The following is a 115343-nucleotide window of genomic DNA, read 5'->3' as shown; positions in this document are numbered from 1 at the left end:
GAACATGTACTGGGCCTCAAGTTGGTGGATGTTGAAGCCATCAAAGCCCGTAAGTTTAAAGTAGTGGTTGATGCCGTGAATTCCACAGGTGGTATTGCTGTACCCAAATTGCTCCGTGCACTCGGGGTAGAAGATATAGAGGAGATGTATTGTACGCCTGATGGTCATTTTCCTCACAATCCTGAACCTCTTCCGGAGAACCTCAGGGATATTGCGGAGAAATTGAACAGAGGCAAATATGACCTGGGAATCGTAGTAGATCCTGATGTGGATAGGCTGTGCTTCATGAATGAAGATGGGTCTCCTTTCGGGGAAGAATATACACTGGTAGCTGTTGCTGATTATATCTTGGCCAATACGCCTGGCAATACTGTCTCTAATTTAAGTTCTACCAGGGCATTGAGAGATGTGACAGAAAAAAGAGGTGGGCAATACCAAGCTGCTGCAGTTGGAGAGGTAAATGTGGTCAATAAAATGAAGGAAACCAATGCCATCATAGGCGGAGAGGGTAATGGGGGTGTCATCTATCCTGAGTCCCATTATGGCCGTGATGCTTTGGTGGGTATTGGATTGTTTCTGACCCATTTGGCCAAATTTGGGAAGAGCATTTCCAGATTGAGGGCAAGCTATCCAAACTACCATATTTCCAAGAATAAAATTGAGCTCACTCCTGAAATTAATGTGGATAAGGTCTTAGAAGAGATCAAAAGGAAATATAGCAAACAGCCTATCAATGACATTGATGGCGTGAAAATTGAATTTGACAAAGAGTGGGTACACCTCAGAAAATCCAATACTGAGCCGATCATCCGTATCTATTCCGAATCAGAAACCCAGGCCACTGCCGAGCATTTGGCCAATAAATTAATCTTGGATATCAAGGAGGTAATATCTGCTTCCTTAATTTAATGTTGATTTCCCTGTCTTCGAAAGGATTCGGGTAATCAGGATGAACATAAACCCAGCCCAAATAATTGAACTATGAGAGTTTATCTTGACAATGCTGCCACCACGGCCATGGATGACCGGGTGATAGAAGCCATGCTACCATTCATGAAGCTTCACTATGGCAATCCCTCTTCGGTGCACAGTCATGGAAGAGAAGTAAGGTCTGCCATTGAAAAGGCGAGAAAGAAAGTGGCAGAATTGCTGAATGCTACCCCAACTGAGATATTTTTTACTTCAGGTGGTACAGAAGCAGATAATACTGCCATAGTTTGCGGGATCGAAACACACGGTATTACGCATGCGATTACTTCTCCGATTGAGCATCATGCAGTTTTACATACTTTGGAAGAATGTGCCAAAAAAGGGAAAGTCAAGTTAAGTATTCTAGATGTCAATGAAAAAGGAGAAATCGATCTAGGACAATTGGAAGCCTTGCTGAAGGCCAATCCAAAGTCATTTATTTCATTGATGCATGCCAATAATGAAATCGGGAATATTAATGATCTTAACCGCATTGGCGAGTTAGCCAGAACCTATGATGCATTCTTCCACTCTGACACTGTTCAGACCATGGGTCATTTTGTGCATGATCTCAAAACACTGCCTGTTGATGCCATCGTTGCTGGAGCGCATAAATTCCATGGCCCTAAAGGTTCAGGATTTTTGTATGTCAGAAAAGACAAAAAGATCCATCCCTTTATCCATGGTGGAGCGCAAGAAAGGAATATGCGTGGAGGAACTGAAAATGTCATTGGTATCGTAGGGATTGCCAAGGCACTTGAGCTGGCTTATGAGGACATGGGCAGTCATAGAAAGCATATTGAATCCTTGAAGACAAGATTCATGGAAGCTTTGAAAGAAAATATTCCGGGAGTAGCTTTCAATGGTCTTTCAGCCGATTTGAATAAAAGTTTGTATACCGTTTTGAATGTAAGTTTGCCGCCTTCAGAAGAAAATAGGGGCATGTTGCTCTTTAATTTGGATTTAAACGGAATCTCAGCTTCAGGAGGTTCAGCCTGCAGCAGCGGGGCGACAGTTGGTTCCCATGTGCTGAAAGCCATTGGCCATGATCCGGAAAGGGAATCTGTAAGATTTTCTTTCAGTAGGTTCAATACTGCAGAAGAAGTAGATTATACAGTCGAAAAATTGAAAGAGCTTTACGGTGTTACCGTATAAAGGAGTGTAGCTCTTTCTTACAATAAAAAAGGGGACAAAATACTGTCTCCTTTTTCTTTTTTGTATCAACCTGACTTAAAGATTCATTTCAATTGCTTTTTTGACCAATTCCACAGCAGAACTTACCCCTAATTTTTGATGGATTTTTTTGCGGTGAGATTCTACTGTATGTTGACTTAGGCAAAGAATTTCGGCAATTTCCTTATTTAGTTTTCCATCTTTAATAAGCCGGAGAATTTCAAGTTCCCTTCGGGAAAGTTTAAATCTCTCTTTAAAATGATCAGGGTATTTTCCATCATCCTGTTGAAACATGAGTTTTTCAAATCCCTGAATATAATTTCCTTCATGGACTTCCCGGATGGTATAGATGAGTTCATCCGGATCGGAACCTTTCAGGACATAGGCATCTGCCCCAAGCTTGATGCATTTTTCATAAAGTTCTTTATCATCATACATGGATAGGACGATCACTTTGTTGTCCTTACCCATCTTTTTGACGGCTTCAATCACTCCTGTACCATCCATTTTTGGCATATTCATGTCTGTCAGCACAACATCTACAAGATTATCTTCTAAAAATTCAATCAGTTCTAAGCCATTGGGGAAAAGTCCCTTGATGACAAAATCCTCTTCTTCTTCCAAAAGACTTTCAATACCTTTTGCAAACATTTTGTGGTCATCGGCAATGGCTATGCTGATCATAATCTTTTGGCTAGGATTTTAATTATGAAAAGATAGGTCAAGCAATTGAATTTGGCAAGGACAGTTTGATATCTGTACCTTTTCCAATGATGGATTGCACTTGTATATTTCCACCTATAGTCGCTATACGGTTTTTCAGGTTAAACATGCCTGAACCACTGCTTTCCTGAGATGTGTCAAAACCTTTTCCATCATCCTTGATCCTGATTTCCAGTTGGTCATCTTGAAAGTCCATGCTGATGGTAATATTTTCAGGTTGGGCATGCTTGATGGCATTGTTCAGGCATTCTTGTAATATTCTGATGAGGATTAGTTTTCTGTCTTTATCCAATGTGAATTCTTTTCCCTTAAGATTAAAATGGGTTTGACAAAATTCTGCACTTTGGAGTTTTTCAAGTTCTTTTTCAATAAACTCTCTTAGGCTAATCGTCTCCACCCAATCCAGATTCAGTGTTTTGGACAAAGCCCTGACTTCTTTGATAATCTGGTTCATCATACTTTTCCCTTCAGAGACTTTTTCGGGCTTGGAACTGGAGAGGTTCATTTTAGCCAAAGAGAGTAATTGCCCGATATTGTCATGCAATTCCCTGCCTACATGGGAAAGGGTATTTTCCTGGATTTCTTTTTCAGCATTCAGGATGGTTTTTTCAAATTCAGCTTGGACAGCAGCAAGTCTTTGCTTGTTCTGTAACTGTTTCTGCCTGTGAATGACCACCATTACCACGATAAAAGACCCCATAATCAGCATGAGGAAGAAGCCCATCAGAACGATCACAAACAAATCACTGGCATTGCTTTCCATGTTACCCGTTCGTTTTTATACTTTGTTGATTATTGATTCTTTCATCTAAAATCGCGGCAGAATCCCCATCCTTAAACAAAAATGGAATATAGAATGCTAATCCCATGATCAAATACATCAAGGCAGCAAGGATTCTGTTCATTAGCGCCAAAGAACTGTACAGTTGGATATCTAATTTAAGCCAAATATTCGTCGAAATAAAAAATAGGAAAGAAGCACTGTAAAAAAAGAATAAAAATGAAACGATCCAAAAATATGGCAGCTTGACCAATTGGATGTCCTGATAGTTATTTTGGAAAATAATGGTGTAATAGAAATAGATGGATGTGAAAATGATTAGAACACTGGCAAGGGCATAGGAGTATGTTTGAAAAAGAAATATAGTCTGGAAAAAAAGACTGATGATAATGCCGGAAAGGAAAAGCGACAAACCTGCTGCCATCAACCATTTATTTAATTTTTTACTTTCAAAAACAAATGAAAACAAATATAGGATGAGGTAGGTCTCGAGATGGATAAAGAACAAATTGTAATAAATCACATTCGGGATTCCATTGTTAGACATGTAAAAACCGGCAATCTCTAAAGTGAATGCCAACAATAAAATGCAAAAAACGATAAGATGGCCCTTTTTATACTTGTGGGCAATCAAAAAGTTGGGAATGCTCAAAAGCATTCCCAAACCAATGAAGGCTATATACCAATTGAAATATTGTAACATATTAGATTAAGGATTGCAACCTGGAGGACAAAGATAACCGCCATTTTTTAGGTTAGAATCATCATCACTGCTGCTTTTCATGAGGGATACGTCTTCAAAATCAGTTTCCGTTTTATTGCAAGGTGCCAACACCAAAGAAATTCTCCCTATGTATTCTTCTCTTTTTGCCCTGCCTTCAGGGATCATGCTGAGCGTATCCTTATCATATTGACCAAAATACATTTTAATACCTCCCTTTTCAGCATCTGTCATATCTATCAGTTCTTGCAAAGTTTTCCTGTCAAACCAAACCCAATCCGTCTGATCTTCAATATCTTTCCCATTTTGGCCTCTTGCTTTTTTGGACTTTTTTCCATGTTTGTTGTAGGCTTCAATAAATTTCCTGAATTCTTCTGGTTTCATGTTGTAGTGGTTTAAAAGTTCAAATTATGTAAATTAAAATCATCCCCAAATTAATCTTTTTCTGGTACTTTATGGTAGTTTTTGCTTAAATATGATAGATAATCAGCTACTCCTATTGTCGATACAACTTGCCTCTTTTAGTGTTAAAACACAATCCTACTGTTTCTGTCAGGATCAAATCAATGCCAATCTAATAGTTCAAAGAGGGAAAATACACTAACCAAGCAGTAAAAAAAATTCAAAGAAGACAACCCAGAGGATCAACGCCCAAAGGAGCGTTTCCCCGCTTAATTAGTTTAAATTGGAATTTCGTAAAAAACAAAAGGTACACAAAATGATGGATACTGGTGAAATCACTACATTGTAGGGTAAGAAGGAATCCAAAAATTCTTGAAAAAAAATGGAATTGATACCAAGCCAAATAGAAAAAGACAAAGGTTTCAATCATTACGATTAAATAGAAGGTTTGAACCTACTCAATAACCAACTTTTTCTTATATATCCAAGGCAACATAAATGCCAAACCAAAAACCAAATACATCAATCCAGCCACCAGCTTATTGATGGTAAATAATAAATGCACATTGTCCAATACTAAGACGGGGCGGAATTGATAGGCCCCAAAAAGTAGGATGGCTTCTATATAAAATAATAATATAGCCCAGCAGATCCAAAAGTGGGGTAAGAGAACCAAATTGTAATCTGCATATACCCTCAAATTCATCAGATTTGTCAGGAATCTGACTGCCAGAACTATGATAAGTAGGGCAAATGGTAAAAAGGAATAGAACTGGAATACTTGAGTAAGTGATTGGAAAAACAAACTATTGATCAGCCCCAAAGCCAATAATCCCAAAGAGATGTAAAATATGCTCCTTTTAAATTTTTCATTGAATTCCAGCAAATTGAAATAATAAATCAATAAGAAAGACTCTATATAAACCCAGCCAATGTTGTAAAGTAGAGAATTGTTGATGCTTTTGGATGCAGTGTAACTACCTGCCAATTCCATGATCAAAACCAGAAAAAGGGTGAAGGCAATAACCTTATGGGCGATTAATTCTTTTCCTTTTTTATCCTTAAGAAGGATAAGGGAAACCAAAAATCCTATAGCTATAGCGAGATGATAAAAATTTCCGAACATTACCTTGTATTATCCCTACAAAGGTATGTACTAATATAAACTAAAAAATCCCCTGTACAGGGGATTTTTTGGTAAAAACAGGAACAGTTTGCACTATTCTTATGATGTTATGCTTTCTTTTTGCCAGCGGTTTCTGCTAGAGCTTCGGCCTCAATCTCTCTTTTCATCAAGTCAACTACCACAGGGGTAGCGATATAAATAGAAGAGTAAGTACCTACTACAACACCGATAAACAAGGCAAAAGAGAACCCTCTAAGCACTTCACCACCAAAGATGAGGAGTACAATAACCACGATTAAAGTAGTCAAAGAAGTGATCAAAGTTCTGGCCATGGTTTGATTGATGGCATCATTGAACATCTTCACCAGTTTGGAAGTGCCTCTGTTTTCGATATTTTCCCTGATACGGTCAAATACAATCACCGTATCGTTGATGGAGTAACCTACTACCGTCAATACCGCTGCGATAAATACTTGGTCAATTTCGAAAGTAGCACCCAAGGCAGATGCAATGGCAAATGCGGCAATCACGAAGAATACATCATGCACCAAGGCTATAATGGAGCCAAGAGAGAACTGCCACTTACGGAATCTCAATAAGATATATAAGAAGATAGCAACCAAAGCAAAGAACATTGCCTCAGCAGAAGATTTTTTGATATCATCCGCAACGGTAGCCCCCACTTTTGAAGAGCCAGTGATTGCAAACTGACTATCAGAAAGGTTGGTTGCATCTGTAGAATAGGTTAGTCCTGTGATGGAAGCGATTCCTTCTCTTACTTTTTGTTCCACTTCCGCATTAGAAGCATCATCATCTTCATTGATCAAATAAGAAGTGGTCACTTTCATGATGTTGTTGGCACCATAGGTTTTCACCTCTACAGAACCATCAAATTCACCATCAAGACCAACTTTAAGATCACTTGCTGCTATAGGCTGATTGAATTCAACGATATAGGACCTACCACCGGTAAAGTCTACACCGAATTTCAGTCCATTTACAGCAGCAATACCCAGACCGATTATGATGATACCGGTAGAAATCAGGTAAGCCACTTTTCTCTTGCTCAAGAAGTCAATATTCAGGTTACTCAATTTGTCACCTGCAATTGGCGAAGAGAAAGAAATGCTGCTCTTATCTCCTTTTTTGGTCATCCAATGTACAATTACTCTCGTAATAAACACAGCAGAGAAGAAGGAAGAAGCAATACCGATCATCAATACGATGGCAAATCCTTTTACGGGTCCCTGACCCAATGCATAAAGGATGGCACCGGTTAGGAAGGTCGTTACGTTGGAGTCAAGGATAGCAGAGAAAGCTTTACTGTAACCTTCATTAATGGCAGCCATAATTCCAGCACCGTTTTTCAACTCTTCTTTGATTCTTTCAAAGATCAGAACGTTGGCATCAATGGACATACCGATAGTCAATACAATACCAGCGATACCAGGCAAGGTCAATGCAGCACCTAACTGGGCAAGGATACCCAAGATGAAGAAGATGTTGAATACTAATGCAGCAATCGCCACAAACCCACCTTTAGAGTAGTAAGCAACCATAAAGAGAACAACCAAAACCAAACCGGCTACCATAGAGATGATACCTTGGCCTTGAGCCTCTTTACCTAAAGTTGGACCAATGATGGCTTCTTCTACGATCTTGGTAGGAGCAGGAAGGGAACCTGATTTTAGGATGTTTGCCAAGTCTTTCGCCTCTTCAAGGGTGAAGTTACCAGTGATTTCAGACTGACCGGATGGAATTTCACTTTGTACGACTGGAGCAGTGTAGACATAGTCATCAAGTACTACTGCGATTCTTCTGCCAATACTTTCAGAAGTGATTTTTCTCCACCTTCTGGCACCATCAGCATTCATTTGCATGCTTACAGCAGGTCTAGAGGTCTGGTCCAAAGTCTGACGAGCATCTGTAATCACATCACCTTCTAATGGCGCTTGGTCGCTAGCTCTGTTATATTTGATACCGAAAAGCTCCAATAATTCCATGTTGTCCATTACCTGAGGCTTTACAGCCCAAAGGAATTTCACATTTCTTGGAAGCAGTGATTTTACATCTTCTCTTGCCAAAATTCTGTTGATGGCCACAGTATCCCTTACTTCATATACTAATCCCTGATTTGATTTCAGTAAGGAGAATAATGGAGAAACCTGAGAAGATAGGTCTGCTGAATCAGTTCCGGCCAATTGTTTTTCCAAGTCCGTGGCAGTGTCATCTTCTGTATCTGTTTCAGGAGTGGAGCCAGCAGTTCCTTTTGCTGCCTGGGCTTCTGCCACCAAAAGGCTGTTAACTGATTCAAGCTCAGCCAAGAATTCATTGATTTCAGCAACTTCCCAGAATTGTAGTTTGGCAACACCCTGCAAAAGGTTTCTTACCCTTTCGGCATTGCTTACACCTGGAAGCTCGATCTGAATTCTACCTGAGCCTTGGATTCTTTGAATATTTGGTTGGGATGTACCAAAACGGTCAACCCTTGTTCTTAGAATATTGAAAGAACGCTCGATTGCATTTTCGACCTCTGTGTCGATGATCGCTAGAATGTCTGCATCAGAGGATTCTAAAGAGATCCTTCCTCTGTTGGCTGCGGTAGCGAAAATTTCACTTAGTTTTCTATTGCCAGCATTTTGTTGCCAAGCAGTGTAGAAAAGGTTTACAAACTTCTCATTAGTAGTTTTAGCAGCTTCAGTAGCCAAGTCCAAAGAAGCATTGAAAGTGGCATCTTTGCTGTTACCTGAAAGTCCTTTGACAATTTCAACCGGAGACACCTCCAAGGTCACATGCATACCTCCTTGAAGGTCAAGACCTAAGCCCAATTCTGTTTCTTTGATCTCTTTGTAGGTGAATTTAGCACCTAGAAAGTTGTAAACAGGTTCTCTGTAGATAGAATCCAGATAAGATTGCTGTTTGACATAATCTACATTACCTGATGCATCTGTGGCATATTCCACAGCTTTGTTTTGGATGTTGTTCGATACGAATGTAAATGACAGGTAGTACAGACATAATGCTGTAACAATTACTGTCAAAAACACCACGAGACCTTTGTTACGCATGATATTTAAGTTTAATTGATTACTGAATATTGAATGGATTGGCTATAATAAGCCGAATAGTGTGGGGATGAGTTAAAAAGATCAGGGAGCATTGGTGGAAATAATCCGCTCCAAGAGAATTTCCCAAAAAGGAATATTGAGGGCTACAGATACTTGCTGTCCTGAAATCCCTGGTTTTTCAAATGTGATGGTTTCGTAGATCAAGTGGAAAACCTGTTGGCCTACTACAGTCACAAAAGGAACTACCGCATCTACAGCAACATTTAAAAATGTCTGGTTTTCCGCAGACTGTTCGCTATTATTACTGGTTTCTTTTTTAGTGGATTCCTGATCTGAAATGTGTTGAGGGAGATATTCAGCACCGGAAATCAGCATACAGAAAAACAGCACCAGCATCAATGTGGCGCGCTGTTTCCAGATGGCGATATGGTTCTGCTTTTTTCTCACGGGGAGCAAATATAGAAAGATTTGCAAATTCAAGCACTTGAAAGCTAAAAAATCTAAAAGTCAGACCCAAACCTTCAAAACCTTCTAAATCCAATGATTATTCTGTTTTCACCCTGAGATAGGTCCGGATGACATCTAATGCCCTATCAAAATTCCTGTTGTTCGGAATAATCAGGTCTGCATCATGTTTAAAGGGTTCGATGTATTTTTCATACGTAGGCATCACATGCATCTCATATCTGTACAATACATCGTCAAGGTCATAGCCTCTTTCTACCTTATCCCTGACAATTCTCCTTTTCAGTTTAATATATTCTTTGGCATCAATAAAGACTTTCAGGTCCAAGAGATCTGCCAATTCGGGATAATACAACACGAAAATACCTTCCACCACTACTACTGGTGCCGGGGCAAACTCCAGCATTTTTGGCTTTTTATTGGGATTGTTAAAGGTGTATTCCTGTCTGTAAACTGTCTCTCCATTGCCGATTTTCCTAATGTCATCAGCATATTGAGCAAAATCTATAGAATTTGGCGTATCAAAGTTATGCACGCCTTTGTCATCGATGGGCTGCAGGTGTCTTGGCTTGTAGTAATTGTCCTGGGAAATCAGGCATACCTGGCCAGGGTCAAAGGTATGCAGTAATTTATCCAGAAAAAGCGTCTTGCCTGATGCGCTTCCTCCTGTAATCCCAACGATAAACGGTTTCTTCATGGGGGACAAAATTAAAAAATTATTTTAGAAACTTTATCAAAGCCTGCACTGCCTTGCCTCTGTGGCTGATCTGGTTTTTTTCCTCCATGCTCAGTTCCGCAAAAGTTTTGTCATATCCTGTTGGCTTAAAAACAGGATCATATCCAAATCCTCCGGAGCCTGTTTTCTCTTTAATGATTTCTCCATCTGCCACACCTTCAAAAGCATATTCCTTTCCTCCTTGTATAAGTGCTATAACGGTACGGAACCTGGCTTTTCGGTTTGTAATCCCGTGCATTTCCCGAAGTAATTTTTCAAGATTTCTTTCATCAGATCTTGGTTCTCCTGCATATCTTCCCGAATATACACCTGGAGCCCCATCCAAAGCTTCCACTTCGAGCCCGGTATCATCTGCAAAGCAGTCAACTCCATAGTGATCAAAAACATAGCGGGCTTTTTGGAAGGCATTATGGTCCAATGTATCTCCTGTTTCGGGTAGTTCCTCATGACAACCGATTTCTTCAAGGGATACAATAGTGAACCCATGACCTAAGGCTGCCATTACCTCTTCGATTTTCTTTTTGTTATTGGTAGCAAAACAGATTTTCATGATTTTGGGATTGCGTCTTTTGCAAACTTACGGTTTATAAAGGAGGATGTCGAATTTTGAGGCTGGTGATTCAAATACGGCAGTTGAAGTTAAATGTGGGTACTGAATTCAGGCATTTGAAAAGTCACTTCAATGGGATGATCTATTTCAAAAAAGTCATTTGTATAGGAAAATATTCACCTCAAATGTTTAATAGTTGATTTCTAAGAGGCTGTTTATTGGCTTCTGAAAAAAAGCAGAACCCCAAGTAATTGGTGGTCCTGCTGATTAAGTGTTTGATTAGTAAAACCTTAAAGGGAAAATGTTCGGATATTAAGTTAGGAGAATCAAAATTAACAGGATAATGATGATTGCACCTACCGATAAATAGACACCTCCGCCTAAATCCTTGGCTTCCCGCTTCATTTCCCTCAATTCCTCTCTTACTTCTTTTCTTTCTTCGTTATCCATTTCGGAAAAATCCATGGCCTTGATTTCGGCTACCCTGGATTCGATTTCTGCCAACCTTGCTTCTTCAGCTTCAGTCAGTTCAATTTTATCTTTTTTTGATTTCGCTTCTTTGGCCATAGCCGCTGGAGCCAATGCTGTAAACAGCATGATAAGTGATAAAAAGTACGCTAACTTTTTCATAGAGTATCTGTTTTAGAGTGATAAATAATAACCTAAGCTTCTTGTAATGTAAGAAATCTTTAGCAATTCCTAAAAACCAATAATCAGACCAAATTACATTTTATGGACAATAAATTACTTACCGCTCTAAAAAAGTGGGCATTTTTTACAGCTTTCCTTTTCATTATTATTCGTAATTTAGCCCTTTCTCGGAACTGGTTTTTCGAATTTTCTTTATTTCATTCTCATTACAATAGATCGATATGTCCTCAAAAGGAGATAAAAAACTCTTCTTGTTGGATGCGATGGCCCTGATTTATAGAGCACACTTCGCTTTCAGCAAAAACCCCAGAATCAATTCCAAAGGCCTTAATACAGGCATTATGCTTGGTTTTACGAACACCTTATTGGAGGTGCTCGAAAAAGAAAAGCCAACCCATATCGCCGTGGCATTTGATACCAAAGCGCCAACTTTCAGGCATGTTCAGTTTGAGCCTTACAAAGCCAACAGACAGGAGCAACCAGAGGATATTGAAGTCGGTACGCCTTGGGTCAAGCAAATTGTGCAGGCTTTTAATATTCCGGTATTGGAGATGGATGGCTTCGAGGCAGATGACATTATCGGTACCATAGCCAAAAAAGCAGAAAGAACCAGCTTTGAGGTATACATGATGACACCGGACAAAGATTATGGGCAAATTGTGGAAGACCATATATTCTTATACAAACCGGCCTTTATGGGCAATGGAGTGGATATCATGGGGCCTAAGGAGGTCTGTGCCAAATGGGATATTGAACATGTGGATCAGGTTAGAGATATTCTTGGCCTGATGGGGGATGCTGTGGATAACATTCCCGGTATTCCAGGAATCGGCGAAAAAACTGCTGTCAAATTGCTGAAGGAGTTTGGTACTGTCGAGGAATTGCTGAAAAACACCCACAAACTCAAAGGGAAACAGAAAGAAAATGTGGAAAACTTTGCACAGCAAGGACTGCTGTCCAAAGAATTGGCCACTATCAAAATTGATGTTCCCGTTGATTTTGATGAAGTTGCCTTGCGGTATGATGGGCCGGATGAAGAAAAACTGAAGGCTATTTTTGCGGAATTGGAATTTAGAACCCTTACACAAAGAGTATTCGGCGAAAAGATGAAAAAACCTCAGGTGAAGGTTTCGGAGCAGTTGGGTCTTTTTGGAGGAATGGAAACCGAAGTCAAAGAGGAAGAATTTGTGGAAGAAAGTCCTATTCCAGCGCCTGTATTGCATGATAGCATCTTGACCACTGCACATGATTACCATAAAGTGGAAGGAGAAAAGGCAATCAGGGAGCTGATTGGTTATCTGGAATTGCAGGAAGAATTTTGTTTTGATACTGAAACGACCTCTTTGAATCCCAATGAAGCCGAATTAGTAGGTCTTTCTTTTTCCTATGTGCCAGGAGAAGCATTCTATGTACCTATTCCGTCAGATCAGGAAAAAACGAAGGAAATTCTGGAGATGTTCAGAGATCTTTTTGCCAATGAACAAATAGCCAAAATCGGTCAGAATGTAAAATATGACATGCTGGTGCTCATGAATTATGGGATTGAGGTCAAAGGAAAGCTTTATGATACCATGTTGGCGCATTATCTGATTGAGCCAGAAGGAAAGCATTCCATGGACTGGTTGGCGCAGCAATACCTGAATTATAAGCCGGTATCGATAGAATCCCTGATTGGCAAAAAAGGGAAGAATCAGGGCAATATGAGGGATGTGGAAGTAGATGAGGTTGTGGCCTATGCAGCAGAGGATGCGGATATTACTTTAAAGCTCAAGCAGAAGTTTGATCCGATTATCAAAGCCAATGGACTGGAGAAATTGCTTCATGAAGTGGAAAGCCCGCTAATTTCCGTTTTGGCAGAAATGGAATTTGAAGGTGTAAAGATTGATACAGCGAGTCTTGCTGAGTTATCCACAATTTTGGATGAGGAAAGCAAAGAGATAGAGAAGCGGGTGTATGAATTAGCTGGCGTGAGATTCAACTTGGCTTCTCCAAAACAATTGGGAGATGTATTGTTTGAAAAGTTGAAATTGGACCCCAAAGCTAAAAAGACCAAAACAGGTCAATATGCCACAGGGGAAGAAGTGTTGAGTAAATTGGCCGGGGAACACGAGATAGCCCAGGCTATTTTGGATTACAGACAAATGGTAAAGCTGAAGTCTACTTATGTTGACGCACTCCCTACCATGATCAATCCTAAAACAGGCCGGGTACATACTACCTATAATCAGTTTGTGGCAGCAACCGGGCGTCTTTCTTCGATCAACCCCAACTTACAGAATATCCCGATCAGGACAGCAAGAGGACGCGAAATCAGGAAAGCATTTGTTCCAAGAGATGAGCAACATGTACTCTTGGCGGCTGATTATTCACAGATTGAGTTGAGGATTATGGCTGCATTTTCAAAGGATGAGTCCATGATTGAAGCCTTTAAAAACGGTCGGGACATTCATGCCACCACTGCAGCAAAAATCTTTCAGGTTCCCTTGGAAGAAGTGACCTCTGATATGAGGAGGAAGGCGAAGACGGCCAATTTTGGGATTATTTATGGGATCTCTGCATTTGGGCTTTCACAGCGGTTGAATATTTCCAGAACTGAAGCCAAAGACATTATCGACGCCTATTTTAAAGAATTTCCGGCTGTCAAGTCTTACATGGACGATTGTATTGAGAAAGCAAGGAAGAATGAATATGTAGAAACCATCTTGGGCAGACGCAGGTATTTAAGGGATATCAACAGCCGTAATGCCACCATGAGGGGCTTTGCTGAAAGGAATGCCATCAATGCGCCTATCCAGGGTTCAGCGGCTGATTTGATCAAAGTAGCCATGATCCAGGTGCATCATTGGATGAAAAAGGAAAAGTTACAGTCCAAAATGATCCTTCAGGTACACGATGAATTGGTTTTTGATGCACATAAAGATGAAGTAGAGTTGCTCAAAAGAGAGATTCCAAAACTGATGTCCAATGCGGTGAGAATAGCCGTACCACTTGAAGTAGAGACCGGCATTGGAGGCAATTGGCTGGAAGCCCATTAATTCAATCATGTGTTAGGGAATTCCATTCTATAATTGAGATTTGTGGAAAAAGAGCGATTCAATAATTGCGGGTAAAATTTTAATATGGCGAAAACAAAGACTTCGTTTTTCTGTCAAAACTGTGGCAGTCAAAGTCCGAAATGGTTGGGAAAATGTCCTTCCTGTGGGGAATGGAATACCTATGTGGAGGAAGTTATCCACAAGGAAGAAACTGGCCGTGGAAGCTGGAAACAGGGTTTGGGAGGAGAAAAGCGCACTGCTTCGCCAAAAAAATTACAGGAAATTGACTTTGAGCAACAACCCAGAACAATTACCAGGGATATGGAATTGGACAGGGTGCTTGGTGGTGGGATAGTGCCGGGTTCGTTGGTGTTGATTGGAGGAGAGCCAGGGATTGGTAAGTCTACTTTGATGCTGCAAATTGCCCTGACGCTTTCCAAGTTGAAGGTGCTATATGTTTCAGGTGAAGAAAGTGAGGCTCAGATTAAGATGCGGGCAGAAAGGATGTCTGTGACTTCGGAAAATTGCTATGTGTTATCGGAGACCAACACCCAAAATATCTTTGAGCAGATTAGTATATTAAAGCCTGATATCCTCATTATCGATTCTATTCAGACTTTGAACAGTAAGCATGTGGAATCCGTCGCTGGCTCGGTTTCACAGGTCCGGGAATGTACTGCTGAATTGATGCGATTTGCGAAGGAAACGGGGACACCGGTTTTTTTAATCGGTCATATTACCAAAGATGGGTCTATTGCAGGACCAAAAGTATTGGAACATATGGTGGACACCGTCCTTCAGTTTGAGGGGGATAGGCATTTATCCTACAGGATTTTGAGGACTTCCAAAAACAGGTTTGGATCTACCAATGAATTGGGAATTTATGAGATGCGCGCTGATGGTTTGAGGCCTGTCGCCAATCCTTCTGAGATTCTGCTGACCCAAAGAGAAGAATTGCTCAATGGGGTGGCCATTGGTGCCATGATGGAGGGGAATAGACCTTTATTGATAGAAATCCAATCCTTGGTAAGTCCTGCTACTTATGGGACCCCACAAAGAAGCAGCACGGGTTATGATGCTAAGAGATTGAACATGCTACTGGCTGTTTTGGAAAAAAGAGGAGGCATGCGTCTCGGCCAACAGGATGTATTCCTGAATGTAGCGGGAGGGATGAGGGTTGATGACCCCGCATTGGATCTGGCAGTCTGTGCTTCTTTGATATCCTCTTATGAAGACAATCCTGTACCTGAGGACCTTTGTTTTGCAGGAGAAGTAGGACTTGGCGGTGAGATCAGGGCAGTTCACCGTGTGGATAACCGTATCGCAGAAGCTGAAAAACTAGGTTTCAAGCGTATTTTGGTATCAAAATATGCTGTTAAAGGTCTTGATGTGGATAAGTATAACATCAAGATTGTTCCAGTCACTAAGCTTGAAGAGATGTATCAAGCTTTGTTTGCAGGATAAGATGAAAAGTTTTCAAAAACAGATCAATTTAAAACCCTTTCCAAGGGGATTCCATTTGATAACAGACATCATTGAGCGGGAATTTCCTGAATTCAGAGATATCCACATTGGGATCCTTCAGGTTTTCATTCTGCATACTTCTGCAGCTCTGACCATCAATGAAAATGCAGATCCATCTGTGAGGAAGGATTTTGAAACTTTTATCAATGATTTGGTCTCTGAAAGCTATTCCAAGTTTATCCACACCTATGAAGGAAAGGATGATATGCCAGCGCATATCAAAAGCAGTATTTTTGGATGTAGTGTACAGGTTCCTATTCATTTGGGAAAGCTCAAACTTGGCACTTGGCAGGGGATTTATTTGTGTGAATTTAGGGATTATGGAGGTAACAGAAAGCTCTTGCTTACAGCTTTAGGCACATAGACTAACGAAGCAATTATTTGTTGATTTTTTTACTGTTAAATGAGATATTGGCCATTAATATAAAATAGGGAAATTACTTTTTTTGATCTGCTTACTTAGCAGAATATAACCCCGCCCAAATGAAAGTTTTGACATTCCTGTTAGTTCTGATGTTCAGCTATCCCCTAGTTGCTCAGCAGGAGTCTATTTACAAATATCCTGCTCTGATTGCGGATAAAATTCAGCATGAAATCACATTAGATGGAGTTTTGGATGAAGCGGTATGGAATGAAGACAATTGGGCAAAAGATTTTATGCAGTTTTATCCATCGGATAGTTCTTTGGCCGGAGCGCAGACCAAGGTCAAGATTGTCTATGACGACAAGTTTATCTATATCGCTGCAGTGATGTATAACCTTGGTCCAAGGGATAAGTATGTCAGTACTTCTTTGAGAAGAGATTATAGGGGAGAACAAAATGATGGGGTAAGTTTTGTTTTTGACACCTTCAATGACAACACGAATGCATTTCAGTTTGGGGTAAATCCCTATGGTGTTCAGCGGGAATCTTTGATCGCGAATGGAGGTATGCTTTCTTCCGACCTTAACCTGGCATGGGACAATAAGTGGTATTCAGCAGCCAAGATCTACGAAGATCACTGGATTGTTGAAGCGGCCATACCTTTTTCAACTTTGAGGTACAATGATGGTGCATCCAATTGGAATGTGAACTTTTATAGGATTGACAGTGAATACAACGAAAGAAGTACCTGGACTCCTATTCCCAGAAATTTTAATGTTATTGCACTAGCTTTTACGCGCAAACTGTTATTTACTGAACCTTTGAAAAAAGAAGGGGCAAACCTTTCCATTATTCCCTATTCAGCAATGGCTACGGATAAGAATTTTTTAGAAGGAAAGTCAAATCCATTAAGACCAACATTTGGAGGGGATGCAAAAGTGGGAGTAGGGCCGGCTTTAAATTTGGATCTGACTTTCAATCCTGATTTTTCCCAGGTAGAAGTGGATGAGCAGGTGACCAATTTGGACAGGTTTGAAATTTTCTTTCCTGAAAGGAGGCAGTTCTTTTTGGAAAATGCTGACCTGTTTGCAGATTTTGGGACGCAGAATATCCGGCCATTTTTCTCTCGAAGAATTGGCGTCGATAGGGATGAAAATACGGGTCAAAATGTGCAAAATCAGATCCTTTTTGGAGGTAGATTAAGTGGAAAGCTGAATGAAAATTGGAGGATTGGCGTAATGAATATGCAGACCGCCAATGATGAGGAAAGAGGGATTGTCGGAAAGAATTTTACCGTGGCAGCCTTGCAGAAAAAGGTGTTTTCACGTTCGAATGTCGGTTTGATCATGATCAATAGAGAGAACTTGAATACAGTCACAGAGCTGCCTCTTTTTGAAGAGAAGGCTTATAATAGGTTAGTGGGGATGGATTATAATCTGGCATCTGAGGATAATAGGTGGTCGGGTAAATTTTTCTACCATAAAACTTTTGAAAATAACAATCCGACCAACTCTGATGCACTCCATGGGCAATTGAATTACAATAACCTTAATTGGAGTGCGAGCCTTTCCTATTCAGATATTGGAGAAAACTTTGATCCCAAAGTTGGCTTTGCTCCAAGGAATGATTATAAAAGATTGGCATCAAGGCTTATTTACCAGTTTTTTCCAGTTTCAAATCTGATCAACAGACATGGTCCAGGGATTGAAACCGAGATGTTGTGGAACGAATCATTGGGAAATACAGATGAACTGTACACTTTTCTGTATGAATTCCAGTTCCAATCTCTTTCAAGGCTCTCTTTTACGGTTAATAACAGGTACACCTATTTATTTTCTCCATTTGATCCTACCAGAACTGGTGGAGAAAGATTAGAGGCAGGAACCGATTACAGGAATTCTTTTTTGGGTTTCAGATACATAGGTAATCCCAGAAAAGCCCTTTTCTTTACGCTGAGGGGCGACATGGGAGAATATTTTACAGGCAATATCAAAACACTTCAGGGTACCATGAACTGGAGGTTGGGTTATTTGGCCAATGTGTCCATGAATTTCAGTTATAATAATATTCGGTTGCCAGAACCTCAAAATTCTGCCGATTTGTTTCTTATAGGGCCAAGATTTGATTTGACCTTTTCCAAAGATCTTTTTTGGACGACCTTCTTTCAATACAATAATCAAATCGATAATATCAATATCAATACACGAATACAATGGCGTTATGCACCTGTTTCGGATTTCTTTGTGGTGTATACAGATAATTATTTCCCTTCTACTTTTGCTCCCAAACAGCGGGCTTTGATTATGAAATTGAATTATTGGTTCAATATCTAAGGGTAGCTTGTTGATTAGGTATAAAAAATCTTTTTTCAGTGAGGCAAAAGGATTTTTTTAATCCAGTTGGTTTTGGGAGAATTCAATAAAAAAGAAAATTACAGGTGCAAACAGCATTAGGGGAAAGAGAATGATATACAATTTAGGGATTCCTGTTCCAAATCCTGAACCACTGTGAAATGAAAAGTATTCAATCATGATGAACATTAGGATCAGCATAAATTTTAACCACCTCCATAGCCTTTGATTGATAAGGGAAAGCTTTTTGGCTTTTTCGGGGGTATCTTCTATGGGGTAATCCGCATATTTTGTTCTCGTATTGTATATAGAAATTCCAAGAAAAAGGATAGTCGCGATAACAGGTATAGTATAGGTCATTTTACTTGCCCAGTATTCGCTTGGATTCTGGAAAAAACTGTAATCTTCGGGCATAAGTTTAGCGCCCAAATGTTGGAAATTGTAGGTCATCACCCACAAAAGTATCAGTGCAGCCAATCCTAATAATTCTATAGCCTTGTCCCAAAAGGTTATTTTGAACGCTGGGAATTTTATTTTGCGGACTTTCATAGCACTTATTACAATGACTTGATGAAATTGTTCACAAAAATAGGGTTTCCAAACCAAATTCTGTCATTCACCTCAATAACTGATTATTATTTTTTCAATACTATCTGATTGTTTTTTCCTTTCATGCTTACTTCGATGAAATCAGTGTTTTGAAGTTCAATTGCTTTCCCATTGAGCTTTAGGCTTGTGAATTGATTTTTCGGTAATCTGAAGATAATTTTCCAATCTTCATTTTTTTGTTTGATTGAAGCGATCAGGCCGGTTTCGCTTTTTTTCAGTTCGATGTCTACACTATTGTCGCCAATGACTACATTTTCCAGTTTAGCATCATTCCATGAAATGGGCAATAAGGGCTGAATGTGGATAAGCTTTTGGTCAGCCCGCGGTTGGATACCGAAAAATTGAGTAACTACCGGAACAGCAAAAGAATAGAGGTTCCAGGCTTGGGCCATCATCCCATAATCAGGGGAGACTTCATAGATCGAGCCAGGTAGCGCAAAACTGAATGATTGGGTCATTCTTTTGAGGTAGTTCCAAGCTTGGTCTGGCCTTCCATAGTTGTTTTCAGCTATGGCCTGAACGCCTGTAGGCAGCGTCATCACTGCGCCTGTATAGGAAAATACTTTACTGCCGGTAAAGGACCCATCTTCGGCATTGGCAGCCTCGTCCCGATCTATTCCGGTTACAAATACTCCAAAAGGATTGACAAATCTGCTTCCTTTGTCTAAGGCCCTAAGTGCTTTTTCAGGTTCCGCAATTCCCATTTCCATTGGTGTGTTGACTACCCAGTTGTGAAAGATCACAAAGCCCTGTTTTTTATTGGCAGGATATGTTGATAACTTCCTCTTAGTAGCTTTTAATTCTTCAACTGCCCAAGGTTTATTCAAGGTATCTGCCCGGATAATTGCCGCATCAATCAGTTTGCGGGCTTCTTGGGTTGTCCCTATGAAATCGGCATAAGAATTGAACTCTTCTACCCAAAAATCTTTATTGATTTTATCTTTGAGCTTGTCTGCAGTATGTTGATAACTTTCAGAAAGTTCCTTTTCACCCATTATCAGAGCCATCTCGGCAGCATCAGCAAATGCTTTCTGGGTATACACTGCGACATCAATCATTTCTGATTCCAGCCCATGTATTTCCATCATGCCGTATCCATCCGGGAAGAGGTTTGTGTCCTCGTCATTTTCTTCTAGGAGCCATTCTAGTCCTTTTTTGATAGTTGGGTAATATTTGGCCAAAAATTCTTTATCCCCTGTCCATCGATAAACCCACCAAATCAAGGATGCGAATTGTGGTGTTTCATTGATGTTTCCCGGATTAAAGATCACCCCGTTACTGCTTACTTCATGGACAATCCTACCATTACCGTTGGTTTCTGATAGTTTGTGGATAAGTTCAATTGTTTGATAGACCAAATCCTTCCTTCCCGTTGCAATAGCTCCTTTTAGGGTATATTCATTATCCACACCGAACCACCATGGATAATCCGGCATGCCGGCGCCTAGCCCTCTACCGATTTCGGGAACATCTCTTACTAGCCACTCTGTGTTGTATTTGATCCATTCAAAGGCTTTCTCAAACTCTTTATCAGAAACAGTCAGTTTGGCCTTTGAAGCTATTTGTTCGTAGTGCTTTGCTTTATCAATTAAATAGGTGTCTGCATGGTCCTTAATCAGGTCATAGGTTTTTTCTGCATCTTTTTGGCTTTTGTAGGATCCTCCTATGATAAATCGAATGGTATGGCTTTCATTTTTTGATAATTTAATAGCATATACCAATTTTCCGGCTTTTCCATTGCCCTGCGGCTTATAGGCACATATTGGAGATGCTTCTTCATGTTGCTGTGATCTTTGGGAAGAACCGAAAAGCACAAACCAATCATTCCCTTCATCCTTTCCTCTCCAGGCCTGTCTTTGCTCGTCAAAGCTCAGTTGGTCTATATTATCCACCATGCCGGCTTTTTCTCCAAGCCATACAGGCATTAGGTCAATATGGCCAGCAAATTCAAATTCAAAACTTTTTTTGGAGTTATCCACATTTTTGAAGGTGAATTCAATGACCATTCCCTGTTGTCCATCAGGTACAAACTGGAACCTTTCAATTTGCAGTCCAGGGACTGACTCGTTGAAAAGTTGCTTATTCGCAATAGGGTAATTGATAAATGAGGAAGCATGATCTAGACAATAACTTCCCTCTTCTGTAATAAGTGCTGCAGTAAAGCCATCCATCAATTTGATAGGATGATTCCAAATGCCACCCATTTCCCCTTCCACATGCCATCCAAGATCCGGGAATTTCCCATCCTGATGACCTACCATGTAGACCCGGTCACCTGCTGTGACAAAAGGGGAGGCTAAATATTCTTTTTTCCCTTCAATGCCTTCCAGACCATCCAATAGTGAAGACAAAGGAGATATTTTGGGGGACTTTTCACAGCTTGAAAAAATCAACAAAGAAACCAAACAGAAAATCAAAGGTCTTATCATAAGGATTAAGGTAGTTGCTTGAACCTTAAAGATAAGACCCTTTTGTTAAAAACTCTTTATTGCTCTACAGGTGAAAGCAATACGGCAATAGGAGTGGAGGAAATGCTTTTGCCAGAAACGATGCTGCCATCTTCGAAAATAACCTGCATAGTCAAATTGTGTAAGGCCTGCCCATCGGGACTTTGGTTAAATACAAAGAAAAACTCTTTGAAGTTGGATTCATTTACATATCCCTCGATAAAATCCTCCCTGCTGATATAATTTCCAGGTTGTGGTGCAAAAAGACAAAGACCAAAAAGGTCTGATCCTGCTGGATATGCCTGATTGAATCCCTGATTGCTCAATAGCCGAATCTGGCTAACCCTGTTTCTGTTATCGATTTTGTACTTTGGAAAACAGTCTGAATCAAGATCAGGCCTACTGAGGAACTCTTTTTCCATATTAATTTTCACGATAAGCCTGTTGACAGGCAGTGCCGCATCATTATCCCAAGCTTCAGTTACAGTATTGCCCGGTGTAAAGCTCCTTGGTGTCAGGCTGATTTCTGAAAGTTCAAAAACAGAATCACTACAGTCGCGGCTACAAGATGTAAATAGGCTAGTGTTAAATAATAAAATCAACAAAAAACCGATCTTTGATAAATACTTCATGGATATTGAAATTTCTGACAATTATAAATGCTTATTTTAGTTTTTTACCAATTTCTTCCCAAGTAATCAATTTGATATTATTTGCAGTGATCAGATTTCTTGCTTTTTGGCTTGTGAAAAAATCGTAATCATCTTGTCTCCACTTGGCATGCCAATGGGTAAAACGGGTAGTAATGGCCTGCATTTCCGCATCATTGAAAGCTATATGGTTCAATAAGACAGTTACTCCCGGTTTTAGGTTATTGAGCAGTTCGGTGTAAAAGTTTTCCATTCCCATAGTATCGTAAGATTGTGGTGAAGCAATAGCCGTCTCGTCTATCAAAATCAAGTTATCCACATCTAAATCTTTAAACAATTCTGGATTAGGCTTGATCACCCCATCCACAATCTGTTGGTTCAACATGGCTGGGATACCATATTCCTCTGCAAGTTTGATGTACGAGGCTACATATTCTGGTCTGCCGTAGAATACACAACCCATATGCGAATCTAAGTGAGTAGGTTTAATACCGATTTTGATAGCTGCTTCTATCTGTGCCCTCATTTCTTTCTCGACTTCTTCAGGACTGGCATTTTGGGCAACGGATGCGCAGTCTTTGTACATGAAACCATCTGGGCCAACAAGGCCAGGAACTTCAGATTTTGAAGCGATTGGGGCATATTTGTATGTATGCCATTCATTGGTCAAGGTGATATGTACCCCGATGTCCAAACCTGGCATATCTTTGATGAGTTCGCCCACTTCTGTGGACCATGCGCAAGGCATCATGATACTTGTGGAATTGACCACACCGTTTTTGATGGCATCAATTGTGGCGATATTTTCTGAATGTGCCATGCCTATATCATCGGCATGGATGATGAGAAGTCTGTCTTCTTTTGAGTAGCCGAGTTTTTCAGCAAGCGTTTTTTCCTGTGCATAGCTGGAAATACTGAAGATCATCAGCAGGAATGTGGATAATTTTTTCATTGGTTAGGTTAGTCTAAGATGTATTTCAAAGAAATGTCTGCATCAATTTTCACTGATTTCCCTAAGACCTTTGATCACGACATTTCCAGTGCCGGTTGGATCGCAGGGATAGGTGAAGTCAATTTTCGCTAATCTAGGGGAATTAATCGTCTGGTAAAACCCATTCAAATACCTTATGGTAGAATTGATATAACTTTTTTCCAAAAGTTGGCTGTTTTGGTATAGTTGGTAAATGTCCTCCTTCTTTTCGTTAAATAAGGCAAATACCTTTTCGTACTGTTCCATGTCTTCAATACAAAATCCTCTATACCTTCTTTCCTGGACAGAACTTAATAACAATGCTTCAGCGGGTTTTGCATAAGGCGCGCCCACAATACCCGCATGGTCGAAGTCATAGGGCACTGCAATCATTTTGTCCTGGGTATCATCACTCAACAATTTGATGTTTTGCCTGAATTGTACCGACCAATCGGTATTGCCGATCATGTATTGGAATACAGCCATTCTTAAAAAATCCTCTAAAATGATCTGATCGGGACGCACATAATCTTTTTCCATAGCATTCATACTGTTTCTGGAGGCCATTTGCGATTCTTCTTCTATCAGGAAACCATAAAATGGGTCAGTTTTTCTGATTTTTTCTTCAGAATCTTCCAAAGTGATTTTAACCAGCCTTACCTTAAAACTTTTTTCCGTCAAGAGCATGTACAGCTTATAGGCATAGTATTCCCTGATGACGTATTTGTCGAACTTACAGGGCATGACAAGTTTGATTTTATCCTGATGTTGAAAAATGGAATTTGCTGCAGTTTTTTTTGCGAAATTGAGGAAAAGTGGCGGATAAGTACAGACATTCTTTCTTCTTCTAAAATTTCCACGGGTTTTGCTTCTGATTGGGATGTTGATTGATTTGCCATTTTCATCCTGATAGCTGAGCTGAAGGTCTAAATAACTGGCTTCACCCGTTCTGTCCTTGAAAAGCCTGTCCAGATCACCATAAAGCGTAATATTTAGTACTTCGTCTGCTTCGAATAGGGAAGGATTTTGCGCTAAGAGAGCAAATGGGGAAAGCAATGAAGCAAACCAAAAGAGAAAAAGGAATATGATGGAAAAATATCTTTGCATAAACCAAAGATAATCAGCTTTTTAAATATTTTTAAAAAGTTTTTCGATTTATGCAGTTTAAAATAATGTGGTAAAAAAACATTGAGATCTTTTCTAAGTACCGAAGATCCCAAAGTTTTTAAAGTCTTTCAAAAAGGGAAATTCCTATTACCAACCCCAAGCTGGTCCCGGACTTTCCACTTCTTTAGTCAGGTCAAACTTTACGGAGAAAAAACGATCTGACCCTATTCTTCTTAAATTATAGGTGAAGGAAGTTTCATCCACAGTTATCCACCACACATTATTGGCAGCATAAGGAATCAGGTCAGTTGTTTCTTGATCTGCAGGGAAAAACTGAATTCCTGCCATTCCTGTATTAGAGGCAGTACCTCCGTATTGGGTAACCTTGTCTTCTGAACCATCTTCATGTTTGTGATCATGTTTTAATTTGATCAGCCCATTTTCCATAGTCAGTATCCAGGTTCTGGATTTGTCATCTCCTACAAAAAAAGGAATGTGGATAAAGTCTTCACCGCAATCCACTACATGCATGACGAGCCTTTTTCCAGTGAAAGGGTCATTTTCTGAAGGGGTCATAATTTCTCCTTCATAGGCTTTTCCACAATGTTTTTTGAGTGATTCCCAAAATCGTTGATTACCGGGCTTATCCTGCGCAACTAGCTGAAAACTGGTAAAAAGAAGGGCGATTAGTACTAATTGTTTCATTTTAATCTGGGTTTTTGGATTTATTGCTGTCAATACGCGGGTAATAAAGCATAATTACCTGGATTCAGCAAACACTTTTCTTTAACAAGCTGTTGAAAAATCAGATGAAGTATAAAAGAGTTGTAGTTTGGTTTAGGAATGATTTAAGGGTGCATGACCATGCACCCCTATTTTCTGCTATAGAGTTGTCAGAGGAAGTCATTCCTATTTATTGTGTAGACCCACGGCAATTTGGTAAATCAATTCTTGGAATGGATAAGACAGGGAGTTATCGGGCCAAGTTTTTGAAAGAGGCTGTGGATAACCTTAAAGCTTCTCTACAAAAACTTGGGGGGAATTTGATCATACTTCAAGGCAAACCTGAAGACGTGATAACTGAATTTGCGGTTTCCAATAGTGTTGAGGCTATCTTTTATTCGGAAGAAGTAACAGATGAGGAAATTAGGGTTGAGCAAAAGTTGGAAAAAAATGTGTGGAAATACGGAATCCGAACTGAAGCCTATTGGCAAAGTACACTTTTCCACATACAGGACCTTCCTTTTCCCATTAGTCAATTGCCTGAGGTGTTTACTCAGTTTAGGAAGGAATGTGAAAAGTTCTCCAGAATACAAAAAACTTTAGCAACACCTAAATTCATTAAATTCCCCGATTTAGGTGGTAATTATAAAGATTTTCCTGAATTATCCACATTTGGTTTGAAGGAGCCTACTTCTTCGGTGAAGTCAGTGTTGGTGTTTAAAGGTGGTGAAGAAGAGGGAGTCAGACGACTTCAAACCTATTTTTGGGAACAGGATCTCTTGAAGGTTTACAAGGAAACCCGCAATGGGCTTTTGGGAGCAGATTACAGCAGTAAGTTTTCGCCTTGGTTGGCATTGGGTTGTCTCAGCCCAAGGTACATTTATGAGGAAGTCCTTAGCTATGAAAAAGATCGTAAAAAGAACCAATCGACTTATTGGTTAATCTTTGAATTGATTTGGAGGGATTATTTCAGGTTTATCTGTAAAAAACACGGAAATAAAGTCTTTCAATTGGCGGGAATAAAAAACGCTGTGGATAACTGGAATAAAAGCGAAGAGCGATTTTGGAAATGGGCCATTGGAGAAACGGGAATTCCTTTTGTTGATGCCAACATGAGGGAACTCAATGAAACTGGCTTTATGTCCAACAGGGGCAGGCAGAATGTTGCTTCATTCTTGGTGAATGATCTGAATATTGATTGGCGTTGGGGTGCTGCCTATTTTGAAAGTATGTTGATAGATTATGATGTCTGCAGCAATTGGGGTAATTGGTTGTATGTGGCAGGAGTTGGAAATGATCCCAGGGAAAACCGGTATTTCAATATTTTGAGACAGGCGCAAAACTATGATAAGAAAGGGGATTACATACGGCACTGGATTCCTGAACTATCGGCGATTCCAGGTTTTGATATTCATCAGCCATTTGAGTTATCCACATCTAAATTAAAAGAATACGGCATTGCATTGGGGGCTACTTATCCACAACCAATGGTCAAATACAAAGCGTGGATTTAATATTTTAAAATTTTGTCATTACAAAAAAACCTTGCAATTGCTGATTTTGAAAAAGCTGCTTTCACAAGCTGCTTTTTATTTTGGCTCTAATCAGGATATGAAAAAACCTTACTCATCCAGATAAGCGGATTTTTAATTGATAAAATGTGAAAATCTCCTTTCAGAAAGTTCAGCATTACTGGGTATTTTTTTGATATAATTTTCTATTGGGTAGGTAAAAAAACCAATAGTTAAAAAGTATCATAAAAATCACCCAAAATATGGAGCCAGAAATAGAAAAGGCATCCAAAGCTTTTTCGGTATTCCAATCATTTTTCCAAAAGTGAAGCAGTAGGCCTGCCGAGCCATAAAGGGGTAGGGTAAACTTTAAAAGGTATCTCCAATAATTGGGGAATGTTTTGAGCCAAACTCCTGATTTGTTCACTGAATTATCCAATTTTTTTTAATGCCTAATTTTACTAAAAGTATTATTTGCCAACTAAACTAGTTAAATTTATTCTTATAGACAAAGAAATACCTAGGCATGAAATCCAAACTGATCATTGTATCCATATTTGTTTTTTTCATCTCTTGTGGGCAAAAAGAAGAATGGCCAAAAGATTTCCATATCGGGCAGATGAAAGCCTTTGCAGAAATGGTGGCTGCTGATGTGAAACCTTTGGCATTAAGCGAACCCATGTTTAAAGAAGATGTGGATAAGCTTTGGGGAGAAGTACAGCAAATTGTCGCAGATCATGGCATTAAAGTTTATAGAGAAACGGATCTGTTACAGACCCAACTTTTTCCTGTTGGGATTGCCCAAAGCAAAGAAATATTGATTTTTCACAAAGATGAGGCACTAAAAGCCTATCGAGATCTTAAAAAGACAGTAAAATCTGGTCAGAGTGGTGAAGAGAAAGCCAGAAGGTTTGGAAGGTTATTAGGATATCCTCCTCATTATATTAATCAGTTGTTGGCAAAGAATACAGATTTCAGAACCTTAATTGATTTTGGTGTTCAAGGAACCAATCTTTTTCTCTACTACAAGGATTTAGATCGTGCCAAAAAGTTCTACCATGAAACCTTAGGCTTGGAAATTATTTCAGATTATGGTTTTGCAGCTACGGTGAAAATAACGCCTGATGCCTGGCTGACATTGGTGGACGCAGCTGTGGGAAGGCACAAATCCGATGAACCAAAAACAGTAGCCATTGCACTTTTGACCAATAGGCTTCCTGAATGGTATGCTTATCTTCAGGAAAATAAAGTTCCGATAAAATATGAGTACAAACCCAAAGAAAACAATGCCCATGATGGCTTTGTAGCCATAGATCCTGAAGGCTACCTTTTGGAGTTTGAGCAGTTCAAACAGCATCCTGAAAATGAAAAACTGATGCCTCAATTACCCCAATATGATGCTGTTACTGGAGCTACTTCCCGTTGGACAAAAAATGAAGGTTTTTATGGTGCAGTTACTTGGCTTTATTACGAGGATATGCTAGAAGCACAAAGCTTTTATGAAGAAAAAATAGGTTTAAAGCAGATTGTAGACCAAGGCTGGGCAAAGGTCTATCAGGTTTCCAAAACTGGTTACATAGGGATTGTAGATGGAAGGCGTGGGATGCACAGTTTTTCAGAGCTGAAAGGCACAAGTGTCTCTTTTCTGGTTGACGATCTGGAGGGATGGTATAGCTATGTGCAGGGGCATCAGCCTTTTCCTATGGTTCAGGAAATGTATACCGGTAGAGAAGAACGCTACAAAGCTTTTGTAGGACAGGATCCCGGGAAATATTTCTTGGAATTTGACTTGTTCATGAAGCATCAAGACAACAAAAGGATCCATGAAATACTAAATAAACCTGATTAGAGTTTGGAATAATTTCATTGGAATTTCATTCTTTCCAGGCCATTGATTTCAAATCTTGTTAAATAAAACCATCCCAAATCCGAATTCTCCAATTCGAAATCCGCCTTTTCTTTACTTTTCAACGTCTTTTAGGAATTCAATTATCATTTGTAAAGTCCTTTCAGGTTCCTCAAACATCCCCATGTGCCCTGTTCCGATAAGTTCATGATAATGGGTGGCATATGGTTTATGTTTTCTACTGGCCTCAATTTTAACCGCTGCATCCAATTCTCCTGCAATCATCAATTTGGGGAAAGGGAAAGTTTTCCACAATTCAAATCGGTCCTTTCTTTCCCTCATGGCAGCAGTAAAGGCAATCATGCCGTTTTTAGAGCTCTTTTTACCGAATTGGATCAATTCAGCAATCTGATCAGCCTGTTCGGCCCTATGCTGTTCCGAAAATAATGGAGGAACAAAAGACTCTACAAACTTATCCACACCATGCTTTTTGATAAATTGAATGGTCTTGTTGCGGGTATGTTTTTTCTCTTCATCATCGGAAAAAGCTGTGGAATGGAACAGTCCAATGGCTTTTAATCCATGGCCCATCAACTCCGCCAAAGCCAAGGCTACATATCCTCCCAAGGAATGTCCGATTACAATTGGTTGTGAAATACCCTGCTCCTCCATCCACTCATGAAGCGATACGACCGCTTCTTCCAAAGAAATATGGGGTTCAGCTAAAGGACTTTCCCCAAAACCAGGGAGATCCGGGCAATAAACCGTAAAGTTGGTGGATAACTCATCTACAAAAGTTTTCCACATTTCTTTGGATTCACAGAATCCATGAATGAGAATTAAGGCTGGCCCAGAGCCTGTTTGGGTATATGCGATCATGATGAATGGCGTTTGATGTAAAGAATTCGTTAAAAATTGAAAAAGCCTTGCTGAATTACAACAAGGCTTTTCTTAAAATATCTAGGTTAGGCTATTTTTTGTGCCAATTGTCCTTCAAATCATTTCCCTGAAAATTCCACTTCGGCAAATGCTCTGACTGCATTGGCGATGGCTTCCGGATCAAATCCACATTCTCTATGCAGCTCAATCTGTTCACCATGTTCAATGATGGCATCAGGAATACCCAATCTTTTCACTTGAGCCTGGTAGCCATGATCCACCATCCATTCCAATACTGCAGAACCAAAGCCACCCATCAAACAGCCATCTTCTACAGTTATGACTTTTTTGAATTTGCTGAATACTTCATGTAATAGGGATTCATCTAAAGGTTTGACGAACCGCATGTCATAGTGAGCAGGATTCAAACCTTCTTTGGCTAAAGTTTCTGTGGCTTCTACTGCATAATTACCCATATGGCCAATGGTCAAGATGGCCACTTCTTCACCTTCTTTTATAATTCTTCCCTGTCCGATTGGTATTTCGCGCATTGGCGTTCTCCACTCTGGCATCACGCCCTGTCCCCTAGGATATCTGATAGAGAATGGTCCCTTATACTGCGTAGCGGTATACATTAAGTTTCTCAATTCTTCCTCGTCCATAGGGGCAGAAACTATCATATTTGGAATGCATCTGAAATAAGCGATATCATATGCCCCATGGTGAGTAGGGCCGTCAGCGCCGGCAAAACCCGCCCTATCCAAACAGAATACAACCTGTAAGTTTTGCAATGCCACATCATGGATAACCTGATCATAGGCCCTTTGCATAAAAGAGCTGTAGATATTACAGAAAGGAATCAGGCCTTGGGTTGCCAAACCGGCCGAAAAAGTTACTGCATGCTGTTCTGCAATACCCACGTCAAATGCCCTGTCAGGCATTTCCTTCATCATAATGTTCAAAGAGGAACCTGAAGGCATAGCAGGGGTAATGCCCATGATTTTATCATTTTCCTTAGCCAGTTCCACAAGAGTGTGTCCAAAAACATCCTGGTATTTTGGAGCTTGTGGTGTGGTAGGTGTTTTTTTGTAGATCTCTCCGGTAACTTTATCGAAAAGGCCTGGTGCATGCCAGGTAGTTTTGTTACCTTTTTCAGCAGGCTCATATCCTTTCCCTTTTACTGTGACACAGTGAAGAATTTTGGGGCCTGGGATATCTCTCAGGTCAGCAAGAATTTCGACAAGGTGATTGACATCATGTCCATCTACCGGTCCGAAATACCTCAGGTTAAGAGACTCAAACAAATTGCTTTGTTTCAAAACGGCAGATTTGATCGCTCCTTCAACTTTGGAGATTACTTCCTGGGCAGAGGAACCAAATTTGCTAAACTTTCCCAAAAGGTTCCAAACCTCATCCTTTACCTTATTATAGGTATGTGAGGTAGTAATATCCGTAAGGTAGTCCTTCAATGCTCCCACATTGGGATCAATTGACATGCAGTTATCATTCAGGATAATCAGCATGTTTGTATCAGAAACACCAGCATGGTTCATGGCTTCAAAAGCCATTCCTCCGGTCATCGAACCATCACCTATTACTGCTACGTGTTGTTTTCGGCTATCACCTTTGTATTTAGAAGCAACAGCCATACCCAATGCTGCAGAAATGGAAGTACTGGAATGACCTACGCCAAATGTATCGTATTCGCTTTCTTTTCTTTTTGGAAATCCGGATATACCCCCATATATCCTGTTGGTGTGAAACTTGTCTCTTCTACCGGTAAGGATTTTATGTCCATAAGCTTGATGACCTACATCCCATACCAGTTGATCTTCAGGCGTATTGAGCACATAATGCAGGGCTACAGTCAGTTCTACTACACCTAGGCTCGCTCCAAAGTGACCACCATAGACAGAAACATTGTCTACGATGTAATGTCGAAGCTCATCACATATCTGAACCAGTTGGTCCTTTGAAAATTTTTTCAGATCGTCGGGGGTATTGATCTGTGCAAGTAATTTACCGGGTTTGATTACCATTAGCGAATCTTTTCTATATAAAGCTATTAAACATTTCTGATACTTGAATGTTTCAGAATACTTTTGAAAATCTTCAAGAATACTGCGTAGTCTTTTCTGACTTCAAATATTTAAATTACTTTAAAATAAATATCTTTGGGTCATATTGCACCGCAAAATTAACAGAAAATAAATAGTATCCAGTGAGTTTCGAAATCAAATTACCCTTATTTGAAGGTCCTTTTGATCTGATGCTCTTCTTTATTGAGAGAGATGAGCTGGATATATACGATATCCCAATTTCAAAAATCACCCAGGATTTCCTTGATTACATCCATCTATTGGAAAAAATGGAAATTGAGATTGCCAGTGAATTTATTCTTTTTGCGGCAACATTGATGAAAATCAAGTCAAAAATGCTTTTGCCACGTCCAGAGTTGGACGAAAATGGTGAAGAGATCGATCCAAGAGAGGAATTGATCAGGCATTTGTTGGAGTACAAGAAGTACAAATCCGTCATTTCGGACTTGGCTGCTATGGAAGAAAGCAGACTTGCCAAGGAAAAGAGGGGCAATCTGGTATCAGAACTGAAGCAGCTTTCGAAGATTGATGATGTAGAAGCGGAGATGCAGGATCTGGATTTGTATAAACTCCTGAAAGTATTCCAAAAAGTGATGTCCAAGTATAGTGCTAGGACAGACGAAACCACACATACTGTCATTCAGTATCCCTATACCATTGAGCAGCAAAAGGATTTTGTGATGGAAAAAATCAGCTTTAGAGATAGAATCCCATTTACAGAATTTATAGATTACAAACCTGATAAAATTTTTGTGATCTACACATTTTTGGCAATTTTGGAACTTCTTCAGTTGTCCATGGTTACCATTACAATTGGAGATGGGTTTAACAACTTTTGGGTGGAAAAGACAGAACCCGTGCTGACAGCCTAGTGTATGAAGTTAGATAACAAAAAGATTTTTGAAACCCTTAACCCCAATAAGGTTTGGGTACCTGTGTTGATCGGTATCGGCATAGTCTTTTTGATGTTTTACCTTGATCCAAGTGTCAATGCGAAAACACTCAGCAGTGTATTTGATGCGTCGTTTTGGGGGATACTGATAGCCATCATCGTAATCCTGGGTAGAGACCTAGGATATATTTACAGGATAAGGGAAATTACTGACCGTCAGCTGACTTGGACCAGGGCTTTGTATGTAATTATTTTGTGGGAATTTGCTTCTGCGGTTACGCCATCGGTTGTTGGGGGGACAGCAGTAGCCGTTTTTATTTTGAACAAGGAAGGCATTAAACTTGGAAAGGCTATTGCCTATGTCATGGTGACTGCTATTCTGGATAACTTGTTTTTTGTCATCGGAGCTCCCGTCATTTTATTCCTGGCAAAGGGGAATATTTTCCCGGTAAGTAGGGTGATGGAAATGAAACTTGGCAAAAGTTTAGAAGTACTTTTTTGGACTAGTTATGGTTTGTATGCCTTCTATTCGATAGTCATGGCGGCAGCTTTATTTTTCAGACCCAGGGTATTTAAATGGATCTTGTTGAAGCTTTATTCCATCAAATGGTTAAGAAAATGGAAGCATTCAGCCAATGAGTACGGCAATCAAATCATTGAAGCTTCTAAAGAACTAATTGGGAAAAATTATAAATATTGGCTTCCGATAATAGGCGCCACCATCTTTATTTGGTCTTCCCGTTACCTGATGCTCAACGCCCTGATCGGAGCTTATGAATCACTGACGATATCTGAGCATGTGGTCATTTTCGCCAGACAAGTCATCATGTGGATTGTGATGATGATTTCACCTACACCGGGCAGTAGTGGTACTGCGGAGTTTTTCTTTGCGCAGTTTTTCACCCAATTTCTAAGTGGATATACTTTTGTGACCAGTATCTTGTGGAGGCTGTTCTCTTATTATCCTTATTTGTTGTTGGGTGCCATCTTTCTGCCTCGTTGGATCAAGCAGGTCTTTTTCAAAAAGAAAGAAGAATAAAATCAATTGTTTAATTTCGGTTTATGATTCAAAGCCTGACTTCCGAGCAAATTGCAATTGTGCTTGAAGCTAACCTTACGGGAAAAGCGGATGGCCCTTTGGTTTCACAGATTGTCATTGACTCAAGAAATATTTTGCAGCCCGAAAATGCACTATTTGTGGCTTTGAAAGGGGCAAAATTTGATGGTCATGACTTTATTGAAGAAATTCATGCATTAGGGGTCAATGTTTTTTTGGTTTCAACACATTATAAAATTCCTTCCAAAATATCAAAATCGGCCATTTTTATTCAAGTGGAGGACACAAAACAAGCTTTGCAGAAGCTCGCGGCCTATCAAAGGCATTTGTTTCAAGGTCCATTGATAGGTATTACGGGAAGTAATGGAAAGACAATCATTAAAGAGTGGTTGGGTCAGATCTTGGGACAGCAATATGCGGTGGCCAAAAGCCCCAAAAGCTATAACAGTCAGGTTGGAGTTCCACTTTCTGTTTTTGGGATAGAAGCTGGGCATCAGTTGGCCATCATGGAAGCTGGTATTTCTAGACCTCAGGAGATGGAAAAGCTAGCCAATATCCTTAAACCACAATTAGGAATTTTTGCAAATATTGGTACAGCACACGAGGAAGGTTTTGATTCAATGGAGCAAAAATTGGCTGAAAAAGCCAAGCTCTTTGAGTCCTGCAGATTTATCATTTATCGTAAGGAACATGCTAAGATTGGACAACACCTGATTTCAGTCTTTGAAAGCGAAAAGTTGGTTTCCTGGTCTGATGGGATAGGGGCAGACTATGTTCTTACAGTCAAAAAGGAGGAGGACAAATCCAAAATCCTATTGATCAGGCCGGACATGAGTGTTTTTACCTTTCATGTTCCATTTACAGATGAAGCTTCCCTTGAAAATATCCGTCATGTCATCACAGCGGCACTGACTTTAGGGATGGATCCAAAGCTTATTCAGGAAGGTTTAAACCACCTCAAAGCAGTTGACATGCGCCTGACTTTGAAGCCCGGTGTCAACCAGAGTTTGATCATAGATGATACCTATAATAATGACCTGGCAGGTCTCCGCCTGGCCTTGGATTTTATGGCTGCCCAAAGACCGAAGAAAAGAAAGATTTTGATCATTTCTGACCTGCTTCAAATTGGAGATATTTCTCAGGTTTATGAAGAAGTTCAGAAGCTTTTGAACTACCATAATATTGATTTTTTGATTGGTGTAGGAGAAGATATTGGCAGTCTTCAGGGAAGGCTAGGTTTTGGAAGCCAATTTTACAGGGATACAGAAGAGCTGTTAAGAAACTTGGATCTCGAATTTTTCGACAATGATTTGATTTTGGTCACGGGAGCAAGGAAGTTTGGTTTTGAAGCAATCGTGAATCTGCTGCAGCAAAGGATTCATGGGACAACCTTGGAAATCAATCTCAATGCCCTGACCCACAATTATAACTTTTTTAAAACCAAACTTCTTCCACAAACCAAAGTAATGGTTATGGTAAAGGCATTTGCTTATGGAGGAGGAGCGGCAGAAATAGCCAATCACCTGCAGCAGTTGAAGGCGGATTATCTGGCGGTGGCTTACACGGATGAAGGTGTGGCATTGAGGAAAGAAGGCATTAGACTTCCCATCATGGTTTTGAATCCTGTGCAAGAGTCCTTTATTCACTTGCAGCAATATGACCTTGAACCGGTAGTCTACAGCCCTCCATTTTTCAGGGAACTGGCTAAATTCTGTCATGTTCAACAAACAGTAATGAAAGTCCATCTGGATCTAGATACTGGTATGCATCGTTTGGGATTTGAAGAACAGCATATTGCTGACTTATTGGAGCTGATCCAAAAATATCCACAGCTTCAGATAGGGAGTTTATATACCCACTTGGTTGGGGCAGATGAGGAAATCCATCATGATTTTACTGTAGGACAATTAAAGCTTTTCATGTCAATGGCGGATGAAATTGTCTCAAAGCTTGACTATGTGCCACTACGACATGCCTTAAACTCCGCTGGAATCATCAGATTCCCTGAATACCAATTGGATATGGTAAGATTGGGCATTGGGCTTTATGGGGTGGAGGTTAGCGGTCGATTTGATAGCCATTTGAAACCCATCAGTACCTTGAAGACTACTATTTCGCAGATTAAAAGTCTTTCCAAGGGAGACACAATTGGTTATAGCAGAAAAGGGGTAATGGACCAAGCCGGAAGAATTGCGACCATAGCCATTGGCTATGCAGATGGCTATGATAGGAGGTTTAGCAATGGTAAAGGATATGTACTCATCCATGGTAAAAAAGCACCGGTAATAGGAAATGTCTGTATGGACATGGCCATGATTGATATCAGTGGTCTTGATGAAATCAAGGAAGGGGATGAGGTCGTGATTTATGGACCAACTATTTCCTTAAAGGAGCTTGCTGAAAGGATAGGCACCATTCCATATGAACTCCTGACAAATATCAGCAGCCGTGTGAAGCGGGTTTATTACCTGGATTGAGATTCCTTGCCCAATTTGCAAAATCTGAAGTGCGGATTCCATCAACATCCTTATCTTTGTATCAAACAACACCATTTTCTCCGTAAACTATGTTACTTGTAAATTCCATCAGGGACAATTTTGAAATCGTTTTGGAAGGGCTTCAAAAAAGAAACTTCCCAAATGCTGAGGCTGTACTTCATCAGGTATTGGATATTGATAAAAGCAGGAAAGAGACCCAAGCCCAAAGGGATAATCTTCAGGCAGAATCCAATGCTGTTTCCAAGAAGATAGGTATGTTGATGAAGGAAGGTAAAAAGGAAGAGGCTGAAAGAATCAAGAGCAGGACAGTAGAAATCAAAGAACAGGTTAAGGCACTTGAAGAAGCTTATAATACTTACGAAGAGGATTTGACGCAGCTGTTGTACACCATCCCTAATGTTCCACATGTATCTGTACCAAAAGGAAAATCTGCTGATGATAATGAGGTAGTGCTTACCCATGGGGAAATTCCTGTACTTCCGGAGGACAAGCTGCCACATTGGGAGCTTATCAAAAAGTATGACATCATTGATTTTGACTTAGGTGTTAAAATTACAGGAGCCGGATTTCCGATATATAAAGGAAGAGGAGCAAGGTTGCAGCGTGCCTTGATCAATTTTTTCCTGGATGAAGCCATTAAGGCGGGATATGTTGAAGTTCAGCCACCAATTTTGGTCAATGAAGATTCCGGTTATGGAACAGGTCAGCTTCCTGATAAAGAAGGTCAGATGTATGAGGCGACAGTGGACAAGCTATACCTGATTCCAACTGCTGAGGTGCCCATCACGAATATGTATAGGGATGTGATTTTGAATGAATTGGAGTTTCCCATCAAAAATGTGGGCTACACCCCTTGTTTTAGAAGGGAAGCCGGAAGTTGGGGAGCACATGTGAGGGGATTAAACAGGCTGCATCAGTTTGACAAAGTGGAAATTGTCCATATTTCCCACCCTGATAATTCTTATGAAGCATTGGAAGAAATGAGTGCCTATGTACAGGGCTTGCTTCAAAAATTGGAACTTCCTTATAGAGTATTGAGACTTTGTGGAGGGGATATGGGCTTCACATCAGCGTTGACCTATGATATGGAGGTCTTTTCTGCAGCACAGGAAAGATGGCTGGAAGTAAGTTCGGTCAGTAACTTTGAGTCTTATCAGGCCAACAGATTGAAACTTCGTTATAGAGGTGAGGACAAGAAAACACAATTGGCACATACCCTTAATGGCAGTGCACTGGCGCTACCAAGGATTGTGGCTGCAATACTCGAAAATAATCAAACAGAAGAAGGTATTAAGATGCCTAAAGTGCTGATTCCTTATTTAGGTTTTGACATAATTTGATCCAATCCTTTGCATCAAAAAAAGAGGCTGTCTTCAAATGATGAAGACAGCCTCTTTTTTTGATTGATAGCAGGAGATTAATGAACTGTTGCGCTGATTACCAGTTTGTTGGGTTTTGAAAATACCACCTCCTGAATGTTTTCAATGGTATATTGGTCGATTTCCCTAGTTTCACTGTGAAGTACCAATACACCCCTTGTTTTTGAGCTGTAAAAAGGATTTTCAGTTAAGGCGTTGAAGCTAATTTGTTTGACTTCACCGTTGAGATATTGGATGACCAGTTTTTTGACTTTTCCTTTCTCTCCTTCTTTCAATTCATGGATGAGGAATTTCTCACTTCTTTCCGTTTCATAAGCATTGGCAAGTACTGCTTTGTTGATGTCTGCCTGTAAAAAGAAATCTAGTTCTTTCAACCACTCTTCAGCATTGGGGATATCGGTAGTTGTTTCATTTTTGCCATTGATGTTGATTTCCTTTCTAAGAGTCTTTCCCTCTATTACAGGAATTTTAGCTTCTACAAATTCTTTGATGGGGAAATAACTGGTTTCTACACCTTTTGCGGAATCTGAAATATTAGAACAGCTCCAACACATGGATAAGACCAGCAGACTGCTAAGATAATATTTCACGTTCATGTAACTACTTGATAATGGATGATCAAAGATATCAGCTCTTCCCTAAGATGGAGAAGAGCTGTATTTATTTCAAGAGGATTTCTCCGGTCATTTCTTTTGGTATTTCAATATCCATAAGACTGAGGATGGTTGGTGCCAGGTCACCCAGTTTGCCGTTATTAACTTCTAATCGATCTTGGTCATCCACCATGATGAATGGAACCAAATTAGTAGTGTGGGCGGTATTCGGGGTGCCATCTTCATTGATCATGACGTCACTGTTGCCATGGTCAGCAATTACAATAGTGGTATAACCACTTTCTAAAGCTTGCTCAATGACCTGTTCGGCACATTTATCCACAGCTTCACAAGCTTTTACCGCGGCATCAAATACACCTGTATGGCCGACCATATCAGCATTGGCAAAATTGAGACAGATAAAATCAACTTCTTTTTTCTTAAGCTCAGGTTTGATTTTGCTGGCAATTTCAAAAGCACTCATTTCTGGCTTCAGATCATATGTGGCCACTTTAGGAGATGGGCACAGGATTCTGCTTTCACCTTCAAATTCCCTTTCCCTACCGCCTGAAAAGAAGAAGGTCACATGAGGATATTTTTCAGTTTCGGCAATTCTGATCTGCTTTTTCCCATTGGCTTCCAATACCTGCCCTAGGGTGTTGTTCAGATTGTCTTTCTCAAACAGCACTTTAACATCTTTGAAAGTATCGTCGTAATTGGTGAAAGTGATGTAGTGAAGTTTGAGTTTTTTCATGCTAAAATCTTCAAAATCCGTTTGGGTAAGTACTTGGGTGATTTCCCTGCCCCTATCGGTTCTGAAGTTGAAATTGATAACGACATCCCCTTCTTCGATGGTTGCCATTGGTTTGTTGTCGCCATTGGCCTGAATTATTGGTCGGATAAATTCGTCTGTAACCCCATTGCTATAGGATTTTACTACTGAGGCAATGATATCCTTAGATTTTTCTCCTTCTCCATGCACGAGTGCATCATAGGCCAGTTTGACACGTTCCCATCTTTTGTCCCTGTCCATAGCATAGTATCGGCCAACTACAGAAGCAAGAGTACCTGTGGAGTGTTGAAGATGTTCTTTGAGCTCATTTAGAAAATGCACGCCGCTCTTGGGATCGGTATCCCTGCCATCAGTGAATGCATGGATATAAGCTTCATGTACATCATTGGCTTTAGCAGCATCACAGAGGCCTTTCAGGTGGTTGATGTGGGCATGTACTCCGCCATCGGAAACCAATCCTATAAAATGCACTTTTTTTCGAGATGATTTGGCATATTGAAAGGCTTCAACCAAAACAGGATGCGTGTTAAGATCACCTTCTGTTACTGCTTTATTGATTTTGACCAGGTCCTGATAGACTACCCGGCCAGCGCCAATGTTCATGTGACCCACCTCGGAATTTCCCATTTGACCTTCGGGCAGGCCTACTGCCAGACCGGAAGCATCCAATTTGGCATGGGGATATTTGTTATATAAGCTGTCGATGAATGGCGTTTGGGCTTTGTCAATTGCAGAAACTGCCGGATTTGTGGCAATACCCCATCCATCCAAAATCATCAATAATACTTTCTTTTCCATCGTATTCATTTACATTCATGTAAAAAAACAAGTTCATTTGAACTCAAATAAACCGTAAAAATGCTCATTCTTTATGAAGTCGGCAATAATAGGGGGATTTAAATTTATTTTTTGAAAGAGAAAGTAAACAATTCTGTTGTAAAGCAAAAGAATAGAAAATTTGGCTTAATATTTGTTTACTTAGTTTTTCATGAAAAAATTGCTTCAAATAGCAGCGCTGCTGTTACTGATATATTCATATGCCTTTGCAAAGACGAGTACTGAACCTCTTGATTCAATAGAAGAGATCGTTTCGGTATTTCAGTCAGGTTCCAGTAAGGAGTTGGCCAAGTTTTTTGACCAGGGAATTGATATCAATATAAATGGTAATCAAGGAGATTATTCTAGAAGCCAGGCAGAATTGGTCATGCGGGATTTTTTCAGGAAGTTTCCGCCAATGGGCTTTCAATTGGTCCATAAAGGCAGTAATTCTGACCAAGTCATCAATTATATAGGCAATTATGAATCAGAAGATGGCGTTTTTAGGGTTTTTATCAGGGGCAAAAGAGAAGAAGGTGAGATAAAAGTTTACAGTTTGGACATAGTTAAAGGAGCAAATAAGAATTAGTCCTATTTATTTTTTTAATTTTGTGGGATGAAAAAACCCAAGTATATCAACCCGGAGAGCCTTAGTGTTTTTATTCAAAGAGCGTTGGCGGAAGATGTCGGTGACGGCGATCATTCTACATTAGGATCTATCCCAAAAGGTCAGCAGGATCAGGCGCAATTGCTCATCAAAGAAGACGGCATCATTGCGGGCTTGGAGCTGGCAAAACTTATTTTTCATCAATTTGACCCTAAACTTGAGGTAGACTTGCTGTTAAAAGATGGGGACCAAGTCAAAAAAGGAGACATCGGACTTAAGGTTTCAGGGTCAGCTGCCTCTATTTTGACTACAGAACGACTCGTTCTGAACTGTATGCAGCGCATGAGTGGCATCGCTACCAAAACACATCAATTGAATCAACTTATCTCCCATACCAAAGCCAGGTTGATGGATACCCGAAAAACCACCCCCAATTTCCGAATGATGGAAAAATGGGCTGTCTTGCTGGGGGGAGGTCTCAATCATAGATTTGCCCTTTATGACATGGTGATGCTGAAAGACAACCATATCGATTTTGCTGGGGGAATCAAAAACGCCATCCACAATACCAGAAGTTATCTGGCCTCTAAAGGTTTGGCGTTGAAAATTGAAGTAGAGACGAGAACTTTGGAAGAAGTGGAGGAAGTGCTTCAGGTAGGAGGAATTGATTTTATCATGTTGGACAACATGGATTATGCCACCATGAGGAAAGCAGTGCAAATGGTCAATGGCAGATATCCTTTGGAGGCTTCGGGAGGCATTACAGAAGAAACGCTGAAAGATGTGGCAGAATGCGGAGTCGATTTCATCTCGGTGGGTGCATTGACACATCAGGTGAAGAGTATGGATATCAGTTTGAAAGCGTTCTGAAATTACCAGTGATCAATTACTAATTTCCAATGTTCAAGTGGGAAAATAGCGCGATGTAAACTGAAATAATGAGAAGGTATTAAAAAAAGCTGTTCTGGTGATCCAGGACAGCTTTTTTTGTGAGTAGACTGGAAAGCAATCAATCTTTAGGAGCGAAGTCAGGATAAGCCTGCATGCTGTGTTCGTGGATGTCCAAACCTTCGGTTTCTTCTTTTTCATGAACACGTATGCCGATACTTCTTTTCATACTGAAGAAGATCAGCCAGCTTGCCAAGAAGCAGAATGCGCCGACGATCCCAATACCGATCAATTGGGAGAGTACTTGTTGTATTCCTGCCAAACTTCCAAAAAGTCCTACCGCCAAGGTGCCCCAAATGCCACCGATCAAATGGACGGAAATGGCACCCACCGGATCATCAATTTTTATTTTATCAAAGAAAACAACTCCCATCACCACTAATCCGCCACCAATAAACCCAATGATGGCAGCTTCGGCTATACTCATGAGGTCAGCACCTGCAGTTATCCCTACAAGTCCGGCCAGGATTCCGTTGAGTACCATGGTGATGTCATAGGTTTTGAATTTTAGGTAGGAAGTCAATAATGCCCCAAAAGCTCCTGAGGCACCAGCTATGGCTGTGGTCACAAAGACCAAGGATACGGTGCCAGGATCCGCGCTCAGTACCGAACCCCCATTAAAGCCGAACCAGCCAAACCAAAGTAAAAACACCCCAATAGTGGCCATTGGTATATTGTGTCCGGGTATGGCCCTCATGCCTGATTCTGTATATTTTCCAATTCTGGGACCCAAAAGAAATGCGCCGACCAATGCACCCCAACCTCCGACTGAATGTACAATGGTGGACCCTGCAAAGTCATAAAAAGGAGTGTCTAAGGTGTCCAGAAATCCGCCTCCCCATTTCCACATGCCCACTATGGGGTAGCAAATGCCTACATATAAGATGGAGAAGAAAATAAATGGCCCAAGTTTGATCCTTTCGGCTACCGCACCGGAGACAATGGTGGCTGCAGTAGCTGCAAACATGGCCTGAAAGATGAAATCGGTGAAGAAGGTATATCCCTCGTTGTAAGCAAAAGTATTCCAACCTTCCGGTAAAGAGATGCCGATACCGCTCAAGCCGATAAAACTTCCTGCAAAATTTTCCCCCGGATACATGAGGTTAAAGCCAATAAAAGCATAGGTCAGTAAGCCAATGGCCGGTATGATGGTGTTTTTGAAGAGGATATTGACCGTGTTTTTGGCCCGGGTCAGTCCAGCCTCCAATGATGCAAATCCCAGGTGCATGATAAAGACCAGGATCGTGGCCACCATCATCCAGAGGTTGTTGATGGTAAATAATTCTTGATTCATAGGTTTGTTAGATTTGATTTTGAGATGCCTTTTGAGAGACAAAAGGGAGGGGTTTTGAGGATTAAAGGGCTTCTGTTCCCTTATCGTTGTTCCTGATTCGATACGCGTCCAAAGCTTCATAGATGAATATCTTCCCATCACCGACTTCTCCAGTTCGGCCGGTGGTCAGGATGCAATTGATGATCTCATCCATATGCTCGTCTGCTGTGACGATTTCAATTTTTGTCCTCGGGATATAGGCTGGTTCATAAGCCACACCTCTATAGGTTTGCGGTTTGGCATGTTCCATGCCCATTCCTTTCACCTCGTAAAAGGTGAAGAATTTCACACCCAAACTTGCAATACACTGATGTATCTCCTCGAATTTGGATGTTCTAATAATCGCTTCGATTTTTTTCATTTTGGATAATTTTTCAACGGGTTTAATAGGAATTTGATGCTAATCTAAATCAAATATTGTCAAAAGTATAAAATTTGGTTAAAAAAAATACCTAATGAGCACAAAAAGATGTAAAAAATGAATAATGTGGTAAAAATATAAACCAAATAATTTACATATTGTGATTAAAATAAGAATTCAGGATTAAAATCAAACCCTAACAGCGATATTTTGCTAGTTTTAGGTTTCTTTTTTAAATAATCTCAGGATTTCTTTATAAAAAGTATTTAAAATCTAATTTTGGGGTCTATTTGAACCAATTAAGATTTTATGGAAATGAAACCAACACTTTTGGTACTGGCAGCAGGAATGGGCAGCCGATATGGAGGAAACAAGCAAATTGACGGATTCGGCCCAAATGGGGAAACCATCCTGGAATATTCGATCTATGATGCCATCAGGGCAGGATTTGGGAAAGTGGTGCTGATTGTTAGAGAAGAGATTCTTCAGACCGCCAAGGATTTGCTATTGCCCAAATTAGAGGGAAAGATTGAGGTGGATTTTGTGCTGCAGTCACTGCAAAGTTTCGTGCCGCAAGAATTCCAAAATCCGGAAAGAGTGAAGCCTTATGGTACAGCGCATGCCGTTCTTTGCGCCAAAGATGCCATTGCAGAACCATTTGCAGTAATCAATGCGGATGATTTCTATGGAAAGGAAGCCTTTGAAGTTTTGGGTAAGTTCCTAACTAATGGAGTACAGCCTAATCTGCATGCCATGGTGGGCTATGCCATTCAGAATGTGCTTTCCGCGCATGGTACGGTGAGTCGTGGCGTATGTACCATGAATGGTGCCAATCAATTGGTAGGCATGGTCGAAAGGACCTCCATTGCCAGAGAAGGAGATAAGATTATTTCAAGAGGAGAAGGTGAGGAAATTGAAATTGCAGAAAACACTCCTGTTTCCATGAATTTCTGGGGTTTTCATCAGGCAGTATTCTCTGATATTCAAAGCATGTGGCATGAGTTTCTACCTGCCAATAAGGAAAACCTGAAGTCAGAGTTTTACATTCCTACAGTAGCGAATAATCTGATTCAGGCAGGAAAAGCTGCTTTTGAAATCCTTCCGGGTGGCAAAACCTGGTTTGGGGTGACCTATACAGAAGATAAGCCAATAGTCATCGAGGCTTTGAAGCAGATGCATGCTTCGGGAGAATATCCTGAAAAGCTTTGGGGATAATGACAAAAAACCTTAGAGCCTGGGTGGATGATGCCACAAAGGCTCTAAGGCATTTTAGAAAGGGCTAATTTTTGGGCAATCAAATTACGAAACAGACTCAGAGGAAAAGGGTCTCATTGTGACGTAAAAGTGTAAGGTGCTATCATGCTTCAATTCCAGTGGGGGAAGGTCCTGTGGATTATTCTTAAACCCCCTCAAACCAAGAAAACAATTTATTCATGTATATGAAACTTTACCAATTGATATTCTGAATTATCCGAATTAGAAGTAAGGGCAAAAATCAAGTTGTCTTGGTAAATTGAAAAACGGAAGATTTCAATATCCAAACGATATCGTTTCACAGGTTTTCCACTCAAATCAAATACTTTTATTTCACTCCCATCCTTTATTTGTCGGTCCAAGACATACAAATAATCCTTGGTAATAACGGGAGAAGTATAAAATGGTTCCTTAGTCAATTCCTCAAATGACGGCACTTGATGGGGACCGACTGTAGAGATTTTGGATTCAGTTTGACCATTATACAGCTCAATAAGCGGAAGATGAGGGTATGATAGGAAAACAAAATCTCCTAAACTTGCCCCATTTACAAAAGTGGTCGCCTGTATGTCTGCATCCAATGCCCGAAATTGTGGATGTTTGAGGCCTGCAGGTAGCGCTTCACTGAGTTGGGGCAATTCACCAAAGGCACTTGGCCTCCCTACAGTTGAATCAGATAAATTATACTTAAACATTCGAAATTGTTGTTCTTGTTGGTAACTTCCTGTCATCACTAACTCTTGACCAGAGATATGAACAAAACCATTGTAGAGCATATCCTTTTGGATAACTTCTTTCAAAGCGGAGTTTTTAAGCAGTAGTGTGTCAATATCATAAATCAACACCTTGGCTAATTCCGGATCATATGCGCCAAATTGGTTCTCATGATAAGGAAAAAAACTCCAAACATCGAAAATTTCCAAGGGACCAGCACCTCGAGAGCCAAATATCCCGAGATAGTTATTTTCAGAAATGTGGTAGAGATGAAATAAACCCTGAGAGGCTTGATCAGAAATAATCAAAAGGTCTCCAATAGCAATGGTTTTACCTGGTATAAAAAGATTCTCACTGACCTCTGAAATTAAAATACTTTCAAGATTAATAGGGAGATCAAAATCCTCATTTTTGACCACTTGAGTGGTATTCAAAATACTTAATTCATTTTCCTTGGAATAAAATTTACAGGAACTCATTGAAAAAATCATTGCTATTAGGAAAGTCAATTTTATTAAACTTTTCATCAATAATTACTTTTCTGGAACATTTATGCGTTAGAATAGAACAATTCGACCAAAGAAAAACACCAAGGTAAAAGTTAAAGCGAAGATATTACTTCTTTTTTATGGTTGTACTTTTTAGTTAAAAATAATTTTGATTAACCAAGTTTTAATCCTTAAGTCGATGAACTACAAAATACCTAAAAATGGGTATTTTATAGTTCAAGCAAAGTTTTTACTTTTAGAAACACTAAACTTTTAAAAAATGAAAACACATCAAAACACATCAAAACACATCAAAACACATTATTCAAAATACCTTTGCATTTTTGGATTGTTTTTTCTGCTTCTAACTTCTTGTTTACAAAATGAAGAAAACTCTAATTTTGAAGAGCAACTGATTAAAAATCTAGTTTTAAAATACAATTTCAATCTCGAAGGAATCAAAAAAAATGTCTCAGAAGGTTTTAAAGTAAATGATTTAAATGAATTTGAAAATTATTTAAAGAGTATTTCAAATCACCTATATGATTTTGAGGACCTGAAAAACCTTTATTTCAAAAATGGTATTGATTTGGAAAAATTCCTAGCTGCTGACTATTCAATTGATCAAGTTAGTGAAATCAATTTATCATCCTTAGATAGGATTGAGTGTATTCAAAATGCTCAAACAGTTTATGGCCGTCTTAATTCTGGAAATCCGTTAACTTATATTGACGTAACTTTTAATATAGGTTCAGGATCTGGCTTAATCGAAAGTTTCCAAGCAACTTTGGGTGGATTAACTTTAGGTGTTTCTTTAGGAAGAAACAATTTTCAAAATAGTCAAACTGCAGGGTCAAATAATAATTATATTTATTCAGGCATTTACACTTTCACCCTCGTTTATTCTATAAGTTATCCAAACATTGGAACTGTATACGTTACAGAAATCACAAAATGGCAAATTAGAACTGATGGCTGCACTGGCACAACTCATTGGATCCAAATAATAGAATAAAACCTTTAAATTATCAAAAAATGAAACTGAACATAATTACTAATTCTTGGGATATAATAGGTTTATCCATCCAGGTACTCAATCTTATCTTACTTATTCTAATTGCCTATGGAATCTTCAGGCTTTGGAATAAACTAATCAATAGTAAAAAGTTTTGATCAATGAAATTTATTTAATGTTACAAATTTTAGCTTTGAAAACTGGCTAATAGAAGAGTTCATTCAGTGAGTTACATTGATAAAATAAAGAGGTTGTCCCTAATCATAAGACAACCTCTATTTTTCATTTTTTATAACTATTTTAAACTTGAGAGGGCTTCATAAGCCTCATCACCCGGTCTAGGGGCATTTGGGCTGACAAGTTTATTGTCTTTGCCGATGATGAGGTATCTGGGTATTCCCCATACTTTGAAGTATTTCATGATTTCAGCATCAAAACCATTTCCTGCATAAAGGTGAACGCCCTTCATAGGGTTTTTGCTCAGGTAGTTTTTCCATGACTCCTCTTTGTCATCGATGGAAATGTACATGAGCACAATGTCTTCCCTGTCATTTAGTTTTTTCTCAAAAAATGGTGTTTTGGTTTTGAAGGTGTTGATACAGGGTCCGCACCAACTTGCCCAAAGGTCCAGGTAAATGATTTTATCCTTAAAATCCGCAAGGCTTACCTGTTTTCCTTCCAGGTCTACAAAAGAAAAATCCTGTACCAAGGCCCCTTCTCTCAGTTTTTCCAGTGAAACCAGGTTGGATTCCATATCCTGAATATGCGTGGAGTTAGGATAATCGGATTTATATTCAGCAGTCATCAATTCAATCTCGTTGATGCTTTTGTTCAGCATGGCCATTTCGTTGTTGATAAAGGCAGCTCTGAAAAGTTCTTTTCTGGGCTCTTCCTGTGAATTGATCAGGTTTTCCACATCGTTATTGGGCATGCCAAAGGGGATTCCCAAAGCGCCATGTAAGGTCATCACAATGGCTCTTGACAGGTCCTCGTTCAGAAACTGAATATCTTTTTCCAGTGCGAGTTCAGTGAAATAGGTATTGACAAAGGCTACTTTATCTTTTTGCTTTAAATCCTGATTTCTATCCATATACAGATCGCTTAGCTGAAGCAACATACTTTGTCCTACACTGAAAGCGTTTTTCTTTTCCTCTTCATTGAGCTTATTGGAATGCTGCTCAAAGTAGCCTCTAAGTTCCTGGTCCATTTCTTTACAGAAGGTGATATAGGCATCAGGTGCCGGCGCCTCTTCTACATCATAGAGCACAGCGGAAATTTTACCATATAGGTCGTTTTGAATCAGGTTTTGCAATCCTGCCATATATTCCATATAGCCCGATGAAGGGGCCTGTGCCCAGGAACTGAAGGCAAGGGTTAACATAAGGAAGGGTAGCATCAGTTTTTTCATAAAATAATGAGTCATTTTGGTGTTAGTTTTCCTATAATCTCTGCAATTAACAGTTTATTTTGGAAATCAGTTTGGATTTCTTTTTACATTTGAACAGATAAACCACAAGTAATTAAATTGATCTGAGAAATGAAAAAGCTTTTCTTCTCCACTTCACCCATCCTTTCTGATTTGGCGCTCTTGGTTATGCGGGTGGGCGTCTCTTTGATGATGTTGACACATGGCTGGCCAAAAATTGCTGAATTCAGCTCCAGGTTAGCTACTTTCAGAGATCCAATCGGACTTGGACCTGCTGTTTCCCTACAGGCTACCATATTCGCAGAGTTTTTCTGCTCTATACTTTTGGCCCTTGGCTTTATGAGCAGACTCGCCTTGATTCCTCTAATATTCACCATGACGGTGGTAACCTTTATTGTCCATGGGGAGGATCCTTTTTCTACACAGGAGAAGCCGCTCTTGTTTCTTTTGATATATGTAGCCTTGTTCCTATTGGGGCCAGGTAAATATTCAGTTGACGGTCAGATCAAGAAAAACAGAAATTATTGATTCCATAGAGAGACCTCCCCTTTCTCTATCATAAAAAATCTACTTTCTGCATCTATTGAAGATAATATTTCCTTCGAGCGTTCCGGCCTCGCATCGGTAATGAACAGTTGCCCAAACTGATGGTCGGCCACTAGGTTCATCAGCTTTTCCATTCGGTTATCGTCCAATTTGTCAAAGATATCATCGAGGAGCAAAATGGGTTTCGTCTTCTTATGGGTCTGGAAAATCTGGAACTGAGCCAACTTGAGGGCAATGACAAAGGATTTTTGCTGTCCCTGTGAACCAAATTTCCTAATGGGATAATCACTGATTTCAAAGACAAAGTCATCCTTATGAATGCCCATATTGGTGCGTTTAAGGATAAAATCCTTTTGGGCCATGGCTTTGAATTCTTCTTCGAGGCTTTTAGAAAGGCATTGGGTTTCATAGGTAATGCTGATATCTTCCTGATTGCCGGAAATTATGGCATAATATTGTTTGAGTAGGGGTTCATATTCCTCCAAAAACGCCTGTCTTGCCGCCGCGATCAATTTGGAAAGCTGAATGATTTCCCGGTCATAGGGTTCGATGAAGTTTTTGTCCCAGCGTCCTTTTTCTGCAAATTGTTTGACGAGGGCATTTCTCTGTTTGAGAAAGTGCTGGTACCTTACCAGGTTGTCCAGATAGGATTTATCCATTTGGCAGAGCATGTTGTCAAAAAACCTTCTGCGCTCCTCGCTGCCATCTTTGATCAAAGCGGTATCATCAGGGGCGATCATGACCACAGGCAAGAGGCCCACATGGTCACTCATTTTGTCGATTGCTTTACCGTTTTGGAGCAGTTGCTTTTTTTTGCCGCTTTCAAAAATGCACCTGATTTCTATTTCCTTGCCCTCCAGATTGAAATCTCCGAATACGGTAAAAAAATCTTTGTCGTGGAGGATATTCAGGTTGTCAACGCCATTGATGGCACTTTTGGTCAGGCAGAGGTAGTGGATGGCATCCAGGAGATTGGTTTTGCCGCTGCCATTGATGCCGACGAAGCAATTGATTTCCGGAGAAAACTGCACCTCAGCCTTGGGATAATTTTTGAATTGTTGCAGGCGTATATTTTTGAGGTGCATCTTGCAGAAACTGTGGGGTTTTTGACTATTTTCGCATTCGGCCTGATAATTCAGCCCATTTGATTATATTTGAGGCCAAATTTAGCATATTTTATATTAAACGATATGGCAAAGAAAAGTACTGCGACCAAAGCAAAAGCAAAATATTCAAAAGAAACTTATGCTTATTGGTACGAGAGCATGCTGTTAATGAGGAGATTTGAGGAAAAAGCAGGTCAACTGTATGGACAGCAAAAAATCCGTGGATTTTGTCACTTGTATATAGGTCAGGAAGCCTGTGCTTCCGGAGCCATTACAGCTTTGGAAAAAGACGACAAGTGGATTACCGCTTACCGTGACCATGCCCATCCACTAGGATTGGGAACAGATCCGGGAGCTATCATGGCGGAATTGTACGGGAAAGCTACCGGTACGACAAAAGGTAAAGGCGGCTCGATGCACATTTTTGACAAGGAAAGGAACTTCATGGGAGGCCACGGTATTGTAGGCGCTCAGGTTCCAATGGGCTTAGGTATTGGCTTTGCAGAGAAATATAGAGGAACTAAGAACCTTTGCATTTGCTACATGGGTGATGGTGCAGTGAGACAAGGAGCAGTACACGAAGCTTTCAATTTGGCTATGTTGTACAAAGTTCCGGTGATCTTTGTGATTGAAAATAACGGTTACGCCATGGGTACTTCTGTAGCGAGAACTTCTAATGTAACAGAGCTTTATACTATTGGTGAGTCTTATGACATGCCTTCTTTCCCTGTGGACGGGATGAATGTTGAAGCGGTACATGAAGCCGTTGCTGAAGCAGCAGAAAGAGCAAGAAAAGGAGATGGGCCGACTTTACTGGAATTCAGAACTTACAGGTACAAAGGCCACTCCATGTCTGATCCTCAAAAATATAGAACCCGTGAAGAGGTGGAGGAATACAAGCAGAAAGACCCAATCGAACAAGTTAAGGCAACGATTCTTGACAATAAAATCCTGACAGAGGAAGAAATTGCAGAAATTGATGCAAGAGTTAAAAAGCAGGTAGATGATTCTGTAAAATTTGCAGAGGAGTCTCCATGGCCTGATGGCATGGATGCTTTCAAAGAAGTCTATGTTCAGGAAGATTATCCATTTGTAATGGAATAAAAGGATAAATATTTAAAAATCAGCCATGGATATAAATGGATATATTCATGGCTGGTTTTTTTATTCATATTTGTGAATTAATTAAAAGCCTTATATTTGCGGGCGAAAAATTTTATAGAATGGCTAAGAAACAAAGCAAAAAAGCTCCTGAAGTAGAATACGAGCTTTTGGAAAAACCGGAAGAAATTGCAAGCAGGCTTGAAAGAGGTGAAGCTTTCGTAAAAAAGAATTCTAAAGTATTCGGTGGCATCTTGATCGCCGGTATTTTGGTGATTGCTGCAGTACTTTATTTCCAGATTGATAAGCAGAACAAAAATAAAAGAGCCCAAGGGGAAATGTTCCAGGCTGTTTATTACTTTGAGCAGGATAGTATCGATTTTGCCCTAAACGGAGATGGTTCCAACGTTGGCTTTTTGAAAATTGTGGATCAATACAGCGGTACAGAAGCTGCTAACCTGGCACATTTCTATATTGGATCCATTTATTTGTCTGATGGTAAATTCCAAGAAGCAGTTGATCATTTGAAGAAATTTTCTGCTGATGACTATTTTGTTCAGGCAAGAGCATTTGCTTTGTTGGGGGATGCTTATTTGGAATTGGGAAATACCAAAGAGGCCATTGCTGCCTATAAGAAGGCTGTTGACCACAAAGAGAATAAATTCTTTGCTCCAAGATATTTGAACAAATTGGCGGTAGCTTATGAAGAAGCTGGTGACATTCCCAACGCCATCAAAACCTACAGCATTATCGAAGACCAATATTTTGAGTCTTTCGAATATACAAACGCACGAAAGCATAAAGCGCGCTTGGAAGGCCTTGCCTCTAAGTAATGCTTTGTTGTATCCAAGCATTTAAAGAAGAGTAAGGCCTACGGTCTTACTCTTTTTGTTTTATATAAAAAATCCAAATTATGGCAACTTCATTGAAAAGCTTGAGCCAGTATACTGATAAAAACATACTGGACATCTCAAATAAAAAGTTCGGGATAGTCGTATCTGAATGGAACGATCAGGTTACGGAATCCTTATTTTCCGGAGCTTTGGACACTTTGTTGAAACATGGTGCCAAGAAAGATAACATTTACAGAAAGAATGTGCCCGGCTCGTTTGAGCTGACTTTGGGGGCACAATGGCTGGCTGAATTGGAAGAAATCGATGCCGTGATCTGCTTGGGTTGTGTCATCCAAGGTGAAACCAGACATTTTGATTTCATTTGCGATGCAGTGGCTCACGGGATTACCAATGTTGGGCTGAAATTCAACAAACCGGTCATTTTTGGAGTTTTAACGCCAAATACCATGCAGCAAGCTTTGGACAGGGCAGGAGGCAAACATGGCAATAAAGGAGATGAAGCGGCAATCACTGCAATCAAAATGCTGGGTTTCTGATCATCGATTTAATCTGATGAAAAATCAGAGAAGCAAGGAAGAAATCAAACCATTAAACCATACCCATTATGAAAATAATGAAGTTCGGGGGTACCTCAGTAGGTAAACCTGAGAGAATGCATCAGGTAAAAGACCTGATTACAAGAGATGATCAAAGGAAAATTGTGGTGCTTTCAGCCCTTTCCGGGACTACAAATGCCCTGGTAAGCATTGGGGAAGCTCTGGCTGATGCCAAAAAGGATTTGGCTAAGGAAAGAATTGACAGTCTCCATCAGCATTACCTTACTTTTTATAAGGAGTTGCTGACAACAGATGCTGCAAGGTCAAAAGCAGAAAACATCATCAAAGAACACTTTGAGTTTCTGAATATCATTTTGAAAATATCCTTTAATGAGGCCATCAACAGGGATATTCTGGCACAGGGAGAGCTGCTTTCTACGAAGTTATTTTACACCCTTTTGCAGGAATTGGGTATCGAAGCAGTATTTCTTCCTGCTTTGGATTTCATGAGTATTGATGAGAATTCAGAGCCCGAACTGAAAAAAATAGCCGAAAAATTGAAGTTAATTCTGGCCAACTATCCTGGAGAGCGGATTTTTGTCACCCAAGGCTATATCTGTAAAAACCACCGCAATGAGGTAGACAACCTCAAAAGAGGAGGTTCAGATTATTCGGCTTCACTTATCGGTGCAGCGATCAACGCTGATGTGGTAGAGATTTGGACAGATATTGACGGGATGCACAATAATGACCCTAGGGTGGTGGAAAAGACCAGGCCAATTGCCCAGCTTTCATTTGATGAGGCAGCTGAATTGGCTTATTTCGGCGCTAAAATCCTGCACCCTGCCTCTATTTGGCCAGCACAGCAATATAATATTCCGGTTAAGCTTCTGAATACTATGGAGCCTGATGCAGCAGGTACGACTATTACAGGGAAAGAACAAGGAACAGGTGTTAAGGCATTGGCTGCTAAGGATGGCATTACAGCTATCAAAATCAAATCCAGTAGGATGCTATTGGCTTATGGTTTTCTAAGAAAGGTATTTGAGGTCTTTGAGAAATACAAGACCTCTATCGATATGATCACCACTTCTGAAGTGGCAGTTTCAGTGACTATTGATGACCTTAGTCACTTGGCTGAAATCGTAAAAGAATTAGAGGCTTATGGCTTGGTAGAAGTGGATAAAAATCAGACTATCATTTCTGTGGTCGGTAATATGATTGCAGAGTCTGAAGGTACCTTGGCCAAAATTATGAATAGCTTGAATGCTTATCCGATCAGAATGGTGTCTTATGGTGGTAGCCGTCATAATGTGTCTTTACTCTTGGACGCTCAGTTTAAAAATAATGCCCTCAAAAGCCTGAATGAAGGACTTTTTGAATGGTAACGTAAGCTTGTTAAAGGATTAAAGGAATAGAAAAAAGAAAGCTGGATGTCTTTATCACATCCAGCTTTTATGTTTTTAAGAAAGATTTGCTCTGGTTATGCAGTTTTCAATAGTTTCAGCTCTCCCTTTCTTTTGACGATTTTTAGGTCAAAGTATTGATTGATAAAAGCTTTGCAATGATTCTCAGACCATTCTGCTCTTGATTCTGTATCGAAAAGCAAAGTCATCCTCAACATGTTTTTCACATAGGATTCGTGCATGCCCAATTCTCTTACCCAAGCTAAAACCTGCTCTGACCAATCTTCCTGGAATTTGTCAAAATGGGTTCTGCCATCAAAAAGTAATTCCAACTGGTTGTCTCCGTTTTTATATCGGTATATTCCGCACAACTGCCTGTAGATCAATCGGATTCTGTCTTTAGGGAATTCGTAAGTGTCCAGAATCTTACCAAAGGTCTCATCCATCAACATCAAGGGATTGTAAAGCTGTGTATAGGACCTTTTAAGTTCAAAAACCATCATTTCCAATAGGTTATCTTCCATGACAGTCTGGGCCTGTCTCAAAATATAATTTTTGTCAAGAGGAAATAACTTTTGAATCATATGGGGAACAAATATTTCGCAAATTACGCTATTCCTTTCAAAAATTAAATATTCTGCCTTGAAATCATCTCTTCGAGGGCATTTTGTATCATGTCAGTTTCAAAGCCACGGCTCATTAAGTATTGCTGGGTTTTATATTTCTTTTTGAAAAGATCAGTATCCTTGACCGATAGCCATTTTTTTTCGGCTTGATGGATCAGCAATTCCCAATATTCTTCAGGGTCGATTTCTTTCATGCCGGATTTGATACAGTTAGGGCTAATTTTCCGCAATTTCAGCTCTTGCAGGATCTTTATTCTGCCCCATTTCTTCAGCCTGTATTTTCCCCTTACAAAAGCCTGCGCAAACCTTTCTTCATTCAAAAAACCTTCTTCTATCATCAAGGCAATCAGATCTTCTGCCTGCGTACCGTATATTCCTTTTTCCGTTAATTTATTCCTCACCTCTTCCTGACATCTTTCCTGATAAGCACAATAAGCCGCTATTTTTATTTTAGCTTCTTGTAAGGACCAGTACTTTTTCGGCTGTTCAGGGTTATATTCTTTTCGTGGGTAGGACATTTTATGTAATTTTAGCCCAAAGTAACTTTACCGGTTATTTTTTTCAAATCTAATCATCAAACCATTAAACACCATGCGTAAAAAAATTGTAGCAGGAAACTGGAAAATGAACTTGAATTTCGATGAGGGGCAAAAACTTACCTCTGAGATTGTCAATATGTTAAAAGATGAAAATGTAAAGGATGTGAGTGTTGTGCTCAATCCTCCGTTTCCACATTTGTATCCAGTTAAAAAACTGATTGGAGACACCCCTAACTTGTATTTGGGTTCACAAAACTGTTCCGACAAGGCTTCAGGCGCTTACACTGGAGAGACTTCTGCCGGAATGCTTGCTTCCTTCGGCGCAAAGTTTGTCATTTTGGGGCATAGTGAAAGAAGAGAATATTTCAAGGAGTCAAATGAATTATTGACCGCTAAGACCAAGCAGGCCCTAGAAAATGGCTTGACGCCAATTTTCTGCTGTGGAGAGCCACTTGAGATCAGGGAAGCAGGAACACATGAAGCATACGTGACACAGCAGTTGACAGAAAGCCTTTTTGGATTCAGCCCTGAAGAAATGTCCAAAATTGTGATTGCGTATGAGCCAATTTGGGCGATAGGAACAGGGAAGACAGCTTCCTCGGAGCAGGCACAAGAAATGCACGCTGCCATAAGAAAGCACTTGGGCAGTAAGTTCGGTCAAGAATTGGCCAATAATATCTCCATTCTTTACGGGGGTAGCTGTAATCCATCTAATGCACAAGAAATATTCTCCAAGCCGGATGTTGACGGAGGTCTGATCGGTGGCGCTTCCCTGAAATCCAGGGATTTTGTGGAGATTGTAAAATCATTTTAATTGACAAATATCTAAGGGAGGCAGTCATAGCACTGCCTCTCTTTCCTTTTAACTATCCTACAATAAATGGAATACCTGGAATTTAAATTTTCCTGCTCAGAACCTTTCCGAGAGATTTTGATAGCAGAGTTGGCAGAAGTTGGTTTTGACTCTTTTCTGGAAACGGACGAGGGCTTTGATGCTTATATCCAAGAGGATCTTTTTGAAAGGGCTTCCTATCAGGAAGTGCTTGAACAATATCAAGAAGCGGCTTCTTTGAATGTTTCAGAAGGGAAAATGGCCAAGGTTAACTGGAATGAGGAGTGGGAAAAGCATTATGATCCCATTATCGTGAGGGACCAGGTGTATGTCAGGGCTTCTTTTCATCCGGAACAACCGGACTTCAAATATGAAATCCTGATCAATCCGAAAATGTCCTTTGGGACAGGACATCATGCCACCACTTATCTAATGATTTCCCACCAACTGGAATTGGATCACCAAGGAAAAAGAGTTTTGGATATAGGTGCAGGAACAGGCATTCTGGCCATTATGGCCCATAAACTTGGAGCAGCGCATATAGAGGCATTTGATATCGATGAGTGGTGTGTCGAAAATGGGGATGAGAACTTTAACCTCAATGGCATGTCTGATGTTAGAATGGGTAAAGGCACTGTCAGAGATGTTCGTCCACAGGGGGAATTTGATATTGTCCTGGCCAATATCAACAAAAATGTGTTGTTAGACGAAATGGAAGTTTATAGTTCTTTGGTCAAGAAGGGAGGAAATCTCTTGCTTAGCGGATTTTATGAACATGACATTACGGATATTGTAAAGAAAGCCAATGAATTTGGCCTAGACTTGATCAATCAAAAAACGAAAGATAACTGGGCTGCTTTGGTCCTGAAAAAGCTATGAATGAATTAATTATTTACGGGATTGTCTTCCTCTTGCTGATAGGCCATACCTTGTTGGCTGCTAAGATGTATAAAGCTGTTCATGAAGATCAATCTTTGAGTATGTTGGAAAAGAATAACTGGAAGTTAAAGGCTCTGATTTTTCCCGGTTACTTTTGGGGAAAGTATAAGAACAAATAATAAAATGAAAAGCTCCTGATATTTAGAAATCAGGAGCTTTTTTGATAACACCAATCCAAGAGCTATTTGAAGTATCTTGAATAAGGGTTCTAATCTATGGTGATGACCCCAATTTCAGCGAATGATGCGGCTTGATTATCTGTGGTTCCCAGTGATTTGAGTTTGACATATCTTGCCTGCGCATCTTCAAAGCGTATCATCTGTTCAATAGGGTTATTGTGGATATTGGGAAATTCTCCCTTTGCTCTTTCTGTCCAGGTTTTGCCATCCATGCTACTTTGGAAGGAGTATTTTGAAATGACTCCCCGCATGAAACGGTTTTGGGGCGGCAGATAGGTGAAGCCTTTGATGTGGATAACTTCACCCAGATCGACTGTCAGCTCCTGATTATTGGATGACCAAAAAGTTGAAGGATCCTCATCTATGGCTTTGGCTGCGTCCGTCTCAGTGTGGATAACTTTCCATTGGGCTTTGGCAATGTCCAGGTCTTTTACAAAAACCTCACTGCTTTTGCCCGAAGAAGGATCGTAGCTGATAGCATTTAACCTAACAGGTTTGTCGATCTTAATTGGGTTTTCGTATTGATTACTTTGGCTATCCGGTATGCTACCATCAAGGGTATAGTAGATATCCACACTTTTTTCAGGAATTGATAAGGAGACAGTACCAGATTGGTCTCTTCTGAAGAAAGGTTCTGTGATGAGCTTAGGAGCAAGATACGCCGCTAATCTGGAAAAAGTCGGACTTGCTTTGGCGTCTAAAATGGTAAATCTCAGTTCGTCTGTTTCCACCTCATCAAACCTCAATATACGCTTGGTGCCAATTGTACTCCCTTTGTGGATAAGTTGCCAGCCATTTTGGGTTTTGGCTTCTAATGTAAACTCCTTGATCCTTTGTCCCAATGCAATATGTTCTTGTGCTAAAAATCGGTTAATGTCCTGTTTTTGTGGGAATTTAATCAGAATTTCATTGTGGATAACTCCGTCTTCGGCTGCCCAATACTTGTTTTTATCTTCCTTCAAAACTTGGCTTATTTCAAAACCTCTTCCTCTTTCATTGGATGCACTCAGTTTGGCTTTTTGTACAAAATCCACCGCAAAATCCTCCTTGATTTTTGTGGATAACTTCATGATCTGTTCCACATCTTTTTCATGGATAAGTCCTCTTCGGTCTACAGGGAAGTTGATCAGCAGCGAGGCATTCCTGCCAATGCTGTTGTAATAGATGTCCAGTAGTTGGGGAAGGGTTTTTACCTTATGGTCTTCATAGGCGTGGTAATACCATCCTGGCCTGATCGATACATCGGCTTCAGCAGGCACCCAATGGGTTCCGTTTTCCTGCCCACTGGCATATTTTTCAGGATATTCCGGCATACCGGCATAAACCGAATCCCGCATCAGATTCGACCAGGTAGTTTCATAAGCAAAACCCTCTTCATTGCCTACCCATCTCACGTCTGGTCCGCCATCGCTGAACATTACGGCTTTTGGCTGAAGCTCCCTGACCAAAGCATAAGTCTTTGGCCAATCATAATAAGTCAACTTATCCACAAAACGGTTTTCATTGGCGCCACCGTAATAGCCTGTGCCGCCATTTGCCCCATCAAACCATACTTCGAAGATGTCCCCATAATTGGTAAGCAACTCTTTCAATTGGTTTCTCATATAGCTGATATACTCTGGGGTACCATAAGCTGCGTGGTTTCTGTCCCAAGGGGAGTAATAGATACCCATTTCAAGACCGTATTCGTCACAAGCCTCCCTCAATTCTCGGATCAGGTCACCTTTACCCTCCTTCCAAGGAGAATTTTTTACCGAATGCTCTGTATAGGCTGATGGCCATAGGCAGAAGCCGTCATGGTGTTTGGCTGTGATGATGATTCCTTTCATGCCGGCATCTTTGACCACCTTGGCCCATTGTCGGGTATCCAGTTCGGTAGGATTGAATTGCTCTGGACTTTCGTCCCCCATGCCCCATTCCATATCCGAGAAAGTATTCATGTTGAAATGTACAAAGGCATAATATTCCAGGTCATGCCAGGCTAATTGGCTTTCTGAAGGAATAGGATAAACGGGTTCGGGCGGTGGCACTTCCGTGCTGTTACAGGAAAATAAAAGGACAAAAGGAATGAGGTATTTTTTCATGGTTTTGGGATTTCTATCCCGATAATAACGATTTTTAATCATACAGTAAATTTCCCCAATAATCCATCTGGCAAAAAGTGAAGAAAGGGAAGGAATTGGCCAAAGCAGTATTGATCGGTAAGAAGAGAGTGAAAAATTAGGTTAACAGTTTGAATCTTATAATTTGCAGCGTATGAAGCATACTTCTTATATAGAAATCAGCAAAAGCGCCTATACAAAAAATATAGAATTTTTAAGAAAGGAAATTGGCCCCAAAACAGCTTTGTCCGTGGTGGTGAAGGGGAATGCCTATGGGCATGGGATTGAAAACATTGTGCAAATAGCAGAGGAAAATGGTGTTAGGCATTTTTCCACATTTTCTGCAGATGAAGCACTGCGTGTGTGCAATGTGAGCAAACACCATAGTGAAGTGATGATCATGGGCATGCTGCATCATGATGACCTGGAGGAATTGGTCCGGAAAGGCATCAATTTTTATGTGTTTGAGTTTGCCCGACTTGAGGCGGCGATTGCAGTTGCCAAAAAACTTGGGATAAAGGCCAAAGTTCATGTTGAAGTAGAGACAGGTTTTCACCGGACCGGTTTTGAATGGGAAGACAGGGAATGGTTGGCCAAGCTGTTGCAGGACAATCTTGAGTTTTTAGAGTTGAAGGGACTCTGTACACATTATGCGGGGGCAGAAAGTATCAGTAACTATGTGCGGGTGCGAAAACAGATTAAATTGTTCAAAAAATTCAAAGCTTGGTTTGATGATCAGGATATAGACTTCGAAAAATGCCATACTGCCTGTTCAGCGGCTACGCTCCTGTATCCCGATACCAAAATGGATATGGTAAGGATAGGAATTGCTTCTTATGGATTTTGGCCGACACAGGAAACTTATATGTATAGGTTCCAATCATTGCCGGCCAATAATAAAAATCCCTTAAGACGGTTGATTTCCTGGAAAAGTACCATCATGAACACCAAGGCAGTTAAGATGGGAGATTTTATTGGCTATGGCTCCAGTTATATGGCCCCTCGTGATATGACCATTGCTTTGGTGCCCGTGGGTTATGGGCATGGTTATAGCAGGATGTTGAGCAATCAAGGAAAAGTGTTGATTGGGGGAATGATTGTGCCGGTGGTGGGAACTGTGACGATGAACAGTGTCGCGGTGGATGTCACTGATCTGGAAAAGGTGCAACAGGGAGATGAAGTGGTCATCATTGGGAGTCAGGGTGATAAAGAGATTACCATTGCTTCTTTCGGAGAATCTTCCCAACAGGTCAATTACGAATTATTGACCCGCTTGCCTCAGGATATACCGAGATGGGTTGTGGAGTGAAACATTTTGATGATTACCTATGAATAGGTTTCCCCAATAAATAAAGCTTGTTTCCTCCATTACCTTTGATTTTTCCCATTTCCCATTGGTAATGATCATCTGACAACATTTATTTACCACTCAAAACAAATGATAATAGCAACATGGTTTTCTAAGAACTATTTAGCAACTTATTAGCTGATTACCCAATAAATCTACCTGATTCAGTTATGAATGCCTCAGAAAACAGAAGATCTTTCATTAAGAAAGCCAGTGCCCTTGTAGGTGCTTTTTCCATCCACAGCATATTTAATGAATTACATGCCACTACGTGGCAAACTTTGGATGATTCTTATTCAGATTGGAGCCCTGTTGATTTGGCCAGTAATGAGGATTATTGGTCAGTAATCCAACAGGGGTATTCTGCCAGTTCTTCTCCTATCATTATCCTGAATAATGGTGGTGTTTCCCCTAGTCCTATAGTGGTGCAGCAAGCTGTGGAACGCTACAATCAAATGACCAATCAGGGGCCGTCTTATTACATGTGGCAGATTTTAGATCAGGGAAGGGAAAGGGTGAGGGAAGGATTGGCCAAGTTGGGAGGTTGTTCTCCTGAAGAGGTTGCCATCAACCGGAATGCTACAGAGGCTTTGGTTACAGTCATTTATGGTTTGGACCTCAAAAAGGGAGATGAAGTGATCGGCAGTACCCAAGATTACCCCAACATGATGCAAGCTTGGCAGCAGCGTGCTTTACGGGAGGGGATTGTCTATAAGCAGTTGACCTTTGATTTCCCCATGGAAAATGATGATGAAATTGTGGAGAAATACCGAAAAGCCATCACTCCAAAAACCAAAATTCTTCATTTGACCCATGTGGTCAATTGGAACGGACAGATCATGCCTGTCAAAAAGATTTCCCGGATGGCACATCAACACGGTATAGAGGTCATAATTGATGGGGCACATTCATTTGGATTGTTGGATTTTAATATTCCGGATCTTGAAGGGGATTATTTTGGTACCAGTCTCCATAAATACCTTTCCGCACCAATTGGCAGCGGGATGCTGTGGATCAGGAAGGAGAAAATCAGTAAAGTGTGGCCTCTTGTCTGTGCAGGAGATCCCCAAAGTGATAATATCCGAAAGTTTGAAAATCTGGGAACGAGAAGTTTTCCCATTGAGCAGGGCATAGGAGAAGCCTTAAATTTCCACAATGCGATAGGAACCAAACGGAAAGAAGAAAGGGTGAGGTATCTGAAGGATTATTGGGCCAAAAAGGCAATAGAGATTCCAGGTGTTCAAATCCACACTTCATTTCACCCAAGTTATAGCTGTGCACTGGCCGGAGTTTCTGTTGATGGGCTGACTCCTGCAGAACTGAGCAGTAAACTCATGAGTCAGTATAAAATCCATACTACTTCCATCTCCTTGGGTAATATCCAATGTGTGCGGGTTTCTCCGCATGTTTATACTAAGATTTCAGATTTGGACAGATTGGTGGCTGCTCTTGGGAAAATAGCGGGTTAGAAATTAGAAAAATGATTGGAAATAAAACCCCGTAAAATTATGGGATTTTAGGGTTTTATCATTTTGGGAGTTTCAGAAAAAATATTGATCAAAAAATTCAAGTTGGAATATTGAGACAATGAACTTTTGAAACCCCATGGTGTAAGAGGATCTTATAACAATGGACATACTAGTATTGCCTATCATGGCAAAGGTCACCTTTTCCAAAGTTCAGATATCCTATTAACGTTTAATTTTAGAGATGATTTAACTTTGGAAAAGTTTTAATTTAATGGATTGTCTAAAGGGTATTGATTACTCAATCCTCATCCTCATCAACCCATTCATTCCAAAGCAAATCCAAATTGTCGCTGATTTCTTCTACATCCACATTTTCGAAATCGATTTTTTTCTTCCCCTTGATTCCCAGCCATTCTCTATAGTTTTTATACTCAGGATGCTTGGGTTCGTTGATGGCTTCTACAAGCTGGGCAAATCCCCAAGGACCTCCACAGTCCTCTGGTGGACAAAGTCCTGCCGCCTCAGTACATAGAGGTGTATCGCCATAATATTCGGCCAAATCCTTTTGGGTTGCTTTTTGAATCGATATCTTATGCCACCAGTCATCCCCAAAGTCATACCAGTACCAGAAGGTTTTTCCATCTGTATGCTCTAAAAATTCCATTAGCGACAATTCTCCTGCATCAAACGATTCAGCATCGTTCCCCCACAAATCATTCTCATCTATATCATTTTGTACCCTGATTTTAGACTTACCTTTCTTATCGCTGAACTCGTAAAGGTGACAATTTTCCCAGCCCATAGCGACTTGTATGATCAAGTGAAGCTCATCCATGTTGATATCAGCAGGGATCAAAACCTTCCTGTAAATAGGGAATGGCATATTCTCAAGGTTGATCTTCATCTTTATTGGAAGAGGATTCAATGGAATGATTTTGGTCATGGTCAATTTTTTAAGGATTTGTATTCTTAAGAATTAGCTTTCTTTATGTATGTAACAAATGTACAATTTCCGCAAACATTCCCACACCTGTCGGAATCAGTTCATCCGGAAAGTCAAAATTGGGTTCATGCAGTTGGGGCTGTTTCTTTCCTGAACCTAGACCGAACAGCAGTGTCTTGGTATGGATTGAGAAAAGACCAAAATCTTCTGACCATCTGAAAGGTATGCGGATATGTTTGGTTTTTAATCCCAGTTTTTTGGCAGCCTCATTACCGAAGTCCCAAGCTTCAGGATCATTGTGTGTGGCGGCAAAGGTTTCGGTGTAACTGAAGGAAACCTCTAAACCATATTCCTTGGCAATCTGCTGGCAGAGTTTTTCGGCATAAGTGACCAATAGGTCTCTGGTCTCATTTTCATAAGCCCTGAGCGTAGCCCTGACAGTGGCTTCTCCTGGAGTGGTACCAAAGGCAATTTCCCCTAATTGGGCATGAATCACGGTGACCAAGGTAAATTTTTTCATCGCATCTGGCAATCTTTCCAATGCAACTATGGTCTTGGCCATGGCTTCAGCAGGGGAGTTTCCTGCTTCAGGATGTGCGGAATGGGAATTTCGGCCTTTATATTGAATGATCATGCCCGTAGAAGCAGCAGCGAAAGGTCCTTTCTTCAAGACAATCTGATTGGTTTCATAATTGGGCAGATTGTGGAGGGCAAAAGCAAAATCAGGCTGCAGTTGCCCATATTCAGGGTCTTCTAAGACCGCTTTGGCTCCTTCTCCCGTTTCTTCAGCTGGTTGGAACAATAAGATCACTTTTCCTTTTATCGGTCGGTTTTTTGAAAGTTCTATGCCCAGGCCTGAAATAATGGCCATATGTCCATCGTGCCCGCAGACATGGGACTTGCCAGGAAATGTGCTGATGTATTTGATGTCATTTTCTTCTTTGATGGGCAAGCCGTCCAACTCGCAACGGAACAGGGAAGTGGGGCCACTTTCTTTTCCTTCAAAAATAAAGGCCAATCCTGTGCCTCCTAAGCCTTTGATGGTTTTGTCAGGTTTGATTCCCTTAAAAAACTCCAGTACCCTTTTAGCGGTTTCTTTTTCTTCTCCGGAAAGTTCGGGGTATTGGTGTAAGGTTTTTCTGAATTCCGAAAGCTGTTTCAAGGTTGTCTTGTCCATGATAAGGCTTGGTTAAAGTAAGGATTACGGGGTAATTCCCCCAAAAACATCTAAAAATAAGACAAAGTAAACTGGCATATCGTTCCGTTGATGTACTTTTTCTGAAAATTAATCTCTCTGAATGCCTTATGTTTAAAAAATTCCCAGAACTTTTTTATATTCAGAACTGCTAACCCTATAAACCATTTGAAAATGACAGCAGAACAAAAAAATGCCATCGAACAGGAAATTGAAAAGTTAAGATCCACCTTGACAGGGGATATGTTTCAGGACATGGATACCAGGGATATGATCCATAACCTTGAAATGCAATTGAAGGGAGTGAAGCCTATGGACAGTCATTTTGATTGTATTGGCTGTGGAAGTTAAGAGTAAAACACATCAAAATCTCTAAAGGGTCATGCTGTAGATCAAATCTGACACAGCATGACCTTTTTTATTTGGTATCCTTACCGCTTTTAGGGTTCATGCCCGAGTTGTTGACTAAGGAATTGGCAAATACTATTTTTACAAAAGGGATTCATATGAAATCTAAACGTAATGGGATTTGTATCTATTGGCTAATTTTTATCAAATTTGTCCAACATACATGGTGCTGAAAATCTAATTTCTCTTTTATGTCCTTTCGTTATTTTGTGATTTATAAGCCATTTGGGATTCTCAGTCAGTTTAGCGGTGAACAGGATACGCTAAAAGAGCTGGGTCAATTTCCCAAAGAAGTATATCCTGTGGGCCGTTTAGATAAGGACAGTGAAGGCTTGCTTTTGATTACAGATGACAAAGCCCTGAACAATTATCTGCTGCATCCAACTTTTGGACACAAAAGAACTTATTTGGCGCAAGTGGAGGGGGTGCCTACGGAAGATGCTTTGAAGCAATTGGAATCAGGTGTGGAAATTAATGTGGATGGGAGAATGTACCGAACCAAAAGAGCTTTGGCTAAGAAGCTGGAAGATTCACCAGCGCTGCCGGAAAGGAATCCTCCGATCAGGTATAGAAAATCAGTCCCTGATAGTTGGATACAGTTATCCTTAATAGAAGGGAAAAACAGACAGGTAAGAAAAATGACTGCAGCGGTAGGCTACCCAACTCTTCGATTGGTGAGGTGGTCTATGGAAAATCTGACAATAGAGGGATTTGCTGTAGGTGAAGTAAGGGAATTTGAAAAAGAAGAACTATACCAGCTGCTCAATGTGACAGAAAGGAAGATAGAAAATACCAAAAGGTCCGGAGAAAGGAAATCTTTTTCAATTTCTGCCCTTAAAAAAAGGCGATAAATGTTAATAATTCTTACCATTTATCAAGAAGCAAAAGTGGAAATTGGCATAAAGGCGATTTTGTTCTAATTTAGCCGGATAGCTGTACGCCTTATTAGTTTTACTGTACACTTAAAACACAACTTCAGAATAATAATCAAGATATTCCATGCATAAGGAAAAGATCCATCAAGTAATAGAAGAGGTCAAGAAAGTAGTAGTTGGACAGGACCGAATGATCAACCGCTTGTTGATCGGACTTTTTACCAATGGGCACATCTTATTGGAAGGTGTTCCGGGTTTGGCCAAAACTTTGACTGTAAATACTTTGGCAAAAGTATTGCACCTCGACTTTAAGAGGATTCAGTTTACACCTGACCTTTTGCCTTCAGATTTGATCGGTACAATGATATATAATCAACAAGAGGCAAGTTTTGAAGTGAAGAAGGGACCAATTTTCGCCAATATTATCTTGGCGGATGAGGTCAACCGATCTCCTGCAAAGGTACAATCTGCGCTATTGGAGGCCATGCAGGAAAAGCAGGTAACTATTGGAGAGACTACCTTTCAATTGGACAGGCCTTTCTTGGTGTTGGCTACTCAGAACCCTGTTGACCAGGAAGGTACTTATCCACTTCCTGAAGCACAGGTAGACCGTTTTATGATGAAAGTGCATATCGATTATCCGAGCAAGGCTGATGAAATGGAAGTCATGCGCAGAATGGCCAATATGCAATTCAGTTCAGAAGTGCAGGCCATCCTTTCCAAAGAGGATATTTTTGCTATCCGTACGGCTATCAATGAAGTCAAGATTGCAGAGCCATTGGAAAACTATATTATAGAATTGGTTTTTGCGACCAGATTTCCAGAAAAATACGGATTGAAGGAAGAAGCCAAGTACATCCAATTCGGTGTTTCTCCTAGGGCAAGTATCAACCTAAACCTAGCTTCAAGAGCAATGGCTTATATGGAAGGTAGGGATTACGTGTTGCCCGAAGATATAAAAGCCGTGGCTGAAGATGTGTTGAACCATAGGATTATTCTCAATTATGAGGCAGAAGCAGACAATGTAAGTACTCGTGACTTGGTTAGGATATTTTTGGACAAAATCCCAATTAACAAAAGCGTAACATTAAAATAGGGCATAAATTACTCTTAAACAGATTTTTATTTGGTAACAGCCATTACAGTATTAATTTATTGTAATGGCTGTTTCTTTTTTGGCTTAAGAGGTTAATGAATTGATAATTTTTTTGACCCTCTCAATTAACATTAGGTGGCGACTTTTGTAGCGGTAATTATACAACCGCTAAACTAAACGTCATTAAAATGAAAAAAATTACTTCCATGCTTCTGATGCTTGTAGCAGCAGTGGTAGTGTTCACAAGTTGTGGTGAAGATGAAGAACCAAACAGACCGGTTACCATTTCAGGTATTCCGGCAACGGCAACAATTGCTGCTGGAGGAACAGTAGGTCCTGTTACAGCCAATATTTCAGCACCTGATGGTTTGTTGAGCTTGACTGTAAGAAAAGATGGATCTGCGTTGGAGACTAAGAACTTTAACGGAGAAACTTCTGCTACTTATGATTTCACTTATACAGCTGTAGCAGAAGATGCTGGTAAGAATTTGGTTTTTGAATTCGCAGCAGCCGATAGAAATGGTGATGTGGCAACTGTAACCCATGTATTGACAGTAGGGGCTGAGGAAACTACGGTAAGAATAGCAGCAAATATTACAGGTAAAGTTACCTGGACTGCCAATAAGACATATATCCTCGGAGGAAGAATATTTGTCTTGGACGGAGCTGAGTTAACTATCGAGCCAGGTACTATTATCAAAGGTGAGGTTGGTTCAGGGCCTAATGCAACTGCATTGATCGTAGCAAGAGGCGGTAAAATCTTCGCTGAAGGTACTGCTGAGAAGCCAATTATTTTCACTTCTATCGCTGATGAAATTGAATCAGGCATGATTGCCAGTCCAAACTTGGAGCCAACTATCAATGGTTTATGGGGTGGCTTGATCGTATTGGGTAGGGCTCCAGGGTCTTTCGCTGGAGATGTAACTGAAGTTCAGATTGAAGGTATTCCAGCTTCCGATGCAAACGGTAGATATGGAGGTAATGATCCTGAGGATAATTCCGGTATCATCAAATTCATTTCCATCAGACATGGTGGCGCCAATATCGGTGAAGGAAACGAAATCAATGGCTTGACACTTGGAGGCGTAGGTTCTAAAACTATCATTGAAAACGTAGAAGTTATCGCCAACCAAGATGACGGAATCGAATGGTTCGGTGGAACTGTAAGTGTAAAGAATGCGATCGTTTGGAATTCAGGTGATGATGCCCTTGACACTGACCAGGCTTGGTCTGGAACATTGGACAATTTCATAGTAGTATGTGGTACTGAAACAGACCATGCTTTGGAAATTGACGGTCCAGAAGGTTCTTTACTTGGAGCCCATACATTGAAAAATGGTACTGTAAAAGGTTCTGCAGCTGCTGAATTAGCTGATTTCAGAGACGGTGCAAGAGGTACATTTGAAAATATATACTTCTTTGGTTTCCCTGATCCTGCTACTTCAAGCGGAAGAGGAGACTTCTCATTGAGTGGTGACAAGACCTTGGCAACTTTTGCCGGTGGATCTTTGGTCTTCAACAAACTTGAAGTAACCAGTCCTGCAGGAGTGGCCTTGACGACTGTTTTCAGAAATGGAACAGACGCTCACGCTGCAGAAGTAGCTGCTGGTGCAAATACAGTTGGAGCAACTAAATCAGCTTTTGCTGGATGGTCTTGGACTGCGGTTGCTGGTAACCTTGATGACATGTAATAACAAGAATTAATAAAGTGCCCAGAAGAGGTCAGGTTAACCTGATCTCTTCTTTTAGATTTTTTCAACTCAATAACAATATTCAAACGCTGTACAAAATGAATATCAAACAATCTAAGAATCTATTGCTGATTCTATTTGCTTTCACCATGATTTTCATTGTTCCCGGAAATGCCCATGCGCAAAAAGGAACGATTAGAGGGTCCATATTTGATGCAACCAACGGCGAGCCGCTTTTTGGCGTATCCGTACTTGTGGTAGAAACCCAGACTGGTGCAGTCACCGATTTCGATGGGGATTTCACAATCCAGGTTGATCCAGGGACTTACAGTCTTAAGATTTCCTTTATTTCCTACAATTCCATTGAGATTGGAAATGTTGAGGTTACAGCAGGAAAAGTAACGCTATTAGAAAACATCAAAATGGAGGAATTCACTTCTGACTTAGAGACAGTAGTAGTTTCTGCCGAGGCAATCAGGACCACTGAAGCCGCTTTGATGTCCGTAAAAAGAAATGCCCCTAACCTTTTGGACGGTATATCCAGTTCTACATTTAGACAAATTGGTGATGGGGATGCCGCTTCTGCCATCAAAAGAGTCACTGGAGTATCAGTGGAAGGCGGAAAATATGTATACATCAGAGGTTTGGGAGACAGGTATACCAAGACCATTTTGAATGGTGTGGAAGTCCCTGGATTGGATCCTGACAGAAACACCATCCAAATGGATATCTTTCCTACCAATGTGATAGATAACATTATCGTATCCAAATCTTTTTCAGCTGAATTGCCAGCGGATTTTACCGGTGGGGTTGTGGATATTGAAACCAAGGATTTCCCAGAAGAAAAAACCATGGTGGTCAATGTCTCCGGAGGATATAATCCTAGCATGCATTTTAATCAAAACTCACTTGCCATCGAAGGTGGAAAAACTGATTGGCTTGGCTTTGATGATGGAACCAGAACTATTCCTACCAAAGGCGTTCAGGAAATTCCTCAATTTGGAGAAGTTATCGGCAATCCTAACAGTGAAAAAGGTCAGATTTTCCAAAATGTCTTGAGGAATTTCAATCCTGTTTTGGGAGGTACCAGACAGACAAGCCCTATGGATTTTGGATTAGGATATTCTTTGGGGAATCAATTCCAGATCAGAAATAAAAAAATCGGCTACAACCTCGCTTTGACTTATAGAAATGAAACCGAGTTTTTTAAGGATGCAGAATTTAACTTGTTTGGCAAGCCAAGGAATGCGACAGACTTCAACTTGGAAGCCTTGGAGCAATCCAAAGGTGATTACACGGTTAATAATGTGTTATTGGGAGGTGTTTTTGGTTTGGCTTATAAATCAGATTTCTCCAAAATCAAGTTGAATTTCCTAAGGTTACAAAGTGGTGAATCAAAAGTCGGTCAGTTCTATTTCATCAATACCAATTTAGGAGCAGAGTTTGAAGCGGATCAATATAATATTGAATATAGCCAAAGGGCTATGAGCAACGTATTGCTTAGTGGTAGTCATTTCCTTAAAGGAAATAAATGGCAGGTCAACTGGAAATTGTCGCCAACTCTTTCTACTATCGAAGATCCAGATGTGAGAATTACCCGTTTCCGAGTTCCTACCAATACCATAGGTACAGAGGTAGGTCTTCCAACAAGGATTTGGAGATCTCTGGAAGAGCAGAACCTATTTGGAAATATGGATATTTCTGACAACTATACGTTATTTGGTCAAAGTGCCAAGTTGAAATTTGGAGGTGCTTATGTCTATAAAAACAGGGATTTCCTGATTCAGGACTTCCAGTTCCCGGCAGGTAGCACCACATTCAATGGAGATCCTAACCAAGTGTTATTAGAGGAGAATTTATTCTCTGCTGACAATAGAAATGGAATCAGGTATGACCCAACATTTATCCCAATCAATCCAAATCAGTATAATTCCAACCTGACCAATTATGCAGGATATGTTTCCAATGAGTTTAATCCATTGAAAAACCTGAAAGCTATCCTGGGATTGAGAATTGAAAAATATACACAATTCTATACCGGTACCAACCAGACAAATACCATTGTATTTGATAATGATAAAGTGCTGGATGATTTAGACTTCTTCCCTACTTTAAACTTGGTTCAGGCTATGGGGAGCAATCAAAATCTTAGATTTGCGGCTTCTAGAACAATCGCGAGACCTTCTTTCAAAGAATTGTCATTTGCAGAAATTTTGGATCCGATTACCGGTAGGTCCTTTATTGGTTCACTCTTCCCTGAAACGACTGAAGGTGGAACAGAGGTGTTGTGGGATGGCAATCTTCAATCTACAAGGATCAACAACTTTGACTTGCGATGGGAAAAGTTTATGAAGAGGAGTGAAATTTTCTCCCTGAGTCTTTTCTATAAGTCTTTTGACAAACCTATCGAGATGGTTCAGTTCCTTTCTGATCCTGGAGCATTCCAACCAAGAAACGTAGGTAATGGATCAGTTCTTGGTGTTGAACTGGAATTGCGTAAATCATTAGATATCATCGCACCTAGTTTGGAGAACTTTTTCTTCAATGCTAATTTGACCTTGGTGGAATCAAAAATTCAAATGTCTGAATCTGAATTTAGATCCAGACAGCTATCTGCAAGAGAAGGAGAGACCGTTTCCAGAACCAGGCAAATGGCAGGTCAGGCACCTTATATCATCAATACAGGACTTTCTTATAATAATGTGATTTCCGGAATAGAAGCTGGTCTATTCTACAATGTCCAAGGTGGAACCCTGAATTATGTAGGTTTCGGAAACAGGACAGATACTTATACAGTGTCTTTCCATTCCTTGAATTTCAACATCAATAAAACCTGGGGTAAATCTGAAAGACTTCAAACATCCCTTAATGTTACCAATATCTTGGATGATTATAGAGAAGAAGCATTTAGGATGTACAATGCTGAAGATGAGATTTTCACCAGACTTCGACCAGGAAGAAGAGCTTCTTTGAGAATAAGGTACTCAATTTGGTAAGCTCAGGCATATAAAGTGATAAGGCCTCCCTAATCTTTAGGGGGCTTTTTTTTTGATTTAATGTTACCAAATTGTTAACTTAGCTTAACAAACGGGTAACATTGGGATGAGAAGTGTAGCAATCTTTCTTCTAATTTTTCTTTTTTCTTTTAAAGGAAATGGTTTTACCGACATGAATGATCATGTCGGAGAAGAAGTTATGCTGTTTACTCCAAATGAATTTTTTGAAGAATGGACATCCCATAATGAAAACCTAAATAAGCTGAATACCAAGCTTGACAAAGACTTTGAGCGCTTTGGAAAAAGTAAAAAGTTTGTAAAACAGATGTTTTATAGGGCTCATAAATACCTTTTTGATGATTATCAGCAGTATGCTTCCTTAGATAATTTGATGGAAGATGGTAGATATGATTGTGTCAGCGGATCCCTATTATATGCAATGATTTTGGACAGGTATGGTTTCGATTACCAAATTGTGGAAACATCCTTTCATGTATTTTTAACCCTTACCATTGATAATGAACAAATCTTATTGGAGTCAACAGATCCTTTTGGAGGATTCATGACTGACCAAAATGAAATTGAAAGTTATGTTGAGGAATTCAAAAGGGCAGCCCATGAAAATAAATTATACTTAGATCCTGTACACCAAAAAAGAACTTCACTTTTCAATCCTTCGATTTACAGGGAAATAAACCTTCAGCAACTGAAAGGTTTGGAATATTATAACAGTGCTATTTTTTACAATAACAATGGCGCGCTGACAAATGCATTTGAGGAGGTCAGTAAAGCCAGCAAGTTTTATGAGGCTGACAGGATTATCGCATTTAAGGAGTTGCTTCAAACATTCTTAACTGTAGCTAAAAGTAATTAATCCTTTTTTATTCCTCAGTTCTTCAGTTTGATTTTTATAGAAGCAAATTATGTACATCATAATCAGTTGACATAATTTCATTTGAGATTTTCTTCTGGGTTCAAAAGCAACTAATTATGATGATTTGAAGAAAAAATTTCCTATTAAAGCCAAAAAATACCCTGAAGAGGGTATTTTTTGGCTTTAATATTTATCATAAATTTGTTTCGGGTGATTAAGCAATTTTTTTGTAACGGTTTTTAACCAACTGGGGAATAATGTTTTTAGAACATTGTTCCTCTTTTTTTTGCTCTTGCTTTCAATTACCCATTGAGTAAACTTTCAAACTGCTATCAAATCAGATACTTCAATACCTGAATCCCAATTTTAATCCACTGTAGCAATTTCTGCCTGGTGCTGGTTGATAAAATCTATTGGCAAATGCGTTGAGGTCATTGCCCAAGCTATAGGTTTCATCCAATAAATTATCTACACCCGCATACGCTTCAACATCCCATCTGCTGCCAAATGTGGCTCTCAATCCAATTCTGCTACCCAATAGGTTATAGGCTTCCTGAAATACTGTATTTGCATCATTTAAAGGAATTTTATCTACAAACTGATGGGTGACATTGAGGTATATTCCGGATTTGGACCTTATATCAAGCAAGTTGACTAGAGTATTTGGTGCAACTCCAGTAAGTTGGTTGCCTGAAAAATCCACACCACCACTCACAAAATTGGAGAAACTGAAGTAATGGCCCGTAAAAGCATGGCTCAGTTTAACTTCCTGTAGTTGGCTGAGTTGATTTCTGTAAAGGGTATAATCTATACTTAACTCAATACCCTTTTGGTCTGTCGCACCAGCATTGCGGAAAAGTACAACTCCCTGATCATTGGTAAATGAGGTGATGGTTTCATTGAGTTTGAAATAAAATGCTGTCAAATCCAGATTTACTATCCCGAATCTTCCTCTGTATCCAATTTCGTAGTTGCTGCCTTTTTCTGCCTGTAAGTCCAGATTGATGCTTCCCTCATTGGTTCTGACTTCAGCAATGGTAGGTGGAGAAAATCCCGAACTGATACTAGCATGCAGACCAGATTGGTCGGTCAGTTTATACACAAAAGCCAAACGTGGTATCAATACAGGGTCAAACTTCTTAGTATTCGCAGCAGGGCTGTTCGGTCCGGCATCTATCTGACGATCTATGTCATATCTTGAAAAGTTCTCACTAAATCCAATGGTCATTAGGAGTTTGGGTGTCCAGTCTATTTCAAACTGCTGGAACAAGAAAGCCTGGGTAGTGATCAGGTCATCGGAAAATCTGATCGTATCAGCCTGTCCATTTCTGTTTCCGAAATTTTGGGCCAAAGTTTTTCCTTTTTGATACTCTCCTCCGGCAATGATCCTTACAGGAAAATTTCCCCATCGGTCATCAAAAGTAAATTTTGTCCTACCCCCGTAGCCAAAAGAAGTTTCTTTTTTATAATCGAGGATAAATGGGTTTTCAAATTCTGTTGTGTTTACGTACAGAGCCGTACTGTTTTTCAATTTTTCGTTGAAATCGACTTGATGTGAAAGTGTTCCATAAAGTGTTTTTTGGGCGATGGAACTGTTTTGTCCGACAGAGCCGGGTCTGGCCTGCCTTCTATTTTCTTCAACTTGGGCAGGATTTAGTGCTCCTGGAATTTGGTATTTCAGATCTGAATAGAGGATCTGGGTGCTCAGTTCCCTTTTTTCACTTGGCTTGTTGTGGTAGGCTAATTGGAAAACTTTCCTATTCATGGCACTGTGCTCTCGGTAGCCATCGGATTTTTGATGGACATATGAGGCACTGATACTCCCTTTATCCAAACCTTGGTCTACCCCTATTCGGTATCTCAATAGACCAAAGTCCCCGACTCCTAAGTCTGATGAGACATGATTTTCAGTAACAGATTTCCTGCTTTCAAAGCTGATCACCCCACCATTTCCTGCACCGTAAATACTACCTGCAGGGCCTTTGATGATCTCGGCGTTTTGGATATTGGAAAGATCAAGGATGTTGAGTGCAGTAGTGCCATCGGGAGAGGTAAATGGAATATCATTCCAATACACCTTCACATTCCTCACGCCAAAGGGTGATCGCAAGGAACTTCCACGGATTGAAATCCTATAGCTTGCAGGAGCCCTTTGTTCTATTCTGATGCCCGGCTTGGTATTGAAAGCGCTGAGGATGGAGTTTTCGTTGAACCGGTAAAGTTCATTTTCAAGGACTTTGCTGATGGCCCCTGCCTGATGAACTAATGGCCTTTCTGACTCAAAGCCGGTAACTACAATTTCTGCCAGTGAACTGATAGCAGGACTCATTTCCAAAGTAAGCCTTTCATTGCCGTCCAATAGAATGGAAATTGATTCAAAAGCAATGTGGGAAAAATTGACCAGTGAGGGTTTGGATAGGTTGATAGCCAATTTACCCTCTTCATCACTTACCTGATTGTTTTGTCCTGGAATCTTGGCCAAAACACCTGCGATTGGCTTTTGGGTATTCTTATCCAAAATGGTCAATTGGCTCTGTGCTAGGCTGAATGATGAAGCTAGGACAATCAGAACCAAGGTGAGGAGGAGACGAGGCATACTCTTGATTTTTCTGAAATTTACCAAAGATAAGAGGCTGCCCCTAATGAATAGGGACAGCCTCCGAAATAACATGGATAAAAGGTAAAGGTTTTATTATTCTGGATCGGGCAATCCTCCTTCACTTGGGGTAAGCGGATTTGAATGGCGGATAAGGCCGGCAGGGAGTTCACCTTCTGTAGAGGCTACGCTGACGCAGACAACTGCATCTCCTGTAATATTTACCACTGTTCTGAACATATCCAAAATCCTGTCAGGTGCAATAATCAAGGCAACGCCAGCTCCTGGAACACCGATGGCTTCCAAGACGATAATCAACATAATCAATCCGGCTCCAGGCACACCGGCCGAACCGATCGCCGCCAATGTGGCGGTTAGGACAATCGTCAATTGCTGAGAAATGGTCAGATCCATCCCTAAGGCCTGAGCAATGAATACTGCAGCTACAGCTTGGTATAAACTGGTACCGTTCATGTTGATGGTTGCGCCAAGTGGCAGGACGAAACTACTTACCTCTTCCGACACACCAATTTCATCTTCTACCAATTTCATGGTTACAGGCAGGGTAGCTGAACTAGAGGAAGTAGAGAATCCCAATAGCATCGCAGGCCTAATCGCTTTGATAAAATCCTTGAATGGGATTTTGGTAAATGATTTCAGCATTACAGAATAAACCCCCACTATGATCAGGAAAAGACCACCCAATACCACTAAGGTGTATTTCAGGAGCGCTAGGAGTAATTCTACTGCTGAATCCGGATTCTCCCCGGCAATTTCCACAATTAGAGAAGCCATTAGGGCAAAAACCCCATATGGGGCAATCATCATGATGTATTCTACGATTTTGATAATCACATCATTGAGGGAATCAAAGAAACCAATGAAGGTTTGGGCTTTTTGTTTGTCAATCTGAAGTAATGCGATCCCTGCGATGATGGCAAAAAAGACTACCTGAAGCATACTGCCATTATTTGCTGCCGCAGCGAAGAGGTTTTCAGGTACAATATCCACTAAGGGCTGTAAAGGCCCCTGACTTCTGATGGCCTCAGCAGAACTTGCTTTGGATCCTGCCTGGTCATCAAATTGGGCCATTAATTTGTCTCTTGTCTCTTGTGGTAATTGTTCCCCTGGTTCAAAAAAGTTGACAAGTAACAAACCTATTGTAATTGCAATAATTGTCGTTACTAAATAGGCCAAGATGGTTTTACCACCTATTCGGGATAATTTCGAAATATCTCCAAGGTTGGCCACACCCACGATCAAGGATGCCAAAACCAAGGGTACAGCAATCATTTTCAGTGCATTGATGAAAATGGTTCCTATTGGCTTGATAAAATTAACGGTGAAATCAGGAGCGATGCCAAACTGAATGATAATCAATCCGACAATCAGACCTAATACCAAACCGATAATGATTTGGGTGTGTAAAGGGATCTTCTTAAGCATAATTTTGGGTTTAAACCATTTATAATTTATTCGTCCTGCTGATCAATAAGTAATCCGCTAGTACCAATGCCGCCATGGCTTCCACAATCGGAACAGCTCTGGGTACGACACATGGATCATGTCTGCCTTTACCTGATACGGTCACTGCCTCTCCAGCTTCGTTGATTGAATCCTGATCTTGCATGATAGTAGCTACGGGTTTGAAAGCTACATTGAAATAGATGTCCTCACCATTGGAAATGCCGCCTTGAATACCTCCTGAGAAATTGGTCTTGGTTCTCACTTTTCCTTCCACTTGATGTATAGCATCATTGTGTTGGGAACCCCTCATCTTCACACCCTCAAAACCACTCCCATATTCAAATCCTTTGACCGCATTGATACTTAGCATGGCTTTTCCAAGTTCGGCATGAAGCCTGTCAAAAACAGGTTCTCCAAGACCTGCGGGAACACCCTTGGCCACACAGGAGACTATTCCTCCCACAGTATCACGGCTTTTTCTGACTTCGTCAATGAAGTCTATCATCTTTTCGGCCATTTCAGAATCAGGACACCTGACGATATTCTCTTCAGTAAGGTCTAGGTTAAGCTCTTGATAGGATTTCTCTAATTTTAGATCCCCCACCTGGGAAACATATGCTTGAACCGAAATGCCATAATGTCTGAGCATCATTTTGGCGATGGCACCTGCGGCAACCCTTGCGGCTGTTTCCCTTGCACTGCTTCTTCCACCTCCTCTATAATCTCTGATGCCGTATTTTTCGAAATAAGTGAAGTCAGCGTGTGAAGGTCTGAATTTGTCTGCAATATGGCTATAATCTTTACTTTTTTGGTCGGTATTCATGATGACCATACCGATTGGCGTTCCTGTGCTTTTGCCTTCAAATACACCTGAAAGAATCTGAAAGTCATCTTCTTCTTTTCTTTGGGTAGTGATTTTGGACTGCCCAGGCTTTCTCCTTTGCATTTCAGAGCGGATAAAATCCTCATCAATAGGCAAACCAGCTGGGCAACCGTCTATAACAACACCTAAGCCAAGGCCGTGTGATTCACCAAATGTACTTATTCTAAATATCCTGCCGAATGAATTACCCATTTCCTCTTTTCATAATCAGGACGGCCAGTAGAATCACTGAACCGACCAATAACAGATTGATTAAGATCGAAAAATAATATTTATATCGTTGGTATGAAAGCTTATTACTTTCTAGTTCGATCAAATCATAAATCCCGCCCAGCCTTTGTTTAGAAATGGCTTGATTGACTTTAGATTCACCGCTTACCTGCACAATGGCCTTTGGTCTCAAGGTGTCATACCTGGCTTCAACCGGGTTGAAATAGATCCATTCAAAATGATCTTCTAGCCTTACTTCTCCAGGTTCATTGATAGTGAGGTAATAATTGAATTCTTTGATGCCGCGTATTTTTCCCATTCCCCTATTGACCTGTTGTCTGACATTAGGGTCAAAAGTATTGAGTTTGTGAAATTGCTTTGTTTTTGGAGCAGAAATGGAATTGATATTTCCCTCACCGGAAATTCCAAAATTGTAGGTAAAGCCTTCACCAGTCTGTGCTTCTAGGTTACTGAAATTTTCTCTTAATTGATAGACACCCACACTGACTTCATTACGCAAAGGATGTTGTGGAAGAGGTTTTACTTTAACCTGCTTCGCTGAGGAATAAAAAGTTTTGAAATCTTCCAATCTATTGCTGCCAAAAAATGTTGGATTTCGGGCAACTTTATATTTGATCATTTCCCAAGCGATGGAAGGGATGGTAATCTGCCCTTCTGAAAATGGGAAGAAAGTCGCTTCGTATACTTTGTATTTGATCCAGTTTTTACCATTTAAAGTAACCCGTTCAGGTTGAATATTGGTGATATTGAAATTTTCTTCCCAGGCATTGGATGGCTTCATTTTTTTAAGGATTTCATCCAACTGCCTGCCAGGTTCATAAAACTGAAATGGGGCCTGATTACTTTCTGACATGTAAAATGCCAAGCTGACATTGAAGCCTTCTCCGACAAATACCTCTTCCTTATCTATACTTGAAGCAAAAAAGGCATCATCTTCAATTTCAATAAACTCAGGCTCTTCTCTATCTCTTCTGCCAAATAGGTCATCAAAAGGATCAAAAGCGTTGGATTGTCTTTGAGTTGATCTTGCATCTGTGACATTAATGGTTTTTCCAGGAGAGGAAAAATCATTCCCGTTGATCTTGACTGAAAACCTGCTCAAAGTAAATTCCCCTTTTCGGGTTGGTTTATAGTATTGGATGATGCTGTTGGTACTGCTCACCTGTCCATTGATGATATTCATGGATGAGGACTGAGAAATCCCTTGCTTTTGAAATCCCTGTATATCCGGAAACTCATCATAAGACTTGATTTTGTCATTGGTGATCGTCACTTTGATACTGAAAGTCTCGTTCAATCCAATTTCATCTGGACCCAATTCGATTGTCACATCCTGGGCAAAAGTGTGCATGGAAATAATTCCCAAAATACATACAAATAAAAGGGTGACTTTCGTTTTAATCATAAATGATGTTTGTGCTTATTGACCGCAAATTAACTTTATATTTTAAACGCAACAAACCTTTGTTAGTATCGTATGCCAAAGTGTAGTTGTTTTATTAACCAAAAATTCTTTGAGATATGTTAGAATATGTTAAAACAGTGCTGATGAAGGTCAGTTTTGACCGACGCCTTTTTGAAAAGGAGTTGAGAAAAGCCCTGAATTTACTTTTACCAGCGGAAATTCAGGAATTCAAAGAATGGTGTTATAGTAGGTTTTCCAGCAACTATGAACCCGTTCTCGATAAGTATTTTGTAAGCTTTGCAGGATAATTCTAAAAGCCCCGGTTAGGGGCTTTTTTCTTTTTAAAATTTATTTGGCAAATACTGAACTAACAATTGAATTTAAATTTATATTTGGATAGAACAGCCATTTTTGGATCAAGGATTTTATCACGTTAACTTCCATTTATTTGTCAAAAAATTACTTTCAGGATAAGCAGGGGAAGGATTTCCTGTTTGCCACAATTTTATTTTTGACCATCAGCCTGTCTCCACAGACAGGTTTTGCTCAGAAATCAGACTACGCCATCTTATATGACACCGTTTATCGGCAGGGGAAAATCACTGATCTCCCCATTGAGGGAAATACAGTCATTTTCTTCAAGTCGTCTGCCAAATCCGCTCCGGAAAGACTTACAGTAGATGATGTAAAAGAGTTCTCTTTTAAAGAAAGGCTTTTCTTTAGGAAGCAGATTGTGGTTGGAGAGAAAGAAGCAAAGGTTTTTTTAGAAAGGTTGCCGGTTGTAAACAGCAAGGCTACACTTTGGAAAATGAATGGCCCTGATCATCATTTTTTTGTTGAATCCGATGGAGAATTAACACCCCTAAAAGCCAATGGTTATAAGGAAACGCTTTCCAATATCTTTGAAAAATCTGAGCTCTCCAGTCTGATCAGGACTACTCAGCTGAATGAATTTCAGTTGAATTACCTATTCAAAACCGCTGAAAATATCACCAAGCCTAGGTCATTCTCCAAAACAATTGTATTGATGCCCAATGTGGGTTTTGGTATGATCACATACAGTTTTGTACTTCCTGAGATTTTTGAAAATGTTTCCTTGAGTGGAAATAGTCCAGTGGTAGGCTTTAATATTGAAACTTTTGTCAATTTTAATAGGAGTATTTCACTTAATTTAAGCCCATCGTGGTCTAATTTTAGTTCCCATACTTTTGAATCATTTATTACCAGAAATGGCAGGGTAGAATCAGATGTGAATATTGGTTTTTCAACTATCCAACTCCCCTTGCTGGCAAAGTATTATCATGATATAAAAGCCAATAAATCCAGAGTTTTCGTGGAGTTGGGGTATAATTTCGCTTTTTCCAGTTTCAGAACAGCAAATATTTTTGAGGCCAAAATATCCGGTAATACAGTCCTGACGTCACAGAAAAGTCTCGAGTTGCCCAAGAAGCACCAAGGTGCTGTTGCGGGTTTGGGTTTTGAAAAATATCTCAATAACCACCGGGTGGTGGTCTTGGGATTCAGGGGCACTTTTTTAAGTGAGATTTTGGAAAGCAAGATTACCCAAACGCACTTATTTGCAGGCTATAAATTCTGAGCGATATGTTGAAAAAATTCATCCAACTCTTTTTCATTTCTACTTTGTTGCTCGGATGCAGAGAAGAAGAAATCATCAGTGAAAGAAATTATCCCTTTATCAAAAGTCTACAGATTCACTCTATTGATAATACAGGGGCATCATTTGACTTTGAGATTATCAAATCCGGTAGTGCCAATATCAGCAGTTATGGGGTAGAATTTAGGGAAGTTCAGGCTAACTTTAATTTCGGGGATGCTGAAAATTATAAAATAGTCCAACAGGGCGCTCCTACAGGTAACTTAGTCTCATTTAGGATTACCCATGACCTTGTCAATGGGGTTGAGTACTTGGTCTTGCCATTTGTCCGGTCTGGAGATAGGGTCGTGTATGGTGATGCCTTGACTTTTACCAGTAAGGGAGGCCTAAAGCCAGAGATTACAGGTGTTTCTACCAATTTGATTTTTGGTGACATGGAATTCACCATCATGGGAAACTATTTCAGCAGTAGGAAAGAAGGGAATATCGTAGAGATTCCTGGGCTTGAGCAATTTTTCAGGTTGGAGGTATTGAGCAGTACAAATCAGGAAATACGCGTAAAAATGACAAGGCGCTACTTTGTAGTGGCGGCTTTCGGTCAAAAATACAGTCTCAAACTTACAGTTGCCGGTCAGAGCACCTTTGTTGTTGATCATTTTACAATGACCTTTCCGGTCATTGGTCATATTGACCCATTGAGGGCTCATGTCGGGAAGCTGATACAAATTGGGATCAATGACGAGTTTGGACAGTTTGACGGCAAAGCCTATTTCAACTACAATGGATTTCCATCAGCTCAAATGATCCTCAGTGGTGGAGGTTTTGGTCAATATATGGCCAAAATCCCAAATATTCAGCCTGGATCTTATGAGGTATCTATCCTTGGAGATGGGAGTTATCTCAATACGTATCCTGAAAAATTTGAGGTGCTCAATAGTTGGAAAGTTTATCAAAAAGATATTTCTCTGACTCAACTCGAGAGCTATACGAAAATGCAGGCTGGAGACAGGGTGTTGTTTTTGGGAGATGGTGGTTGGATAGATATTTATGCATACGATTTCTTAAGTAATTCATTACAAAAATTGAAGGAGTTTCCGGGGATATCTACAGGAAGGTTTGGGGCAGTGAGAACAGTAGGAGAGGAAAGATATTTTTACTATGGATTAGGCTATAGATATGGCAGTAATAAAATAGAATTATTGAAGGATTTTAGAAGATTGGATCTGGTCAATAATGTCTGGGAGGAACTGCCGGATTTTCCAATGGAAAAAACCGAGATTGTTAACGCTTTTGAGTTTCAGGGCAATATTGTAGTGATTCCGGCAAATTATGGGAGTTTCTTTGTATTTGATGTCAACACCAAAACCTGGAGACAAAGCGCTCAGTCTGTTCCGCTGGAAATGCGCCATGCAGTTTCGTTATTCGTCTACGGTAATGAGGTATACTTTTTATTGAACAACAATGGTATCAATATTTACCGGTATAGGGTTGGGGAATTGCCTGTTTTGTATAGGTCATTTCAGCCAGAGTTTACTTGGGATAGATTTCGACAGCCCCAATTACTTATTCTGAATGATATCATGTATGTGGTCTTTGGCACTAGTGATATTTACAAGCTCTACATGCTTTCCGATGAGATTGTCCAAGTTCAATCTGTTTTTGAAAGCATCAATTCTGACGTCCTGCCATTGATTACTTCTCAGAGATTGATGTTGGCATTTCCACGTCATCCGGCTGCTTATGGGGATAAAAACATCATCTATCAACTTGATTTGGAAGAGGAATAAAAAAATTGAATCATAAAAAAAAGGCCATCATTGGCCTTTTTTTTATGTCAGGATAGGATGCCTTTCAAAAGGTATATTTCTATCGAAATTGTATCGGTAGGTAATCATTTTCCTGCTTTGTTTAGCTCCCAGGTTCTTCGATATGTTCAGCATCTTTGGGTTAAAATCACCCTGCCAATACAGTTCTAGGGTTTTGTAGGACCTCGTTTTTTTAATTTCTTTTTCTGCTTCCACAATCATGAAATAATCCAGACCGGAACCTTGGAATTCAGGTACTATTCCAAATACAAGTCCCACAAAACTGCTGTTTTTTCCGAAGGTTTTGATCAAGAAGAATTTGAGTTTTTCCCAAAGTCCCAACTTACCATTTAAACTTTTGATGATCTGATTGATATCCGGTAGGTTGATCCACATCACAACCGGTTCTTCTTTATGGTACACAAACCAAATCAGTTTTTCATCCAAAACGGGTTTCATGGATTGTAGTAGTTTTAGTGCATGAGCCTTGTTGATTTCTTTGTTTCCCTCATGCTTCGCCCAAGCTTTGTTGTAGACAATTGTCAGGTCTTCTGCATATTTCGACAGCTGGTTTTTCTGGATATGCCTGGCTTTAAAGTCCGGGTTCTGGGCAAATTTTTTGTGATATTCATAAAATTTTGGTTCTAGCTGATTGGATGCCGCTACCTGAAGGCTCCAACAGATCTGATTATAAAATACCTGGAATCCATAGGTCTCAAAAAGCTTTTGGTAATAGGGAGGGTTATAATTCATATTATAAATGGGAGGATGAAAACCTTCTACCAAAAGTCCCCACCATTTATCCCTGTCCCCAATATTGATAGGGCCATCCATGGCTTGCATGCCACGTTCAGCTAACCATGCTTTTGCTGTATCGAAAAGCAGATTCGCGGCCTGTTGATCATCAATACAATCAAAAAAACCGACTCCTCCTACCGGGAACTTGTCCCCTTTGTTTTTGTAACGCTTGTTGACAAATGCGGCAATTCTTCCAATCAGTTTGCCTGAATCATCTTTAAGGTTCCACCTGCAGGCTTCTCCTTGTTGTAAAAACTTGTTTTTCTGAGGATCAAAAACACCCAACACATCCTTATCCAATGGTCTGATCCAATTGGGATAAGCGCTATTGATGTTTACATGAGCCCTGATAAACTCTGATTCATCTGTCTTTGTGGAGACTTTTGAAATTTGCATAGCCTGGATTAATTTCTGTAAAGTTACCTATATAATGAAAATAGTATCTAATGTACTATTGAAAGTTAATGTTTCTCAGGAGGCCGCTGAACTTGGTTCTTTTGACCGCTGATTTTTTAAAGACTTTATTAAAAGTTTCTGCGGTAATTTCCTCCCAATCTTTTTTCCTCAATTGCTTCAAATCCGGATGTGGATCAAATAGAGGCTCCTTGTGCGCTTTGGAAAATCTGTTCCAAGGACATACGTCCTGACAGATGTCACATCCAAAAATCCAATTGTCAAACTTCCCCTTGACTTCCTGAGGGATCTGTTCTTTGAGTTCAATAGTGAAATATGAAATACAATGAGAGCCATTGACCACTCCTGGTTTGACGATGGCTTCGGTAGGACAGGCATCTATACATTTGGTACAGGTGCCACAGTAATCTTTGACCATGGGTGGGTCCGGGCTTACTTCCAGGTCGATGATCAATTCTGCCAAAAAGAAGAAGCTGCCCATTTGCTTATTGAGCAGAAGACTGTTTTTTCCTAACCAGCCCAATCCTGATTTCTGGGCCCATTGTCTTTCCATGACAGGAGCTGAATCTACAAATGCTTTTCCTCCAAATTCACCGATTTTCTCCTGAAGTACAGCAAGCAGTCTTTTCAGTTTGTCTTTGATCACAAAGTGATAGTCCTGACCATAGGCATATTTTGCCAATTTGTAATCTTCAGGGCCTTCGGAAAGCCTTTCAGAAGGGTAGTAGTTGTAAATAAGACTTACGACTGTTTTGGCTCCATCCACCAATTTTGTTGGGTCCAATCGTTTATCAAAATGGTTGGCCATGTAGGCCATTTCCCCATGATAATGTTGGTTTAGCCATTGCTCAAGTTTTGGGGCTTCCTCCTCTAGAAATTCCGCTTTGGCAATGCCACAAAAATCAAATCCAAGCTTTTTTGCCTGTGATTTGATGATTCCGGCATACTTATCACTCAGGTTAGTCATGTGACCTTTGTATCGGTTTTATTCAAAAAGGCTCCCTGTACTGCCTCCAAAGTTAGGTTTGATATTGAGGTGCTTGTATGCGAGTTCTGTGGCCATCCTTCCTCTGGAAGTTCTTTTCAGGTATCCCTCCTGTATCAGGAAGGGTTCGTAAACCTCTTCTATGGTTTCTGCTTCTTCCCCACAAGCAGTAGCAATTGTGCCTAAGCCCACAGGACCACCTTTAAACTTATCAATGATGGTCATCAAAATACGGTTGTCCATTTCATCCAGTCCATGTTCATCAACATCTAGGGCATTTAGGGCCATTTTTGCGATTTCCAAGGTGATTTTACCGTTGCCTTTGATTTCAGCAAAATCCCTTGTTCTTCTGAGCAACATATTGGCAATCCTAGGCGTACCCCTGCTCCTTCTGGCAATTTCAAATGCCGCCACCTCATCAATGGGTGTCTGCAGGATACTTGCAGACCTGCTGACTATGTCAGTCAATAATTTGGCATCATAATATTCCAGTCGGGAATTGATGCCAAACCTTGCCCGTAATGGCGAGGTCAATAACCCTGAGCGGGTAGTAGCACCTATCAGCGTAAAAGGACTCAGGGAAATCTGCACCGAACGGGCATTTGGTCCGGAGTCCAACATGATATCTATCCTGAAATCCTCCATAGCCGAATAAAGATATTCTTCTACGATCGGATTTAGTCGGTGTATTTCATCTATAAAGAGTACATCCCCTTCTTCAAGGTTCGTCAGCAATCCGGCGAGGTCAGATGGCTTGTCCAGCACCGGTCCAGATGTAATCTTGATGCCAGCTTCCAGTTCATTGGCAATAATATGGCTCAGCGTGGTTTTGCCCAGTCCCGGGGGGCCATGCAAAAGCACATGGTCGAGGGGCTCATTCCTTCTCTTTGCCGCCAGCACAAAAATCTTGAGGTTTTCTACGATTTTAAACTGACCAGTAAAATCGTCAAAACTCAAGGGTCTTAAGGCCTTTTCTATTTCCTTGTCAGAGGAATTCAGTTTGTCCTTGTCTCCACTCAGATAATCTTCTCTCATGTGTATGCATTCAACATGTACAAAGATAGGAAAATTGACCAAGGCTGAAAGCAGCTTTTATTGATGCAAAAAATTTGCAATAGAGTTGCATTTTTAAGGCCTGTTTGGAACTTTATTTGGAAAATATGCCTTAACTTTCGGAAAAATTGCAGTTTTCATGCGAAGCAACGCGAATAAAAATATAATTTACTCGATTATCCTTTTGTTATTGGTGGTAATCGTCTACCTGTACAGACAGAATCAACAGGTTCCTGTGGAAGAAATACCTGAGGTCAGTTCGGGAAAAATGGTACTGAGCGGCAACACCATGGGTACCACTTATAGGATTGTGTACCTAGATCCCAATGAGCGTGATTTTCAGCTATCGGTGGATTCTTTGCTGTTGTTATTCAACCAGTCTCTTTCCACTTATATTCCGGATTCTGAAATCAGCCAGTTCAATCAAGGTGACTCTTTGGTGTTCAGCTTACCGTATTTTTATCCTGTCTTGGAATCAAGCCGTCAGATTTACGATTTGACCCAGGGAGCATTCGATCCTACAGTTGGACCTTTGGTCAATTTATGGGGATTTGGCCCGGGAGGTCCACAATTGAAAGACAGCGTGAATATCACTGCTATTCTGCCATTGGTGGGGTACAACCAAATTGAATTCAATGAGCGGGTAGTTAAAAAGCAGCGGTCGGGAATGTATTTGGATTTCAGTGCCATTGCCAAAGGTTATGGAGTAGATGTGGTGGCGCAGTTTCTGCAAAAGAAAGGGATTAAAGATTTGCTGGTGGAAATCGGTGGTGAACTAGTGGCGAGAGGGGTAAATGAAAAAGGAGAATTGTGGAAAGTCGGGGTCAACAAGCCTGAGGAATTAGGCCGATCTGATGAATTGTACAGCATCATTGCTTTGGATAATAAAGGGATGGCTACTTCAGGAAATTACAGAAATTACTACGAAGCTGACGGGATGAAATTTTCCCACACCATAGATCCTTTTACAGGAAGACCGGTCAGACATGGATTATTGAGTGCTACGGTTCTTGCAGAGGATTGTATGACTGCAGATGCCATTGCCACGTCATTGATGGTGATGGGGACCGAAAAGGCCATTGCGCTACAGGAGTCACAAAAAAATTTCGAAATCTTCCTGATTTTCAATGATGAAGAGGGTCAGATGAAGTCTTTTGCCAGTGAGGGCATCAAGCCTTATCTTTCCTTTATTCAAGATTGATCGCATTTAATAACCTACTATAATGGCTTTAAATTTCACCCTTTTGTTTGTGACGGCAATGCTTGCCGGAGGACTGGCTTATTTTATTCCCAGCTGGGAAGAGAAGTATTTCAAGCTGGTCTTGGTATTTGCAGGTTCTTATCTTTTTGCCATTACGGTGCTGCATATATTGCCTGAACTCTTTGTAGAATCAAGCAACCCGACCAGAATGGGGCTTTATATTTTATTGGGATTTTTTATTCAGCAAATTTTGGCACTCCTTTCCACGGGTGTAGAGCATGGACATATCCATCATCCCAGTCACCAACATGCTGCAAATGTAGGTGTGTGGACGATCATGATAGGCCTATTTCTGCATGCCTTCTTGGAAGGTACTTTGTTAGGCAATGAAGGTTCCTTGTTGGCACATGACCATGACCATAGTGGCCATGACCACCATCACCATCATCATAGTGGCGGCAATTTGTTGTTCGGTATCTTGTTGCACAAGGGACCTGAGGCTTTTGCACTGGTGGCAGTCTTGATGAGTGCCATGAAAAAGAGATGGATTTTCCTTCTCTTGATCATTTTTGCCCTGGCATCTCCTCTTGGAATGTTATTGAGTAACTGGATGTATGAAAGCAAGGTCTTAGGGGGTGAATCCTTGAATATCTTTTATGGGATAGTTGCCGGCGGATTTCTCCATATTTCTACCACAATATTTTTTGAGAGTAGTCCAGACCATAGGTTCTACCTGAATAAGGTTTTGGTGAGTATGTTTGCTTTTGGACTTGCCATTTTGCTGGAGATGCTTTTATAGGGTTTTTATACCCTAAATAATCGATTTGACATAGAGAAAATTCTGTTCTTTCTTTTTTGGGTTAAAAGAAAAGTATATATTGCTAATATGTTATACTTTCGCTAAATTGATATATCAAACCCAAAATAAGCAGTTATGGAAAAGCCAATTTGCCCAAAGTGTGAGCATCCCAAAACCGTAAAAAGTGGTGTTATTGGCGGTAGGCAGCGATTTAAGTGTAAAAAGTGCGGTTACCATTTTACAGTCAATAAGCTCGGGAAATCCATTGATAAGTATTATGTTGTAAAGGCTTTGCAACTTTATATCGAAGGAATTTCTTATCGGGAAATCGAAAGAATATTAGGTGTAAGCCATGTTTCTGTCATGAACTGGGTCAAGCAATATAAAATCAAAGCCCCTGAGACTTATGACTATCGGCCGACGTATAAAGTGCTTAATCATACAGAATTAGTCAAATTTATGTCCCAGAAAGAGAACCTGACTGATACCGGTATGCTGATAACAGAGCTGGGAGACAAGTTTATGATCATCAAATGGGAAAGGTTCCGGAATAGATAATTCGGAATATTATTTTGTTTGCTATAATTATTTAACGAAAATATATCTCCGTTTTTTCATTTGCTCTACATATTTTCAATTTAGATTTCACTTGTTGTTCGGGCCCGACTACAAAAGTCAAAAACAACAAACCCAAAGAATAATCAATGAAATCTACACTCGAATGGCTGGGTGGGTTTATTTTATGTTTAACCCTGGTATTACCGGGATTTGGTCAGGATACGCTATCTACATCGATAGCTGCTGACGAAATGTTTGTCGATCATTCTTATAAACCGCTTACGCTAAAATTAACAGATGATGGTTCCAAATACGTCAGGTTTCTGATCTGGAACCAACTTTGGATGCGTGCAACCGAAAACAATCCTGGGACTCTTGGGGTAGACGGTCAGCCCAATAACAATTCGTTCGATATAGGTATTCGAAGAGCAAGGTTTTTGGCCTATGCGCAGATTTCCCCTCGATTCCTCATTCTTTCCCACTGGGGGATCAACAATCAGACCTTCACCAATGGAGGAGTTCCGGGAGGAGGAGCTACCGGTAACCCTGGCAATCTTCCTGTTACAGTGAATCCTGAAACTGGATCCGGTGCAGCCAATGCGATGTCGGCGAAGAAACCCCAGATGTTTTTCCATGACATTTGGACAGAATTTATGCTTACAGAAGAACTGTATATTGGGGCAGGCCTGCATTATTGGAATGGGATTTCCAGGATGAGCAGTCATAGTACACTAAGTTTTATGGCCATCGATGCGCCAATATTCAACTGGCCACTAATTGAACTTACGGATCAATTTGCCAGGCAGTTTGGAATTTATGCCAAAGGACAGATTTCCAATTGGGATTATAGGATTGCTCTGAACAAACCTTTTTCCATTGGTGCAGGAGGGTCATTTGATGTGAATAGACAGCGTCCAATTGCCGCCAATGTGGTGAATGACCAATGGGCCACGCAGGGATATATTGCCTATCAATTTCTTGAAAAGGAAAATAACAAATTACCTTTTTTCACAGGATCCTACTTGGGTACCAAGAAGGTATTCAACATAGGAGGTGGATGGCATCATCATCCAAAAGCCACCATGTCCAAAAATGCGGCCGGTGGCGCTGAGTACCATGACATCAAGTTGTTTGGTTTGGATGCTTTTCTGGATATTCCCCTAAATCCTGAGAAGGGCACAGCCCTCACGACTTATGCGGTTTATTACAATTACGATTTTGGGCCCAACTATATGCGGAATGTAGGCATCATGAATGTTGGTTTTGGTGCAGGAACCACACAAAATGGTCCTGGAAATGCGCAGCCAACAATCGGAACAGGTAGCATTTTCTATTCACAAACAGGCCTTTTATTACCAAAAAATATTCTTGAAGACCATGGCCGATTACAGCCATTTGGTGCGATCACTTACAAGAATTTTGATTATTTTGATAACAGTTCATGGCAATATGATTTGGGCTTCAACTATTACATGAACAGTCACCAAGCTAAAATCACCTTTCAGTATGGCAGTAGACCGCTTTTTGAAAATTTCAAAAGAAGTGGCAATGCAGGAGAGTTCATCATCCAAACCCATATATTCCTATAATCAATAACCCAAAACAACTATGTCAAACAACAAACTCAAAATGAAGGCATACTGGAAAAAGAACCTCAAGACGCTTCTTATCCTTTTACTAGTGTGGTTTACCGTTTCTTTTGGATTCGGCATCATCCTCGTAGAGCCGCTCAATGCCATCAAATTTGGTGGATTCAAACTCGGATTTTGGTTTGCCCAGCAAGGCTCCATCTACACATTTGTGGTGTTGATATTCGTGTATGTCTACCGAATGAATCAACTGGACAAGGAATTTGATGTAAACGAAGAATAACGCCTAATCTCAATCAATCATGGATATTTTAACCTGGACATATATACTTGTGGGCGCATCATTTGCCCTCTATATCGGCATCGCAATCTATACGCGTGCTGGATCTACCAAAGAATTTTATACTGCAGGTGGTGGTGTTTCCCCTCTTGCTAATGGCATGGCCACTGCTGCTGACTGGATGTCTGCCGCTTCATTTATTTCGATGGCCGGGATCATTGCCTTTTCTGGCTATGATGGCTCTGTTTACCTCATGGGTTGGACCGGAGGCTATGTGCTTTTGGCTTTGCTTTTAGCCCCTTACTTAAGGAAGTTTGGAAAGTTTACCGTTCCGGATTTTGTTGGGGACAGGTATTATTCCAACAAAGCCCGTGTAGTGGCGGTAATCTGTGCACTCTTTATCTCCTTTACTTATGTAGCTGGTCAGATGAGAGGTGTTGGAATTGTATTTTCAAGATACCTTGAGGTTGATATTAATACGGGTGTAGTCATAGGGATGTGTATTGTGTTTTTCTATGCCGTTTTAGGTGGCATGAAAGGAATAACCTATACTCAGGTGGCCCAGTACTGCGTCTTGATTTTTGCCTACATGGTTCCGGCTATATTCGTTTCCATGCAATTGACCGGTAATCCAATACCGCAATTGGGTCTTGGGGATACTGTGGCAGATGGCACACATTTGTTGGAAAAGTTGGATGGCGTGTTGTCAGAGTTGGGATTTGCAGAATACACTTCAGGTCGTAAAGGCATGGCTGATGTCTTTGCCATTACCCTAGCGCTGATGGTAGGTACAGCGGGCTTACCCCATGTGATTGTGAGATTTTTCACAGTTCCAAGGGTAAAGGATGCCCGTTTGTCAGCTGGATATGCCCTTATATTTATTGCTATTCTCTATACTACTGCCCCTGCAGTTGCGGCTTTTGGAATCTACAATGCCATAGAAACTGTGGCGGACAAACCAGCGGACAATCTTCCTGATTGGGTAGGCAACTGGCAGAAGACTAATCTGATTACGATTGATGATAAAAACGGTGATGGAATCGTTCAGTACACTCCTGCAGCAGCTACCAACGAAATGAACATTGATAAGGATATTATGGTGTTGGCAAGTCCTGAAATTGCCAATTTACCTAATTGGGTAGTGGGTTTGGTAGCAGCAGGTGGTATGGCTGCAGCACTTTCTACAGCAGCAGGTCTTTTATTGGTAATTTCTACTTCTGTTTCTAGGGATCTTTTCAGAACCTTTAAACCAGACATGACGGAGAAGAAAGAATTGATGATTGCCAGGATTTCAGCAGCAGGTGCTGTTGTGCTTGCCGGTTATTTTGGTGTAAACCCTCCAGGATTCGTAGCGGAAGTTGTAGCTTTTGCCTTTGGTTTGGCGGCAGCTTCCTTTTTTCCAGTGATTATTATGGGAATTTTCTCCAGTAGGATCAACAAAGAAGGAGCTATTGCAGGTATGATATCAGGGTTGGTATTTACAATGGGCTATATTGTCTACTTTAAGTTCCTACATCCTGAGCTTAATAATATGGAACATTGGTGGTTTGGCATTTCTCCTGAAGGAGTTGGTTCTCTAGGAATGTTGGTCAACTTCGTGGTATGTTATGTAGTATCGAAAGCCACTCCTGCACCACCTCAGGAAGTACAGGATATGATTCAGGAAATCAGGATCCCAAGAGGTGCAGGAAAAGCACATGATCATTGATCTAAGATATATTGTAAAGTAAAAGGGGGCTCCGTCAATGTAATTGTCGGTGTTTCCCTTTTTTCACATGCGCAAATGGGTTAATTTAAAATAGCGAAGTACAGTAGTCATGAAAGATTTACTCAAGTCACAGTATTTATGGGGGTTGTTTTTCCTCGGATTATTCCTGGTCAATTATCCTGTATTGAATATTTATAATATTCCGGAAACATGGGGCGGCATACCAGTATTGTACATTTTTATTTTTTCTTTTTGGTCGCTCATTATTGTGCTGACTTATTTAGTGATCAAGAAAACGGTTCAAAAGAACAATGTTAAGTAATGGATTGATCATATCGTTTACCTTTGGCTATTTGGCACTATTGTTTGCCATAGCCTATTATTCGGAAAAATCAGCCGAAAAAGGGAAGCGATTTGCCTCAAATCCATATGTGTATGCGCTCTCTTTAGCAGTGTATTGTACTGCTTGGACCTATTATGGTTCAGTGGGAAGGGCTGCCACAAACGGTCTGGAGTTTTTGGCCATCTACATTGGACCAAGTTTGATCGCTCCACTATGGTGGATCGTGATGAGGAAAATTATCCGGATCAGCAAGGTTCAGCGGATTTCTTCCATTGCAGATTTTATATCCAGCAGGTATGGAAAAAACATTACTTTAGGAGGTTTAGTGACAATCTTTTGCCTATTGGGGATACTTCCTTATACCTCCATTCAGATCAAAGCTATTGCTACTTCTTTTGATATTTTACAATATTCCGAATCCACCTTAGAACTTTACCAGTTACCGTTCTATCAAGATACCGCATTTTATTTGTCCCTTGGACTTGCCCTTTTTACAGTCTTGTTTGGAACAAGAGATGTAGAAGCTACGGCCCAACATGAAGGGATGGTAATGGCTGTAGCTTTTGAGTCTGTTTTCAAGCTGGTAGCTTTTCTGGTAGTTGGGGTTTTTGTCACCTATTTTATTTTCGATGGCTTCAAAGATATTTTCGATCAGGCAGCACTTAGAGGCTTTGACCATTTGTTTATGCTTCAAGGTGAAAATGGCGTTTCGGAGTGGTTCTGGCTGAGTGTTTTGTCCATGATGGCCATTTTGTTTTTGCCAAGGCAATTTCAAATGGGTGTTATTGAGAACTCAGACGAAAATCATTTGGATAAGGCCATGTGGCTTTTCCCCTTGTACTTATTGTTGATCAATGTATTTGTACTTCCTATAGCGTTGGGAGGAATGGTACATTTTGCCGGAGAGGCTATTGATGCAGATACTTATGTGCTTGCTTTACCTATCACTTATAATCAGGGATGGCTTGCCTTATTGGTTTACTTGGGAGGTTTTTCTGCAGCGACGAGTATGATTATTGTCTCTACCATTGCGCTGAGCAATATGGTCAGCAATAACCTCGTTATGCCACTAATTTTGGTCAACAGTAAGGTTAAGGTTAAATACCAGCACAGACTTGGCTCGATTGTCCTTTGGATCAGAAGGACCACCATTTTTCTCATTATACTTTTGGCCTATTTGTATTATAAAGAAATATCTACGCAGTTTTCATTGGTGTCGATAGGTCTGATTTCATTTGTGGCAATAGCCCAGTTTTCTCCAGCGATCATTGGAGGGATATTTTGGAAGAGGGGGGCAAGGCTTGGTGCTTTGGTTGGAATCATTACGGGATTTGTCATTTGGTTTTACACTTTGGTGGTACCGACAATAGTGACCGCTGGTTTCTTGCCTGAAAGCCTGATGACAGAAGGGCTTTTTGGAATACATGCACTTCGTCCCTATCATTTATTTGGCATGACCGATATGAGTTATGTTACCCATAGCCTCTTTTTTAGTCTTTCAATTAACTTGATTCTTTATATTACGATTTCACTTTTTTCTTCCCAGACATCCAAAGAACATAATCAGGCTGTGGTATTTGTGGATATTTTTAAATACAGCACTACTTTGGATAGCTCGATAATCTGGAAAGGACAGGCCTATCTACCTGATCTGAAAGCCTTGCTTTTTAATTTTTTGGGTGAGCAAAAGACAGAAGAGTCGCTTCTTGAATATGGTAGGCTTACAGGTAAACCAATTGATAACCAGAATTTTGCCGACCCTGAACTGGTGAATTTTTCAGAAAGGGTCCTTTCGGGTATCATCGGGTCAGCATCTGCCAGGATCATGGTAGGTTCGGTGGTGAAAGAAGAGGAAATCAGCATGGAAGAAGTTTTGGGGATTTTAAGAGAAACCCAGGAGCTTAAATCGCTGAATCTTCAGCTTAAGCAAAAGAGCAAAGAGCTTGGGAAAGCTTCTGAAAAGCTTCAAAAAATGAATGAAACGCTTAGGTTGAACGATATGCTCAAGGATGAATTTATTTCAACGGTGACCCATGAGATGAAAACGCCTATTACTTCTATCAGGGCATTTTCAGAAATTTTGATGGATGAAGACCTGCCCGAGGAAGACAGGAGGAGATTTCTGGATATCATCATTCAGGAAACCAATAGGATGACCAGATTGATAGACCAGGTTTTAGATCTGGAAAGATTCGATTCGGGAAGGCAGCAATTGAATTTGGAAAAGACAGACCTGAGGATTTTAGTCCTTGAGGCAACAGAAAGTATGATCCAGGTATTTAAAGAAAAAGGTCTTCAATTTAGCATGAGCTTGGATTTCGATGAATTGCCTCTTTTTGTGGATGAAGATAGGATCAAGCAAGTGATTCTGAACCTTTTGTCCAATGCTTCCAAATTTGCAAAAAGCCGGATTATTTTACATGGAGTAATTGTGGGCGATACCTTTAGCATACAAGTGAAAGATGATGGGAAGGGAGTTCCCGAAGAAGAAGTGCCTTTTATCTTTGATAAGTTCTTTCAGGTAAAAAACCAGACCAGTAAAAAGCCTATTGGAAGTGGTCTAGGGTTGGCCATTTCAAAAAAAATAGTAGAATATCACAGGGGTACTATTTCAGTGTTCAGGCAAGGAGTCTTCACCTGCTTTGAATTCACCTTACCGATACAGGATTTGACAAGAAAACAAACAGCATACCAGATAACAAATGAGTAATATATTAATAGTAGACGACGAACCCAATATCCTTCTTTCCCTGGAATTTCTTTTCAAAAAAGAGGGCTATAAGGTTTTTATTGCAAGGGATGGAGAAGAAGCCATGACACTGATTCAGGAATCTGTTCCAGAGTTGGTCATCTTGGACATCATGATGCCTAAGGTGGATGGTTATGAGGTCTGTAAATACCTCAAACAGCGCCATAAGGGAGTGAAAGTAATTTTCCTGACCGCAAAAAGTAAAACGCAGGAAATACAAAAAGGGCTGGATCTTGGAGCCGATTTATATCTGACCAAGCCCTTTTCAACGAAAGAACTGGTTTCAAAAGTCAAATCATTAATGAGTTAATCAATTTACAATAACCTATAAAAATTACGATATGAGTGATAGAATACATACCCTGAGCGGGTATTTTTACGAATACCAGAAGTCTGTTACAGAGCCTGAAAATTTCTGGGCAAGAATAGCTGATTCATTCCATTGGAAAAAAAGATGGGATAAGGTATTGAAATGGGATTTTGAGGGTCCCAATGTACAGTGGTTTGTGAATGGTAAACTGAACATCACAGAGAACATCTTTGAAAAAAACTTATTTGCTTATGGTGACAGGACAGCGATAATTTGGGAATCTAACGACCCCAATGAAGAAGGTAGAAAAATAAGCTATAGAGAATTGTACCATATGGTATGTCAGTTTTCCAATGCCTTAAAAGCAAAAGGTATTCAGAAAGGAGACCGTGTGATTATCTATATGCCGATGATACCGGAGGCAGCTGTGGCAATGTTGGCATGTGCAAGAATTGGTGCAATTCATTCTGTAGTCTTTGCAGGGTTTAGTTCGACAGCTTTGGCAGATAGGATCAATGACTGTGAGGCAAAAGCCATTTTGACTTCTGATGGGAACTTCCGTGGCAATAAAAAAATCGATGTCAAGTCGGTAGTAGATGAGGCCTTGGAAAAGTCATCTGTAGAGACTGTGATTGTCTGCAAGCGTACTGGTCAGGAAGTGATGATGGAAGATGGCAGGGATTTTTGGTGGCATGATGTCATTGAAGGTAAGGATGATATGAATGTCGCCACAGAAGTGGACAGTGAGGATCCATTGTTTATACTTTACACTTCAGGTTCTACAGGAAAGCCAAAAGGGGTGGTGCATACCACTGCCGGTTACATGGTCTATACCAAATACTCATTTGAAAATGTATTTCAATATTCGCCTGGAGACATCTATTGGTGTACAGCGGATATTGGTTGGATCACAGGCCATTCCTATATCGTTTATGGACCTTTGTTGGCTGGAGCGACTACCCTGATGTTTGAAGGGGTTCCAACTTATCCGGATCCGAGCAGGTTCTGGCAGATTATTGAAAAATACAAAGTTAACCAATTCTATACAGCGCCGACCGCCATCCGGGCTTTGATGAGTTATGGTACAGATCCCATTGACCCTTACAACCTAGATTCGTTGAAGGTATTGGGTTCCGTGGGTGAACCGATCAATGAAGAGGCCTGGAGATGGTATTATACCCATATTGGTCAATCAAGATGCCCTATTGTGGATACATGGTGGCAGACGGAGACAGGTGGGATTCTGGTTTCTCCGATTGCCGGGATTACGCCAACCAAACCAGCTTTTGCTACTTTGCCGCTTCCTGGGATTCAGTTGGCTATTGTAGACCCTGATGGGAATGAGCTGACGGGCAACTCTGTAGAGGGTAACTTATGTGTGCGTTTCCCTTGGCCATCTATGATAAGGACTACCTGGGGGGATCATGATAGGTGCAAGCAAACCTATTTTTCCACTTACAAGGGAATGTACTTCACTGGGGACGGCGTAAAGCGCGACCATGATGGATATTACAGAATTTTGGGCCGTGTGGATGATGTAATTAATGTGTCCGGGCATAGAATGGGTACAGCTGAGGTAGAAAATGCCATCAATGAACATCCGTTAGTCATCGAATCAGCGGTAGTAGGTTATCCTCATGATGTCAAAGGACAGGGAATTTATGCCTATGTTATCTGTGATATGTCACATAGGACAGAAGAGAACCTGGTAAATGAAATAAAAGATACGGTATCCAAGATTATTGGTCCGATAGCCAAACCGGACAAAATTCAAATTGTGCCTGGATTACCTAAAACAAGATCTGGTAAAATCATGCGTAGAATACTCAGAAAAGTGGCTGAAGGCAGCACCGATAACATGGGAGATACTTCTACCTTATTGGATCCTGAAGTGGTCAATCAAATCATTGCAGGTCGTAAGTAAATCGAAAGGGGATGGGGAGTTAAGATTTCCCATCCTTTTCTAAAAACCACCAATGGTAGAAATGTACGTCTCGCTGACGAAGGAAGAGTCTCATAAAAAAGAGGTGAAGCTTCACTACGTTCAGAATGATGCGTAATATTGTCATTATCCTTTCTGTACTTTCCCTATATGTTAAATTCTCATGATGATGCGGCAAACTAGATATCATTCCTATTCTGTACCTGCCAAATGTTAAAATCTCAGTATGGCAAATGTAATCGTCAATAGGGTCAAAGAGTTTCTAAAACGCTACCCTCCATTCACTTTTCTCAGTGAAGACTCACTTGAATCGGTGGCCAGGGAGGTGGAGGTTAGGTTTTATGGTCCTAGGGAATATCTTTTTGGGCAGGGTGATCCTGCCCAAAATTTCTTCTTTGTCCTGAAGGAAGGTTCCGTGCAGCTTACTGAGCATAAAGAAGGTCAGGAAAAAGTTGTAGAAGTTTGTGATGAAGGGGATGTTTTCGGAGTATTGGCCCTTTTAGGCAAGCGCCCCTATATTCTCAGCGCACAGGCCAGAGAGGAAACGCTCATTTATGCTATCCCGGTGTCGATTTTTGAAAAAATCCTGAATGAAAACAGCAGGGTAGGCCTGTATTTTGCTGCTGGATTTGCTTCAGGTCAAGTGGTCGTCAGGACAGACCTTTCCCAATCCCAAAAAGCCCGCTCAGTATTTAAGGATGTTTCCCAGGATAATGGATTGTTGATGTTTTCAGGTCAATCCAACATCAACTATTCTTCGGATGTGCTGACCTGTCTGGAAGGCACGCCCATCAAAGAGGCCGTCAGGCAAATGGCCGCAATAGGAGTAGGTTCAATAGTGGTGGTGAACGCCAAGTCACATCCTGTAGGAATCATTACAGATAAGGATATCAGAAACAGGTTGGTTGCTCAGCAAAAAAGCTATGATACACCTGTGGACGAACTGATGACCTCTCCTGTGATGACTAAAAGTAAGGAAGCCAACTTTTCAGATTTATACCTTACTATGATCAAAAACAGGCTACATCATCTGATATTTACAGAGGACGGTTCTGTAGATAGTCCTGTTACTGGTATTCTTTCTGATCATGATATTTTGCTTTCACAAGGAAGCAGTCCTGCGGTGCTGATCAATGCGCTGCTGAACACCTGGGATGTCAAAGAGATGGCCAAAGTCCGGGATCAGGCGGAGAGATTGTTGAGGTATTATTTGGAAAATGAGGTTGCCATTGATTTTGTGGCCAATATCATTACTGAAATCAATGATATTATCATTAAGAGGGCGGTAGATTTGGCAAAAACAAAGCACGATCAGGATCATCCGGAGGCTTCTAAAGTCAGGTTTTGTTTTCTCTCTTTAGGAAGTGAAGGGAGAGAGGAGCAGCTCTTAAGGACAGATTTGGACAACGCCATTGTTTTTGAGGATGTCCCTAAAGAAAAGCTAAAAGCAACCAAGAAGTATATGCTGCTGATAGCCCAAGAAGTCATTGAAACGCTCTTATCCTGTGGTTTTCAGCCCTGTCCTGCTGACATGATGGCCAATAATCCCAAATATTGTCAGCCTATGTCTGATTGGAAAAAACAGTTTTCAAGTTGGATCCACAGTCCCAATCAGCAGGCCCTGATGAATGCCACCATATTTTTTGATTATAGGCCGATTGTTGGTTACAAAGCTCTTGCGGAAGAACTGACAGAGCATATCTACAATGAAATTGGAGGAAAAACCATTTTCTTAAATTTTCTAGCTAAGAACGCCCTGCTTAACCCGCCTCCCTTGGGCTTTTTCAGGAATTTTATAGTGGAGAAATCAGGAGAGCAAAAAGATAAATTTGACATCAAACTCAGGGCGATGATGCCTTTGGCAGACATTGCCAGACTATTAGTGTTGAGCCATCAGGTTGTAGGGATCAACAACACCTTCAAAAGGTTTGAAAAGCTGGCAGAATTGGAACCCAACTATTCTGAATTAATGCTGGAGGCAGGAAAAGCTTATGAGATTCTAATGAGGATGCGGGCGATTGAAGGATTGAATTCGGGGAGTTCAGGAAGGTATATTCAGCCCGAAAAGCTGGGCAAATTACAGCGTCAGTTATTGAAAAATGCCTTTGCTCCAATTGACGAATTGCAGAAAATCATCCGCGTGAGGTTTCAGTTAGACTATTTTGGAAGCTGATATGGGGATATTAGATTTTTTATGGGGTAAAAAGGTTCCGAAAAGCAATTTTGTAGAGGAGTATGAAGGGTTATTTGAAAAAAAGATCCCTGCTATTAGACCCATTGATCAACTCACGTTCGTGGTTTTGGATACTGAGACTACAGGTCTTAATCCCAAGAAAGATGCTATTGTTTCATTTGGCGGCATCAAAGTTAAGGGCTATTCCATGCAGATTCAAAGTGCTAAGGAGATGTATTTGGAGGTTCAGGTAAAAAATAATGACGCGGTCAAGGTTCATGAAATCATTCAAGCCAATGAAATCATACCAAAGGAAGATTTTGCCAAAGAATTGCTGGCATTTGTTGGTGCAGATATCATTGTGGGCCAGCATATAGGTTTTGATATGCTAATGTTGGAAAAGGAACTACAAGCTTATGGTTTAAAAAAACTTTTGAATCCAGTTGTGGATACTCAATATTTGGCTATCCGCTTAGAGAAAGGACCTCATTATGATGCATCAATGGGAAAGCCAGGAGAGTTTGGTTTGGATAGTCTGTGTGAGCGTTATGGAATACCTTTGGATGACAGACATACGGCTGCGGGGGATGCATTTTTGACGGCACAGCTGCTGATGAAGCTGCTCAAGCTTGCTGAGCAGAAAGGTATTAAGGATTTTGGTGCATTGACCAGATCTTTTTGATTATTTATATTCTTTTTCAAACAGGTGAATCAATTTTTCTAAATGCTGTTGTTTTACAGGTTCTCTGTGGTTGATACAAAAGTCAGTATGGAAATGATGTTTGCTCAAAAAGTCGATTTGGATCTCAATCCAATATTGTCTGGTTAAAGTAGGATTAAAATGTAAAATTTCCTGGTATAGCCCATTGCTTATTGTAGTATAAGAGTCCGTTCCCAAATATTCCAAATCAGCATCAGCGATAATTTTTTCCAATAAATTGGTTGGTCTCTGGGGGATTTTGGTTGCCATAATCATCCCACAGATTTTTTTTATTTCAAAATTATTAATTCCATATTTTCCCAAATTATTTCTTACCATTTCGCAGCCAATCTCTTCATGGTTGCTACTTTTTTCGATGTACCCTATATCATGGAAGAGTGCGGCAATTTCCAAAAGTTCCAGTTCTGAGTCAGATACGTTTTCTTCTTTGCCGATTGCCCTGGCTTTTTCTATCACATACTTGGTATGGGCCGCATTATGATAGGTGAGGTGTGGAGGAAGATTATGCACAAGTTTCGGCATAAAATCTCTATAAATGTGATCTAATTTCCTCATATAAAGCTATTGGTATCCGATTTTCTTTTTTATCACGCCCCCATTCACTTCCTTGATGCTGTGTACATAAAAAAAAGCTTTTGGGTCAATTTCACTCACAGCTTCCTTAATTCTATGTATCTCTAATCTTGTCACAATAGTCATGATGATGTCACAATCATTTTTGACATCAAAACTTTCCGGCAGGTAACCCCGCTCTCCTTTGTATACTGAAATGGCTTTGTTAAAATCTTTAACGATCAACTGCTTGACCAAATCATAGTCTTTGGAGACAATGGTCAGTGCTGTATATTCTTCAAATCCATCTACAACATAATCAGAGGTTTTCATGGCCGTATAATAAACCAAGATGGAGTACATGCCCGTTTCGATTCCGAAACTATATGCAGCACCCAATATGATTAGGGTATTCAATGCTAAAATGATTTCTCCTGAGGTAAACCCGGATTTTTTTTGGGTGTAGTAGCCTATGACCTCTAATCCATCAATGACTCCACCGCCTCTTATAACAAAACCTATACCTAATCCAACAAAGAACCCCCCAAATACAGCAATCAACACTTTGTCAGTGGTAAAGATTGGGATTTCTATAAAGTACATTCCCAAAGCGAGCAGCAGGACGGCAATTGTCGCTTTTACTCCGAAAGTCTGACCTATTTTCTTGTATCCAATCACAAGAAAGGGAATATTGAAGGCCACCAGCAGAATGCTGATGTGGATATCTGAAAATCCTGTGACTAAGATTGAAATGCCGGTAACGCCTCCATCCAGAAAATTATTAGGCACCATAAATCCCTGTAAGCCAAAGACTGCGAATAAGATGCCTATGATGATGTAGAAATTGGATTTTAAAGAAAAAACTGATTTCCAATTGATTTTTTTTGATGGGGTCATGTAAGAATAGGTATCAATGTTACTGGTTAAGACATATTTTGGTAAGCTTACTCCAATACTTCGTAGGCACGCAGGGGTAAATGTTTGTTTTTCAACTCCAATAATCCCACTTCTTTACACTTGAATGATTCCTTCACCAGTTCATAACATTTTTCAGAAATCAGGATTTGGTTTTTTCCGGCAGCAGCTTGAAGTCTTGCCGCTATATTAACGGTATCACCTATCACGGTATAATCCAGTCTTTTCAATGTAGATGAACCGATATTTCCGCAGACCATATCACCTGTATTGAGTCCAATAGAGACATCGGGTTTATATCCGCCTGCATCTAGCCCAATATCTGCTTCGTGGATTTTTTGTCTTATTGAAAGACAGGTTTCAATGGCCCTGTCCAAATGGAAGTCTCCCTTAAAAGTGGCCATCACAGCATCTCCCATAAATTTGTCCACCACTCCCCTTTCCTCTATGATTTCTTTGACCATAATGTCAAAGTAGGCATTCAAGAGGTTTACCACTTTGTCAGCGGGTTCATTTTCTGAAATGGCCGTAAACCCACAAATGTCGACAAAGACCACGGTGCCTTCTATGATTTCATTATGTGCAAAAGCATTTTCGATTTCTTTGCCGCCCATGAAATTCAGGACTGTTTCATCTACGTACATTTTCAGGATATTATTTTCCTTAACTGCCTGGAAGGTCTTTCTGATGGATTGGACATGTTTTAAGGTCCTGTCTATGGTAATTTCGAGGTCAGCAAAATTCACCGGCTTGGTAACAAAGTCAAAAGCACCCCTGTTCATGGCAGTCCGGATATTGTCCATATCTCCGTAAGCCGATACTATGATTGATTTGAGCAGTAAATTTTGCTCACTCAGTTTGGAAAGTAAAGTCAGACCATCCATTTCAGGCATATTGATATCACTAAGAACCACATCCACATCCTTGTTGGCCTCCAGTTGTTTCAATGCCTCTACGCCATTATGGGCGAAGAGGAACTCATACTCATGTTGCCTGATCTTTTGCCTGAATTTTTGTTTGATCAGAACTTCTAGATCTTCTTCATCGTCAACGACTAAAATCTTTGCCATTACTATCTATATTTTATCCTTCAGTTGGGCAATTTCATTTTTCAAGTTTTCAAAATCTATTGGTTTAGTGAAAAAACCCTTAGCTCCTGAATTGATCGCTTTGTTGTAATTGTCTGAATCGCCGTAGGCAGAAATCATACTCACATTGATGTTGGGATACTTAGATTTAATTTTTCCCAGCAATTCAAGACCCGTCATGCCAGGCATATTGATGTCGGAGAATACATACACAAATTTTGGAGGATTTTCACTTCCCAGAATGGACAAGGCTTCCTCCCCTGAAAAAGCAAATTCTAAATCCAATTCATTATTCCGGATCTCTTTTCGGAATTTTTGACGGAAAAGCATTTCCACATCTTTTTCATCATCTACAATTAGGATTCTCATAAGTGTTTAAAAGTTTATTTGTTGGGTATTTTAATTATGAATTTTGTGAAATGGCCTTCTTTGGACTCAATTTTCAGGGAACCTTGATGCGCTTTGATAATGTCTGAAGTAATACTCAATCCTAGTCCAGTTCCTTGTGTCCCCTTTTTGGTAGTAAAGAAAGGCTGTAATATTTTGTCCTGAATATCCGATGGGATGCCAGGTCCATTGTCTTCTACTACGATGTGTACCCATTGGCCCTCAATTCTGGATTGCACTGTTAAAGTTGCAGGCCTGATGGGATTTTCTTTGTCATGGTTTTCAGTAGCCATTCCGCGCATAGCATCAAAAGCATTGTTACAAAGGTTTAAGATTACACGGCTGAAATCCTCAGGATTTAAGGGTATTGGCTTGATGTTTTCATCCAGCTTTAGCTCTATTTTGACATTGATGGGCTCTTTTCCTGCCCGCATGCCATGAAAGGCCAAGTTGACATATTCTTTGATCAGCTGATTGATATCTGTGGGTTCAAAGGTGCCATTGCTTCCCCTGGCATGGAGCAGCATAGAGGTGACAATTCTATTGATGCGGATACCGTGTTGCTTTATTTTATCCAAATTTGATTTAACATCCCCAAGAATTGATTTGATTTCTTCGGTTGCTTCATTCTGATTTACTTTTTCAAGATTTTCATCTATTTCACTCAAAAATTCAATACTCAGCTCAGAAAAGTTGTTGATGAAGTTCAATGGGTTTTTGATTTCATGGGCAATGCCAGCAGATAAAAGGCCTAAAGTGGCAAGTTTCTCATTTCTGATGACTTGCTCCTTTATGTTTTGAAGATCTTTTTGTGACTGTTCGAGCAAGGAAGATTTTTCCTTCAAGAGTTGCCTCAGCTCGACAATTGTTTGCTCTAAATCTTCTTTCATGACTTATTCCATTTCAATCTTAATCAGGTCTCTTTGATTGAGGCATTTAAAAATCCATTGCCTAATATTTTTTTAAATTCTGCTTTTGAAGCCAAACAAAATAAGCTTCATAGGCGAAATATCATATCGCATTCTAATATAGTGAAAATATATTCAGTTTTTCCAAGTCTTTTGATTTGATTCGACAACAACTCAAATTACTAAAGATCATTTAAAGTTTTGGGCAAAATTTTTTACCAATGATAATCCTTATTAATTTGATATTCAGTGAATTAAATTATATAAAATAGTACACAAAGATTCATTTACCGTGGATAATCACGTGTTTTTTTAATTTTTTTTACTTAGCGCAAAAAGTATATAAATTATTTGAAAAATTTCTTTTTTCGAGATATTATCTTGCCATAGATAAGTTAAAAGTGAAATTTGAATATAGTTTTTTCATTTCTTGGATATGTTTGATTACCAGTTGTAAAATGAATACCGTGAAAATATATTTGTTATAAACAAAATTGTTTAAATTAACACAAAAATTGAATTACACATATATAAAAAACCATTTCAAGTTGTATACAGCTTGTTTTTAAGTTTGACAATTATTGTAGTAGTTCAAGGCTTTGCGACCGACCTTGTGCATTTTTCTTTCAGTTCAGATTTTTAAAAAATTAAACTTTATTATTATGAAACGTACAGTAAAAAACTTGGCTTTATGGGTTTCGGCTGGATTTATCCTTTACAGCTGTGAAATGTCTTCCCTTTTGGAAGATGATAAAGTGATAGACCTTTTAGAAGAGGGGGTGAATGTATCACAAGGAGGTTCGGAGTCTTTCAGGATGGCTGCTTTAGGAACAGATTTGGATTATCCAGATTATATTACGGATGAGTTGAATGCAAGGAGTTCTGTTCTGATAAATACCTATAATATTGAATTTCTAAGTAGGGTGGTCAACGATTCAAACGCTGACAATATCACAACTACATTCAATTATAGGGTAAGTGGTACCGGTATTCAACCCAGCTTGGACAGTTTTTTTCTTGAAGTCCCAGAATGTGCAGTCAGTCCGCTTTCGTGGACACCGTCCAATGCTTCGTCATTTAACGAAGGGTATATCAAATGGAACAGTTCAGTTACTCCAAATAGCACTCAAAACTATGCAGTGACTTATCCCGGCATAGTAGGTATAGGCTTAACTGAGGCCGTGGTTACTAAAGGCAGCAACTCTCAGTCTGGTGTTGTCTTGGGTCCATGTGAAGGGATCTTCACCTTACAGGGCAGTATTTACATCGATTCCAATGAAGATGGTTCAAAACAAAATTCTGAAAGCGGCTTATCAGGTTTCCCTATACAGTTGATCAATAATGACAATGGTAATGTTATCACTACAATCCAAACAGAAGCTAATGGCTCCTTTTTGTTCTATGTTTTTGAAGGCAGTTTTACCGTGAAAGTTGTCACAGACCTGATCAACAGAAATTACAATCCAACTGGTGAGATAGAGCTGAATGTGGGTTTTGTCAATAAGGATGAAACCGGACTTGACTTTGGGTATTTGATTGACTCCCAAAAAATGATCAAAGAGTTTGAAGATGGAACCATTCCCTTAGACACTAAGGATTCCAAATTTTGGACAGCAGAACTAAGGAACCCAGGAAAGGGTCAATCTCAATATAATAGGGCTCAGATGTTGGATATTTTGGTGAAAATTGAAGGTCTACTACTTCCTGTTCCTTTTAATTTCGGATCGGATAAGATTGCTACAGCTTTAAGTATTATCACAAAGCCCATTAAAACAGAACTTGATGCATATTTACAACAATTGTTGACAGCTGAATTGAACATTGTCAGTGGAAGGGGTGCCAAGACGCTTGACTCCAACGGTAACGTGATATCTGATGATAAATTCAATGAAGCTCTGCTACGCTATGCAGAACCGATTGCATGTAGTGCTTTAGGAGCATGTGACTCAGGCTCAACTTCAAATGCCCGAGTTATTACTTCTTCAACCATCAATGCTTCCACTTCAGGGTCTCTTCGGGATGGTACTGAAGTTCTTTCCTCTTTTAATGGTACAGGAGGTATTAGAATAAGATAAATATTTGCTATTTTTGACTAATGCTGAAGCGGTTAATAGTCTTATATTTTGTAATCATATTATCCATTATTAAAGCGGAAGCTCAAGAGCTTCCGCTTACTCATTTTACAACTGCCAGCGAAAGTAATCCTTTACCTTCTGCAATGGTGACCAATGTCTACCAGGATAGAGAAGGCTTTATTTGGATGAGTGTTTTTTCCTCAGGTTTGATTCGGTATGATGGTGCCAATATGGTGCTTTATGCCCAGCAGGATGGTTTGCCTGATTTGGGAATATGGCAGGTTTTGGAAGATAAGCAGGGCTATTTGTGGGCATCTTCAAATGCTGGTATACTTGTGTCAGAAGAGCCGATTTCTTCTTACAAAAGTGGGAGAAGAGTACGGTTTACGACGCAATTTGGGGGGATTCCTTTATTTGATGAGGCATTGACCATCAACCATCTTGCTGCTGATAGCCATGGGAAAATATGGGTGGCTACTGTCGCCGATGGGATGATTGGTTATTTCATCAATGAATCAGGATTGTTGGAAGTAGACACTGTTGCCACAAATTTGAATTCTTCCATAAACCTTTCAGTAACTGCAGTATTTCCTAAAAAGACCGAGGGTTTGATTTTTGGATTGGAAGGGGGTATTCTGGCAGAGATGAAGAATGGGCAAATTGACATCGTCTATTCACCCCGTTCAGGATCAAATGAGCAAAACTTTGTTTCCATTTTTGAGGATGATCTCGGCCAGGTATGGACCTTTAAGCAAAATGGAGAGTTACTGCGGTTTGCTGGAAATAGACTTGAGCCTGAATTGGTTTCCAAAGAAGCCCAGACCAATATCACAGGGATATTTGTCATGGAAGAAGGAAATATCTGGACTTCCAATGCAGCTTCTGGGATCAAGAGGTTTGACGAAAAATCAATAACAAATTTGGGTGGCTTTACTCGGGCCAATGGACTGTTGAGTGATAATATTTTCCATGTCTATAAAGACAGAGAAGATAATATCTGGATTGCCCAATCAGGTGGTGTTTCAAAACTCCGCTTTAATTATCAAGCCTTCGAGAATTTCACAGCTGAGTCCAATGCAGGAGAAAAACCAGTCCTTCCTTCAGCAAAGGTCAATACTGTTTTGGTGCCAGGAACCATTGATTCTCCTTGCAAGGTTTGGGTGGGAACGGAGGGTGGTCTTTCCTGTATCCATCAGGATGGACAATCTACTGTTTTTGACGAAAGTGACGGTCTTTTGGGAGATTGGGTCAACGGTATCGAACAAGATCAGGATGGAAGAATATGGGTAGCTACCACTCAAGGTTTGAATGCCATTGTTTTTGATCAGAAACTCATTATCAAGGGGGCGGAAAACATCAAAAAAATAACCATCAGGGGAAAGAATGCATATTTGTTCAATATTCCGGAAAGTCCTCCTATCATTGCTTCGGAGAAGTTGACAATTCCGGGAAGTGGTGCATTTAGGAGTGTTGAAAGTATATGGTTTCCGGGATTAAGGAGTTTAACATTTGTATTGGGCCAAGAAGTTTTGGAATTAGATGAAAATTCCGGCTTACCTGCTCAATTGTTTAAATCGGTTGCAATAGATCAGGAAGGACACTTATTTGTCGGAACATTGGACAAGGGTTTGTATAAATCTGAGGTACCACTGACAGTAGAAAAACTGCAGGACCCAAGATTCCGTTCTTCCAAAATTTTTATGCCTTTTTGGAACACAGAAAATGGTGCACCTACCAATCATATAGAGAAACTTCTTTGGCATGAGGGGAAGATATGGGTAGGAACACAGCAAGGCTTGATTGCATTAGACCCTAATGCTCCCAAGATCCTAAACTTGATCAACAAAGAATCAGGTTTACCGGCAAATAACACCATAAGCTTTGCGGTATCACCTAGCTCAGGAAATTTCTGGATAGGTTCCAATCAAGGGTTGACTGAATTTGATCCCAGTACCAATGCTGTGATCAGGACAGTTACAAGATTAGATGGTCTGATCGACAATGAAGTTTGGCTGTATGGATCTTTGAAGATTGATCATAAAGGTCAGGTATATTACGGTACGTCTAATGGATTGTCCATTTATCATCCTGATTTTGATAGGATTAATAATGTTCCCCCCATTGTACAGTTTACTTTAATTGAAACCTCAATGGGTTCTGAGGACCGCAATGAAATTACCTTTGAATATGCCGCCATGAGCTTTGCCAATGTTTCCGGTGTCAGGTACAGAACCCGATTATTGGGTTATGATGACAATTGGTCAGAGCCGAGTACTGTTAGAAGATTGCGTTATACCAATCTTCCTGCCTTTTTTTGGTCAAAAAAATATACCCTGGAGGTCATGGCCATCAATGAAAGCGGAGTGGAATCATTGGAGCCTATCCGCTACAGTTTTAATATAGAGCCTGTATGGTGGCTACAATGGTGGTCTTTTATCATCTATTTGGTGATTTTAGGTTTGATACTTTATGTGTTTGATAAGTACCAAAGAGCCAAACTGATCAAAAAAGAAAGGGATGCGGCGAGGTTGAGGGAGGCCGAACTTCATGCCCAGACGGCAACTGCCAGATCAATGGCAGCAGAGGCTGAATCAAAGGCCCTTCAAACGGAAATTGAGAAAAAAGCCATTGAACTTGAAAAAGTTCAGGTTCTGGAAAAGGCATATAATGAGCTTAAATCTGCCCAAAATCAGCTGATTCAGGCAGAAAAAATGGCCTCATTGGGAAGGTTGGCTACAGGCATAGCCCATGAGATCAAGAATCCTCTGAATTTCATCAATAATTTTGCATCCGTCACAGTGGAGTTGATTGATGAGCTCTCAGTTGCGATCAAGGACAATGATCTCGAAGAGATTGATTACCTGATGGCCAGCCTGAAGGAAAATACTTCCAAAATTGAAAAGCATGGCCTGAGGGCAGATGCAATTGTACAGTCCATGGCCCAACATGCAAAGGTCAGCAAGTCAGCATTTGATTTTGTGGATTTGAACGGATTGATTGAACATTATCAAGAAGTAGCAGTCAAATCTAAAAAATCCAAGACTCCTGATTTAAAAATTATAGTTGAACTTGATCTCCAGAAAGACCTTGGTAAGGTGAAAGTATTCGCCCAGGAATTGGGTCAGGCCCTGCTTAATATCATAGGAAATGCTCTTGATGCAGTTTGGTCAGAAAAGAAAGCAAAAGGAGAGGCTTATGAGCCAAAAGTAATCATCACCAGTAGGGTGATAGAAGATTTTATAGAAATCAAAATTGCGGATAACGGACCGGGTATTCAAGAAGAAATCAGGGAACGGATTTTTGAACCTTTTTTTACGACCAAACCCACAGGGGAAGGTACTGGATTAGGACTGAGTTTATCCTATGACATCATCACGCAAAGCCATAGCGGCACGCTTACTGTTGAAACGGAAATAGGTAAAGGCACAGCGTTTTTTATCCATATCCCCCGTAATTGATTTCCCCTATTCTCACAGAGGCAGATGAATGGTAAATGTAGTGCCTTTCCCTACTTCTGAGTTGACTGATATTTCGCCTGCATGCAACTTGATGATATCATAAGATAAAGATAATCCCAAGCCTGTGCCCTGTCCGGATGGCTTTGTAGTGAAGAATGGCTGGAAGATTTTGTCCTTGATTTCATCAGGTATGCCAGAACCATTGTCGGAAACAGAGATTTCAATCTTATTGACAAGATTTTTTGTAGATACGGAGACAAGGGGTTGGTACTTTTTCTCCCAATCTTCATTTGGATTGGAACTATTGAAGTTTTTACGTTGGCTGTCTACCGCCTGAAAAGCATTATTGATCAAATTCAATAATACCCTTCCTATATCCTGGGAGATCACATTTACTTCAGGAAGGTTAGGATCAAAATCCGCTTTAAAATCAGCATTAAAGGATTTGTCTTTTGCCCGTAGTCCATGGAAACTCAACCTAAGATATTCATCAGCCAAGGCATTGATATCTGTGGGTACTTTTTCCTCATTACTTGTTCTGCTATGTGCCAGCATGCCTTTGACAATGGCGTCCGCCCGCTTACCATGATGGTTGATTTTGTCAAGATTTACCCGCATATCTGCCAGTATCTCTTTGACCAATTCTTCATCTCTTTCATCAGGATTTTTAGCCCATTCTTCTTCAATTTCTTCAATCAACTCATTACTGACTTCTGAGAAGTTGTTCACAAAATTGAGGGGGTTTTGGATTTCATGGGCTATTCCTGCAGTAAGTTGTCCCAGCGAGGCTAGCTTCTCCTGTTGAACCAACTGATCTTGGGTGTTGCGCAAGGTTTTTAGGGTGATTTCCACATTTTTTTTGGCGATTTCCAGTTTGGTGAAGTCTTCATATCGGTCATAGGCAACAGAAAAAGTGTCTGCCAATGAACGTCCCAATTCAAGATTTTCTTCTGAAAGGTGCTCAGTATTCCCTATATAGAGCATACCTTGTTTGAATGGAATAAAATGAAGTTCTAGATTTACCGGGCTTACCCCAGCTCCATAATGTTCTTTTGACTCAATATAGCCCTTATTGGCCAAGGTTTTTACCCAATTATTGAAGTCGGATTCTTTCCAGTTCTCTTTGTATACTTCCTGCCTTTTCCAGGCACTATATACTTTTTCTGTCAGTCCAATTCCTTCATAGGGGATATGTAAGACGGCAATAGATTCTTTTTGAGGGGTGTTGAGGAAGATCTGGAGGAGTTGTGCTTCTTCATCAATGATAAAAACCCCACAACGGATAAAAGGGACCTTCATGTTCTGTAGCTCCTCCCATATCAATGGAGAAATTTCTTTGAGGTCCTCGGCCCTTCTCATAGAAGCGATTTCAGCCCTGATCCTTTCCTGGGATGCCTGTCTGGAAGAAATGAAAGCTAACTTCTCAACTGCCAAGCGTTTTTGTTCAAGTTCTTCAATGGTTTCTTCCAGAAGAATTGATGTGGTTCGCTTTACTTTCTCTGTACGTTCTAATTTAAATTCAACATAAGCTAATTCCTTATCAATATTTTGAATAATTTTTTTCATTTCCACAAGTTGCTGACTACTGATCGATTCAGCCCCTTCAAGCATTTCTAAAAGCTGTTTGAGGAGTGGTTTCATATAAATAGATATGGGTATTAATTTTGGGTCTTTTGATAGAGGTTTTAGTGCCTGGAATGTAATTTATTAAAATTGAAGGGTTTATGTTATTGTTTTTCAGATAAAACCACCAAGGAACAGGTGTTGTTGTGAAATTCATGCTTTCCTTTTGTAGCCTTTCCCATTTCCCCATAGCTGAAAAAACCGATAAGTGGCGCATCCCAAACATTTTTTACCTGATCAATCTCTTCACTTACCATTGGGCCTAGGGATAAATGACGGGCTTTGCAGGAGAACATGATCATGGCATCCGCTTCCGGAATTTCATTGGTTTTTACTGTCTCACATTCACTGACCACTTTGTCAATGACAGAGTCATCCGGAGGAAGGGAGAAGCGTACTTTTGAACCTTGTGGAACACTTCCTGCACATACGAGGGACCTATCTTCTTTATTGGCAAATAAGGGCGCACGGATTACCGGTTCTGAACCTTCACGCTGCAGCTGCATAGGGAATTCTGATCCAACATTGATGATCACATCTTTCCACTCATCCAGATTTTTGTTTACGCCCATGTATTTGATGACCACATCCAATGCAGGCTGATCGTCTATGGTGTAAACCACATTACCTTCACTTTTGGTAATGGTGCGGATAGTTCCTACCGGTTCCCAACCACTGGTGGCAAGACCTTTTACCTGAATATGGTCTTCATCCAGTATGATGACCACCAAGCCGTTGATACTGTAGTTACCATTTGTGAACACATAGGTGCCTGACATTTTGAAATCATCACCTGCAAGTCCACCAAAGATGGTCACTTTGGATCCGACTACTTCTTCAATTCCACGGACAATCATCTCCCCATCAGTGCTGATACCTCCTGAAGCCACGATAAATGCGGGATTAGAAAAAGTTTCGAGTCCCAGTTTACCGATAGATTTCGCCAAGTCAATCGTTTGGCTATTACCTGTTTCAAGGTGAGTGAGTTTATAATATTTGTGATCAATATCAAGAAGCATGATGGCGACGGACTCTTCACCGATTTCCCCATCAATAAATTCCCCAGCTGTAGTGGAGCCGAAAATATCAATGTTGTGTTTTTCCAGAAGACCGCAAATGGCCTCCCTGTCTTGGGCAATGGATAGAAACACAATTGCAAGAGTAGGTTTGAATCCGTCTGCAATGGCCTCTGAAAAAGCAGTTTCAATTTCATTTGGTGAATTACCTCGAAGTGTTTTGGCTTTCATGCTTGTAGTTATTAGGGTTATTGGGAAAATTTGAATGCTATTGTATGGTAAAATTAAATTTTTGAGATGCCGTCGCTTGCAAAGGGCTTGAATCCAAATCCTTTGACCAACACATAATCACTCATGATTAATGCTCCTTCGACCCAACCTTGTTCCGGTGACCAAGACTCATTACACACGAAGAGGTTTGTAGCAGGATTATAAATTTTCGGATAAACATCTGTCTGATCATTGACATTAAGTTTATACTGATGATAGCCATATCCGAATTCGCCTTCACCCCAAACCCGGTAAGTGCTGAGGACAGGCATGGGTACGGTTTCATTTTCACTCAGTCCAAAAAGTAATTTGAGCTGTTTCATCATTTCAATGACCAGGGCTTTGGATGCCGGATAGGTGCCTGAAGGGTTTGTGGGGAATTCTTCAGTCTGGTACTTGTCGCCTATATTTTGGAGTTCCATCCAGAAATTTCCCCTGATATAATCTGTGTATTGGGTGAGAGCTGCCGGTCCGTTATAGGCTTTATCTTTTTCATCATCTGTAGGATACTGGGAAAAGGTATAAGCAGATCCTAATGGCAGGTCTGTAAAATTGGGACCGTTGGTAAGGTTGATTTTTCCATTAGAATGCCACCAACGTTCCTTGAAATACAAGCCAACTTTGGTCAATTCCATGTTTTTGACACTGTTCATTGCATTGATGAAAAGGGCATTGCCGGACAAAGCGGAAGAATTTTCCGCCAAAATCTTGAGCGGTTTTTTTGGAATGGCCAAAATGACTTTTTTAGCGGTATAGGTGATTTGTTCTCCTGAATTAAGTTGCTTGCCTTTGGCCTCATATCCAGATGCATTGGGAGTCAAGGATTCTACGGTTACCTGTAAGTCGATCTGTCCATTCAATTTTTTGATTTCAGCTTCTAAGGCAGATGGCAGGCTTTCAAATCCTTCCAAAAGCGTTTTGAAAGGGGTTTTGTCGGGTTTGGGGAAATCAAAAAGTATCTGAAGCCCTTCTCCGGCATTGATGTATTCCTGAAACGGTCCCATAAACCCAAATACATGGCTCAACATCTCGATACACTCTTGGGTGAGGCCATATTTGCGTAACATACTCCAAAACCCCCATTTGTTGATGATTACCGGTTTGCCTTCATAATCTTCAAACGTACAGTAATTTCTAAATTTAATCCATTCGATTGGTGACTTGGGAATATCTTTAATCTTGTCTTTATTTTGGCGCATGATTTCATTCATGACTTCTTGAAGTATATCGGATGGATTTTTACCTTGCTCTGAAGGTGCCAATGCAAAAAGCTCTGACCAGATTTTCTGATTGCTGTCATTCACATCCTTTTGGGAGAATGACCTTCCTCTGACATAATAGCGATTATTCTCATCCCCCATGATAAAATCAACAGGTGTGAGCTGATGTCCTGCTTGCTGCATGGTATTGATCAGTTTCCATAGGTGCTGCATCTGCCCACTTTCTTGAGGCACAAAGCGCATTCCGCCTTCCTCATCATGCACGGTCACTTTATTTCCGTTGACATCGTTGATGTCCACAAAAGTGGTTTCCAGTCGTCCGCCGGTGCGGTGTAGTTTTTCTACTACTTGAATATGAAGACCAGGGTTGGCAGATAATAGGCGCCAAGCAGCAAAAAGTCCGCTCATCCCTGCGCCTATGATTAAAATATCAGATTGTTTTGTTGTGTTGCTCATGTTTCCTGATTGGTGTTGAGGGATCATTTATTTACAAATTGAGACCAGGCGGAAGGATAATCCCTCTCGTTCAGGTTGATATTCACTAGAAAAGTGGCATCTGGATTAAGGTTGATGGTTTCCAGGACATTATGGAGGTCCTGTACGGTATTAACATTGGCAGCCAATCCATTTGATGCATTATTAGAAAAAGCATTCATCAAGCTTACATAATCCCACTGTTGTAGGACATTGGCATCTTCAAAAGGAGCTGTGGAACCGGGCTTATATGGTGCTGGATCGAGTAGCATTTGCTCCACACCATATACCTTATTGTTCATGACAAATACTACCGTGTTTCTTTTTTCCATGACCATAGTAGATACTGCTTGACAGGTAAGTTTGAAGGCTCCGTCCCCAACTATTACCAGTGTGCGGGTTCCTTCTCCGAAGGAGGCACCAAGTCCAGCAGGTACACTCCATCCGATGGATGCCCAGATATTTTGTGCTTGTATACCATTAGGTCTTGTTATTTTCAAGGAAGAGGTACCACCAAATGTGGAGAGACCAATATCGGCAACAATGAGGTGCTCAGCTGTGATAAAAGTGTCCAAAACCTGGTAGAATCCATCATAGGTAATAGGATCTGAAACTTTCGGGGGTGTAGGTGGGGTGGGAGCTGAAGGAGGAGACCATACAGGACGGTAGCCATACTTCTCAATCAGAGCCAGAAGTGCATCTAGCAAGTCAGAAAGCGATACCTGAACATAAAGTTCGTTACCGGCTTTTACCATACTTCGGGAGACATCAATGTCACTGATCATTCCCAAGTTGCTACTGTTTACTCCAAATTGATTCAGGTCTGTATTCCATACCCCCAGACCGATCAGACAGTCACTTTTTTGGATAAACTGATTGGTGTAAGCTGAGGTAAAGACCCCATCGTGTAAACCTATAAACCATGGGTTATCTTCGGGGATAATGGCTTTGCCAAGTAAACTGTTGGCAAAAGGTGCTTTTATTTTATCCAAAAGAGCGAGAAACTTATCTTGAAGGCTATAGGTCTGGATCTCTTTTCCGATCCATAAAACTGGGGCTTTGCTGGCAGAAAGTTTTTTATAGATAGACTGTGCAGCGCCGTCAAGGGCTGTGACGATTTGCTTTGCATATTTATTGGGGGGAGTAGCAGCAGCCATTTCTCGTAGTGTAGCAATTGGTTCGTAACTTGGAATTGGGGAAAGAATACCTACAGGATCAGCGCATGGCATATAGTAACAATCCTCTGTGATTTCAATTGCCACGGGTTTCTTTTGACTGATGCAGGTTGTTAAGGCGCTATCAATCTGAGCAGGAGCGTTAATGGGGTTGCTGATTTTTTCAAATGCGACCGTTACAGGTTTATAAATTTGAATATTGGCATCACCGCTTCCAACATTGTGGTGGTATAATTCGGCACCATTAATCTCGTCCAGCGATTTGGTATTGCTCAAAGTACCGATAATGGCGACTATAGGAATATCTTCCACAAAAGCACCTCCAATTGCATTTAATAAACTGAAGGATCCGACACCTGTGGTGACGGCAACCGCTCCAAGGCCATGGATTCTGGCATAACCATCAGCAGCATAGCCTGCATTGAGTTCATTACAGTTTCCAATGCGTGTCAGAGATGTCTGCGTATCGACAATTTCAAGAAGATCACTGGTATAATCACCTGGGACTGAAAACAGGTGGTTTACTCCCAGCTGTTGTAATCGGGTACTGAGATAGGTTACTACATTTGTTGAAGCCATGAAGGGAAAAGGGTTAAACTATTAAAAGAAAACTTTAAGTGATTTAATCATAAAATATGCGCAATAAAAATAAACTAATGATACAGAGAATAGGGTTAAGGCTTTGGAATCAATCCAAGTCCATATGCTATTTCATGCGGATTCAAATTTCCTTTTGCACCAGCATTTAGGGGGTAAAAACTTGGGATTTTCCTAAATGCTGTTTAGGCAAAAAACTGATATAGTCTTGTAATTATCTGCACAAAATAAGGTAGTGCTAAACCTAAAATCAATGATGACGAATAAATAGACTTATCAATTTATGCCCTCTTCCCCTCATCTCTTAATATTACTTAAATAAATTCTATAATGAAAGTGAAAAGGAAAAAATGAAAGCAAGATAAATGACTTTATTCAGTTGGTTGTCAAACCGATATGGAAGTAAGTCTGAATTCAAAGGTAAAGATTGAAATTTTTGGTCATTACGCTTAATGTGTTGATTTGTGCATCAAATACATGAAGACTTAAGTTTGAATTTTGCTCATGTGTTCCTGATTATTGGGGGTGTCCGAAAAGTCGAGACACCCTTTTTTTATTGTTGATCTTCTCTAAAATTATTATTTTAGAGTTGAACAAAATACAACAATGTCTAAGGTAGTTTTTAAAAATCAGACTGGCAATTGT

The 115343-nt window shown here is 40.3% G+C and carries 94 protein-coding genes (1 of these 94 running past the window's edge); 48 read left to right on the top strand and 46 right to left on the bottom strand.

Translation table 11 applies throughout. The features are described 5' to 3' along the window. A protein-coding gene (gene glmM, locus ACFFIP_RS07425; RefSeq protein ID WP_382386962.1) for a phosphoglucosamine mutase crosses the window boundary here: on the top strand, window positions 1-909 show its 3' portion. 486 nt of this gene lie to the left of the window's left edge; only the last 909 of its 1395 coding nucleotides appear in the window; its start codon lies off the left edge, out of view; it ends in the stop codon at window positions 907-909. Between the two features lie 72 nt (window positions 910-981). After that, window positions 982-2124 (top strand): cysteine desulfurase family protein, encoded by a 1143-nt coding sequence (locus tag ACFFIP_RS07420; RefSeq protein ID WP_382386961.1) that lies wholly within the window; start codon window positions 982-984, stop codon window positions 2122-2124. A gap of 75 nt (window positions 2125-2199) precedes the next feature. On the opposite strand, the gene ACFFIP_RS07415 is transcribed toward ACFFIP_RS07420, so the two are convergent. From ACFFIP_RS07415 to ACFFIP_RS07370, 10 genes are all read right to left on the bottom strand, one after another. Continuing rightward, on the bottom strand, window positions 2200-2826 hold the full coding sequence (locus tag ACFFIP_RS07415) for a response regulator (protein ID WP_382386960.1): 627 nt from the start codon (window positions 2824-2826) through the stop codon (window positions 2200-2202). 37 nt (window positions 2827-2863) lie between these two features. After that, the gene (locus ACFFIP_RS07410; protein WP_382386959.1) at window positions 2864-3628 is read right to left on the bottom strand and encodes a sensor histidine kinase; all 765 of its coding nucleotides are present in this window, start codon (window positions 3626-3628) and stop codon (window positions 2864-2866) included. A gap of 1 nt (window position 3629) precedes the next feature. After that, on the bottom strand, window positions 3630-4349 hold the full coding sequence (locus ACFFIP_RS07405; protein WP_382386958.1) for a hypothetical protein: 720 nt from the start codon (window positions 4347-4349) through the stop codon (window positions 3630-3632). 6 nt (window positions 4350-4355) lie between these two features. After that, window positions 4356-4751, bottom strand: a complete 396-nt coding sequence (locus ACFFIP_RS07400; RefSeq protein ID WP_382386957.1) for a hypothetical protein — start codon at window positions 4749-4751, stop codon at window positions 4356-4358. 472 nt (window positions 4752-5223) lie between these two features. After that, window positions 5224-5895 (bottom strand): hypothetical protein, encoded by a 672-nt coding sequence (locus ACFFIP_RS07395; protein ID WP_382386956.1) that lies wholly within the window; start codon window positions 5893-5895, stop codon window positions 5224-5226. 107 nt (window positions 5896-6002) lie between these two features. Next, on the bottom strand, window positions 6003-8963 hold the full coding sequence (gene secDF, locus ACFFIP_RS07390; protein WP_382386954.1) for a protein translocase subunit SecDF: 2961 nt from the start codon (window positions 8961-8963) through the stop codon (window positions 6003-6005). A gap of 81 nt (window positions 8964-9044) precedes the next feature. Then, window positions 9045-9410 carry a hypothetical protein gene (locus ACFFIP_RS07385; RefSeq protein ID WP_382386953.1) on the bottom strand — a complete coding sequence of 122 codons (366 nt, stop codon included), beginning with the start codon at window positions 9408-9410 and terminating at the stop codon, window positions 9045-9047. 97 nt (window positions 9411-9507) lie between these two features. Further along, complete coding sequence (gene udk / locus ACFFIP_RS07380; RefSeq protein WP_382386952.1) at window positions 9508-10125, bottom strand: uridine kinase; 618 nt, start codon at window positions 10123-10125, stop codon at window positions 9508-9510. Window positions 10126-10144: 19 nt separating this feature from the next. Then, complete coding sequence (locus tag ACFFIP_RS07375) at window positions 10145-10714, bottom strand: non-canonical purine NTP diphosphatase (RefSeq protein ID WP_382386950.1); 570 nt, start codon at window positions 10712-10714, stop codon at window positions 10145-10147. A gap of 312 nt (window positions 10715-11026) precedes the next feature. Next, entirely contained in the window at window positions 11027-11344 is a 318-nt protein-coding gene (locus tag ACFFIP_RS07370; protein WP_382386949.1) for a hypothetical protein, read from the bottom strand. Window positions 11345-11586: 242 nt separating this feature from the next. Between ACFFIP_RS07370 and polA the strand changes: the two genes are divergently transcribed. The 4 genes from polA to ACFFIP_RS07350 all read left to right on the top strand — a co-directional run bounded on the left by polA (window position 11587) and on the right by ACFFIP_RS07350 (window position 18621). Further along, entirely contained in the window at window positions 11587-14400 is a 2814-nt protein-coding gene (polA, locus tag ACFFIP_RS07365) for a DNA polymerase I (protein ID WP_382386948.1), read from the top strand. A gap of 84 nt (window positions 14401-14484) precedes the next feature. Beyond that, window positions 14485-15864 (top strand): DNA repair protein RadA, encoded by a 1380-nt coding sequence (gene radA / locus ACFFIP_RS07360; protein ID WP_382386947.1) that lies wholly within the window; start codon window positions 14485-14487, stop codon window positions 15862-15864. A gap of 1 nt (window position 15865) precedes the next feature. Next, the gene (locus ACFFIP_RS07355) at window positions 15866-16288 is read left to right on the top strand and encodes a secondary thiamine-phosphate synthase enzyme YjbQ (RefSeq protein WP_382386946.1); all 423 of its coding nucleotides are present in this window, start codon (window positions 15866-15868) and stop codon (window positions 16286-16288) included. 119 nt (window positions 16289-16407) lie between these two features. After that, window positions 16408-18621 carry a DUF5916 domain-containing protein gene (locus ACFFIP_RS07350; RefSeq protein ID WP_382386945.1) on the top strand — a complete coding sequence of 738 codons (2214 nt, stop codon included), beginning with the start codon at window positions 16408-16410 and terminating at the stop codon, window positions 18619-18621. 57 nt (window positions 18622-18678) lie between these two features. On the opposite strand, the gene ACFFIP_RS07345 is transcribed toward ACFFIP_RS07350, so the two are convergent. The 6 genes from ACFFIP_RS07345 to ACFFIP_RS07320 all read right to left on the bottom strand — a co-directional run bounded on the left by ACFFIP_RS07345 (window position 18679) and on the right by ACFFIP_RS07320 (window position 25127). After that, on the bottom strand, window positions 18679-19188 hold the full coding sequence (locus tag ACFFIP_RS07345) for a hypothetical protein (protein ID WP_382386944.1): 510 nt from the start codon (window positions 19186-19188) through the stop codon (window positions 18679-18681). 86 nt (window positions 19189-19274) lie between these two features. After that, on the bottom strand, window positions 19275-21599 hold the full coding sequence (locus tag ACFFIP_RS07340; RefSeq protein ID WP_382386943.1) for an alpha-L-rhamnosidase-related protein: 2325 nt from the start codon (window positions 21597-21599) through the stop codon (window positions 19275-19277). A 134-nt stretch (window positions 21600-21733) separates the two neighbouring features. Beyond that, window positions 21734-22327, bottom strand: coding sequence for a hypothetical protein (locus ACFFIP_RS07335; protein WP_382386942.1), 594 nt, complete (start codon window positions 22325-22327; stop codon window positions 21734-21736). Window positions 22328-22358: 31 nt separating this feature from the next. After that, entirely contained in the window at window positions 22359-23297 is a 939-nt protein-coding gene (locus tag ACFFIP_RS07330; protein ID WP_382386941.1) for a polysaccharide deacetylase family protein, read from the bottom strand. Window positions 23298-23339: 42 nt separating this feature from the next. After that, on the bottom strand, window positions 23340-24422 hold the full coding sequence (locus ACFFIP_RS07325; RefSeq protein ID WP_382386940.1) for a hypothetical protein: 1083 nt from the start codon (window positions 24420-24422) through the stop codon (window positions 23340-23342). 147 nt (window positions 24423-24569) lie between these two features. Then, the gene (locus tag ACFFIP_RS07320; protein ID WP_382386939.1) at window positions 24570-25127 is read right to left on the bottom strand and encodes a hypothetical protein; all 558 of its coding nucleotides are present in this window, start codon (window positions 25125-25127) and stop codon (window positions 24570-24572) included. Window positions 25128-25231: 104 nt separating this feature from the next. On the opposite strand from ACFFIP_RS07320, the gene ACFFIP_RS07315 reads away from it, so the two are divergent. Then, window positions 25232-26659 (top strand): DASH family cryptochrome, encoded by a 1428-nt coding sequence (locus ACFFIP_RS07315; protein WP_382386938.1) that lies wholly within the window; start codon window positions 25232-25234, stop codon window positions 26657-26659. A 523-nt stretch (window positions 26660-27182) separates the two neighbouring features. Next, window positions 27183-28505, top strand: a complete 1323-nt coding sequence (locus tag ACFFIP_RS07310; protein WP_382386937.1) for a VOC family protein — start codon at window positions 27183-27185, stop codon at window positions 28503-28505. A 111-nt stretch (window positions 28506-28616) separates the two neighbouring features. Here the strand turns inward: ACFFIP_RS07310 and ACFFIP_RS07305 are convergent, their stop codons facing one another. Both ACFFIP_RS07305 and dxs read right to left on the bottom strand, forming a co-directional pair. Then, on the bottom strand, window positions 28617-29381 hold the full coding sequence (locus tag ACFFIP_RS07305) for an alpha/beta fold hydrolase (protein WP_382386935.1): 765 nt from the start codon (window positions 29379-29381) through the stop codon (window positions 28617-28619). A 119-nt stretch (window positions 29382-29500) separates the two neighbouring features. Further along, a complete protein-coding gene (gene dxs / locus ACFFIP_RS07300) occupies window positions 29501-31420 on the bottom strand; it encodes a 1-deoxy-D-xylulose-5-phosphate synthase (protein ID WP_382386934.1) in 1920 nt (639 codons plus the stop codon). A gap of 182 nt (window positions 31421-31602) precedes the next feature. Here dxs and ACFFIP_RS07295 point away from each other — a divergent pair, with 182 nt between their 5' ends. The 4 genes from ACFFIP_RS07295 (at window position 31603) to serS (ending at window position 37267) form a co-directional block, all read left to right on the top strand. Then, window positions 31603-32352 (top strand): segregation and condensation protein A, encoded by a 750-nt coding sequence (locus ACFFIP_RS07295; protein WP_382386933.1) that lies wholly within the window; start codon window positions 31603-31605, stop codon window positions 32350-32352. 3 nt (window positions 32353-32355) lie between these two features. After that, window positions 32356-33411, top strand: a complete 1056-nt coding sequence (locus ACFFIP_RS07290) for a lysylphosphatidylglycerol synthase transmembrane domain-containing protein (RefSeq protein ID WP_382386932.1) — start codon at window positions 32356-32358, stop codon at window positions 33409-33411. Window positions 33412-33434: 23 nt separating this feature from the next. After that, window positions 33435-35906, top strand: a complete 2472-nt coding sequence (locus ACFFIP_RS07285; RefSeq protein WP_382386931.1) for a bifunctional UDP-N-acetylmuramoyl-tripeptide:D-alanyl-D-alanine ligase/alanine racemase — start codon at window positions 33435-33437, stop codon at window positions 35904-35906. Window positions 35907-35995: 89 nt separating this feature from the next. Then, complete coding sequence (serS, locus tag ACFFIP_RS07280) at window positions 35996-37267, top strand: serine--tRNA ligase (RefSeq protein ID WP_382386930.1); 1272 nt, start codon at window positions 35996-35998, stop codon at window positions 37265-37267. A gap of 77 nt (window positions 37268-37344) precedes the next feature. On the opposite strand, the gene ACFFIP_RS07275 is transcribed toward serS, so the two are convergent. Together ACFFIP_RS07275 and gpmI are read right to left on the bottom strand one after the other, a co-directional pair. Then, window positions 37345-37902, bottom strand: a complete 558-nt coding sequence (locus ACFFIP_RS07275; RefSeq protein ID WP_382386929.1) for a hypothetical protein — start codon at window positions 37900-37902, stop codon at window positions 37345-37347. A gap of 64 nt (window positions 37903-37966) precedes the next feature. Further along, window positions 37967-39490: a 2,3-bisphosphoglycerate-independent phosphoglycerate mutase gene (gene gpmI / locus ACFFIP_RS07270; protein ID WP_382386928.1), complete on the bottom strand. Its 1524-nt coding sequence runs from the start codon at window positions 39488-39490 to the stop codon at window positions 37967-37969. Between the two features lie 190 nt (window positions 39491-39680). Between gpmI and ACFFIP_RS07265 the strand changes: the two genes are divergently transcribed. After that, entirely contained in the window at window positions 39681-40097 is a 417-nt protein-coding gene (locus ACFFIP_RS07265; protein ID WP_382386927.1) for a DUF4783 domain-containing protein, read from the top strand. Between the two features lie 27 nt (window positions 40098-40124). Next, on the top strand, window positions 40125-40985 hold the full coding sequence (gene nadC, locus ACFFIP_RS07260) for a carboxylating nicotinate-nucleotide diphosphorylase (protein ID WP_382386926.1): 861 nt from the start codon (window positions 40125-40127) through the stop codon (window positions 40983-40985). Window positions 40986-41124: 139 nt separating this feature from the next. Here the strand turns inward: nadC and ACFFIP_RS07255 are convergent, their stop codons facing one another. Further along, on the bottom strand, window positions 41125-42357 hold the full coding sequence (locus tag ACFFIP_RS07255) for an ammonium transporter (RefSeq protein ID WP_382386925.1): 1233 nt from the start codon (window positions 42355-42357) through the stop codon (window positions 41125-41127). Window positions 42358-42418: 61 nt separating this feature from the next. After that, window positions 42419-42757 (bottom strand): P-II family nitrogen regulator, encoded by a 339-nt coding sequence (locus ACFFIP_RS07250; RefSeq protein ID WP_382386924.1) that lies wholly within the window; start codon window positions 42755-42757, stop codon window positions 42419-42421. 309 nt (window positions 42758-43066) lie between these two features. On the opposite strand from ACFFIP_RS07250, the gene ACFFIP_RS07245 reads away from it, so the two are divergent. Further along, window positions 43067-43972 (top strand): nucleotidyltransferase family protein, encoded by a 906-nt coding sequence (locus tag ACFFIP_RS07245; protein ID WP_382386923.1) that lies wholly within the window; start codon window positions 43067-43069, stop codon window positions 43970-43972. 212 nt (window positions 43973-44184) lie between these two features. On the opposite strand, the gene ACFFIP_RS07240 is transcribed toward ACFFIP_RS07245, so the two are convergent. After that, entirely contained in the window at window positions 44185-45204 is a 1020-nt protein-coding gene (locus ACFFIP_RS07240; RefSeq protein WP_382386922.1) for a TolB-like 6-bladed beta-propeller domain-containing protein, read from the bottom strand. Between the two features lie 289 nt (window positions 45205-45493). Here ACFFIP_RS07240 and ACFFIP_RS07235 point away from each other — a divergent pair, with 289 nt between their 5' ends. Continuing rightward, window positions 45494-46228 carry a hypothetical protein gene (locus tag ACFFIP_RS07235; RefSeq protein ID WP_382386921.1) on the top strand — a complete coding sequence of 245 codons (735 nt, stop codon included), beginning with the start codon at window positions 45494-45496 and terminating at the stop codon, window positions 46226-46228. 295 nt (window positions 46229-46523) lie between these two features. Here ACFFIP_RS07235 and ACFFIP_RS07230 read toward each other — a convergent pair whose 3' ends face one another. Then, window positions 46524-47651, bottom strand: coding sequence for a TlpA family protein disulfide reductase (locus ACFFIP_RS07230; protein ID WP_382386920.1), 1128 nt, complete (start codon window positions 47649-47651; stop codon window positions 46524-46526). Between the two features lie 114 nt (window positions 47652-47765). On the opposite strand from ACFFIP_RS07230, the gene ACFFIP_RS07225 reads away from it, so the two are divergent. Next, a complete protein-coding gene (locus ACFFIP_RS07225) occupies window positions 47766-48182 on the top strand; it encodes a DoxX family protein (protein WP_382386919.1) in 417 nt (138 codons plus the stop codon). Here the strand turns inward: ACFFIP_RS07225 and recF are convergent. Beyond that, entirely contained in the window at window positions 48176-49285 is a 1110-nt protein-coding gene (gene recF, locus ACFFIP_RS07220; protein ID WP_382386918.1) for a DNA replication/repair protein RecF, read from the bottom strand. The two genes, ACFFIP_RS07225 and recF, sit on opposite strands and share 7 nt — an antisense overlap. Before the next feature lie 105 nt (window positions 49286-49390). Between recF and pdhA the strand changes: the two genes are divergently transcribed. The 4 genes from pdhA to ACFFIP_RS07200 all read left to right on the top strand — a co-directional run bounded on the left by pdhA (window position 49391) and on the right by ACFFIP_RS07200 (window position 53185). Next, window positions 49391-50410 carry a pyruvate dehydrogenase (acetyl-transferring) E1 component subunit alpha gene (pdhA, locus tag ACFFIP_RS07215; RefSeq protein ID WP_382386917.1) on the top strand — a complete coding sequence of 340 codons (1020 nt, stop codon included), beginning with the start codon at window positions 49391-49393 and terminating at the stop codon, window positions 50408-50410. Window positions 50411-50529: 119 nt separating this feature from the next. After that, window positions 50530-51240: a tetratricopeptide repeat protein gene (locus tag ACFFIP_RS07210; RefSeq protein WP_382386916.1), complete on the top strand. Its 711-nt coding sequence runs from the start codon at window positions 50530-50532 to the stop codon at window positions 51238-51240. Window positions 51241-51320: 80 nt separating this feature from the next. Further along, window positions 51321-51797 (top strand): 6,7-dimethyl-8-ribityllumazine synthase, encoded by a 477-nt coding sequence (gene ribH, locus ACFFIP_RS07205; protein WP_382386915.1) that lies wholly within the window; start codon window positions 51321-51323, stop codon window positions 51795-51797. 68 nt (window positions 51798-51865) lie between these two features. After that, window positions 51866-53185, top strand: a complete 1320-nt coding sequence (locus tag ACFFIP_RS07200; RefSeq protein ID WP_382386914.1) for an aspartate kinase — start codon at window positions 51866-51868, stop codon at window positions 53183-53185. Between the two features lie 95 nt (window positions 53186-53280). Here ACFFIP_RS07200 and ACFFIP_RS07195 read toward each other — a convergent pair whose 3' ends face one another. Beyond that, entirely contained in the window at window positions 53281-53787 is a 507-nt protein-coding gene (locus ACFFIP_RS07195) for a hypothetical protein (RefSeq protein ID WP_382386913.1), read from the bottom strand. A gap of 44 nt (window positions 53788-53831) precedes the next feature. Further along, window positions 53832-54347 carry a regulatory protein RecX gene (locus ACFFIP_RS07190; protein WP_382386912.1) on the bottom strand — a complete coding sequence of 172 codons (516 nt, stop codon included), beginning with the start codon at window positions 54345-54347 and terminating at the stop codon, window positions 53832-53834. A gap of 73 nt (window positions 54348-54420) precedes the next feature. On the opposite strand from ACFFIP_RS07190, the gene tpiA reads away from it, so the two are divergent. The 3 genes from tpiA (at window position 54421) to ACFFIP_RS07175 (ending at window position 56258) form a co-directional block, all read left to right on the top strand. Beyond that, window positions 54421-55182: a triose-phosphate isomerase gene (gene tpiA / locus ACFFIP_RS07185; protein WP_382386911.1), complete on the top strand. Its 762-nt coding sequence runs from the start codon at window positions 54421-54423 to the stop codon at window positions 55180-55182. A gap of 66 nt (window positions 55183-55248) precedes the next feature. Then, the gene (prmA, locus tag ACFFIP_RS07180; protein WP_382386910.1) at window positions 55249-56079 is read left to right on the top strand and encodes a 50S ribosomal protein L11 methyltransferase; all 831 of its coding nucleotides are present in this window, start codon (window positions 55249-55251) and stop codon (window positions 56077-56079) included. Continuing rightward, complete coding sequence (locus tag ACFFIP_RS07175; RefSeq protein WP_382386909.1) at window positions 56076-56258, top strand: hypothetical protein; 183 nt, start codon at window positions 56076-56078, stop codon at window positions 56256-56258. Before prmA ends, ACFFIP_RS07175 begins: the two co-directional genes overlap by 4 nt. An 89-nt stretch (window positions 56259-56347) precedes the next feature. Here the strand turns inward: ACFFIP_RS07175 and ACFFIP_RS07170 are convergent, their stop codons facing one another. Continuing rightward, the gene (locus ACFFIP_RS07170) at window positions 56348-58402 is read right to left on the bottom strand and encodes an alpha-L-fucosidase (RefSeq protein ID WP_382386908.1); all 2055 of its coding nucleotides are present in this window, start codon (window positions 58400-58402) and stop codon (window positions 56348-56350) included. Between the two features lie 172 nt (window positions 58403-58574). On the opposite strand from ACFFIP_RS07170, the gene alr reads away from it, so the two are divergent. Both alr and ACFFIP_RS07160 read left to right on the top strand, forming a co-directional pair. Then, on the top strand, window positions 58575-59729 hold the full coding sequence (alr, locus tag ACFFIP_RS07165) for an alanine racemase (RefSeq protein ID WP_382386907.1): 1155 nt from the start codon (window positions 58575-58577) through the stop codon (window positions 59727-59729). Window positions 59730-59938: 209 nt separating this feature from the next. After that, complete coding sequence (locus ACFFIP_RS07160; RefSeq protein ID WP_382386906.1) at window positions 59939-61237, top strand: aminotransferase class V-fold PLP-dependent enzyme; 1299 nt, start codon at window positions 59939-59941, stop codon at window positions 61235-61237. 298 nt (window positions 61238-61535) lie between these two features. Here ACFFIP_RS07160 and ACFFIP_RS07155 read toward each other — a convergent pair whose 3' ends face one another. Further along, window positions 61536-62180: a plasmid pRiA4b ORF-3 family protein gene (locus ACFFIP_RS07155; protein ID WP_382386905.1), complete on the bottom strand. Its 645-nt coding sequence runs from the start codon at window positions 62178-62180 to the stop codon at window positions 61536-61538. A 43-nt stretch (window positions 62181-62223) separates the two neighbouring features. Further along, window positions 62224-63357, bottom strand: a complete 1134-nt coding sequence (locus ACFFIP_RS07150; RefSeq protein WP_382386904.1) for an amidohydrolase — start codon at window positions 63355-63357, stop codon at window positions 62224-62226. A gap of 192 nt (window positions 63358-63549) precedes the next feature. On the opposite strand from ACFFIP_RS07150, the gene ACFFIP_RS07145 reads away from it, so the two are divergent. From ACFFIP_RS07145 to ACFFIP_RS07120, 6 genes are all read left to right on the top strand, one after another. After that, window positions 63550-63726 (top strand): hypothetical protein, encoded by a 177-nt coding sequence (locus ACFFIP_RS07145; RefSeq protein WP_382386903.1) that lies wholly within the window; start codon window positions 63550-63552, stop codon window positions 63724-63726. A 248-nt stretch (window positions 63727-63974) separates the two neighbouring features. Then, window positions 63975-64634 (top strand): pseudouridine synthase, encoded by a 660-nt coding sequence (locus ACFFIP_RS07140; protein WP_382386902.1) that lies wholly within the window; start codon window positions 63975-63977, stop codon window positions 64632-64634. A 148-nt stretch (window positions 64635-64782) separates the two neighbouring features. Beyond that, complete coding sequence (locus ACFFIP_RS07135; protein ID WP_382386901.1) at window positions 64783-65754, top strand: AAA family ATPase; 972 nt, start codon at window positions 64783-64785, stop codon at window positions 65752-65754. A gap of 188 nt (window positions 65755-65942) precedes the next feature. Further along, window positions 65943-67445, top strand: a complete 1503-nt coding sequence (locus ACFFIP_RS07130; protein ID WP_382386900.1) for a beta-helix domain-containing protein — start codon at window positions 65943-65945, stop codon at window positions 67443-67445. 98 nt (window positions 67446-67543) lie between these two features. Continuing rightward, a complete protein-coding gene (locus ACFFIP_RS07125; RefSeq protein ID WP_382386899.1) occupies window positions 67544-70441 on the top strand; it encodes a TonB-dependent receptor in 2898 nt (965 codons plus the stop codon). 106 nt (window positions 70442-70547) lie between these two features. Next, window positions 70548-71315, top strand: a complete 768-nt coding sequence (locus ACFFIP_RS07120) for a hypothetical protein (RefSeq protein WP_382386898.1) — start codon at window positions 70548-70550, stop codon at window positions 71313-71315. 346 nt (window positions 71316-71661) lie between these two features. On the opposite strand, the gene ACFFIP_RS07115 is transcribed toward ACFFIP_RS07120, so the two are convergent. The 4 genes from ACFFIP_RS07115 to ACFFIP_RS07100 all read right to left on the bottom strand — a co-directional run bounded on the left by ACFFIP_RS07115 (window position 71662) and on the right by ACFFIP_RS07100 (window position 77897). Then, window positions 71662-73911 carry a TonB-dependent receptor family protein gene (locus ACFFIP_RS07115; protein WP_382386897.1) on the bottom strand — a complete coding sequence of 750 codons (2250 nt, stop codon included), beginning with the start codon at window positions 73909-73911 and terminating at the stop codon, window positions 71662-71664. Between the two features lie 96 nt (window positions 73912-74007). Next, window positions 74008-75357 (bottom strand): dicarboxylate/amino acid:cation symporter, encoded by a 1350-nt coding sequence (locus tag ACFFIP_RS07110; protein WP_382386896.1) that lies wholly within the window; start codon window positions 75355-75357, stop codon window positions 74008-74010. 19 nt (window positions 75358-75376) lie between these two features. After that, window positions 75377-76453 (bottom strand): chorismate synthase, encoded by a 1077-nt coding sequence (gene aroC / locus ACFFIP_RS07105; RefSeq protein ID WP_382386895.1) that lies wholly within the window; start codon window positions 76451-76453, stop codon window positions 75377-75379. After that, a complete protein-coding gene (locus tag ACFFIP_RS07100; protein ID WP_382386894.1) occupies window positions 76446-77897 on the bottom strand; it encodes a BatD family protein in 1452 nt (483 codons plus the stop codon). The genes aroC and ACFFIP_RS07100 overlap by 8 nt, the downstream gene beginning before the upstream one ends. A gap of 116 nt (window positions 77898-78013) precedes the next feature. Between ACFFIP_RS07100 and ACFFIP_RS07095 the strand changes: the two genes are divergently transcribed. From ACFFIP_RS07095 to ACFFIP_RS07085, 3 genes are all read left to right on the top strand, one after another. Then, window positions 78014-78205 carry a hypothetical protein gene (locus ACFFIP_RS07095; protein ID WP_382386893.1) on the top strand — a complete coding sequence of 64 codons (192 nt, stop codon included), beginning with the start codon at window positions 78014-78016 and terminating at the stop codon, window positions 78203-78205. A gap of 140 nt (window positions 78206-78345) precedes the next feature. Beyond that, window positions 78346-79494, top strand: a complete 1149-nt coding sequence (locus tag ACFFIP_RS07090; protein WP_382386892.1) for a hypothetical protein — start codon at window positions 78346-78348, stop codon at window positions 79492-79494. Window positions 79495-79499: 5 nt separating this feature from the next. Next, window positions 79500-81299 carry a hypothetical protein gene (locus ACFFIP_RS07085; protein ID WP_382386891.1) on the top strand — a complete coding sequence of 600 codons (1800 nt, stop codon included), beginning with the start codon at window positions 79500-79502 and terminating at the stop codon, window positions 81297-81299. Between the two features lie 42 nt (window positions 81300-81341). Here the strand turns inward: ACFFIP_RS07085 and ACFFIP_RS07080 are convergent, their stop codons facing one another. Genes ACFFIP_RS07080 through ruvB form a run of 3 tightly spaced genes read right to left on the bottom strand, consistent with a single transcriptional unit; the run spans window position 81342 to window position 84549 of the window. Continuing rightward, a complete protein-coding gene (locus tag ACFFIP_RS07080) occupies window positions 81342-82511 on the bottom strand; it encodes a hypothetical protein (RefSeq protein ID WP_382386890.1) in 1170 nt (389 codons plus the stop codon). A gap of 55 nt (window positions 82512-82566) precedes the next feature. After that, entirely contained in the window at window positions 82567-83496 is a 930-nt protein-coding gene (gene queG, locus ACFFIP_RS07075) for a tRNA epoxyqueuosine(34) reductase QueG (protein WP_382386889.1), read from the bottom strand. Between the two features lie 18 nt (window positions 83497-83514). Next, window positions 83515-84549: a Holliday junction branch migration DNA helicase RuvB gene (gene ruvB, locus ACFFIP_RS07070; RefSeq protein ID WP_382386888.1), complete on the bottom strand. Its 1035-nt coding sequence runs from the start codon at window positions 84547-84549 to the stop codon at window positions 83515-83517. A gap of 157 nt (window positions 84550-84706) precedes the next feature. Between ruvB and ACFFIP_RS07065 the strand changes: the two genes are divergently transcribed. From ACFFIP_RS07065 to ACFFIP_RS07015, 11 genes are all read left to right on the top strand, one after another. After that, complete coding sequence (locus ACFFIP_RS07065; protein ID WP_382386886.1) at window positions 84707-85768, top strand: FAD:protein FMN transferase; 1062 nt, start codon at window positions 84707-84709, stop codon at window positions 85766-85768. Between the two features lie 22 nt (window positions 85769-85790). Next, entirely contained in the window at window positions 85791-86567 is a 777-nt protein-coding gene (locus ACFFIP_RS07060; RefSeq protein WP_382386885.1) for a ZIP family metal transporter, read from the top strand. Between the two features lie 135 nt (window positions 86568-86702). After that, window positions 86703-87125 carry an IS1/IS1595 family N-terminal zinc-binding domain-containing protein gene (locus ACFFIP_RS07055; protein WP_382386883.1) on the top strand — a complete coding sequence of 141 codons (423 nt, stop codon included), beginning with the start codon at window positions 86703-86705 and terminating at the stop codon, window positions 87123-87125. A 146-nt stretch (window positions 87126-87271) separates the two neighbouring features. Continuing rightward, a complete protein-coding gene (locus ACFFIP_RS07050) occupies window positions 87272-88714 on the top strand; it encodes a porin (RefSeq protein WP_382386882.1) in 1443 nt (480 codons plus the stop codon). Window positions 88715-88733: 19 nt separating this feature from the next. Then, window positions 88734-88997: a DUF4212 domain-containing protein gene (locus tag ACFFIP_RS07045; protein WP_382386881.1), complete on the top strand. Its 264-nt coding sequence runs from the start codon at window positions 88734-88736 to the stop codon at window positions 88995-88997. Between the two features lie 19 nt (window positions 88998-89016). Further along, window positions 89017-90702: a sodium:solute symporter family protein gene (locus tag ACFFIP_RS07040; RefSeq protein WP_382386880.1), complete on the top strand. Its 1686-nt coding sequence runs from the start codon at window positions 89017-89019 to the stop codon at window positions 90700-90702. Between the two features lie 311 nt (window positions 90703-91013). Further along, the gene (locus ACFFIP_RS07035; protein ID WP_382386879.1) at window positions 91014-93755 is read left to right on the top strand and encodes an ATP-binding protein; all 2742 of its coding nucleotides are present in this window, start codon (window positions 91014-91016) and stop codon (window positions 93753-93755) included. Next, a complete protein-coding gene (locus ACFFIP_RS07030; protein ID WP_382386878.1) occupies window positions 93748-94104 on the top strand; it encodes a response regulator transcription factor in 357 nt (118 codons plus the stop codon). The genes ACFFIP_RS07035 and ACFFIP_RS07030 overlap by 8 nt, the downstream gene beginning before the upstream one ends. Before the next feature lie 31 nt (window positions 94105-94135). Continuing rightward, a complete protein-coding gene (acs, locus tag ACFFIP_RS07025) occupies window positions 94136-96028 on the top strand; it encodes an acetate--CoA ligase (RefSeq protein WP_382386877.1) in 1893 nt (630 codons plus the stop codon). Between the two features lie 244 nt (window positions 96029-96272). Further along, window positions 96273-98219, top strand: coding sequence for a DUF294 nucleotidyltransferase-like domain-containing protein (locus ACFFIP_RS07020; protein ID WP_382386876.1), 1947 nt, complete (start codon window positions 96273-96275; stop codon window positions 98217-98219). Window position 98220: 1 nt separating this feature from the next. Continuing rightward, window positions 98221-98901 (top strand): 3'-5' exonuclease, encoded by a 681-nt coding sequence (locus ACFFIP_RS07015; RefSeq protein ID WP_382386875.1) that lies wholly within the window; start codon window positions 98221-98223, stop codon window positions 98899-98901. Here the strand turns inward: ACFFIP_RS07015 and ACFFIP_RS07010 are convergent, their stop codons facing one another. Genes ACFFIP_RS07010 through ACFFIP_RS06990 form a run of 5 tightly spaced genes read right to left on the bottom strand, consistent with a single transcriptional unit; the run spans window position 98902 to window position 102772 of the window. After that, window positions 98902-99495: an HD domain-containing protein gene (locus tag ACFFIP_RS07010; RefSeq protein ID WP_382386874.1), complete on the bottom strand. Its 594-nt coding sequence runs from the start codon at window positions 99493-99495 to the stop codon at window positions 98902-98904. Between the two features lie 6 nt (window positions 99496-99501). Continuing rightward, on the bottom strand, window positions 99502-100389 hold the full coding sequence (locus ACFFIP_RS07005) for a YitT family protein (protein ID WP_382386873.1): 888 nt from the start codon (window positions 100387-100389) through the stop codon (window positions 99502-99504). Between the two features lie 47 nt (window positions 100390-100436). After that, window positions 100437-101477: a response regulator gene (locus tag ACFFIP_RS07000; protein WP_382386872.1), complete on the bottom strand. Its 1041-nt coding sequence runs from the start codon at window positions 101475-101477 to the stop codon at window positions 100437-100439. 6 nt (window positions 101478-101483) lie between these two features. Next, window positions 101484-101864, bottom strand: a complete 381-nt coding sequence (locus ACFFIP_RS06995; RefSeq protein ID WP_382386871.1) for a response regulator — start codon at window positions 101862-101864, stop codon at window positions 101484-101486. Between the two features lie 14 nt (window positions 101865-101878). After that, the gene (locus ACFFIP_RS06990; RefSeq protein ID WP_382386870.1) at window positions 101879-102772 is read right to left on the bottom strand and encodes a sensor histidine kinase; all 894 of its coding nucleotides are present in this window, start codon (window positions 102770-102772) and stop codon (window positions 101879-101881) included. Window positions 102773-103452: 680 nt separating this feature from the next. On the opposite strand from ACFFIP_RS06990, the gene ACFFIP_RS06985 reads away from it, so the two are divergent. Together ACFFIP_RS06985 and ACFFIP_RS06980 are read left to right on the top strand one after the other, a co-directional pair. Beyond that, window positions 103453-104865, top strand: a complete 1413-nt coding sequence (locus tag ACFFIP_RS06985) for an SdrD B-like domain-containing protein (protein WP_382386869.1) — start codon at window positions 103453-103455, stop codon at window positions 104863-104865. 20 nt (window positions 104866-104885) lie between these two features. Further along, window positions 104886-108323: a sensor histidine kinase gene (locus ACFFIP_RS06980; RefSeq protein WP_382386868.1), complete on the top strand. Its 3438-nt coding sequence runs from the start codon at window positions 104886-104888 to the stop codon at window positions 108321-108323. Window positions 108324-108335: 12 nt separating this feature from the next. Here ACFFIP_RS06980 and ACFFIP_RS06975 read toward each other — a convergent pair whose 3' ends face one another. The 4 genes from ACFFIP_RS06975 to ACFFIP_RS06960 form a co-directional block, all read right to left on the bottom strand. Then, entirely contained in the window at window positions 108336-109964 is a 1629-nt protein-coding gene (locus ACFFIP_RS06975) for a sensor histidine kinase (protein ID WP_382386866.1), read from the bottom strand. 86 nt (window positions 109965-110050) lie between these two features. Then, window positions 110051-111193 (bottom strand): FIST signal transduction protein, encoded by a 1143-nt coding sequence (locus tag ACFFIP_RS06970; protein WP_382386865.1) that lies wholly within the window; start codon window positions 111191-111193, stop codon window positions 110051-110053. 53 nt (window positions 111194-111246) lie between these two features. Next, window positions 111247-112908, bottom strand: coding sequence for a flavin monoamine oxidase family protein (locus tag ACFFIP_RS06965; RefSeq protein ID WP_382386864.1), 1662 nt, complete (start codon window positions 112906-112908; stop codon window positions 111247-111249). 23 nt (window positions 112909-112931) lie between these two features. Further along, window positions 112932-114680 carry a thiamine pyrophosphate-binding protein gene (locus tag ACFFIP_RS06960; RefSeq protein ID WP_382386863.1) on the bottom strand — a complete coding sequence of 583 codons (1749 nt, stop codon included), beginning with the start codon at window positions 114678-114680 and terminating at the stop codon, window positions 112932-112934. Between the last annotated feature and the right edge of the window lie 663 nt (window positions 114681-115343).

This window comes from Fontibacter flavus, from assembly GCF_042432905.1.
Classification (GTDB): Bacteria; Bacteroidota; Bacteroidia; order Cytophagales; family Cyclobacteriaceae; genus Fontibacter; species Fontibacter flavus.
Note: the sequence above shows the minus strand (reverse complement) of the source record. Positions and strands in the feature narration are given on the sequence as shown.

Bases quoted from the DNA above. Each gene is read 5' to 3' on its own strand.
- radA (WP_382386947.1), top strand. From the start codon at position 14,485: ATGGCGAAAACAAAGACTTCGTTTTTCTGTCAAAACTGTGGCAGTCAA.
- ACFFIP_RS07045 (WP_382386881.1), top strand. From the start codon at position 88,734: ATGTCAAACAACAAACTCAAAATGAAGGCATACTGGAAAAAGAACCTC.
- ACFFIP_RS07345 (WP_382386944.1), bottom strand. From the start codon at position 19,188: ATGAAAGTCCGCAAAATAAAATTCCCAGCGTTCAAAATAACCTTTTGG.
- ACFFIP_RS07285 (WP_382386931.1), top strand. From the start codon at position 33,435: ATGATTCAAAGCCTGACTTCCGAGCAAATTGCAATTGTGCTTGAAGCT.
- ACFFIP_RS06970 (WP_382386865.1), bottom strand. From the start codon at position 111,193: ATGAAAGCCAAAACACTTCGAGGTAATTCACCAAATGAAATTGAAACT.
- ruvB (WP_382386888.1), bottom strand. From the start codon at position 84,549: ATGAGAGAAGATTATCTGAGTGGAGACAAGGACAAACTGAATTCCTCT.
- nadC (WP_382386926.1), top strand. From the start codon at position 40,125: ATGAAAAAACCCAAGTATATCAACCCGGAGAGCCTTAGTGTTTTTATT.
- ACFFIP_RS07195 (WP_382386913.1), bottom strand. From the start codon at position 53,787: ATGATTCAAAAGTTATTTCCTCTTGACAAAAATTATATTTTGAGACAG.
- aroC (WP_382386895.1), bottom strand. From the start codon at position 76,453: ATGGGTAATTCATTCGGCAGGATATTTAGAATAAGTACATTTGGTGAA.
- ACFFIP_RS07210 (WP_382386916.1), top strand. From the start codon at position 50,530: ATGGCTAAGAAACAAAGCAAAAAAGCTCCTGAAGTAGAATACGAGCTT.
- ACFFIP_RS07020 (WP_382386876.1), top strand. From the start codon at position 96,273: ATGGCAAATGTAATCGTCAATAGGGTCAAAGAGTTTCTAAAACGCTAC.
- ACFFIP_RS07050 (WP_382386882.1), top strand. From the start codon at position 87,272: ATGAAATCTACACTCGAATGGCTGGGTGGGTTTATTTTATGTTTAACC.
- ACFFIP_RS07100 (WP_382386894.1), bottom strand. From the start codon at position 77,897: ATGATTAAAACGAAAGTCACCCTTTTATTTGTATGTATTTTGGGAATT.
- ACFFIP_RS07410 (WP_382386959.1), bottom strand. From the start codon at position 3,628: ATGGAAAGCAATGCCAGTGATTTGTTTGTGATCGTTCTGATGGGCTTC.
- ACFFIP_RS07065 (WP_382386886.1), top strand. From the start codon at position 84,707: ATGCGAAGCAACGCGAATAAAAATATAATTTACTCGATTATCCTTTTG.
- ACFFIP_RS07290 (WP_382386932.1), top strand. From the start codon at position 32,356: ATGAAGTTAGATAACAAAAAGATTTTTGAAACCCTTAACCCCAATAAG.
- ACFFIP_RS07265 (WP_382386927.1), top strand. From the start codon at position 39,681: ATGAAAAAATTGCTTCAAATAGCAGCGCTGCTGTTACTGATATATTCA.
- ACFFIP_RS07055 (WP_382386883.1), top strand. From the start codon at position 86,703: ATGGAAAAGCCAATTTGCCCAAAGTGTGAGCATCCCAAAACCGTAAAA.
- ACFFIP_RS07310 (WP_382386937.1), top strand. From the start codon at position 27,183: ATGAAATCCAAACTGATCATTGTATCCATATTTGTTTTTTTCATCTCT.
- ACFFIP_RS07160 (WP_382386906.1), top strand. From the start codon at position 59,939: ATGAATGCCTCAGAAAACAGAAGATCTTTCATTAAGAAAGCCAGTGCC.
- ACFFIP_RS07405 (WP_382386958.1), bottom strand. From the start codon at position 4,349: ATGTTACAATATTTCAATTGGTATATAGCCTTCATTGGTTTGGGAATG.
- ACFFIP_RS07305 (WP_382386935.1), bottom strand. From the start codon at position 29,381: ATGATCGCATATACCCAAACAGGCTCTGGGCCAGCCTTAATTCTCATT.
- ACFFIP_RS07325 (WP_382386940.1), bottom strand. From the start codon at position 24,422: ATGCAAAGATATTTTTCCATCATATTCCTTTTTCTCTTTTGGTTTGCT.
- ACFFIP_RS06995 (WP_382386871.1), bottom strand. From the start codon at position 101,864: ATGAGAATCCTAATTGTAGATGATGAAAAAGATGTGGAAATGCTTTTC.
- ACFFIP_RS07230 (WP_382386920.1), bottom strand. From the start codon at position 47,651: ATGACTCATTATTTTATGAAAAAACTGATGCTACCCTTCCTTATGTTA.
- ACFFIP_RS07255 (WP_382386925.1), bottom strand. From the start codon at position 42,357: ATGAATCAAGAATTATTTACCATCAACAACCTCTGGATGATGGTGGCC.
- ACFFIP_RS07145 (WP_382386903.1), top strand. From the start codon at position 63,550: ATGACAGCAGAACAAAAAAATGCCATCGAACAGGAAATTGAAAAGTTA.
- ACFFIP_RS06965 (WP_382386864.1), bottom strand. From the start codon at position 112,908: ATGAGCAACACAACAAAACAATCTGATATTTTAATCATAGGCGCAGGG.
- ACFFIP_RS07155 (WP_382386905.1), bottom strand. From the start codon at position 62,180: ATGACCAAAATCATTCCATTGAATCCTCTTCCAATAAAGATGAAGATC.
- ACFFIP_RS07335 (WP_382386942.1), bottom strand. From the start codon at position 22,327: ATGAAGTATTTATCAAAGATCGGTTTTTTGTTGATTTTATTATTTAAC.
- ACFFIP_RS07120 (WP_382386898.1), top strand. From the start codon at position 70,548: ATGAGAAGTGTAGCAATCTTTCTTCTAATTTTTCTTTTTTCTTTTAAA.
- ACFFIP_RS07235 (WP_382386921.1), top strand. From the start codon at position 45,494: ATGAAAACACATCAAAACACATCAAAACACATCAAAACACATTATTCA.
- ACFFIP_RS07250 (WP_382386924.1), bottom strand. From the start codon at position 42,757: ATGAAAAAAATCGAAGCGATTATTAGAACATCCAAATTCGAGGAGATA.
- pdhA (WP_382386917.1), top strand. From the start codon at position 49,391: ATGGCAAAGAAAAGTACTGCGACCAAAGCAAAAGCAAAATATTCAAAA.
- ACFFIP_RS07315 (WP_382386938.1), top strand. From the start codon at position 25,232: ATGAAGTATAAAAGAGTTGTAGTTTGGTTTAGGAATGATTTAAGGGTG.
- ACFFIP_RS06985 (WP_382386869.1), top strand. From the start codon at position 103,453: ATGAAACGTACAGTAAAAAACTTGGCTTTATGGGTTTCGGCTGGATTT.
- secDF (WP_382386954.1), bottom strand. From the start codon at position 8,963: ATGCGTAACAAAGGTCTCGTGGTGTTTTTGACAGTAATTGTTACAGCA.
- tpiA (WP_382386911.1), top strand. From the start codon at position 54,421: ATGCGTAAAAAAATTGTAGCAGGAAACTGGAAAATGAACTTGAATTTC.
- ACFFIP_RS06975 (WP_382386866.1), bottom strand. From the start codon at position 109,964: ATGAAACCACTCCTCAAACAGCTTTTAGAAATGCTTGAAGGGGCTGAA.
- ACFFIP_RS06980 (WP_382386868.1), top strand. From the start codon at position 104,886: ATGCTGAAGCGGTTAATAGTCTTATATTTTGTAATCATATTATCCATT.
- ACFFIP_RS07015 (WP_382386875.1), top strand. From the start codon at position 98,221: ATGGGGATATTAGATTTTTTATGGGGTAAAAAGGTTCCGAAAAGCAAT.
- ACFFIP_RS07115 (WP_382386897.1), bottom strand. From the start codon at position 73,911: ATGCCTCGTCTCCTCCTCACCTTGGTTCTGATTGTCCTAGCTTCATCA.
- ACFFIP_RS07245 (WP_382386923.1), top strand. From the start codon at position 43,067: ATGGAAATGAAACCAACACTTTTGGTACTGGCAGCAGGAATGGGCAGC.
- ACFFIP_RS07010 (WP_382386874.1), bottom strand. From the start codon at position 99,495: ATGAGGAAATTAGATCACATTTATAGAGATTTTATGCCGAAACTTGTG.
- gpmI (WP_382386928.1), bottom strand. From the start codon at position 39,490: ATGGAAAAGAAAGTATTATTGATGATTTTGGATGGATGGGGTATTGCC.
- ACFFIP_RS07170 (WP_382386908.1), bottom strand. From the start codon at position 58,402: ATGAAAAAATACCTCATTCCTTTTGTCCTTTTATTTTCCTGTAACAGC.
- ACFFIP_RS07175 (WP_382386909.1), top strand. From the start codon at position 56,076: ATGAATGAATTAATTATTTACGGGATTGTCTTCCTCTTGCTGATAGGC.
- ACFFIP_RS07035 (WP_382386879.1), top strand. From the start codon at position 91,014: ATGTTAAGTAATGGATTGATCATATCGTTTACCTTTGGCTATTTGGCA.
- ACFFIP_RS07080 (WP_382386890.1), bottom strand. From the start codon at position 82,511: ATGCAAATTTCAAAAGTCTCCACAAAGACAGATGAATCAGAGTTTATC.
- ACFFIP_RS07350 (WP_382386945.1), top strand. From the start codon at position 16,408: ATGAAAGTTTTGACATTCCTGTTAGTTCTGATGTTCAGCTATCCCCTA.
- queG (WP_382386889.1), bottom strand. From the start codon at position 83,496: ATGACTAACCTGAGTGATAAGTATGCCGGAATCATCAAATCACAGGCA.
- serS (WP_382386930.1), top strand. From the start codon at position 35,996: ATGTTACTTGTAAATTCCATCAGGGACAATTTTGAAATCGTTTTGGAA.
- ribH (WP_382386915.1), top strand. From the start codon at position 51,321: ATGGCAACTTCATTGAAAAGCTTGAGCCAGTATACTGATAAAAACATA.
- acs (WP_382386877.1), top strand. From the start codon at position 94,136: ATGAGTGATAGAATACATACCCTGAGCGGGTATTTTTACGAATACCAG.
- ACFFIP_RS07320 (WP_382386939.1), bottom strand. From the start codon at position 25,127: ATGAAACAATTAGTACTAATCGCCCTTCTTTTTACCAGTTTTCAGCTA.
- ACFFIP_RS07000 (WP_382386872.1), bottom strand. From the start codon at position 101,477: ATGGCAAAGATTTTAGTCGTTGACGATGAAGAAGATCTAGAAGTTCTG.
- ACFFIP_RS07135 (WP_382386901.1), top strand. From the start codon at position 64,783: ATGCATAAGGAAAAGATCCATCAAGTAATAGAAGAGGTCAAGAAAGTA.
- ACFFIP_RS07140 (WP_382386902.1), top strand. From the start codon at position 63,975: ATGTCCTTTCGTTATTTTGTGATTTATAAGCCATTTGGGATTCTCAGT.
- ACFFIP_RS07415 (WP_382386960.1), bottom strand. From the start codon at position 2,826: ATGATCAGCATAGCCATTGCCGATGACCACAAAATGTTTGCAAAAGGT.
- ACFFIP_RS07190 (WP_382386912.1), bottom strand. From the start codon at position 54,347: ATGTCCTACCCACGAAAAGAATATAACCCTGAACAGCCGAAAAAGTAC.
- ACFFIP_RS07275 (WP_382386929.1), bottom strand. From the start codon at position 37,902: ATGAACGTGAAATATTATCTTAGCAGTCTGCTGGTCTTATCCATGTGT.
- ACFFIP_RS07150 (WP_382386904.1), bottom strand. From the start codon at position 63,357: ATGGACAAGACAACCTTGAAACAGCTTTCGGAATTCAGAAAAACCTTA.
- ACFFIP_RS07005 (WP_382386873.1), bottom strand. From the start codon at position 100,389: ATGACCCCATCAAAAAAAATCAATTGGAAATCAGTTTTTTCTTTAAAA.
- ACFFIP_RS07375 (WP_382386950.1), bottom strand. From the start codon at position 10,714: ATGAAAATCTGTTTTGCTACCAATAACAAAAAGAAAATCGAAGAGGTA.
- ACFFIP_RS07395 (WP_382386956.1), bottom strand. From the start codon at position 5,895: ATGTTCGGAAATTTTTATCATCTCGCTATAGCTATAGGATTTTTGGTT.
- dxs (WP_382386934.1), bottom strand. From the start codon at position 31,420: ATGGTAATCAAACCCGGTAAATTACTTGCACAGATCAATACCCCCGAC.
- ACFFIP_RS07040 (WP_382386880.1), top strand. From the start codon at position 89,017: ATGGATATTTTAACCTGGACATATATACTTGTGGGCGCATCATTTGCC.
- prmA (WP_382386910.1), top strand. From the start codon at position 55,249: ATGGAATACCTGGAATTTAAATTTTCCTGCTCAGAACCTTTCCGAGAG.
- ACFFIP_RS07355 (WP_382386946.1), top strand. From the start codon at position 15,866: ATGAAAAGTTTTCAAAAACAGATCAATTTAAAACCCTTTCCAAGGGGA.
- recF (WP_382386918.1), bottom strand. From the start codon at position 49,285: ATGCACCTCAAAAATATACGCCTGCAACAATTCAAAAATTATCCCAAG.
- ACFFIP_RS07370 (WP_382386949.1), bottom strand. From the start codon at position 11,344: ATGAAAAAGTTAGCGTACTTTTTATCACTTATCATGCTGTTTACAGCA.
- ACFFIP_RS06990 (WP_382386870.1), bottom strand. From the start codon at position 102,772: ATGAAAGAAGATTTAGAGCAAACAATTGTCGAGCTGAGGCAACTCTTG.
- ACFFIP_RS07420 (WP_382386961.1), top strand. From the start codon at position 982: ATGAGAGTTTATCTTGACAATGCTGCCACCACGGCCATGGATGACCGG.
- ACFFIP_RS07110 (WP_382386896.1), bottom strand. From the start codon at position 75,357: ATGCTTAAGAAGATCCCTTTACACACCCAAATCATTATCGGTTTGGTA.
- ACFFIP_RS06960 (WP_382386863.1), bottom strand. From the start codon at position 114,680: ATGGCTTCAACAAATGTAGTAACCTATCTCAGTACCCGATTACAACAG.
- ACFFIP_RS07225 (WP_382386919.1), top strand. From the start codon at position 47,766: ATGAAAAAGCTTTTCTTCTCCACTTCACCCATCCTTTCTGATTTGGCG.
- udk (WP_382386952.1), bottom strand. From the start codon at position 10,125: ATGAAGAAACCGTTTATCGTTGGGATTACAGGAGGAAGCGCATCAGGC.
- ACFFIP_RS07130 (WP_382386900.1), top strand. From the start codon at position 65,943: ATGAAAAAAATTACTTCCATGCTTCTGATGCTTGTAGCAGCAGTGGTA.
- ACFFIP_RS07240 (WP_382386922.1), bottom strand. From the start codon at position 45,204: ATGAGTTCCTGTAAATTTTATTCCAAGGAAAATGAATTAAGTATTTTG.
- ACFFIP_RS07400 (WP_382386957.1), bottom strand. From the start codon at position 4,751: ATGAAACCAGAAGAATTCAGGAAATTTATTGAAGCCTACAACAAACAT.
- ACFFIP_RS07330 (WP_382386941.1), bottom strand. From the start codon at position 23,297: ATGAAAAAATTATCCACATTCCTGCTGATGATCTTCAGTATTTCCAGC.
- ACFFIP_RS07085 (WP_382386891.1), top strand. From the start codon at position 79,500: ATGTTGAAAAAATTCATCCAACTCTTTTTCATTTCTACTTTGTTGCTC.
- ACFFIP_RS07125 (WP_382386899.1), top strand. From the start codon at position 67,544: ATGAATATCAAACAATCTAAGAATCTATTGCTGATTCTATTTGCTTTC.
- ACFFIP_RS07030 (WP_382386878.1), top strand. From the start codon at position 93,748: ATGAGTAATATATTAATAGTAGACGACGAACCCAATATCCTTCTTTCC.
- ACFFIP_RS07200 (WP_382386914.1), top strand. From the start codon at position 51,866: ATGAAAATAATGAAGTTCGGGGGTACCTCAGTAGGTAAACCTGAGAGA.
- ACFFIP_RS07095 (WP_382386893.1), top strand. From the start codon at position 78,014: ATGTTAGAATATGTTAAAACAGTGCTGATGAAGGTCAGTTTTGACCGA.
- ACFFIP_RS07060 (WP_382386885.1), top strand. From the start codon at position 85,791: ATGGCTTTAAATTTCACCCTTTTGTTTGTGACGGCAATGCTTGCCGGA.
- polA (WP_382386948.1), top strand. From the start codon at position 11,587: ATGTCCTCAAAAGGAGATAAAAAACTCTTCTTGTTGGATGCGATGGCC.
- alr (WP_382386907.1), top strand. From the start codon at position 58,575: ATGAAGCATACTTCTTATATAGAAATCAGCAAAAGCGCCTATACAAAA.